The organism is Shewanella sp. HL-SH4 (assembly GCF_051164845.1).
In the GTDB taxonomy this organism is placed as follows: domain Bacteria; phylum Pseudomonadota; class Gammaproteobacteria; order Enterobacterales; family Shewanellaceae; genus Shewanella; species Shewanella glacialimarina.
In genome coordinates, this window is record NZ_CP195037.1 from 3,822,718 (window position 1) to 3,938,060 (window position 115,343).

General features: G+C 40.5%; 99 protein-coding genes and 9 pseudogenes (2 of these 108 only partly in view). 72 read left to right on the plus strand and 36 right to left on the minus strand.

Annotated elements, in window-relative coordinates:
• From ACRWQL_RS17725 to ACRWQL_RS17735, 3 genes and pseudogenes are all read right to left on the minus strand, one after another.
• Positions 1-4: pseudogene (locus ACRWQL_RS17725) on the minus strand (IS982 family transposase) (it extends 886 nt beyond the left edge of the window).
• A gap of 115 nt (positions 5-119) precedes the next feature.
• Positions 120-1,532 carry a DEAD/DEAH box helicase gene (locus ACRWQL_RS17730; protein WP_182699028.1) on the minus strand — a complete coding sequence of 471 codons (1,413 nt, stop codon included), beginning with the start codon at positions 1,530-1,532 and terminating at the stop codon, positions 120-122.
• Positions 1,529-2,038 (minus strand): hypothetical protein, encoded by a 510-nt coding sequence (locus ACRWQL_RS17735; protein ID WP_223419997.1) that lies wholly within the window; start codon positions 2,036-2,038, stop codon positions 1,529-1,531. Before ACRWQL_RS17735 ends, ACRWQL_RS17730 begins: the two co-directional genes overlap by 4 nt.
• Before the next feature lie 101 nt (positions 2,039-2,139).
• Here ACRWQL_RS17735 and ACRWQL_RS17740 point away from each other — a divergent pair, with 101 nt between their 5' ends.
• A complete protein-coding gene (locus ACRWQL_RS17740; protein ID WP_182699027.1) occupies positions 2,140-2,376 on the plus strand; it encodes a helix-turn-helix domain-containing protein in 237 nt (78 codons plus the stop codon).
• 114 nt (positions 2,377-2,490) lie between these two features.
• Here the strand turns inward: ACRWQL_RS17740 and ACRWQL_RS17745 are convergent.
• The 5 genes and pseudogenes from ACRWQL_RS17745 to ACRWQL_RS17765 form a co-directional block, all read right to left on the minus strand.
• Positions 2,491-2,937: pseudogene (locus ACRWQL_RS17745) on the minus strand (ISAs1 family transposase); the annotation flags it as partial.
• Between the two features lie 12 nt (positions 2,938-2,949).
• Positions 2,950-4,452: pseudogene (gene tnpC / locus ACRWQL_RS17750) on the minus strand (IS66 family transposase).
• A gap of 143 nt (positions 4,453-4,595) precedes the next feature.
• A complete protein-coding gene (gene tnpB, locus ACRWQL_RS17755; protein WP_182699026.1) occupies positions 4,596-4,883 on the minus strand; it encodes an IS66 family insertion sequence element accessory protein TnpB in 288 nt (95 codons plus the stop codon).
• Positions 4,880-5,215 carry an IS66 family insertion sequence element accessory protein TnpB gene (locus ACRWQL_RS17760; RefSeq protein WP_182699025.1) on the minus strand — a complete coding sequence of 112 codons (336 nt, stop codon included), beginning with the start codon at positions 5,213-5,215 and terminating at the stop codon, positions 4,880-4,882. The genes tnpB and ACRWQL_RS17760 overlap by 4 nt, the downstream gene beginning before the upstream one ends.
• A gap of 82 nt (positions 5,216-5,297) precedes the next feature.
• Positions 5,298-5,990, minus strand: a pseudogene (locus tag ACRWQL_RS17765) (ISAs1 family transposase); the annotation flags it as partial.
• Positions 5,991-6,175: 185 nt separating this feature from the next.
• Between ACRWQL_RS17765 and ACRWQL_RS17770 the strand changes: the two are divergent.
• The 8 genes from ACRWQL_RS17770 to ACRWQL_RS17805 all read left to right on the plus strand — a co-directional run bounded on the left by ACRWQL_RS17770 (position 6,176) and on the right by ACRWQL_RS17805 (position 12,365).
• Complete coding sequence (locus ACRWQL_RS17770) at positions 6,176-6,352, plus strand: hypothetical protein (RefSeq protein ID WP_434953467.1); 177 nt, start codon at positions 6,176-6,178, stop codon at positions 6,350-6,352.
• 459 nt (positions 6,353-6,811) lie between these two features.
• Positions 6,812-7,762, plus strand: a complete 951-nt coding sequence (locus ACRWQL_RS17775; RefSeq protein WP_182699046.1) for a hypothetical protein — start codon at positions 6,812-6,814, stop codon at positions 7,760-7,762.
• 497 nt (positions 7,763-8,259) lie between these two features.
• Positions 8,260-8,646, plus strand: coding sequence for an Hg(II)-responsive transcriptional regulator (gene merR, locus ACRWQL_RS17780; RefSeq protein ID WP_182699047.1), 387 nt, complete (start codon positions 8,260-8,262; stop codon positions 8,644-8,646).
• Positions 8,647-8,737: 91 nt separating this feature from the next.
• Positions 8,738-9,085 carry a mercuric transporter MerT family protein gene (locus ACRWQL_RS17785; protein WP_182699045.1) on the plus strand — a complete coding sequence of 116 codons (348 nt, stop codon included), beginning with the start codon at positions 8,738-8,740 and terminating at the stop codon, positions 9,083-9,085.
• A 98-nt stretch (positions 9,086-9,183) separates the two neighbouring features.
• Entirely contained in the window at positions 9,184-9,459 is a 276-nt protein-coding gene (gene merP, locus ACRWQL_RS17790) for a mercury resistance system periplasmic binding protein MerP (RefSeq protein WP_041413222.1), read from the plus strand.
• 10 nt (positions 9,460-9,469) lie between these two features.
• Complete coding sequence (gene merC / locus ACRWQL_RS17795) at positions 9,470-9,889, plus strand: organomercurial transporter MerC (RefSeq protein ID WP_160054386.1); 420 nt, start codon at positions 9,470-9,472, stop codon at positions 9,887-9,889.
• A 34-nt stretch (positions 9,890-9,923) separates the two neighbouring features.
• Complete coding sequence (gene merA / locus ACRWQL_RS17800) at positions 9,924-11,582, plus strand: mercury(II) reductase (RefSeq protein WP_182699044.1); 1,659 nt, start codon at positions 9,924-9,926, stop codon at positions 11,580-11,582.
• Positions 11,583-11,828: 246 nt separating this feature from the next.
• A complete protein-coding gene (locus ACRWQL_RS17805; protein ID WP_310736156.1) occupies positions 11,829-12,365 on the plus strand; it encodes a tyrosine-type recombinase/integrase in 537 nt (178 codons plus the stop codon).
• 359 nt (positions 12,366-12,724) lie between these two features.
• On the opposite strand, the gene ACRWQL_RS17810 is transcribed toward ACRWQL_RS17805, so the two are convergent.
• A complete protein-coding gene (locus tag ACRWQL_RS17810) occupies positions 12,725-12,991 on the minus strand; it encodes a hypothetical protein (RefSeq protein WP_182699043.1) in 267 nt (88 codons plus the stop codon).
• Positions 12,992-13,178: 187 nt separating this feature from the next.
• On the opposite strand from ACRWQL_RS17810, the gene ACRWQL_RS17815 reads away from it, so the two are divergent.
• From ACRWQL_RS17815 to ACRWQL_RS17850, 8 genes are all read left to right on the plus strand, one after another.
• Positions 13,179-13,586, plus strand: a complete 408-nt coding sequence (locus ACRWQL_RS17815; RefSeq protein WP_182699042.1) for a LexA family protein — start codon at positions 13,179-13,181, stop codon at positions 13,584-13,586.
• Positions 13,587-14,843, plus strand: a complete 1,257-nt coding sequence (locus ACRWQL_RS17820; protein ID WP_182699041.1) for a Y-family DNA polymerase — start codon at positions 13,587-13,589, stop codon at positions 14,841-14,843.
• 460 nt (positions 14,844-15,303) lie between these two features.
• Positions 15,304-16,740 (plus strand): tyrosine-type recombinase/integrase, encoded by a 1,437-nt coding sequence (locus ACRWQL_RS17825; RefSeq protein WP_432309818.1) that lies wholly within the window; start codon positions 15,304-15,306, stop codon positions 16,738-16,740.
• On the plus strand, positions 16,740-19,136 hold the full coding sequence (locus ACRWQL_RS17830; protein WP_432309817.1) for a hypothetical protein: 2,397 nt from the start codon (positions 16,740-16,742) through the stop codon (positions 19,134-19,136). Before ACRWQL_RS17825 ends, ACRWQL_RS17830 begins: the two co-directional genes overlap by 1 nt.
• A complete protein-coding gene (locus ACRWQL_RS17835; protein ID WP_432309816.1) occupies positions 19,129-21,060 on the plus strand; it encodes a hypothetical protein in 1,932 nt (643 codons plus the stop codon). Before ACRWQL_RS17830 ends, ACRWQL_RS17835 begins: the two co-directional genes overlap by 8 nt.
• 9 nt (positions 21,061-21,069) lie before the next feature.
• Positions 21,070-21,579, plus strand: coding sequence for a hypothetical protein (locus tag ACRWQL_RS17840; protein ID WP_432309815.1), 510 nt, complete (start codon positions 21,070-21,072; stop codon positions 21,577-21,579).
• Positions 21,580-21,969: 390 nt separating this feature from the next.
• Positions 21,970-22,263 carry a tyrosine-type recombinase/integrase gene (locus tag ACRWQL_RS17845; protein ID WP_434953419.1) on the plus strand — a complete coding sequence of 98 codons (294 nt, stop codon included), beginning with the start codon at positions 21,970-21,972 and terminating at the stop codon, positions 22,261-22,263.
• Positions 22,264-22,390: 127 nt separating this feature from the next.
• Positions 22,391-24,346, plus strand: a complete 1,956-nt coding sequence (locus ACRWQL_RS17850) for a cytochrome c/FTR1 family iron permease (protein WP_432309813.1) — start codon at positions 22,391-22,393, stop codon at positions 24,344-24,346.
• A gap of 80 nt (positions 24,347-24,426) precedes the next feature.
• On the opposite strand, the gene cadR is transcribed toward ACRWQL_RS17850, so the two are convergent.
• Entirely contained in the window at positions 24,427-24,828 is a 402-nt protein-coding gene (gene cadR, locus ACRWQL_RS17855) for a Cd(II)/Pb(II)-responsive transcriptional regulator (protein WP_432309812.1), read from the minus strand.
• A gap of 80 nt (positions 24,829-24,908) precedes the next feature.
• Here cadR and ACRWQL_RS17860 point away from each other — a divergent pair, with 80 nt between their 5' ends.
• The 11 genes and pseudogenes from ACRWQL_RS17860 to ACRWQL_RS17910 all read left to right on the plus strand — a co-directional run.
• On the plus strand, positions 24,909-25,808 hold the full coding sequence (locus ACRWQL_RS17860) for a cation transporter (protein ID WP_432309811.1): 900 nt from the start codon (positions 24,909-24,911) through the stop codon (positions 25,806-25,808).
• A 17-nt stretch (positions 25,809-25,825) separates the two neighbouring features.
• Positions 25,826-26,485, plus strand: a complete 660-nt coding sequence (locus ACRWQL_RS17865; protein ID WP_432309810.1) for a class I SAM-dependent methyltransferase — start codon at positions 25,826-25,828, stop codon at positions 26,483-26,485.
• Positions 26,486-26,562: 77 nt separating this feature from the next.
• The gene (locus tag ACRWQL_RS17870) at positions 26,563-26,895 is read left to right on the plus strand and encodes a hypothetical protein (protein WP_432309809.1); all 333 of its coding nucleotides are present in this window, start codon (positions 26,563-26,565) and stop codon (positions 26,893-26,895) included.
• A 92-nt stretch (positions 26,896-26,987) separates the two neighbouring features.
• Complete coding sequence (locus tag ACRWQL_RS17875) at positions 26,988-28,331, plus strand: TolC family protein (RefSeq protein WP_432309808.1); 1,344 nt, start codon at positions 26,988-26,990, stop codon at positions 28,329-28,331.
• 4 nt (positions 28,332-28,335) lie between these two features.
• A complete protein-coding gene (locus tag ACRWQL_RS17880) occupies positions 28,336-29,274 on the plus strand; it encodes an efflux RND transporter periplasmic adaptor subunit (protein WP_432309807.1) in 939 nt (312 codons plus the stop codon).
• Between the two features lie 90 nt (positions 29,275-29,364).
• Positions 29,365-32,505 carry an efflux RND transporter permease subunit gene (locus ACRWQL_RS17885; protein WP_432309806.1) on the plus strand — a complete coding sequence of 1,047 codons (3,141 nt, stop codon included), beginning with the start codon at positions 29,365-29,367 and terminating at the stop codon, positions 32,503-32,505.
• A gap of 92 nt (positions 32,506-32,597) precedes the next feature.
• The gene (locus ACRWQL_RS17890; RefSeq protein WP_432309805.1) at positions 32,598-32,954 is read left to right on the plus strand and encodes a P-II family nitrogen regulator; all 357 of its coding nucleotides are present in this window, start codon (positions 32,598-32,600) and stop codon (positions 32,952-32,954) included.
• 99 nt (positions 32,955-33,053) lie between these two features.
• A pseudogene (locus tag ACRWQL_RS17895) lies at positions 33,054-33,683 on the plus strand (IS256 family transposase); the annotation flags it as partial.
• Positions 33,671-33,922 carry an IS66 family transposase gene (locus ACRWQL_RS17900; protein ID WP_434951391.1) on the plus strand — a complete coding sequence of 84 codons (252 nt, stop codon included), beginning with the start codon at positions 33,671-33,673 and terminating at the stop codon, positions 33,920-33,922. The pseudogene ACRWQL_RS17895 and the gene ACRWQL_RS17900, both read left to right, overlap by 13 nt.
• Positions 33,850-34,047 carry a transposase domain-containing protein gene (locus ACRWQL_RS17905; protein ID WP_434951393.1) on the plus strand — a complete coding sequence of 66 codons (198 nt, stop codon included), beginning with the start codon at positions 33,850-33,852 and terminating at the stop codon, positions 34,045-34,047. Before ACRWQL_RS17900 ends, ACRWQL_RS17905 begins: the two co-directional genes overlap by 73 nt.
• A 16-nt stretch (positions 34,048-34,063) precedes the next feature.
• Positions 34,064-34,355: pseudogene (locus ACRWQL_RS17910) on the plus strand (IS3 family transposase); the annotation flags it as partial.
• Between the two features lie 239 nt (positions 34,356-34,594).
• Here ACRWQL_RS17910 and ACRWQL_RS17915 read toward each other — a convergent pair.
• The 4 genes from ACRWQL_RS17915 to ACRWQL_RS17930 are packed head-to-tail and all read right to left on the minus strand — an operon-like array spanning position 34,595 to position 40,383.
• Entirely contained in the window at positions 34,595-35,926 is a 1,332-nt protein-coding gene (locus ACRWQL_RS17915) for a hypothetical protein (RefSeq protein ID WP_434951395.1), read from the minus strand.
• The gene (locus ACRWQL_RS17920) at positions 35,923-36,477 is read right to left on the minus strand and encodes a hypothetical protein (RefSeq protein ID WP_434951397.1); all 555 of its coding nucleotides are present in this window, start codon (positions 36,475-36,477) and stop codon (positions 35,923-35,925) included. The genes ACRWQL_RS17915 and ACRWQL_RS17920 overlap by 4 nt, the downstream gene beginning before the upstream one ends.
• 5 nt (positions 36,478-36,482) lie before the next feature.
• The gene (locus tag ACRWQL_RS17925) at positions 36,483-38,432 is read right to left on the minus strand and encodes a hypothetical protein (RefSeq protein ID WP_434951398.1); all 1,950 of its coding nucleotides are present in this window, start codon (positions 38,430-38,432) and stop codon (positions 36,483-36,485) included.
• On the minus strand, positions 38,425-40,383 hold the full coding sequence (locus ACRWQL_RS17930; RefSeq protein WP_434951400.1) for a hypothetical protein: 1,959 nt from the start codon (positions 40,381-40,383) through the stop codon (positions 38,425-38,427). The genes ACRWQL_RS17925 and ACRWQL_RS17930 overlap by 8 nt, the downstream gene beginning before the upstream one ends.
• 381 nt (positions 40,384-40,764) lie before the next feature.
• Here ACRWQL_RS17930 and ACRWQL_RS17935 point away from each other — a divergent pair.
• The 11 genes and pseudogenes from ACRWQL_RS17935 to ACRWQL_RS17985 all read left to right on the plus strand — a co-directional run.
• Positions 40,765-41,631 (plus strand): annotated as a pseudogene (locus ACRWQL_RS17935) (helix-hairpin-helix domain-containing protein); the annotation flags it as partial.
• Positions 41,632-41,690: 59 nt separating this feature from the next.
• Positions 41,691-42,194 (plus strand): DUF2919 domain-containing protein, encoded by a 504-nt coding sequence (locus ACRWQL_RS17940; protein WP_434938214.1) that lies wholly within the window; start codon positions 41,691-41,693, stop codon positions 42,192-42,194.
• Positions 42,195-42,286: 92 nt separating this feature from the next.
• A complete protein-coding gene (locus ACRWQL_RS17945) occupies positions 42,287-43,486 on the plus strand; it encodes an HD-GYP domain-containing protein (RefSeq protein WP_434938212.1) in 1,200 nt (399 codons plus the stop codon).
• 8 nt (positions 43,487-43,494) lie between these two features.
• Entirely contained in the window at positions 43,495-44,301 is an 807-nt protein-coding gene (locus tag ACRWQL_RS17950) for an NAD(P)-binding domain-containing protein (RefSeq protein WP_434951402.1), read from the plus strand.
• Between the two features lie 61 nt (positions 44,302-44,362).
• Positions 44,363-44,584 (plus strand): RNA-binding S4 domain-containing protein, encoded by a 222-nt coding sequence (locus ACRWQL_RS17955; protein ID WP_226414945.1) that lies wholly within the window; start codon positions 44,363-44,365, stop codon positions 44,582-44,584.
• Positions 44,585-44,594: 10 nt separating this feature from the next.
• On the plus strand, positions 44,595-44,981 hold the full coding sequence (locus tag ACRWQL_RS17960; RefSeq protein WP_434926487.1) for a ribonuclease E inhibitor RraB: 387 nt from the start codon (positions 44,595-44,597) through the stop codon (positions 44,979-44,981).
• 292 nt (positions 44,982-45,273) lie between these two features.
• Positions 45,274-46,035, plus strand: coding sequence for a TSUP family transporter (locus ACRWQL_RS17965; RefSeq protein ID WP_434951404.1), 762 nt, complete (start codon positions 45,274-45,276; stop codon positions 46,033-46,035).
• A 149-nt stretch (positions 46,036-46,184) separates the two neighbouring features.
• Positions 46,185-47,396: an exonuclease subunit SbcD gene (gene sbcD, locus ACRWQL_RS17970; RefSeq protein ID WP_434951406.1), complete on the plus strand. Its 1,212-nt coding sequence runs from the start codon at positions 46,185-46,187 to the stop codon at positions 47,394-47,396.
• Positions 47,396-51,091 (plus strand): AAA family ATPase, encoded by a 3,696-nt coding sequence (locus ACRWQL_RS17975; RefSeq protein ID WP_434951408.1) that lies wholly within the window; start codon positions 47,396-47,398, stop codon positions 51,089-51,091. Before sbcD ends, ACRWQL_RS17975 begins: the two co-directional genes overlap by 1 nt.
• A gap of 291 nt (positions 51,092-51,382) precedes the next feature.
• Entirely contained in the window at positions 51,383-52,675 is a 1,293-nt protein-coding gene (locus ACRWQL_RS17980; protein WP_434926483.1) for a peptidoglycan DD-metalloendopeptidase family protein, read from the plus strand.
• A 228-nt stretch (positions 52,676-52,903) separates the two neighbouring features.
• Complete coding sequence (locus ACRWQL_RS17985; RefSeq protein WP_434938203.1) at positions 52,904-54,028, plus strand: DUF481 domain-containing protein; 1,125 nt, start codon at positions 52,904-52,906, stop codon at positions 54,026-54,028.
• A gap of 45 nt (positions 54,029-54,073) precedes the next feature.
• On the opposite strand, the gene ACRWQL_RS17990 is transcribed toward ACRWQL_RS17985, so the two are convergent.
• The 3 genes from ACRWQL_RS17990 to ACRWQL_RS18000 form a co-directional block, all read right to left on the minus strand.
• Positions 54,074-54,571: a YgjP-like metallopeptidase domain-containing protein gene (locus ACRWQL_RS17990; RefSeq protein WP_434929075.1), complete on the minus strand. Its 498-nt coding sequence runs from the start codon at positions 54,569-54,571 to the stop codon at positions 54,074-54,076.
• 234 nt (positions 54,572-54,805) lie between these two features.
• Positions 54,806-55,243, minus strand: a complete 438-nt coding sequence (locus ACRWQL_RS17995; RefSeq protein ID WP_434926481.1) for a DUF3010 family protein — start codon at positions 55,241-55,243, stop codon at positions 54,806-54,808.
• Positions 55,244-55,307: 64 nt separating this feature from the next.
• Entirely contained in the window at positions 55,308-56,663 is a 1,356-nt protein-coding gene (locus ACRWQL_RS18000) for a DEAD/DEAH box helicase (protein ID WP_434926480.1), read from the minus strand.
• Between the two features lie 148 nt (positions 56,664-56,811).
• Here ACRWQL_RS18000 and rssA point away from each other — a divergent pair, with 148 nt between their 5' ends.
• The 3 genes from rssA to nrdG all read left to right on the plus strand — a co-directional run bounded on the left by rssA (position 56,812) and on the right by nrdG (position 60,597).
• Positions 56,812-57,777, plus strand: coding sequence for a patatin-like phospholipase RssA (gene rssA, locus ACRWQL_RS18005; RefSeq protein WP_434926479.1), 966 nt, complete (start codon positions 56,812-56,814; stop codon positions 57,775-57,777).
• A gap of 226 nt (positions 57,778-58,003) precedes the next feature.
• Complete coding sequence (gene nrdD, locus ACRWQL_RS18010) at positions 58,004-60,121, plus strand: anaerobic ribonucleoside-triphosphate reductase (protein ID WP_434951410.1); 2,118 nt, start codon at positions 58,004-58,006, stop codon at positions 60,119-60,121.
• Positions 60,121-60,597 (plus strand): anaerobic ribonucleoside-triphosphate reductase-activating protein, encoded by a 477-nt coding sequence (nrdG, locus tag ACRWQL_RS18015; protein WP_434951412.1) that lies wholly within the window; start codon positions 60,121-60,123, stop codon positions 60,595-60,597. Before nrdD ends, nrdG begins: the two co-directional genes overlap by 1 nt.
• A 2-nt stretch (positions 60,598-60,599) precedes the next feature.
• On the opposite strand, the gene ACRWQL_RS18020 is transcribed toward nrdG, so the two are convergent.
• Positions 60,600-61,484 carry a diguanylate cyclase domain-containing protein gene (locus ACRWQL_RS18020; RefSeq protein WP_434938197.1) on the minus strand — a complete coding sequence of 295 codons (885 nt, stop codon included), beginning with the start codon at positions 61,482-61,484 and terminating at the stop codon, positions 60,600-60,602.
• A gap of 487 nt (positions 61,485-61,971) precedes the next feature.
• Here ACRWQL_RS18020 and ACRWQL_RS18025 point away from each other — a divergent pair, with 487 nt between their 5' ends.
• The 6 genes from ACRWQL_RS18025 (at position 61,972) to ACRWQL_RS18050 (ending at position 71,795) form a co-directional block, all read left to right on the plus strand.
• Positions 61,972-62,196 carry a hypothetical protein gene (locus ACRWQL_RS18025; RefSeq protein WP_434951414.1) on the plus strand — a complete coding sequence of 75 codons (225 nt, stop codon included), beginning with the start codon at positions 61,972-61,974 and terminating at the stop codon, positions 62,194-62,196.
• Positions 62,197-62,349: 153 nt separating this feature from the next.
• Positions 62,350-62,913, plus strand: coding sequence for a hypothetical protein (locus tag ACRWQL_RS18030; RefSeq protein WP_434951416.1), 564 nt, complete (start codon positions 62,350-62,352; stop codon positions 62,911-62,913).
• 560 nt (positions 62,914-63,473) lie between these two features.
• A complete protein-coding gene (locus ACRWQL_RS18035) occupies positions 63,474-66,617 on the plus strand; it encodes a glycosyl hydrolase family 18 protein (RefSeq protein ID WP_434951418.1) in 3,144 nt (1,047 codons plus the stop codon).
• Between the two features lie 71 nt (positions 66,618-66,688).
• Complete coding sequence (locus tag ACRWQL_RS18040) at positions 66,689-68,296, plus strand: lytic polysaccharide monooxygenase (protein ID WP_434951420.1); 1,608 nt, start codon at positions 66,689-66,691, stop codon at positions 68,294-68,296.
• A 50-nt stretch (positions 68,297-68,346) separates the two neighbouring features.
• Positions 68,347-70,968 (plus strand): glycosyl hydrolase family 18 protein, encoded by a 2,622-nt coding sequence (locus tag ACRWQL_RS18045; RefSeq protein ID WP_434951422.1) that lies wholly within the window; start codon positions 68,347-68,349, stop codon positions 70,966-70,968.
• 437 nt (positions 70,969-71,405) lie between these two features.
• The gene (locus tag ACRWQL_RS18050; RefSeq protein ID WP_434951424.1) at positions 71,406-71,795 is read left to right on the plus strand and encodes a septal ring lytic transglycosylase RlpA family protein; all 390 of its coding nucleotides are present in this window, start codon (positions 71,406-71,408) and stop codon (positions 71,793-71,795) included.
• Between the two features lie 569 nt (positions 71,796-72,364).
• Here the strand turns inward: ACRWQL_RS18050 and ACRWQL_RS18055 are convergent.
• Positions 72,365-73,849, minus strand: coding sequence for a methyl-accepting chemotaxis protein (locus ACRWQL_RS18055; protein ID WP_434938185.1), 1,485 nt, complete (start codon positions 73,847-73,849; stop codon positions 72,365-72,367).
• A gap of 145 nt (positions 73,850-73,994) precedes the next feature.
• Positions 73,995-74,729 carry a substrate-binding periplasmic protein gene (locus ACRWQL_RS18060; protein ID WP_434951426.1) on the minus strand — a complete coding sequence of 245 codons (735 nt, stop codon included), beginning with the start codon at positions 74,727-74,729 and terminating at the stop codon, positions 73,995-73,997.
• Between the two features lie 672 nt (positions 74,730-75,401).
• Between ACRWQL_RS18060 and ACRWQL_RS18065 the strand changes: the two genes are divergently transcribed.
• Complete coding sequence (locus tag ACRWQL_RS18065) at positions 75,402-75,668, plus strand: hypothetical protein (RefSeq protein WP_434926472.1); 267 nt, start codon at positions 75,402-75,404, stop codon at positions 75,666-75,668.
• A gap of 501 nt (positions 75,669-76,169) precedes the next feature.
• On the opposite strand, the gene ACRWQL_RS18070 is transcribed toward ACRWQL_RS18065, so the two are convergent.
• Complete coding sequence (locus tag ACRWQL_RS18070; RefSeq protein ID WP_434951428.1) at positions 76,170-76,646, minus strand: hypothetical protein; 477 nt, start codon at positions 76,644-76,646, stop codon at positions 76,170-76,172.
• Positions 76,647-76,794: 148 nt separating this feature from the next.
• Between ACRWQL_RS18070 and ACRWQL_RS18075 the strand changes: the two genes are divergently transcribed.
• Positions 76,795-76,986 (plus strand): DUF3185 family protein, encoded by a 192-nt coding sequence (locus tag ACRWQL_RS18075; protein WP_434931663.1) that lies wholly within the window; start codon positions 76,795-76,797, stop codon positions 76,984-76,986.
• A 154-nt stretch (positions 76,987-77,140) separates the two neighbouring features.
• Here ACRWQL_RS18075 and adhE read toward each other — a convergent pair.
• A pseudogene (gene adhE, locus ACRWQL_RS18080) lies at positions 77,141-79,771 on the minus strand (bifunctional acetaldehyde-CoA/alcohol dehydrogenase); the annotation flags it as partial.
• Between the two features lie 281 nt (positions 79,772-80,052).
• Complete coding sequence (locus ACRWQL_RS18085) at positions 80,053-81,309, minus strand: NADH:flavin oxidoreductase/NADH oxidase family protein (protein WP_434951429.1); 1,257 nt, start codon at positions 81,307-81,309, stop codon at positions 80,053-80,055.
• 232 nt (positions 81,310-81,541) lie between these two features.
• Between ACRWQL_RS18085 and ACRWQL_RS18090 the strand changes: the two genes are divergently transcribed.
• From ACRWQL_RS18090 to ACRWQL_RS18100, 3 genes are all read left to right on the plus strand, one after another.
• Positions 81,542-81,898: a YibL family ribosome-associated protein gene (locus tag ACRWQL_RS18090; protein ID WP_434926469.1), complete on the plus strand. Its 357-nt coding sequence runs from the start codon at positions 81,542-81,544 to the stop codon at positions 81,896-81,898.
• Between the two features lie 136 nt (positions 81,899-82,034).
• A complete protein-coding gene (gene ribA, locus ACRWQL_RS18095) occupies positions 82,035-82,649 on the plus strand; it encodes a GTP cyclohydrolase II (RefSeq protein ID WP_434951431.1) in 615 nt (204 codons plus the stop codon).
• A gap of 34 nt (positions 82,650-82,683) precedes the next feature.
• The gene (locus ACRWQL_RS18100; protein WP_434931666.1) at positions 82,684-83,538 is read left to right on the plus strand and encodes a hypothetical protein; all 855 of its coding nucleotides are present in this window, start codon (positions 82,684-82,686) and stop codon (positions 83,536-83,538) included.
• A 36-nt stretch (positions 83,539-83,574) separates the two neighbouring features.
• On the opposite strand, the gene ACRWQL_RS18105 is transcribed toward ACRWQL_RS18100, so the two are convergent.
• From ACRWQL_RS18105 to suhB, 6 genes are all read right to left on the minus strand, one after another.
• Positions 83,575-83,940 (minus strand): VF530 family DNA-binding protein, encoded by a 366-nt coding sequence (locus ACRWQL_RS18105; RefSeq protein WP_434938175.1) that lies wholly within the window; start codon positions 83,938-83,940, stop codon positions 83,575-83,577.
• 76 nt (positions 83,941-84,016) lie between these two features.
• The gene (locus ACRWQL_RS18110) at positions 84,017-84,358 is read right to left on the minus strand and encodes a replication protein RepA (RefSeq protein WP_434926465.1); all 342 of its coding nucleotides are present in this window, start codon (positions 84,356-84,358) and stop codon (positions 84,017-84,019) included.
• The gene (locus ACRWQL_RS18115) at positions 84,345-85,013 is read right to left on the minus strand and encodes an AAA family ATPase (protein ID WP_226415019.1); all 669 of its coding nucleotides are present in this window, start codon (positions 85,011-85,013) and stop codon (positions 84,345-84,347) included. The genes ACRWQL_RS18110 and ACRWQL_RS18115 overlap by 14 nt, the downstream gene beginning before the upstream one ends.
• 138 nt (positions 85,014-85,151) lie before the next feature.
• Positions 85,152-85,454, minus strand: coding sequence for a PilZ domain-containing protein (locus ACRWQL_RS18120; RefSeq protein ID WP_434926464.1), 303 nt, complete (start codon positions 85,452-85,454; stop codon positions 85,152-85,154).
• Between the two features lie 131 nt (positions 85,455-85,585).
• The gene (locus ACRWQL_RS18125) at positions 85,586-85,990 is read right to left on the minus strand and encodes a phosphate-starvation-inducible protein PsiE (protein WP_434926463.1); all 405 of its coding nucleotides are present in this window, start codon (positions 85,988-85,990) and stop codon (positions 85,586-85,588) included.
• A 179-nt stretch (positions 85,991-86,169) separates the two neighbouring features.
• Positions 86,170-86,973, minus strand: a complete 804-nt coding sequence (gene suhB / locus ACRWQL_RS18130; protein WP_226415026.1) for an inositol-1-monophosphatase — start codon at positions 86,971-86,973, stop codon at positions 86,170-86,172.
• Between the two features lie 148 nt (positions 86,974-87,121).
• Here suhB and trmJ point away from each other — a divergent pair, with 148 nt between their 5' ends.
• The 11 genes and pseudogenes from trmJ (at position 87,122) to ACRWQL_RS18185 (ending at position 98,470) form a co-directional block, all read left to right on the plus strand.
• Positions 87,122-87,841 (plus strand): tRNA (cytosine(32)/uridine(32)-2'-O)-methyltransferase TrmJ, encoded by a 720-nt coding sequence (gene trmJ / locus ACRWQL_RS18135; RefSeq protein ID WP_434926462.1) that lies wholly within the window; start codon positions 87,122-87,124, stop codon positions 87,839-87,841.
• Positions 87,842-87,860: 19 nt separating this feature from the next.
• Positions 87,861-88,683, plus strand: a pseudogene (gene cysE / locus ACRWQL_RS18140) (serine O-acetyltransferase).
• 263 nt (positions 88,684-88,946) lie between these two features.
• A complete protein-coding gene (gene iscR / locus ACRWQL_RS18145; protein ID WP_226415032.1) occupies positions 88,947-89,405 on the plus strand; it encodes a Fe-S cluster assembly transcriptional regulator IscR in 459 nt (152 codons plus the stop codon).
• Positions 89,406-89,499: 94 nt separating this feature from the next.
• A complete protein-coding gene (locus ACRWQL_RS18150) occupies positions 89,500-90,714 on the plus strand; it encodes an IscS subfamily cysteine desulfurase (RefSeq protein ID WP_226415034.1) in 1,215 nt (404 codons plus the stop codon).
• Positions 90,715-90,773: 59 nt separating this feature from the next.
• Entirely contained in the window at positions 90,774-91,157 is a 384-nt protein-coding gene (gene iscU / locus ACRWQL_RS18155; protein ID WP_434951433.1) for a Fe-S cluster assembly scaffold IscU, read from the plus strand.
• Positions 91,158-91,172: 15 nt separating this feature from the next.
• On the plus strand, positions 91,173-91,496 hold the full coding sequence (gene iscA / locus ACRWQL_RS18160) for an iron-sulfur cluster assembly protein IscA (protein ID WP_434926461.1): 324 nt from the start codon (positions 91,173-91,175) through the stop codon (positions 91,494-91,496).
• A gap of 47 nt (positions 91,497-91,543) precedes the next feature.
• The gene (gene hscB / locus ACRWQL_RS18165) at positions 91,544-92,068 is read left to right on the plus strand and encodes a co-chaperone HscB (RefSeq protein ID WP_434951435.1); all 525 of its coding nucleotides are present in this window, start codon (positions 91,544-91,546) and stop codon (positions 92,066-92,068) included.
• A gap of 105 nt (positions 92,069-92,173) precedes the next feature.
• Positions 92,174-94,033 carry a Fe-S protein assembly chaperone HscA gene (hscA, locus tag ACRWQL_RS18170; RefSeq protein WP_434951436.1) on the plus strand — a complete coding sequence of 620 codons (1,860 nt, stop codon included), beginning with the start codon at positions 92,174-92,176 and terminating at the stop codon, positions 94,031-94,033.
• A gap of 8 nt (positions 94,034-94,041) precedes the next feature.
• A complete protein-coding gene (fdx, locus tag ACRWQL_RS18175) occupies positions 94,042-94,377 on the plus strand; it encodes an ISC system 2Fe-2S type ferredoxin (RefSeq protein WP_226415044.1) in 336 nt (111 codons plus the stop codon).
• Positions 94,378-94,629: 252 nt separating this feature from the next.
• Entirely contained in the window at positions 94,630-95,061 is a 432-nt protein-coding gene (gene ndk / locus ACRWQL_RS18180) for a nucleoside-diphosphate kinase (protein WP_226415046.1), read from the plus strand.
• Between the two features lie 766 nt (positions 95,062-95,827).
• Complete coding sequence (locus ACRWQL_RS18185) at positions 95,828-98,470, plus strand: TonB-dependent receptor (RefSeq protein WP_434951438.1); 2,643 nt, start codon at positions 95,828-95,830, stop codon at positions 98,468-98,470.
• Between the two features lie 143 nt (positions 98,471-98,613).
• Here ACRWQL_RS18185 and ACRWQL_RS18190 read toward each other — a convergent pair whose 3' ends face one another.
• The 3 genes from ACRWQL_RS18190 to ACRWQL_RS18200 all read right to left on the minus strand — a co-directional run bounded on the left by ACRWQL_RS18190 (position 98,614) and on the right by ACRWQL_RS18200 (position 102,261).
• Positions 98,614-99,435, minus strand: a complete 822-nt coding sequence (locus ACRWQL_RS18190; protein WP_434951439.1) for a DUF2797 domain-containing protein — start codon at positions 99,433-99,435, stop codon at positions 98,614-98,616.
• Positions 99,436-99,565: 130 nt separating this feature from the next.
• Entirely contained in the window at positions 99,566-101,437 is a 1,872-nt protein-coding gene (locus tag ACRWQL_RS18195) for a diguanylate cyclase (RefSeq protein WP_434953420.1), read from the minus strand.
• 317 nt (positions 101,438-101,754) lie between these two features.
• Positions 101,755-102,261, minus strand: a complete 507-nt coding sequence (locus tag ACRWQL_RS18200) for a glycine cleavage system protein R (RefSeq protein ID WP_434951441.1) — start codon at positions 102,259-102,261, stop codon at positions 101,755-101,757.
• Positions 102,262-102,452: 191 nt separating this feature from the next.
• On the opposite strand from ACRWQL_RS18200, the gene ACRWQL_RS18205 reads away from it, so the two are divergent.
• The 6 genes from ACRWQL_RS18205 (at position 102,453) to ACRWQL_RS18230 (ending at position 109,596) form a co-directional block, all read left to right on the plus strand.
• Entirely contained in the window at positions 102,453-104,705 is a 2,253-nt protein-coding gene (locus ACRWQL_RS18205) for an ABC transporter permease subunit (RefSeq protein ID WP_434951443.1), read from the plus strand.
• 58 nt (positions 104,706-104,763) lie between these two features.
• Entirely contained in the window at positions 104,764-106,422 is a 1,659-nt protein-coding gene (pstA, locus tag ACRWQL_RS18210) for a phosphate ABC transporter permease PstA (protein WP_434951445.1), read from the plus strand.
• Between the two features lie 26 nt (positions 106,423-106,448).
• Complete coding sequence (gene pstB / locus ACRWQL_RS18215) at positions 106,449-107,267, plus strand: phosphate ABC transporter ATP-binding protein PstB (RefSeq protein WP_434931676.1); 819 nt, start codon at positions 106,449-106,451, stop codon at positions 107,265-107,267.
• Between the two features lie 108 nt (positions 107,268-107,375).
• Positions 107,376-108,086 (plus strand): phosphate signaling complex protein PhoU, encoded by a 711-nt coding sequence (gene phoU / locus ACRWQL_RS18220; protein WP_226415065.1) that lies wholly within the window; start codon positions 107,376-107,378, stop codon positions 108,084-108,086.
• 131 nt (positions 108,087-108,217) lie between these two features.
• A complete protein-coding gene (locus ACRWQL_RS18225) occupies positions 108,218-108,829 on the plus strand; it encodes a DUF502 domain-containing protein (RefSeq protein ID WP_434951447.1) in 612 nt (203 codons plus the stop codon).
• Positions 108,826-109,596, plus strand: a complete 771-nt coding sequence (locus ACRWQL_RS18230) for a substrate-binding periplasmic protein (RefSeq protein ID WP_434951449.1) — start codon at positions 108,826-108,828, stop codon at positions 109,594-109,596. The genes ACRWQL_RS18225 and ACRWQL_RS18230 overlap by 4 nt, the downstream gene beginning before the upstream one ends.
• A 67-nt stretch (positions 109,597-109,663) precedes the next feature.
• Here the strand turns inward: ACRWQL_RS18230 and ACRWQL_RS18235 are convergent, their stop codons facing one another.
• Positions 109,664-110,425 (minus strand): SDR family NAD(P)-dependent oxidoreductase, encoded by a 762-nt coding sequence (locus ACRWQL_RS18235; protein ID WP_434953421.1) that lies wholly within the window; start codon positions 110,423-110,425, stop codon positions 109,664-109,666.
• A 106-nt stretch (positions 110,426-110,531) separates the two neighbouring features.
• Between ACRWQL_RS18235 and ACRWQL_RS18240 the strand changes: the two genes are divergently transcribed.
• A complete protein-coding gene (locus ACRWQL_RS18240) occupies positions 110,532-110,918 on the plus strand; it encodes a winged helix-turn-helix transcriptional regulator (RefSeq protein WP_434951450.1) in 387 nt (128 codons plus the stop codon).
• A gap of 16 nt (positions 110,919-110,934) precedes the next feature.
• Positions 110,935-111,612 (plus strand): Bax inhibitor-1 family protein, encoded by a 678-nt coding sequence (locus ACRWQL_RS18245; RefSeq protein WP_434953422.1) that lies wholly within the window; start codon positions 110,935-110,937, stop codon positions 111,610-111,612.
• 140 nt (positions 111,613-111,752) lie between these two features.
• On the opposite strand, the gene ACRWQL_RS18250 is transcribed toward ACRWQL_RS18245, so the two are convergent.
• The 3 genes in view from ACRWQL_RS18250 to ACRWQL_RS18260 are tightly spaced (at most 46 nt apart) and all read right to left on the minus strand, a layout consistent with a single transcriptional unit that may run on beyond the window.
• Positions 111,753-114,371, minus strand: coding sequence for a glycoside hydrolase family 3 C-terminal domain-containing protein (locus ACRWQL_RS18250; protein ID WP_434951451.1), 2,619 nt, complete (start codon positions 114,369-114,371; stop codon positions 111,753-111,755).
• Positions 114,372-114,386: 15 nt separating this feature from the next.
• Positions 114,387-115,148 carry a DUF6445 family protein gene (locus tag ACRWQL_RS18255; RefSeq protein ID WP_434951452.1) on the minus strand — a complete coding sequence of 254 codons (762 nt, stop codon included), beginning with the start codon at positions 115,146-115,148 and terminating at the stop codon, positions 114,387-114,389.
• Positions 115,149-115,194: 46 nt separating this feature from the next.
• Positions 115,195-115,343 carry the end of a tryptophan halogenase family protein gene (locus tag ACRWQL_RS18260; RefSeq protein ID WP_434951454.1) on the minus strand. It continues 1,339 nt past the right edge of the window, so 149 of the gene's 1,488 nt are visible here — the last part of the coding sequence; its start codon lies off the right edge, out of view; it ends in the stop codon at positions 115,195-115,197.

Here is a 115,343-nt window from a genome sequence, read left to right on the forward strand (position 1 = left end):
TCATACGCCCTCAGCATGATTAAATCCTTCTTGGTCGAAAGATCTGATCATAAAGAGGGCGTTTAGTTCACTTCTTATCTCGAGTTCAGGTTAAGTAAAGTTACTTCAACTCACCTAATCTAATCTAATCCTAACCCTATACCTATACCTATGGTTTCTTGTTTGAAACGACCGAATATATTCATCACTTGGTCATATGAAGTTGATAAAAAATCTTCATCGAACAAGCTATCAGTGTTTTCAATGAAACCATTTAGTTTAATTTCTTTGCCTGCCAAATCAATGCTAGGTTCTTTCAGAGAAATAGTTTTGTTTTGACTATTAGTCTCATCGCCGACAAGCAGTGATTGCATTGTTTCAAATTTTACAACATCAGCCTCAACAGGCACGTCATGTCTAACTCTATAAGCATACTCCAGCAACTTGGGCTCCGCTGGCATATAAAGAATTGCTTCTTGATTAATAGTGTCTGTAACTCTAAGAATTCGTCCTAGTGTTTGCCTAAAATACATTTCAGTTTTTATGTTTGAGAGATAACAACACACTTGTAGGCGAGGGATATTGGTTCCCTCACTAATCATTCCAACAGAAATAATCCACTTGGATTCTGAGTGTCTGAATCGTTGAATAATGGCTGTCGGGTCACTTTCCTTATAGGTAGCGACAACAGCTTCTTCTTGAAGCCATTTTTTTACTAATGTTGAAATTCTATTGGCCTGTTCTATCGATGAAGCTACGATTAAGCCAGCTGCATTAGAGTTTTCAAGTCTTATAAAATCTAGCTTTTTACTAGCCGAAGTGATGATATGTTTTATTACATCATCATTTTCGATTACGTCCTGGTATGCAATTTGGGAGTTAGACAGTAGGTCATCAAAGCTTTCGAAAACGGCGGTTTCATTATTTTCTATTACTGAAATATGATTGTTATCAACAGCGATTATCTGAGGTACGCGACAAACACCGTCTAAAATTGCCTCATAAAGGCCATAGACGTAATCACATGAGATTTCACCATCTGGTGAGGCATAGCTAGCAAAAACGATAGGGGCCGTATCTGAGCGCCAAGGCGTGCCAGTTAATGCCATGGTGAATCGAGCTTTGTTCTGAATGTTCAGAATTATATGCTCTCCCCATGAATTCGCATTATCAACAGTAGATCCTGCACAATGATGGATTTCATCGAAAATAACGAATACTCGATATTTTTCAAATAGCTCCCAAAAAGCACCATCTAAGTACTGCAAATGTTGATAAGTATAAGCTCTGCCCTTTGAACCAATTAGCCCGTCAAAACGTTCATTCGATCTTAATTGTAAGCACTCAGCAAAATCCATGGAAACTATCGAAGATGGGGAAAAACAAAAGATTAAATCAGCAAGGTCATTCTTCAATAGATGGTTTGATAAAACAGAGGCCATCAGAGTCTTTCCTGAGCCAGGCGTCGCTAAAACCAAGAAATGAGACTGTCCATTAAGGTATTGTTTTAATGACGAATCTATACATGCATTTTGCCAACGTCTAAGTCTCATATATTTCTCTGTTCGATGATCGCTTCAATGGCCTTGATTTTCCCCAACAATTTAGTGCTATTTTCCCTCGCTAAATTGTACTTGGGTTGTAACTCTTCAGCTAAATCAGGCAGCTCTAAGTATATCTCTTTATATGCCTCTGATTCACCTAAGCTCAATAATAGTTCTGATTTATAGTAGTTTAGTTTTGCGCTCAATTTCTTATGTTTATCAATGCCTTCAATATCAGAAATAGGTAATAAAGCCATAGGCTTAACAGGAAGGTTTGTGGCATCAAAATGAACTGTTTTTTTGAATCTAGTCTGTCCCTTTTGCTTTTGTATATTCCTCTCTAACCAGCCTTTTTTTACTAACTTCATTAATTCTGCATAAATCATTCTTCTGATCTCTGCGCTATCCAAAGAGGGATCTTTTTTTAATGCAAAATATGCAGAGCGGACATCACTTGTTGTGAACTTATCAAAGTTTTCTGCTTTAATGATTTGAGCTACGAATGGGTCTAACATCAAAAACAGATCCTAATAATTTATCTTGAATGGGTATTATAGGGCGTGGTGGCTTGTACCTCAATATGAAAATCTAATCATTTTACCTGGAGTGTTGATAGGTGAGTGATTTAGTAATTGAATTTGGCGATAAATTAAGATACCTAAGAGTTAATGCTGGCTATTCTCAAGAGGCATTTGCAGCATATGTCGGTATTGAAAGAGGTAATTACGGGAAAATGGAAAGAGGTTGCGTCAACATCAAACTGGAAACTCTATACAAAATAGTTAATGCACTTGACTGTGAGTTTGATGAAATTCTACCAGCCAGACTCAAATATAAAGTACAACTAGATTAGTGCTAATGCTTAAAGTGAGCCTCATTAATTTATACCTATAGCAGCAGTGATAATTAGTAGTAAACTTATAAGATTATTAACTAAGGTTATGATGCAGGGCTACCGCATGAGTGCTTAATTTATAACCGAGCTACTAAATCCAGCCTTTAATACTGCTTCAAGCATCGATGGATTCATCATGCATCGCTTTTGTTTTCCAACAATGCGTATCTTGGTCGGCTCTGCTCGTAACATATTCAAACTCATATGACGCAGGCTTGACATATTTTCCGCTCCGTGAGCGTTATAGATTTGACATGCATCCTCACTCATACTGACATCAAGCACCCAGTGCATTGATTCGATATCCCAATGTTCTCGAACTGCTATCGCAGCTTGTTCAGCACTTAGCTCCTTAGAGCTGATGTAATAACGGTACTCAAGCTCGATTGGTTTTCCTTTCTCAAGGCGACAATTTTCAACCATAACGATATTTTTTAACCCTTTCCACTTTGAAAAGTCACCGACTAAGTGTGTACTGTCAATAACATAGCACTGACGACACTCTGTACGTAAGCGTCCGGGCAACTACACCTATCTTTTAACACTCCATGGTATCAGGCTGTCTATATCCGGTGCTGGTTGGCACAGTTCATTAAGGCAAGCCATGATGTAATCAAATGGCACTAAGCCATTAACCTTTGCGGTTTCCACAATGCTGTAAAGCGTGGCACTGGCATGAGCCCCATTAGCTGTCTGACTAAATAACCAATTTTTTCGGCCAATCACAAACGGTTTTACCGCTCGCTCAGCACGATTATTATCAATACTCAGTCTGCCATCATCAACATAACGAATGAGTTTGTGCCATTGATTAGCCAGGTAATTAGCTGCCTCTATCAGTTTGGTATTACCCACTAAATTCGGTTGGTTTTGCTCAAGCCATGCTTTTAGCTTGTCCAGTATAGGCACACTGACTGCTTGTCTTGTCGTGTATATATCATCCGCACTTTTATCTTTAACGCGTGACTCAACGCCGTACAGTTTTTGGATAAGGCTCAATACCACATCCGCTTTGCCGGTTTTATTTTTCCCTTGCAGCTTTTTCGCATCGATAAATTTACGACGCGCATGCGCCCAGCATCCCACTAAGGTTGCCTATGTTTTTTCATAAGCTTGATAACCATCTACGTGCAAGTAACCTTGATATCCATCAAGATAATTGACCACGCAGGCGGCCGCCCGACTATTGTGAAAATCGTAAAGCACGATATTGGGGGTAGGATGGTTTGGCTCAGGTGAATCTCGACCTGAGCAATACACCCACATGTAGCTGTTCACCTTATCGGATTTCACCACTTTCAGTGGCGTTTCATCGGCAAACAACGTGGGCTGCTTTAACAGCTCGGCTTTAAGCCGTTCCACCAGTGGTGCAAACAGTGTGGCGGATTTGTCTATCCAGCTGCTCATGGTCTGGCGACTGAGCTCAATACCGTATTGCTTGAACATCGCTTCCTGGCGATAAAGCGGTAACCCGTATTGGTATTTACTGGTGATAAGCTGACTGAGCAAACTGCTCGTTGCAATGCCTTTGTTGATGGGCATGGCAGGCATTGAGGCTTGCTTTATCTGTGTTTGAGTTGAGGCTTTATCACAGTGACGGCAGGCGTACTTAGGCCGAATGTGCTCAATGACTTTGATTTGCGCTGGGATAAACTCAAGCTTTTCTGACTTGTCTTCACCCATTTTATGTAGCTCACCGCCACAGCAATCACAGGTTTTATCTTCAATGTCGTGGATAACTTGCTCACGGGGTAAGTCTTTTGGCAGTGGCTTACGCACCGGTTTTTTGCGGATATAGCTAATGGATTGTTGCTCAGCCTCAGCGGCTTCAACAATCTCTTCTACTTCATTGAATAACTCGCCTTGCCCTACAAAGCCTTCAGCACTTTTGCCAAATTGTTTTTGTTGGGCCAGGCGCCAGCGTTCCTCTAGCGCAGCGATTTGCGCATCTTTTTGTAAAGATAATTGCCGCTCATTTTCGAGCAGTTTTTCCAGCTCAGCGATGCGCTGTTGAAGGGCGAGTACATTTTTCATGAAGCCTATTTTAAGGCGTAACCAGCGGGTTTCCAGTGCTAAATGAACATCCTTTGATGATCATCAATCGATCGCAAATATTAAAGTAGTTGCTTACCTGCGACATCAATTTTGCTGTGGCCAATGACATCATAACCCGACAATCACCAGTGTAATTGCTGCTCGGTTAATGTCATGGTGGGTGACATGAGTTTGGGCCATTTGAACTTATGTTTATCTAATCGCTTATACCACAGCGCAAAGCCGGTGTTATCCCAGTAAAGCAATTTGAGCTTGTCACGGCCTTTATTACAAAAGACAAATAGCGCACCACTGAGCACTGGGAGTTCAAGCTCAGCTTCCACTAAGGCGGCTAACCCATTAATCGATTTACGAAAATCGACCACATCGGCACATAAATAAACAGTGGGGATATCAACAAACATCTTCATGCCATTAGCCCTTTAATAATGGCAACGATATCGGTCGTTGCTAAATCTGCTGGTAGGGTGAGTTGGCCGGTGCGGGTATCAAACTGCAGTGTATTTTGATGAGTGTGCTCGCAGACGTCAGTGGTGGTTTGTTTTAGTTGAATAAAGCGTGATGATGTAGCGCGCTTTGGCAAGGTTGTTTTTTGCTGGTTCTCAGCCTGTAAAGCACGTTGTTTATAATAAGTGGTAATCGAGACATTATGATGTTGGCAGAATTCAACATTAGTGCCTTTGAAATTGCTGCGCTGCTGAAGTAAACCGAGCCACTGTGCCGCTGTTCTGTATGTTTTCATCACCTGCTCCAAATTTATCATTGAGCAGGTATTTTCAAATAGGCAGATTAATGATGCGAGGTGTGGTTCGCTAGACGGTTACCTCTGTACGACCATGACCCTGTTCAATTGTGGATTTGTCTGTATTGTTGGCTCGCTGGGAAGAGAAGGCTTTGACTATCGCTTCACGCAGTTTTCCCTGATTACTTTTAACGGCAAGCAGGAAGTCACCGCCTTGTTCCACAATGGTTTTGGCTATCTTTGTTTGACAAGCCATAGCATCGATAGTCACTAAAGCCCCTTTGATATCCAACATCTTTATCAACTCAGGAATGGCAGTTATCTCATTGCTTTTTTGTTCTGTTTTAAGTTGGCCAAGTACTAATTTGTTTGATGAAGCATAAGCACTAATCATGTGTATGGTACTGGCTCTGTCTTGACGATTGTATGACCCCCGAAGCGTTTTTCCATCGATAGCAATCACTTGGCCTTCGGTAAGAGTGTGTATCGATGACATCCATTTGATAAAACACCGGTGAAATTGTTCTGGTTCTATCGTTGATATGATACGAGCTATAGTGTCATCAGCAGGAATGCCACTCACGAATAGGTTATTGTTTTTAAACCAATCATGATGTCCAAGTATGTATTCTCGAATATCAAACCAGCCTTTAGCTCCTGCGATAACGGCACATAGAGAACCAAACAAAACCTCAAAAAGGCAATAGGTCACTTTAGCCCCTTGGCGTTGGTCAGTTATGGTTTGAAAAGTCTCTTTGAAGTGGTCAATATGCATGATGAGCTCCCGAAAAAAGGGAGTATAAGATCATAGCTAAATGTTAACGTCAAATAGTGTGTTAAGTTGATTGAAAAACGTTCACGATCTCGCCCTGATCATTAAGTCAATTCGCAAAGCGAGAAAGTATCAACTTATCGACGTTGTATTCTTGGCAAAATAAGTATTTAAAAGCAGGTGCGGGTTTGGCAGGTAGTAATCGTTCTGATGATTGGTCACCAGAGCAAAAGTTTTCAGTTGTTTTAGAAACGGCAGCATTGAGCGAAATTAAATTAAGTCATTTACTGAAAATAGGATCTTTGGTGGTTCGGATGCTGAATTTAAAAGGAAGTATTGTGAAGATAATCCAGATTATTTTGTAATTATAAAAATGCAATACATAAAAATTATGGTGGAGCTTGGGAATATAATGAGATAATAGGTTTTATTAAACTACATATTTTAGGTTCACAAATTAGAGGCGAATATTGGCAAGATGATAAAAAATGGTTTGTTAAATCGAGAACTAAGCTGTTCAAATATGTAACTCATAAATTAGCTCCTGAGAATTCGTTTTACAAAGAGGTAACAAACGCAGAAATCTACCAAACTATTTGCTCATACGTCGATGATTGTCGTAATGAGTTAAAAGGTCGTCATATTGACGATTCTAACCTCAAAAACATAGGTAAATACGTAGATTGGAAGTCATTAATCAAAGGTTTATAACAATTTGATTAATTAGACTAAAAACCGCAGTCTATTTTCGCTACGCTCAAGTTTAGCCCACAATTTTTCGCCAATTTTTAAGGCACTATACCTATTGAAAGGATTTGCGATAGATGAGCAAAATTGAAGAAAGTCTTACCATATTCTTCGATATCGAAAAACAGGTACGTGAGCATATAAATACTCATAGATATCAGAAGGTTTTGATTTCAGAGTTAGATAACTGGAATCAAATATGTAGTTCATTAGATACCCTTGGTGACACTGGCTTGGCATTGCAAAGCTACTTTAAATCGGAATATCCTGATGAAACTGGATTATCGTATATCTATACATACGGGCTACTACAAGCGTTATTTATACAGCAAGATGCAATGAATCATTTATCAGAAGCATTTGATGTACCATATAAACTGTCAGAAGAATTAAAAGGTATTAGAGCAGTTAGAAATGCCTCAATAGGTCACCCAACAAAGAATCACGTAAAGAAAACAACGTACTTTAATCACATATCTCGTATTTCTATGAGCAAAGGTGGTTTCACCCTTGCTCGTTTCTACGATGAGGGTAAAAGTGAATTCATCGACGTAGATTTTTCGGAAATTGCAGAAACACAGCTGATGGGCATCAATACAGCATATCTATCAATTAATGAAAGGCTTCAAGAAATTGACGAAAAGCATAAGGCTAAATTTATGGAAAAACCGCTGGTAGACATCCTTGACTCAACAATGAGATATATGTTTGAGAAAGTAGGACAAGCTATTTACTCGCCTTCGAGCTCAAATGTATCCTTTGGTTTTAAAATGCTTGAGTCGATTGAAAAAACATATAATGAGTTTCAAGGTGCACTGCAAGAAAGAAACGAGCTTACTGATTATACTAAGTACGACCTTGATGAATATTTTCATGGCATTGAGCGAGTAAAAGATTATTTGACCAACTCAAATACTAAGGATCTTTCTGAGCATGACGCCAGAATTTACTTGTACTACCTGCAAGAAAATCACAAAAGCTTCGAAAGTATTGCACGAGAAATAGATGAAAGTTACGAGGAAGAATAGGTATCAAGTTGCTCAAACGGACAAAAACAGCTGGCTTTTACTTGTTTTTTGCCAGCTATTTTATTGCGTTTTTAGCAAAAGGTTACCCATAGCAATTTTAATGCGATATTCAAAAATTAGAGTTGAGAATCTAACACGCTTTTGCCCCATTCCGAGTTTGGGTGGGTGATACGGTTATTTCAGGCATCAAAATTTTGACCACATTTTAACAATACTGCACAGTAGCTACTAAATCACAGGTGAGTCTTGCCTGAGTGTCATAGAAAAGGGGCATCGAATATCACGTATCGAATGATGTTCACTTTAGCTATGAGTTATCTAACTAAACATTACTCATCAATAGCATTTTATGTAAGAAAGGTCGTAATCTTTGCAACTCTGGATAAAATGGATACCTTGTAAAAATCTATTTATTATCTCTCAGGGCAGAGAGCTCAAGCCAAAGTCTCATTCGCATAGTAATAAAAGGGGAAAGTATGACGTCAGGATTACCTAAAATGACCAGAACCATCAGTAAGCTGGCCAATGAACTTGGTATCAATATTGAGACGGTGCGTTTTTATGAACGACGAGGAATGATCGAGCAACCGCTAAAGCCAGATCTGGGCTATCGTCATTACCCAAATGAAACGGTGAACCGTATTCGCTTTATCAAACGAGCCCAGGAGTTGGGATTTACGCTGGAGGAAATTGCTAATCTATTGAGCCTAGAGGATCGCCCATGCAGTCAAGTCCAAGAGCTTGCCGAGCATAAACTCGGCGCCGTCAGAGACAAAATGGCGGATTTACGACGCTTGGAAACAGCACTCAATACACTATTGCTGCAGTGCCATAGCAATCAAGATGACAGCCATTGCCCCATCATCGATTCCCTGCAACCCTAAACGACTCTACCCACAGAAAAATTCCGCTTGACTCCGTATATAGGTACGGCACTTACACTTATTCCATAGATTGAAATCCGAGGAGTAAGCCGTGTCCCCAAAAAATCCTAATCTGCCCATTATTGGTGGCATTGTTGCCGCCGTTGGCGCTGGCCTGTGTTGCGCTGGACCTTTCATATTGTTGTTGCTGGGAGTCAGTGGCTCATGGATTGGTAACTTGACCCTATTAGAGCCCTATCGTCCTATTTTCATTGTGTTGGTATTGGCTCTGTTTGCTGTCGCCGGTCGAAAAGTGTATCGCCCAGTGGAAGCCTGTGAGCCAGGAACCGCATGCGCCGTGCCGCAAGTGCGCAAGCGTCGACAGGTCATTTTTTGGTTAACGGCACTGGCAGCGCTAGTGCTAGTGACTAGCAATTACTGGATTGTCTGGTTTGCTTAAGTGCAGCACCAAGGATTTGGCGTTAACCAATTGAAGATTAATGACAGAACACAGCGATTCATAGCACTTACACTTTTAACTAACACTTGGAGAATACAATGAAAAAAGTCACGTTATTAACCCTTATGGCACTCACCAGTTTGACTGCTGCTGCCAAACCACAAACTGTGACCTTAGACGTGCCCACCATGAACTGCGTCACCTGTCCTTTTACGGTGAAAAAATCGCTGCAAAATGTTGCAGGCGTCAGTGAGGCCGATGTCACCTTTGAGACCAAGGTGGCAATTGTGACCTTTGATGATGAGAAAACCACGGTCAAAGCGTTAATCGATGCGACCACCAACGCAGGTTACCCGTCAACTATCAAACAATAGGAAGAAGGCTATGACCAATTTATTCAATATGCTGACACGCATCGGTGATAAAGCGGGCTCCTTGGGTGCTGTTATCTCTGCTATGGGCTGCGCCATGTGTTTCCCGGCGATTGCCAGTTTGGGCTCTGCCCTTGGATTGGGGTTTCTTAGTCAATGGGAAGGCCAATTTGTTAATACTTTATTACCTCTATTTGCTTGGGTTGCCTTAGTGCTAAACGGACTGGGCTGGTTCAGCCATAGGCAGTGGCATCGTAGTGCTCTGGGTATGTTCGGCCCTGCGCTACTTTTGATATCACTTTACCCCTTGTTTCGATACGGCTGGAGTAGCTATGTGACGTATTCTGCACTCGCAATGATGGTGGCAGTTTCTGTATGGGACATTTTTTCACCCGTAAATAAGCGCTGCGACGATGACAGTTGTGCCGTTTAAGCCAATGATTGTTTACCTTAATTGAAGGAAAAAAATGAATTTATTACCTATACGCTTATCCATACAGGGTATGACCTGCCCAAGCTGCGTTAAACATATTAAAGAAGCACTCGATACCGTTGAAGGCGTCATTAAAACAGAGGTGTATTACGAAAACGCTTTAGCATATATCACTACTCGAGATGATGTAAATGTAGCTGAACTTATCCTTGCGATTAATGCTTTAGGCTACATTGCAACAGAACTTAAAGGCATGACAATCCGTGGTGACACAAACCAGAAAGAAGACTATAGCTTAAAGCAACAGGTCGCCATCATTGGCAGCGGCTCAGGGGCATTTGCCTGCGCCATTAAAGCAGCCGAAGGCGGTGCCAAGGTTACACTCATTGAAGCCAGTGATGTGATTGGCGGCTGTTGTGTCAATGTTGGCTGTGTGCCGTCAAAAATTTTAATTCGAGCAGCACAATTGGCTCAACAACAACGAAGTAACCCGTTTGCTGGACTAGAAAATCATACTCCAGCACTAAGTCGTGCGCTGTTATCTGAGCAGCAAACTGCCCGAGTGGAAGAGTTGCGGACAGCTAAATACCAAAATATTCTAGACAACAATCCTGCGCTGAGTTTAATCAAAGGTTTTGCTCGATTTAACGATGCCAATACCTTAATCATTAGTAATCTTGATGGTTCAGAGCAAATACTACATGCCGATAAAATATTAATTGCTACTGGTTCAACACCGACGATCCCGCAGATTGATGGCCTTGCTGGCACACCTTACTGGACATCCACAGAAGCATTATTTGCCAAAGCGCTACCACACCATCTGATCGTGATTGGCTCTTCTGTGATCGCGTTGGAGATTGCACAAGCTTATCGCCGCTTAGGTAGCGAGGTGACGGTATTGGCGCGTCATTCATTATTGTATGCAGAAGATCCCTTGCTAGGTGAGAAGCTGACCGAATGTTTTCAAAAAGAAGGCATTAACGTGTTGAATCACACTCAGGCGACAAGCGTTTCATATCATGGTGAACAATTTACGCTAGAAACCAATGCAGGTACTGTGATTGGTGATCAACTGTTAATCAGTACCGGACGTAATGCTAATACTAGTCAACTTAATCTTGCCGCAATCGGTATTAAAACTAACGAAGGAGGTGAGGTTATTGTTAATGAGTGGATGGAGACCAATATTTCTGGCATTTATGCCGCAGGAGATTGCTCCAATATGCCACAATTTGTCTATGTTGCCGCAGCGGCAGGCAGTCGTGCCGGTGTAAATATGACCGGTGGAAATGCCACACTGGATCTAACCACTATGCCCGCAGTGATCTTTACCGACCCGCAAGTAGCCACTGTGGGGTTAACAGAGTTTCAGGCCAAGGCGCAAGGTATCGACACCGACAGCCGAGTTTTGGGTATGGAAAATGTGCCACGAGCCCTAGCGAATTTCGAGACCGACGGCTTCATTAAATTAGTGGTAGAAAAGAAAACCGGAAGAATTATCGGTGCGCAAATTTTGGCACATGAAGGCGGTGAAATTATTCAGAGTGCAGCCTTGGCCATTCGCAATCGCATGACTGTCACAGAGTTAGCCGATCAACTTTTCCCTTACCTAACCATGGTGGAAGGGCTAAAACTTTGCGCCCAGACTTTTAATAAGGATGTTAAAGAGCTTTCATGTTGTGCTGGGTAAATCATCACTGATTGATGTGGTGTTCTATATGATGTGAATTTGAAATCAAACAAGAACAGTCGAAGATCGGTGGTACTAAATGCTACCGAGACTTAGCTTTTTTTTGTTAAGAAATGAGTGTAGACGTGTAATTATTTGTATCCCAATCCTACTAACTATGACCAGTCACCCCCAAAGGAGGTCATCATGGTCATACTAAACCGTGGACAAAGAAGTGGTGTCAAAAAGCCTTTCAGGCTTGAATAAATTTGGCGTATTCGTACCAGACTCGAGATTGAGGATAACTTGATGCAGTTAGCACTATTCAATTTGGCTATTGATAGCAAACTTAGGGCAAGCGACTTACTATCTTTGAAAGTATGCGATGTTTCTTCCCAAGACAGGATGTTTAATCGAGTTAAGCATATCCAGAAGAAGACTGGTATTGAAGTTCAATTTGAAATTACAGCCAGAACACAACAAAGTTTGATGAAATGGCTCTTACTTGCTTCGTTAAGCGCAAGCGATTTTATTTTTTCTAGCCCTAGATTGAAACAACAGTCAATTAGCTACTCGTACTATAGATGCATAGTTAGGAAATGGGCATCCAATCTGGGATTAGATCCAAATCTATATGGAACCCACACTATGAGGCGAACCAAAGCGACTCTGGTCTATGCAAAAACAAAGAATATACGAGCAGTTCAGCTTTTGCTAGGTCATACAAAGGTAGATAATACGATAAGATATCTTGGTGTTGAACTGGAAGATGCTCTCATAATTTCTGAAAATACAGATTGCTAATATGAAGTAGCCCTAGAGCCTAGGGCTACTTCATCAACGACAAGTTAGCGGGTTTCTTTCAGGTTAAACTTTGTCCAAATTTTAGATACCCAAAACGTCCATTATTATGAGCCAAAGGAATTAGTTAGAGATAAAAGGTGTCAACAATTACTTGACCAGAACATTTTTCTGCAGATTTTCTGATGAATCAAATTCCCAATTCAATTTCAAACCTAACTCATTTCTGTCCAAAAACGGTGTTAAGTGATGAATTATCCTTAAAACAAAAGTCTTTGCCACCAAGTATATAGAAAGCATTCTGATACATAGATTGTCCTAAAAAATTTTTTTTGATAAAGACATTTGATTATGTAACGATATCAAGTTGCTTTTACTGAACTCACCGTAAAAGTAACTTGTTGCGGCTTGCCCTGCAACGACCTTGTAAATATAGGTTGAGAAACTACAGGTGAGTAGTGATGATCAACTTTTTCGCATTCATCTATGTGTTGAATTAATGCTTTGATCGCATTTTTATATTGCTCAGGTACTCTCATCACTATCGTTTTTTCATATCGAGTCTTACGGCCAGCACCTTTACGTACACCACCATGCGCCCCTTTATTTTCTTCACTTTTATCTGCCATACTTAGAATCTCTTGATTACGTTACGATATCAAGATAGCTTGATTTCGTTACATAATCAAATAAAACGTTACAAGTTCGTTGCTCCACAAGTAAAAGAGCAATGCATTATTAGATTGTAAAAAATAGACTTGCACCTTGATATTTTACTGCTAATATTACTGTAATTATATACAGTGGTTTTGTTTTATGCGTGTTATACCTATACCAGCCCGTGCGGGCATCACTGGCTTTGAAAGCCCTGCGGCTGAATACTCTCAGTTAGGTATTAGCCTGGATGATTTACTGATTGAGCATCCAAGCTCAACCTTTATAGGCATTGCTCAAGGTGAGTCGATGCAAGACGTCGGCATCTTTGATGGTGATATGATCATTGTTGATCGTCATGAGACGGCTCGAAACGGCGATGTCATCGTTGCCAATTTTAATGGCGAGTTTGTTTGTAAGATTCTAGACACCAAGCGGCGTGTTCTCCTTTCTTCTAATCAGCAATACCTGCCTGTCATAATTCATGAATACGATGATTTTAGTATTGAAGGCGTAGTCACTCGTTCTATTCGTTGCCACCGTCAAAGCCCTCTGTTGTGCGGTAATTAGATGTTTGCTCTAGTTGACGCTAATAGCTTCTATTGCAGTGCAGAACAAGTCTTTCGCCCTGATTGGCGTGGTAAGCCTGTTATTGTGCTAAGTAACAACGATGGGATGATTGTTGCTGCTAATCGTCAAGCTAAAGAAGCTGGCATTGGGAAGTTTCTACCTTACTTTCAAGTTAAAGCTTTATGCGCTCAACGTGGTGTTATTGTCTGCTCCTCAAACTATGAACTCTATGCTGACTTATCTAGCAAAATGATGGACATCATTGGCCGCTTTGCCCCTGAGCAACATGTCTACTCTATTGATGAAAGCTTCCTCTCTTTTAAAAACTGCTATCCCGCTATCAAATGCCTCCTTACTCAAGGCCAGTTAATCCGCCGTGCAGTGTGGAAAGAAGCGCGATTAGCAGTCTGTGTGGGTATTGGTGAAACGCTTACTCTTGCTAAAATCGCCAACCATGCAGCTAAGAAGATTGAGGGCTACAAAGGGGTTTGTTTCATTAGTAATGAGCAAGAGCGTATTGCTATTTTAAAGCAGCTTGCTGTAGGGGATGTTTGGGGCATAGGACGCCGAATAAGTAAGAAACTTGAACTAATGAATATCCGTACAGCGTTTCAACTCGCGTCCATGCCGCCGACTTTGGCAAGAAAGCAATTTAGTATTGAAATAGAACGTACCGTTCGTGAGCTTAACGGCCAAGCCTGTAAAGTATGGGATGAGGTGAGGGCAGATAAAAAGCAGATATTTTCGACTAGAAGCGTAGGTGAGCGGATCACTGATTTTGAGTCGTTACAGCAAGCATTGAGTAAGCATGTTGCTATCGCATCGAGTAAAGCACGTAAGCAAGGCTCAAACTGTAAGACTATGCTGATTTTTGCCAGCAACTCACCTCATGATGAACGGCCAGTAAGCTACAAAGCTATTGTGCATTTCCCATGTCCAACCAACTGCACTATTGAGCTAACCAAAGCGATGAGTGAAGCCGCACCAAAGCTTTTTCGTGAAGGCATACATTATTACAAAATCGGTATAGGGCTTATTGATCTAGCCAACGAAAAACACAACCAATTCGATTTGTTTAACCCTCCTAAAGCTAATCCAGCTTTGATGCATACGCTAGATGACATTAACCAACGTTATGGAAGTGATACGATGTTTCTAGCAGCGCAAGGCATAGAGCATAAGTGGTCAATGCGCCGTGACCTGCTAACTCCGCAATACACAACCAAATGGCTCAGTGTACCCAGCATTAAGTGTTAACTAGGTTTTCGCATTGATTAATGTTTTCACTGTTAGTATCACTCATATGCTTGGTCTGACTAGATAAATCAGGCATTATCTAGTCACTGTTCCTTAGCTTAAAGTTTTCAATGAACCTCCTCAAAATTGGTCTACCACTCTTTCTACTGGCTCTCAGCTCTACAGCCATTGCAGCAGGAAATACATCTAATGACTCATTCAACAAAGCAAAGAAGATGCTCGAGCGGGAGGTCTATCAAGATCACCGCGTAACCATCTACTGTGGTGCTAAATTTGACGCTAAAAAGAACATCGAAGCACCTACAGGTTTTGTTACTTCTAAATACATTAAACGGGCAAAACGGGTTGAGTGGGAACATGTAGTTCTAATGTACGCATGATTTTATGACTGTGAATGTTTGGGCTTGATACTCAAATAAATAAGACTTAGTTTAAGGCTGTACTTTTATTGGACAGTCTTATGGATGAACAAGATTTTTATAACATCACAATCAACGTGCAGCCCTATCCTAAGTTGGCTCAATCACTTGTTAATGACTCCGGTGAGAGCACGTTAAGAGTAAAAGACTCAGCGGTTCCTGAGCGTGCATTAACCATCATTGTTCAACCCGATGGATTGCCCCTATACCCGCAAAATCAGTTTCTTTATTCATTGTTAAAAGATGGGAAAAAGTCAACTGAGACCGATGCTCAGGCGTTACTTGCTTTCCAGCGATTCCTAACCCATCAAAACAAAACCTACAAATCAATAACTGATGTGCCAGAAGAAGGCGCGCCGTGGTTATTCGCAGATCACTTACTTAGCAACCTAAAAGTGATAAACCCAGCAACAGCACAGGTACTACGCAACCCTGAAGGATATTCGTTATCAAGTGCAAGAACCTACATCGATGTAGTGATCAGGTTTTACAAATGGCTCCATAGAAGTGGGTTGCTTTATATTACAAGAGACAATAAACCTTTTGAGTTTGAAGAGGTGACATTAAGACGTGATCAAAGCGTAAACAACCACGACCTACTAGGGCACTTGAGCAACAAACGTAAAGCGATAACTGTTCAAACAACATCCCTAAAAAAACGATTTCCTAAAATTCAATCAACGCCGCCGCACTTAAAGTTAAAACCAATGTCAGTTGAAGATAAAAAAATCTTCCTTGAGCACCTTAAGTGCAACTACAACCAGGGCTATGCAAAAACTATCGGTTTAATGCTTAGGTTCGCAATTGAAACAGGATTACGAGTTGGGGAGTTGGTTACATTCCCTGCCAATGGTGTTCACTATCCAATGACCAACTCACTATTAATCCCTTTTACAATAGGGCCAGCGAATGGTTGTGAAACCAAATTCACAAAGCAGCGTGATATACAAGTCCCCTACAGCCTAATGCTTGAACTCGATGAGTACCTGCATAAAGAAGGCAGAGACGATCTGCTTACAAAGGGTGTTTATCGAATGCGTCAGGAACACCAACAGGAAATGGAGGCTAAAAAAACTGCGCACAAGAATCATGGAATTTTAGGTGACTTTAAAGAATCGAAATTTGTCGCTAGTGAACATGTTCGCTTGTTTATCAGTGCACATGGATTGCCCTACAGCAAAAGCACAATACAGGCACACATGAGTCTGATCCGAACAAAAATACGAAAGACACACCCTAATTGGTACTACAGAATTCATGATCTGCGCTCAACATTTGCAACCTATTGGCTGGAAGAACAGACAGAAAAACGAGGGCTAGTGTTCGATCTTTTAATGCAGGAATTAGCTAGTCTGATGGGGCATGAGTCAACTCTAACGACTGAAAAATACACCAACTTTATGAATGATAAGCAGGCCAAACTCGGTTACGCATCGAGAAAAAACAAAGCAGCTCAAGACGCTTTCGGTGCTAAATAATGACAGGATTTAGAACAAGCCCATTAAGTAAAGAGGGCCTAGAGCATGCCCAAGTCACGCTACGAGAGCGTGACATTGTAGATATAAACATATTGACTCAAGAAGTGACCCTTGCCAACAAAACCAAATATCAGCTTAATTTCAAGGTATTGCTGGGTGACAAAAGCTGTAAAATTAGGAAAACCGCTGTTTATAATCTGGCTAAGGCACAAGCAGAACGAATCGAAGATGGTGGTTCATCAGATACTGTTTATAGGCACTATATTTCATTTAGCAGCTATGTCCGCTTTTGTGACAAAGAGGATATAGACCCCTTTTCCAAAGCTGGCTTTCTCTCGTACTGTGGTCGTGACGGTGAGCTTGCTCGCCTTGTCGCATTAAAAATCAAGCCGGTAGATTACATCTACCTCTATGAAAATGGTGCCGAAGTGGGGTTGAAAGAATCCTCGGCTTCAGGCTTTAAATCTGATACCACCCAATGCCTCATCGCCGCCAAGGTTTTCAACCCCCGTTGGGACAGAGATACGCTTCAGTTCAAAGGGAATAAAAGCCCTGTAACACCTTATAGTCAGAAGGAATTCAACAGTCTTCTTCGGCATTTGCAGTTAGTGTTTTTTTCAATTACGAGTCAATTAATAGCCTCTAAAGAGAAGGATGAGCATCTAGAAAAAGTCACGGCTGTGATTGACGAGCTTGAAAACGGAGAGTTCGTAACGATTGATTTGCATGATACTGCACCTAAGCGCGGGAACATGAAGACCAACCACCAATCTCCTTTCAATATCGCAATGAGTGCAGGGTATTTATTGTTCTGTCACTACAGCAGTTTCAATACGACGTCAATTTTGAATGTATGCCACCCAATCAAACTAGTTGAAGACAGAAAACTTAACAGAACAACGAAATACGTGAGTATCCGTGCATGGAAGAGTCGAGCCAATAAAGTTGTGGAGGGTGTATTCTCTCAAGAGCCCATAATCGATGACGGCTATGTAAACTTAGAAATAGATAAGCGCGATGGATTAACGTTTATCAATACACTCAGCAAGCTCTCTGAACTTTTTAATCCTCAATTTAACAATGAACCCAACCCACCATTGCTATACAGCTTATCTAACAAAGATGGTGTAAAGCCACTTCATTTACAAATGGGAGCAAGAACTTTAAATGTTCTCTTTCATGCGTATATCGATAATAAGGCGATTCACGCCCCCTACCTTATTGAGCGATTTAATGAGGTTGTAGATAAGAAAATCATTACCGAGGTGCGCGCCTCAAACGGTATCATCGTTAAAAAACCTAAAAAGTTATTGCCTCGGGATGTTAAAAAGAGAGCAATCAGCCTAGCTTTCGGAGCATTACGCGCCCTGACGGACAACAAATTGAAAGGAATCTGTATGCCTCTTACCTACTCTGATGCAGATGCTAGGGGCTATGTGCACGTTTCATTCAAGTACGACAGTGGCTTGGACGGTAGTTTTGAAGTCGAGAACCGACACATCCCCTTTTTGAGGACGCTAGAAAGTTACTCAGCTCATTACAATCCAGTCAAAATTAGTAAACGCAGTAACGCTAAAAAATGCACCCCATACTTGCTTCCGTTAGGTTCAAAATTGTGTACATACCAATGGGAGGGGAAAGAGTTACCCTTTGCCGATTATTTAAAGAAGATCGGGATCTATATAGGGGATTATTACCTATCGCTAAACGCTCAAAAGTTCAGGTCGACTTCAGCCAATAACAACTTCAATCCCAATGATGGTGGTTTAGGTGTGGCAACGTCACTCCTGCAAAACACAGTAGCTACGTTACGTGAGCACTACATCAACGGCTTGCCTATGCAAAACCAGCTCATAGCAAGCCAAGCGATTGAGGTACTGGAGGCGTACACCAAAGGCACATCACTTGAAGATGCAAAGTCAGAGGTTAAAAAGAGGCGGAAGATAGAGGTGCTTGAATATGATGAGTGGAAAGCACTCAGAATGCCCACAAATCTGAATGGACTGCTTTGTGGTGGTGAGCCATCTGGAGATGCAGTAAAAGAGCATCGAACCTCAACAAAAATCTCTCAGTCGATGCTGGATGAAGGCATGCAGATAACGTGTTATCAATACGACAAGTGTATCGACTGTAAAAGTGCAAAATTAGTGAACGATGTTCATAGCGCATACAAGCTGCTGTCATATGTAGAACTCCTTGAAGATTCAGCGAGTTCAATGCCAGAGAGAGCGGCTGAGCTGAATGAGCGTGCAGAAAGCTTGCTGACCCTTGCTGAAAACAACCTATCCGGAGCAGTACTGGAAGCGGCTGAAAAAAAGTTAATCGCAGATGGACGCTACCTCCTTCACAATAACGACTTCTTAGGCTCAATGGAGGCAGTGAATTACTATGCTTAAATTAAACTACGATGTAAAAAATCAGTTATTTAAGGCAAATCAATTGGTCGGATACGACAATTATTATCATGATTTTTTGTTGCCCATAATGAAAGCTGGGAAATGGGACGATGTGGAGAAAATGGATGTGCTTCACATGCCAAACGGGGAGGCTATTCGGTTCGGTCAAGATGTTTGGGATATGCGCTCACTAAATGATGACCTATTAAGAACGATTAGCTTCACCATTGAAGGAAGAAAATTAGAGCGCAACATCACCAATGAGATAAAAGCATTCAGTCTTGCGCTAATGTTAACGAATGGTGCACATGTGGAGGGCTACACGGTTAAATCGTATAATATGGCGCTTCGTAAGCTGGCTCATCATATGCTGAATAACGGCTGGAACAGTTTCTCAGATCTCAATGACGACAACCTAAAAGAGTTCGCTCAAGCGCATCCAGATCTTTTTTTACAGCGTCCGCCAGTAACCGCACTCAACGCTTTATTATCATATTATGAAGAGTTACCTTTTGAGCTTTATTTCTCCAAGCAGGATAATAAAAAGCTTGGGATAAAACTCAAAGAGCAACAGCAGAACCTTGTTATTCCGCCACGCATCTACACCGCTATGCTCTACACTTTTTCGGCGGATGTGGGATCAGTTTTGCCACATCTGTCTCAGTTGGAACGCGAGATTGAGCGCATGATTGATATCGAGAAAGGGTTGGCTCGATTTGAGCCGTTTGTTGTTGGGGATATGAGATTCACTACCAAAGGCCAGTTTAAAGGTTATCTGCGCGATCTGGATATGAAGAGCAAGGTCTTGTGCCTCATGTTAAGCGGCATGAGAGTAGATGAACTTCACTCTATGCACCCAGACTATGGTGCGCAAAGTTATGAATATAACAGTCAGAAAATCTTCCTATTTACCACTCGACAATCCAAAATAACGAAGGGGATACAGACTAAAGAGGATCAGTTCGTGACCACTCAAACAGGGCATGATGCGTTTCGCGTATTAACGACTGTTCATCGTCCGTTACTGTCCCTATGTGCCTGTAATAACAGTTACTTTGTATCCCTGAGAGAAACTATTTCACCAAAAACGTTAGAAAAAGGAAATTGGGCGAGTCGTATGTCCGACAACGTAAACATATGGCTTAATAAGCACATGGATAGTGCTTTAAATACGGACGATACAAGCTTTCTTCGTGTTACTAATCCGTCCAATACCAATTTTGAAGAAGGAAAGCCTTTTAAGTTTAAACCCCACCAAACTAGGCGCAGTTTCGCCTTTTATATGATTGGTCTTGAGCTGATGGCCTACCCTCAGCTTAAACAACAGCTGTCTCATTTAAGCTCAGCCATGACGCGCCACTACGCAAACAATGCAACCTATTGGGGGGCATTGAGATACGAGATAGAAAGCGAGCGCACATTACAGCAGTCAACAATTCTGGCACGAGTCTATGAGCGAATAGCAAACAAAGAACGTGTTGCCGGAGGCAAAGGTAGAGCGCTCAATACCATTGCGGGAAACTCGGACTTCTTTGATAGAGATAACAATAGCAGGATGCTTGAGCCTGCTTATTGGGAGAGGTTAATTAAAGAGGGAAATAAGCATATCCACGCCATTGCACCCGGCATTTATTGTACTAATTCCCAGTGCGACATGCGGATCAATGTTGCCCTTGAAGAATGTGTTAATTGTGAGTTTGACGTGATAGTGGATGGCATGTATGCCGAGGGGAAACGTCTTAATGCAAGTAAGAACCTAGCCCTGCTAGATGAACAAAATGAGCTAACACACGGTGTCGCATCTCAGTTAGTCATGCAAATAAGAAGCTGTGAGGCCATTTTACGAGACTTAGAGATCCCCTTTGAACGAGTTAAATTGCCACAAAGTGTCACTCGCATACTAATCAAAACAGTTGCCATATAAGGAGGTCTCATGAGTATACGGGATACAGAAAAAGCAAAGACAGCTAAAAAAATAATAGCTGCAATGGAGCGTATCAAAAGCGGCACTCCAAACCATCGCGAACTTAAAAAGAGAACCAACCTCAAGCTAAATCAGAGTACGGTAGAGAAAGAGTCAGGCTTAAGCACAGGTGCACTGCGGCACCACAGGGAAATACTGGCAGAAATCATAGAATATAACGCGCCAGAGATAAATGTAGCTTCTGACTGTTTAGGTGTGAATTCTGTTATAGCCAAAAGTGATAATGAAAAGCTTCAGACACAGAAGAAAAAAGCAATTAAAGCGAAGCATGATGCCCAAGAGAGAAACAAGGAGCTAAAGGACTGCGTAAACAGGCTAGTTCGAGAGAATAAAGCATTACATAAGCATCATGCACAAGTGATCTGTGCTCTATTCGACCTAATCCCACAGGAAGAGAGGATCGGGCTTTTTGAAAAGGATTTATCACTTGGTGAAGGAAATGTAGTGCCTATCAGGTGATTAAATAATGTGGATATTAGTTAAAAGCGAGGCTAAGCAATTCAGTATCATACTGAGTTAGAGGTTCTCGGTGGGACCCTCTCCTTTTCTATCACGAAAATTGCCCCATTCCTCGTTAGAACTGATATTTCAAGTCCGCAATAGTGAGTATATTTGACCTACATTTTCTCATGCAAAATTCATATAGCTAATTTGCATTTTATTCGGCATTCCAATCTTAATCGCTTTACACTTAACCAGTGATCATTCTTGAATAATAGAGGTTCACATGGATACTCAGCAAGACACTAAGCATATCGGTCAAAAACGTCCTTTTAAACTGAAGACATATGGCGGATCAGAACTAGGTTAGAAATTGAACATAATGTCAGAGATCTTGCGTTGTTAAATTTGGCGCTCGATAGCAAACTTCGTTCCTGCGATTTACTATCAATGAAGGTGTTCGACATCTCCTGTGCGGGAGTTATCCAATCGCGTGTGCGTCGGACACAAAGCAAAACCGGGCGTGAGGTTCAATTTGAGATCTCAGCTAAAACACAGCAAAGCTTAAGTAAGTGGATATTTCAAAATAGTCTGGGCCGAAATGATTATCTGTTTCCTAGCCCACGTAGAAGTGGCAAACCAATGAGTTATGCATACTATTCAAGCATTATCAAAAAGTGGGTTAAAAATGGTCAGAATTAATTAACACCACGGCAAGTAAATAAAACCCTCGTTTATTTTACCAAAGACTTTATCCAGCTTGACTCTATACTTACTAGAGGGTATAGAGTGCGAATTATTCTCAATCGCATTATTGTTGGCAAGAATTATGAATGTTTGCAACCCAATAACTTATTTCATCAAACTCAATTCTTTTGGATTAGCGATAAAAAAAACAATCGCTAACTTAAGCATTCTATTGGCACTTATTATTTCAGGAAGCGTATCGGCTACCGCCGAGCCCGAAGAATTGCGCCAACTTTTACAACTCGCCGAGTATGTGGGAGTTGATTATGTATCAGCCGTTAGGGATGGCAAAGTCATCGACTCCGGAGAGTATCAGGAAATGGTGGAATTCTCTGGACTCATTCTGGAAAAAAGTGCTGTTCTGACAACTGAAAACGCTCGAATACCAATATTGGCGCAATCGCTTCAGACAGCAGTTACTAATAAGCAAAAGGTTGAGGTGATCCAGGACTTGTCTGCTAACTTGAGACAGGCGCTAATGACCCTATCCCCTCAATTGTCTCTGCCTCGATCGCTGATTGCTAGCTCAGAAATAAAAATGACGTTTCAAAGTGATTGTTCCAGTTGTCATGGTGATTTTGGTCGAGGTGATGGACAATTGGCTCAACAACTTACCCCCGCACCGACAGATTTCACTGATAAAACTCGTGCGCTAAATCGATCGGTCCTCGGGCTTTATGATGCTCTATCTAATGGGATAGAAGGTACAGCAATGCCTTCTTTTAAACATTTGACTGAAAAGGAGCGCTGGTCGTTGGCATTCTTCGTCGGAAGCCTAGCATTTACCGCCGATGAAAAACGAGGAATGCCCAGAGAGTCAGCCTTGGCTGTACAAGATGTTGTCATGTTTAGTCCATTTGAGCTGAATAGCAAACGTAGCAAAAGTGAATGGATGTTGGTTGAAACGGCACGGGCCAATCCAGCCCTGTTATTTTCAAACAATGGATCCCTTTTAAGCATCACACGTCAGCGACTTGAAGAAGCGAATGTGGCCTACCAAAAAGGTGATTACGACAAGGCAAAAAGGCTTGCTGTCAGCGCTTATCTGGATGGTTTCGAACTGGTTGAAAATAGCCTCGATGCCAGAGATAAGACACTTCGTCAATCCATTGAGTCGAGTCTGTTGAATTTACGCCAAGAGTTGAGCGACAAACAAAACGTCGAACAGGTCGAACAATCATTAGCCGTGGTATTGACTCAGCTAGAAGAAGCAGAAGAACTATTAACGGGTTCTTCCATGTCTGATGCGACTCTGTTTAGTGCCAGTTTTATAATTTTATTGCGTGAGGGTTTGGAAGCGCTATTAGTTGTACTTGCTCTTTTCACCGTACTGCTTCGCTCCAATAAAAAAGAAGCAATTAAGTATGTTCATTTCGGTTGGGGAGCTGCATTGGTTTCCGGTATTTTGACCTGGATAGTGGCACAACATTTGGTGACAATCAGCGGTGCTAGTCGTGAAATTATGGAAGGCGTTGCCGCAATGTTAGCGGCAGTTGTCTTATTCTATGTTGGCTTTTGGATGCACAGTAAAACCCAAGCCGATCATTGGCAGCAATATATTCAACAGAATATCGCTAAAAGCTTGAATGCAGGAACTTTGTGGGGAATATCAGGATTAGCTTTTATCGCGGTTTATCGTGAAGTGTTTGAGACAGTGTTGTTCTATCAATCATTACTCACCCAAACAGCACCAGCACAACAGTTTGCTCTGGTCGGCGGGTTTGTTTTTGCTGTCTTCGTTTTAATGTTGATCACCTGGTTAATGATTAAATATTCGGTCAAACTGCCCATCAGCCGATTTTTCTCGACAACGACTTATCTGTTATTGGCATTGTCATTCGTTTTGGCAGGAAAAGCGATTTCAGCATTGCAAGAAGCGGCAGTGGTCGGCATTTCTCCTTTCCCAATTAATTTTCAAATAGAGTGGTTGGGTATTAATCCAACCTGGCAGGGGGTAGCAACACAATTTTTGATTCTATTATTATCAAGTCTATTAATCGGTAAACAGTGGTTCAAACTAAAATTTGGTCACAGGTAGTCAATAGAGAGCAATAGTTGAGTGCTGAAGCAATGAGCACTCTTTTAGTCAAAGCACAGCAAAGTTATCTTTGACTGCCACTAATCGGATGGCTTAGTTAATAGATCCTGCAAAATACCGCAATTTTTTACGATCTGATTATCGCGGCATTTTGAACGTAAATCAGTTAATGAGCCTTTCAGCTTTTTCAGTTCAGTCATACGAAGGTTAATTTGTTTGATATGCTCGTCAATTAAGTGATTAACGTCTTCACATTGGGTTTCCGGTGACTGCTTTAAGTCGAGCAATTGTTTGATTTCCGCAAGCGTAATATCCAGGTTACGACAGTGTTTAATGAATATGAGTTGCTCCAGGTTATTACGATCATAAAGTCGGTAATTGCCCTCACTACGTCGTAGTGCACTCAATAACTTTTCCTTCTCATAGAAACGAATGGACTGTACTGAACAGCCCGTTAATTTTGCTAATTCGCCGATTTTCAAATAAACACCTTTTTACAGTTGACTCTATAGTAACAATAGAGTTTAAACTCGGTTTAATTAGTAAAGCAAGGTATTTTTATATGACTGAAACTTGTAAAGGACAATGCCAAAGTGCACCGGTGGAATTAAAGACAAGCACTGTAGAGGACGCTAGCTCTTTTGATAAACAATTCACCAGTGAATTTATAGTACCTAAAATGGATTGTCCTTCTGAAGAACGACTCATTCGATTGACGCTCGATAGCATTGAGCCATCTGTCGGTTTGCTGTTTGATATTCCTGCGCGCAAAGTCAGGGTTTTTCATGATAATAATTTGGAGGAGATCACAAAAAGACTTGAGTCTTTGAAGTTTGGTGCCAAGTTAGAAAACACCCAAGAAACTTGTGGCAAAGAAGCCGCCAAAGCGACAGTGTCAGCGAAAGAAACAGAAATCCAAGAAATGCAGATCCTTAAGTGGTTGCTTGCCATTAACGGATTCATGTTTGTTGTTGAAATATTAGTTGGTTGGATGGCCCAATCGGCCGGTTTAATTGCCGATTCTCTCGACATGTTTGCTGATGCTACAGTTTATGGTTTGGCACTCTATGCCGTTGGTCACAGTGTTAAGAAGAAGCTTAAAGCGGCGCATATTTCTGGTTGGTTACAAATGATTTTAGCCTTAGGTGCATTGAGTGAAGTACTACGCCGTTTTATATTTGGAAGCGATCCCGTTTCAACCTTGATGATGGGGTTTGGACTCGTCGCTTTGATAGCCAATGTTACCTGTTTGATGCTGATTTTTAAGAATAGAGAGAGTGGCGCTCATATGAAAGCCAGCTGGATTTTTTCCGCCAATGATGTCATCGCTAACCTTGGAGTAATATTGGCCGGATTTCTGGTCGCTTGGACAGGCTCGCGTTACCCTGACCTAGTGATTGGGTTAATCATTGGTGTGATTGTATTAACCGGTGCTCGCCGTATTTTACAGCTAAAATCTTAATCGAAAGGAATTGCTTGTTGAATACTCATAAACCAAAAAACTTTATACCAGCTTTGAAATATCACGCCTTCACTCGCTTTTATGACACGGTCGTCCATTTTACCACGAGGGAAACCGTGTTTAAAACAGCGCTAGTCAAGCAATCTGTGTCTCATCCTGGAGAACGTTTGCTTGATCTTGGATGCGGAACAGGTACTTTGACTATGATGATGGCTGAGAACGCGCCTGAACTTCAGGTTGTCGGAGTCGATGTCGATCCGGCAACACTTGAAAAAGCTCAAAAAAAACTGTCTTCTTATAGTGATCGCGTCTCGCTACAACAGGGCTTAGCGCAACAGCTGCCATTCAAAAGCGACTCATTTGAGATAGTGGTTTCAAGCCTGTTCTTTCATCATCTGACAACGGAGCAAAAACTTGAGACATTAAAAGAGGCATTCCGAGTCTTAAAGCCAGGCGGGCGTTTGCATATTGCGGATTGGGGGAAGCCATCGTCCTTTGTTCAACGGGTATTATTTATCGTCGTCCAGTTGCTTGACGGATTCGAAACAACCCAAGACAGTGTTGAGAACACCTTACCGAAATTAATTAAAGACTCGGGATTCACCCATATCGCAAACAAGCAATTTTTCCCGACGCCCTTAGGCACTATCAGGTTATTTCAGGCAACCAGACCATGATTGGACAGTTGCTCTTAATGAATAATCGGAATGCATGATGTTAACCTGTCAAACAAAAGCTAGAGAATAAATTTTTGATGAAACAGTGGTTGTCATATTGGTTGGTTTTATTAATTGTGATGCAGTCAATTACTGCTATTGCCGACACCAGCCAAGCACATCAGCCTGAAAATGCTCAAACTCCGATTGAAGTCACTCAACCAGAGTTGTTTGAAAATTCAACCCAATTTTCTAATGATGGGCTCGATTGTCCTCGTTATTGCTATTGTTATTGCCACTTGTACTTAAGTGACTTACCGACACTGTCGCTTAACGCTTTACCACCCCTCAAATCTTTAGTGCCCAATGATTATAGTAATACGATCCTTGGTGGATTACTGTCTTCAGTTTTTCGCCCACCCAAAGTTTAATCCGACAATTATTTAGTCACGCTCATATTTAGTCAGTGTCATGACATGTGTCCTGATGTTTAACTTTTTGTTATAAAACCGTGGAATCCTTCATGAATAAAAGACCCAACTCGCCCATTTTGGGCGCGCAAACTAAGCGGGTGCCTGGAATATGGCTCACTCTCATTTGTTGTTTAACAAGTTTTCAAGTGACCTCAGTAGTCGCCGCATCGCTTGACAATAAACTCACATTAACAGAAGCGATGAATCGTTCTCTCGAACAAAACCCCTCTCTCAAAGTGTTTGCTTTACGTGACGTAGCACTTCAGGGACAGCTGGAAACAGCACAATTAAATCCGGCTTATGAGCTTGATATTGAAATAGAAAATTTTGCTGGGACTAAAAGCCTAAGTGGTCTCGACAGCGCTGAGCTCACAGTTTCACTTTCCTCTATTATTGAAATGGGTGGAAAGCGAGAAGCAAGAGCAGGGTTTTACAGCAACAGCCATTCAGTTCTAACCGCACAAAAACAAGTTGAATCACTCGAGTTATTGGGTGAAGTCACTCGTCGCTATATAGATGTACTGGCGGCACAAGAGCGGGTTGTTTTAGCGTTGGAAGCGACTGAGCTGGCAAAAAGCACCTTTGCTGTTGTTCAAAAGCGTTCTAAAGCGGGCTCAACACCTGAGGCGGAAGTCAAGCGCGCTAAGGCTGCTCAATCTCAATCAGAACTAACCATGTTGTCCGAACAGCAACAACTGGCTTATCTAAAAATCGCTTTAGCCGCGCTTTGGGGAGACACCAAGCCGCGATTTTCAGCAGTGTCTGGCAATTTATTCCGGTTTGGCAAAGATGTTGATTTCGATGTCCTTTACGCCAAACTCAAAAACAATCCCGCGATTCAGGTTTTTGTCGCAGAAGAAAGGCTTAAAGATGCTGAAGTTCGTCTGGCTAAAACGGAATCGAGTAGTGATTTTCGCTGGTCAGTGGGTGTGAGGCAGTTTCAGGAATCCAATGACACAGCGCTTACTGCCGGTTTTAGTATGCCGCTATTTTCTTCTAGTCGAAATAAGGGGGCCGTTTCTAGCGCACTGGCTTCTCGCAATGAAGTGTTTGTTCAAAGAGAAATGGCTTTGCTTAATATGCACACTCAGTTATTTCGGGCATTTAGTAATCGTCAGCAGGCGATCATAAGTGTTATTAAACTCCAAAACGAGATCGTACCAGCACTCGAACAAGCCCTTAAAGAAACACGGCAAGCGTACGAGCGTGGACGTTACAGTTATCTCGATTATGTGACTGCTCGGCAAGAGTTACTAAGCTCACGTCGCTCACTCATTGAAGCAGCTTCGGCAGCACTCACTTATGGTGCGAATATTGAGCAGCTGACAGCAGAACCTTTGCCAGCATCTCAGCATTTTATACAGTCTTCAACACAACCCAATTTTAAGGATTAGTTCCATGAAACTATTGAAATTTATTAAAACACTTTTTGTTGGGATCATTTTTTGTTCCACCCTATTATCGTTATCAATCAGTCCAACATTCGCTGACTCTAATAAGCCAGACCAAGAAGAGGAAGCGGAAGAAGGTTATATCAAACTCACGCCTGAACAAATCGAATTTGCTGGCATTGGTTTGGAAGAAGCAAGTTCGGGCAATATCCGAGAAGTCTTACCGCTTTATGGTCAGGTGGTTACTAACGAGCAAAACGTGCATTCAGTGACTGCACGTTTTGAAGGTGTCATAACCAAGATCAGTAAACAAATCGGCGACTCAGTTAGTCAGGGTGAAGTTTTGGCCATGGTTGAAAGTAATGACAGTTTAAAATCCTATGCGATTAAATCTTCCATTGCAGGAGTTGTGATTGAGCGCAATGTCAACGTCGGCGAACAAACAAGTGATAAGACCTTATTCAAAGTCGCCGATTTTTCGACCGTCTGGGTTGATTTATCTGCGTTCCCGAAGGATATGGCCAGCATTCATATTGGTCAGAAAACCCGTATAAAGTGCAGTGCATCTGACGTCACTGGAGAAGGCCAAGTGATCTATATATCACCTTTTGGTAATCACAATCAGACCACCAAGGTGCGTGTTCTACTTGAAAATCCAGAGCATCTTCTAGTGCCTGGTCATTTTATTACAGCCGAAATAAATCTGGCTGAGACCGAAGTTGCAATTGCTATTCGAAGTGAGGCCGTTCAAATGGTCGAGGAACATAACGTGGTGTTTGTTCAAGAAGAAGAAGGTTTTGAGCCGAGAGAAATTATTTTAGGCCGCACCGATGGTGAGCTTATAGAAGTATTGGCCGGTTTAAAAGTGGGTGAAACTTACGTCACTAAAAACAGTTTTATTCTCAAAGCTGAAGCAGGTAAAGGGGACATAGAAGATGATGATTAAAATCTACTTCACGCAAGTTTCTCGAACTTTCCCTTCGTTGTCGCCTGCACGAGGCGACACCTTAGAGCATACTAATAAAAGGATCTCACAATGATCGATAAGTTAATCCAATTTTCCATCGCGCGCCGATGGTTAGTGATGTTCCTCGTCGCTATTACGGCCGCGGTGGGTGTCTGGAATTACCAGAAACTGCCGATTGATGCGGTGCCGGACATTACCAACGTACAAGTTCAGATCAATACCGAAGCACCTGGATATTCGCCGCTTGAAGTCGAGCAAAGGATCACCTACTTGGTGGAGCTCGCTATTACCGGATTGCCTTATGTGGAAGATACCCGCTCAATATCGCGCTACGCTTTATCCCAAGTAACAGTGGTATTCGAGAAAGGCACGGATATTTATTTTGCCCGTAACTTGATTAATGAACGACTACAGCAGGCTAAAAGTAAAATGCCAGAGGGTATTGAACCCGTCATGGGGCCAGTCGCGACGGGCCTCGGTGAAATATTTCATTATGCTGTCCACGCAAAAAAAGGGGCGAAACAAGACAATGGTGAAGCCTATGACGCAACCGCATTACGGACATTGCAAGATTGGGTGATCCGTCCGCAGCTTCGCCTAGTTCCCGGCGTCACTGAGATCAATACCATCGGAGGATTTGAAAAACAATTTCATATCACACCAAATCCGGCTCAACTGCTGGCGTTTCAATTGACTTTTGATGATCTTGTCGATGCGATCCAGAAAAATAACGCGAACGTAGGTGCCGGTTACATAGAGAAAAATGGTGAACAGTATTTGATCCGTGCACCGGGGCAAGTAACCGGCATAGCCGATATCGAAAAAATTATTGTGGCCAATCGAGACGGCATTCCGATCACCGTTAACCATGTGGCCGAAGTGGGCTTTGGAAAACAACTGCGTACCGGCGCTGCTACGCTGGATGGCGAGGAAACCGTTCTGGGCACCGCAGTGATGCTATTGGGCGGTAATAGTCGTACAGTTTCTGAGGCGGTTTCAGCAAAACTCGTTGAAATTAATAAAACATTGCCAAAAGGTGTCATCGCCGAAGCGGTCTATAACCGTACTGTATTGGTGGATAAAACCATTGCCACGGTACAAACTAACTTGGTCGAAGGCGCCATTTTAGTGGTGGTTGTGTTGTTAGTCATGTTGGGCAATGTGCGAGCTGCTCTGCTGACCGCGATGGTCATACCTTTGTCGATGTTAATGCTAATGACCGGTATGGTTGAAACAGAAGTCAGTGCCAATCTGATGAGTTTAGGGGCGCTTGATTTTGGGTTAATTGTTGATGGCGCGGTGATTATTGTCGAAAACTGCATTTTACGATTAGCGGGGCGACAACATCATCTCGGTCGTATCTTGAAACTGGACGAGCGTTTTCAGACTGTCTTTGCGGCGACACGCGAAGTATTTACCCCCAGTTTGATCAGCGTCCTGGTGGTCATTCTGGTTAATATTCCTATTCTTGCACTGACTGGCGTCGAAGGAAAAATGTTCACCCCGATGGCGATGACCGTCATCATGGCATTAGTAGCGGCGTTAATCTTATCGCTTACTTTTGTGCCTGCGGCAGTCGCATTACTGTTAACGGGTCATATCGAAGAAAAAGACAACCTCATCGTTAGAAACGCCAAACGTTTCTACACGCCTATTTTGGAAATGGCCTTGAAATTACGTCTACCTATTTTGGGGGCAGCCATTGGGTTTGTGGTTTTTTCCGGCTGGATGACTTCAAAAATGGGCACAGAGTTTATCCCCAATTTAGACGAAGGAGATCTCACAATTCAAGCCTTGCGCATTCCGGGTACCAGTTTAACTCAGTCAATTGATATGCAGTTTCAGCTTGAGAGAACCGTTTTACAAGTACCCGAGGTTAAAACTTATTTCGCCCGTGTAGGAACGGCCGAAGTGGCCAGTGACCCCATGGGGCCAAACATATCAGATGGTTATGTGATGTTAAAAGATCGCAAAGACTGGCCTGATCCGGAAAAAACCAAAGAGCAATTGGTTGAAGAAATTGAGGAAAAACTTGATTTAGCGTCTGGTAATGCTTTTGAAATCGGTCAACCTATCCAACAAAGAGTTAACGAGCTTATTTCTGGGGTACGTTCCGATCTCGGTATCAAAATCTATGGCGATGATTTAAATCAATTACTGAAATCGGGCGGAGAGATCGCTGCTGTCCTCAATACGATTGAGGGAGCAGAAAGCGTTAAAGTCGAACAGGTTTCCGGTTTACCAATTCTGTCAGTTGAAGCTAACCGTAGCGCCTTGTACCGCTATGGCCTGAATGTCTCGGAGGTACAAGAAGTGCTTGCCGCAGCCACAGGAGGCGAAGAAGCGGGATTAGTCTTTGAAGGCGACCGTCGATTCGAGATTGTCGTGAGACTAACCGAAAAGTTGCGCAGTGACATAAGCGCACTAGAACGATTACCGATACCACTCCCCAATGGGGGTTATGTTCCCTTGAGGGAAGTCGCAACCCTCAAACTGGCACCTGGCGCCAATCAGATCTCTCGTGAGAATGGCAAAAGACGGCTGGTCGTCAGCGCCAATGTACGCGGTCGCGATCTGGGCGGTTTTGTCACTGAGGTGCAACAGAAAATAGATCAACAAGTCACTTTACCTCCGGGCTATTGGTTAGGTTACGGCGGCACTTTTGAGCAGCTGCAATCAGCGAGTGAGCGACTCAGTATATTGGTTCCGGTAACGCTGGTGATGATATTTGCTTTGCTCATGATGACTTTCGGTTCAGCCAAAGACGCCGCCTTAGTTTTCAGCGGAGTGCCACTCGCGTTGACCGGCGGGGTGATTGCTTTGTGGTTACGTGATATTCCATTATCGATCACTGCTGGGGTTGGTTTTATTACCCTCTGCGGCGTCTCGGTATTGACTGGGGTGATGATGGTGTCAGCATTTCGCGATGGCTTGAAAAATGGGCTGAATATCGATAGTGCAATTAGTGAAGGCGCCATGCTCAGATTACGACCCATATTAATGGTTGCCTTAGTTGCCGCATTAGGTTTTTTACCCATGGCGCTCAATACTGGCACCGGCGCTGAAGTACAACGACCACTAGCGACAGTAGTGATTGGCGGCATTATATCGTCCACTTTGTTAACGCTTTTAGTACTGCCTGGTCTTTACCGGATGGCTTATCGCAAACCGCGCGAACTCACAGAGAATGGTGACGCAATAGCAACTTGATATCAATGAGTTAGCAACAGAAAGAAGTCATTTCTGTTGCTAAAACATTCGATTAATTGAAAAGCAAACAATCCTATTTTGGAGTAAATACTATGAATCAAACTAAACAAACGAACACACCCAAAGTACAGAAACAAGTTAAAGCCTTTTTCCATCATGTTCGTTCGGCAGCTGTTGTCGAAGCCTTAAGTGATGCAGGATATAAGAATATTACGATAATGGATGTTAAGGGTACTTTAAAAGCGCTCAGTGAATCTGAGCAGGATTACTCAACCGAAGCTGGGGTAATCATTTCAGAAGTCCGATTATCGTTAGTCTGTGACGAAAGTCAGGTCGATGAAGTTACCATTATTATTCGTAAAGCTGGACGTATTGGCCCCAATATTTCAGGTTGGGTATACGTGAGTCCAATTGAGCAAGCGTTGCCGATCGGTGGTAAAGAAATCTAACATTAACGGAACTAATGGCTCTGTTCGAGACTGTAACTAATTTTGTGTAACTGCTTATCAATACGTACTCTATTGAGAGTTAAGGATAGGCAGATACTCATGAACAAAAATGACATTGAAGCTTTTGCGAAAGAAGCAGCTAAAAGCATTAAAACACCAGAAGACTTAAATCAATTTAGTCAGATGCTCAAAAAGATAACGGTCGAGGCCGCTCTTAATGCTGAAATGGATGAGCATCTGGGGTATGAAAAACACCACAAATCCACTTCAACTAATAGCCGTAACGGTAAAACCAGCAAGCGTAATCAAACTGAAGATGGCCAGTTTGAACTTGATACGCCCCGAGACCGTGAAGGCAGTTTCGAGCCTAAGTTAGTTAAAAAGCACCAGTCCAGATTTACCTCTATGGACGATATAATATTGTGGCTCTATGCTCAAGGCATGATTACTCGTGATATCGTTCAAGCCTTTGATGAATGGTACGGTGCAGAGATATCACCCACGTTAGTTTCTCGCGTAACCAACGCGGTTCTCGAGCAAGTGATTGAGTGGCAAAGCCGGCCTTTAGATGCAATTTACCCAATTGTTTACCTTGATTGCATCGTCATAAAAATCCGTCAGGATAAGCGCGTTATCAACAAATCTATTTTCTTAGCGTTAGGTATTAATTTTGAAGGCCACAAAGAGCTGATGGGGCTTTGGATAGCTGAGAATATGTGGGTCAGTGTAAACTTTATTTTATTACCATACATTTACTAATCCCACGACCTATCTTTAGAACCTTTACACTAAATCATTTATGTCCATTTTCAAGTCAGCGTGACCGTTATACAGAAAACAGACAACTTAATATCGACAACAACCGTACAGAGCGGGCAGTGAAACCGTTTGTGATATGGCGCAAAACAGGCTGTTTAACTACAACCACTGTGGCGCAGAGGCGAGTGCCATTTTGTATCGTATCATAGAAACGGCCAAAGCTAATGAACTCACCCCGTTCGATTACATCGAACACTGCTTAGAGCAATTATCAAACCTAATTGTGACCTCAAACAACCTCTTACCCTGGCAGGTTAAACTTGGCAAGGCGTAGTTTGCCGGACGCTTACAGTGAAGGTTTTAAATCGTTAGATGAATCGCGTAAATGGGTCAATGAATTTGTTTATTGGTACAACAATGAGCATCGCCATAGCAGGATTAAGTTTGTGACACCAAACCAGATATGATGGTTTTGATGTTGGAATACTGGCGAAGCGAAAAGCTTTGTATCAGACAATAAGAAATGAACATCCAGAGCGATGGTCAAAAGAAGAGCGAATCTGGCAGCCAATAGGCGATGCGGCGTTAAATCCAGAGCAACATAAAGAAGCTGCTTACCAATTTAGGCGACAAATGTCATGAAAAACGCCATTAACCGCATAAGGTAATGCTCTGCTAATCCTGGTCTAGAAAAATTCCAATTACACGCAATTATCTAACTCATGTATAATTATACGCAAGACAGGTAAATATGTGTAATTTGATTTATCAGTTTACCTGTTGACCAGGTCACTTGGACGTGCTGCAAGATGTATTTATTTATCCGCAACACAGCATCAACAACTGCACTAGTAACGGATCATTGCAAAAGTTCTAGTAAATTAAAGCTTCCCAATAATAGTGAGCATACTTTTAAGAGTTAATGACTCATTAATTTGTCCTGACTCTAACTGTTTTTGTAGTCTTTTAAGTTTTTTGAGCTCTATTTTTACAAGACTGCTAATCTGTGCGTGTTCATTATTTAGCCGATACTTGTTGTTATACTCTTGTGCTAGGTGGACGTAAGTTGCCATTGAACTTGGCGATGCATGTAGTGTTAACTTTCTAACTGCATGCATAGCTAGTGAATACAGATTGGTAAAAGGAGTATTTGATGCTAATTCCTTTATTATCTGTGCGATTTTTAACGTTATGAAGCGGTGGCGGAATGAGTGGTTGTTAACATGTTTTAAAGGTTGCGCATAAAGACTATTTTTTATTACAGATAAAGTATAATTTTTTAGGTAATTCGGCTTCAGTGGTTGACCGTTTTCGACATTAATAAAAAGATTATCATGGTCCATATTTGGCCATTGATGCTCAATGGTTGTTATATAAGCCATTAAAAATTGTATAGTGGCGTTAGAAATCGGAACTTTTCGAAATTTTCCTTTGTTTTTACCTTTATTTATTGGTATGCAGCTAAGTTCAGAGTTATCGTTACCATCAGCAAGAGGGTTATATATATCCTTGATACTACTGCGAGTTATTTTAGCGAGTTCACTTATTCTTGGACCGGTAGCTTCTAATAAATAGCTAATTGCTCCCCATCTTAATTTTAATATTTTGCTTGGAGAAGGATGTTCTTTGGTGTGATTTATAGCGTCCAGCCAATCGATAAACTCGTCATCCCTAATATAGTCAATTTCCTCCGTAATTTTTACTAAGTGTTCAAAAGATTTGTGATCATAATAGGCCTGGACTTTACCTCCTGCGTTGTGGAATCTCTTTGTTACATGTATCTGATGTCTTTCATTTTTATGTGCTTTATCTGTAATTAAGTTAACACTCTCATTTTTAGTTTGTATATAAAATAAATAATTAAGTGCGTTTCTGCAATGCGTTTTAATTGTGCCATTATCAATGTTTCGTTTTTGTATATACTTTACGAACGTAAAAAAATGCACATCAGAAAGCTTTAGCTTATCGATATTTAGTATTTCTTCTACAAAAGTTAAAAAAATTGACAAGCTTCTTGCTTTATCAACAATGTTAGAGGAAAGCGGTCTTACACCGTAAGTCAGTTTTCCACCTCCATACTGAACTAAATATGCGTTTGCATCCCAATCAAACCGACCTGTTGAATCAAGGAGGTAAGGATGTGTGTATGCTTCACTCGGTTGCAGTAGCAAAAAGCTCAGATCAGGACTATGAGCTATACGCACTTCGCTCATTTCACGGTCCTTAAAAAATTATTGTTTGTTTGGCTGTGTAGCTTAAGCAATTTGTGATATTGCTTATTTTCAAACCCGCTTTGCATAACAAAGTGGTCTAACTGAAGGTAAGCTCGAAAAATTTCAACTACCTGTTTATCTAGATTTTTATTCTTCCTTTTTAGTTCTTTCACTTCTAATTCAAGCTGTGCGCGAGTTTTATAGTCTGAATTAGATTCTTCACATTGCTTTTGAGTTATACCAGCTTTCTTTTTAGAGAGTTCTTCATTGAATTGTATAATTGCACTTTTTAGTTCGGCTAAACATTTTTTATTTTTTTTTGTATTTGCTGCATTGTAAGAGTATTTTAGTATTTTAAGTTTTTTTGACTCCCAGGAGTGAACATCAAGTAAGTTTAACCTGGTTTTTGCCTCATTTAGCGGAATGTACTCCGAAATATTTTTATGTTTACTCGCTTCTTTTATCAGCCTTGTTTTTTCTATAATTGATAGTGTAATGTGATCACTCTTAGCTTCGATCTCTGGTGATGTATGTCCTTTTTGATACGTCATTAGCATTACTCAGCTGAAAAAAAGAAGTAAACATTTTTATTATCGACCCTTGTGAAGTGGACTTTTTCACCTGTAGATTTAATTCGTTTGTTTATTGCTTCATATATAACTCCTTCTAGTTGGAGATTAAGTTTCAATGATTTTTCTTTAGATACCTCAATAATTTTAGCTATCTCCTCATCCATACATAAGCTTTTATTAATAGTTAATGCTCTTTTGGATATTGATTTTATTGCTTCATCCATCCACTCACTAGATGGGGAGATTTCAGCATAATGAAATGCCATTTCTAAACTATCATGACCTAGAAACCAGGCTAACTCCTCAATTCCGGTTTCGTCAGTGAGGTTAAAATATAGAATAGCGAATAGTCTTCTAAATTGATGGTCACTGACATACCAACGTTTACCATTAATCAGAGGAACATCTGTCCAGTCAGTGAAAAAGTCTAATTTTGATTTCATGAAATCATCTGAAAAGTGGTTTGGTACATGATTGTCGGGTAAACTATAAAAATGGTTAGTCGTAATTTGCCTACAGCCGTGAAAGTTGGTGAATAAATAACTTTCATTGTCGCTGTTAAATATGCCGAATCTATTTTCTAAATACTGAGAGAACTCACAGTATTGAAGACCAATATGATAAATTTTTTTTGGGATTGGCCGGTATATTGTCTGAAGCCTATTGTCTGTATTAGTTTTTTGCTGTTTCAATCTGATATCAAATAGTCCATCTAACGGAGAATGATGAAAGCAATCTCGTTTTAACATTAAAAGTGATAACTCTCTTGTTGCAGAGAACGAAGCCAGTAGAATATATATTGAAGCAGAATATAAATGGATAGCCTGAGTTAGGCTAATGCCATCATAGATGTTAGGCTCTCCCTTTAGTCCCAGAGTTGTTATATTTAGTGGGGTAAGAGGTTTGGGGGTTTCAATTTCATAGAATAATTTCTTCCTTATATTACAATGATGCTCTAAGGTTGGTTCTTTTAAATTAGCCATGTTGTTTTTGTAATGCTCATCTATTGCTTCTAAATACTCAAGGATGCTCTTTCCATAGTTGTGTTGAAATTTTAGTGCATTGCATATGAGGTGAAATGCGGTCTCAAGTGGTATGATCGAAGTTTTTATATTACTCTGAAATTCCTTAAATATGCCACTCAAGCTTTCTTCACTGCTGCACAGTTCATATGGAGAGAATTTTAATGGAAAAATTAGGTGATTAGTGTTCTGAAAAAGGTGGTTGATATCTGAAATGTAATTTTGAACTGTTTTTTTGTTGGGCATATTAAAATCACTGACTTCTCTATTTGCATTTGCATCATCAAACTTTTTTATTTCTGAACGTTGCGATTTATATATTTCTGTATTTTTAGAGTTTTTTATACGGGATTTAAGAACCGAGAACGTTTTAGTCCTTATTGAGTATTTATTTTTTATGTTAACCCAGTCTTGCTCATTAGGTTTACGGTGCAGGAAACTTAGATCTCTTAAAACCGAATCAACGAATTCGGGTTTAATTTCGAATGACTTTATGAAGTCAAATATGTCCTCTTCTGTTATTTGGCTGAATGCTAATATAGGCGGGAAACCGCGTTCTGAACGGTGTTCGTTTACTGAGATAATTAGGTAGATAATGTTGTTACTTATGCCACTCAATCGATATGGTTTTTCAGTGCATCCACTTTCAAATATATTAATTAGACATTGCTTCAAGTCTGCTAAAAGGTTGCAGAACAATCTATCCGTTAGAAGTCCACCTGAACAAATTTCTTTTTCAAAATCTATTATACGCAATTGATTTCTTGGTGTTTTTTTACTGACGATAATCGGGCGGCCTGACTTGGCTACTAACCAAAAACTGTTAGTAATATCATTAGCAATCCATTCTTTTTGTTCAGCAATTTTTTCACTGGCTACTTCAGATGGTTTATAATTTGAAATGTTATTCAAAGCTTATACCCTCCTTATCTAAAATGTTTTCGGCATCAATTATCATGCTCTTAAATATTATTGAGCCGGACGATGCTTTGTTGATAGCATTTAAGCAAACTTTGTATTTTATATTTTCTTTATTAGGTGATGTTTTGATTACTTTTATTGCATGTGCGAAATTTTCAGGTGAACAGATAAAGAAGATTTCAGTAGAGTTTTCATCTAAAGTGTCGACTGATTTTGGCTTTAACAATTCAAAAAGTGAACCTCCAAAATCTTCATTTTTATAAATTTCTTTTACACAGTTACTGTATTGAACCTCTGTCATATCAAGCATGTTTTGCTTTTTCGGATTGTCGGCGGTAGCAAGTATTAAATATAAGTTTTGAAATGCGTAAAGCTTTCTTCGGTAAATGATTTCTTGTAAAAATAAAGGTATATAGGTGCTTAAAGTTGTCTTAACTTTATTTCCTAGGTAACTTGCGGTTTTTATTATGTCGCCTTCACTTTCGATGTATATACTTATAGCTCTTGACGACCGAATTCTCATTAAAGTTGGTTCTAATTGTGTAAAATCTTCTGGTAAAAAAACTTCGCAAAATTTTCGGAATTCTGAGTCAAACGAATTTGATTTTCTGACCACTCCTTGACCTCTTCTGAGCCAAAGTAAATTGGTATTTAATGTTTTCCTTATACCTTGAGTCAACGTTATGGCAAACTGAATACAAAAAGAAGCATTTACGTCTTGTAACTGTAGTTTTTGATGATTAATAACAGCAGTTGATGTCGTTGTTCTCTTTTGTAGGTAACGTTGCCTCCACTTAATTATATTGACTCTTACAGTGCCATCGGCTTCAATCTTTATAAATTCCTTTTTATTTCGTCTTCCAGTGGCAATGTTGACTTGTAAATTATAAAGAGAAGTAGGATTGATCCCCATCTCATCAACGATGATTATGTGCATTGCTACAATGATATTTGGGTCGATGCCGTCGCTGGGGAAAGGGGCATTTTCAGGAAGTTGATTGTAAAACTCAGTAACGACCTTCTTAGCTATTGTTGTTGAATAATCTAATTTTTTAATCAGATCACTATGGAAATTATCAATTAAGACTTTTGCAGAAGTTAACGATTGCTCAATGCTCAGTAAATTAATATTTATAGAAGATAATGTTGGGTTGGTACTTCTCATTAGACTTGAATATGCTGGCTTTTTAATATTTTTTGGCAGTACCGTATTTTTATCCAGTAGACCTATTTTTATTAAGTAGCCAAATAGCTCAAGAACTTTGCTAGTTGCATGGTATTTTGTATTTAGAGAACCAGATTCAGTATCGAAGCTATTCCTGTATTCTTCTATACCTAACTTTATGGAACTAGATGGCCACTCTGGATCTATTTGAGTAATTTTTTCAAAAACATCTGCGTAACAGCTAACATAGTTCTTCACAATATTTTTTGAATTGATAAATTGCATAGTTGTTTCGGTTATTTCTATATTTTTAGAATATAGTTCTATGCGTTTAAAATGCCCAGCAAGTACTTCACTACTGCTGGCAGGGCATAGCGTGTAGATATTAAACTCTTGAGACAAACTATCTGCTATAAAAAAGTTCATAGATACAAGACGTAAATAAATTTTTTTTATAATTGTCATACAAGTTTTTTTTACTCTTTGGCTCTTTAACTCTTTGACAAATTCAGTCAGTGACTGTTGAAAATCGTTCAGTTGCTGACCGCGACACTTTTTCCGGTGATGTTGAATCAGACTTATTGCTAGTATTACATGTGTTCGTATGTATGTTTTACTTTGTATATTTTCTGTAATTGAAGAAAACAAATAAGTTGCTGCACTATCTGAGTTCAGTAATTGCCCAAGCTTTTTGATTTTAGGATGTAGATATTTCGTGTCGAATTTGGGCAATTCGAGACTGTATACACTTAAATAATGGGTCTTTTTACTATTCATAAAATCTCTATTTTCTACCTAATAATACATATAAATATTACAGGTTCGGGCAGAAGTCAACCTTGATTTTTGATCTAACTCATTGATATATATGCTAAAAGCTTGGTTATAATATACGGGTTTAAAATTGGTTATATTGTATTGGTAGTGAACAGGTTGATTAAGCACGCTTTTTAGATTGGCTAAATTGTTTTAGTCACACCTAGTTTCTTAGGATGTGAATCTGATAAAATATCATTAATGAATTTTAAATTTCCATTTGAAATATTTTTCAATTAAGAGGGGCATGTGATAGTTAATCAAATTATAGAAAAAACAATCAGATACCCTCACTTTCTCTTTTCGAGCATCTATTTGAAAAAAGATCCAACATTACACTCTGAAGTAATCCCTAAAGTCGTCGCTGTGGTGTTAGAACAGCGTGCCGATAACGCCACGGATATTGTTTTCCCGCTATGCTGCCCAATTTGTCAAAGCGATGTTGAACGTATTGAGGGGGAGGCTGTTACTCGTTGTACTGGTGGATTATTTTGTGAAGCACAGCGCAAAGAAGCGATTAAGCATTTCGCCTCCCGTAAAGCATTAAATATTGATGGTATGGGCGATAAAATTGTCGAGCAGCTGATTGACAAAGAACTGGTAAAAAGCCCCGCGGACTTATTTGCTTTATCTGCGTCAGCGATAACTATGCTTGATCGTATGGCAATGAAATCAGCCACAAAATTAGTTGCAGCAATTAAAGATGCCAAATCAACTACCTTAGCGCGTTTTTTATATAGCCTAGGTATTCGTGAAGTTGGCGAGGCCACCGCAGCAAACCTAGCGGCACATTTTAAAACTATTGAGGAAATTCGTATTGCTTCAATTGAACAGCTATTAGACGTTGATGATGTTGGCCAAATTGTTGCTCAACATATCAGCCATTTCTTTGCCCAGGAGCATAATTTAGAGGTGGTGAATAAATTGCTCGAAAGCGGTATTAACTGGCCATCTATCGAGCAAACAGATGAAAGTGGTTTAAGTTTAAAAGGTCAAACCTGGGTATTAACAGGTACCTTAACCCAATTGAATCGCAATGATGCTAAGGCACAGCTACAGGCGTTAGGCGCCAAAGTCGCAGGTAGTGTGTCAAAAAATACCGATTGTCTAGTCGCAGGAGAGGCCGCAGGCTCTAAACTCGCTAAAGCACTGGAGTTAGGTGTAAAAGTGATTGATGAAGATAGTTTAATCGCTATTTTACGGGCTTAATATGAGTAATATAGCGAACGACTCTACTCATATCTTTGTTAAAAAGGTCATTGTGTAGCATGGATTTTAGCAACATTACCTGGCTTGATGATAAAGGCCATATAAAGCCGCCTTACTTCTTGTATATAATTTTGGTGTTTTTAGCCCGTGGTTGGTGTGTTTTTATTGCCTCTTTGACCCAGTTTAATGATCAGTCTGGGCTAGTAAGATTATTTTACCCGCACAAACAAGATTTTATTTTGGCTTTATTTGCTGGGTTAGGCGCGGTATTTTTGTACGGACTGATTATTGCTGAGCGTAAAAGGCAATGGCACTGGTTCATACCCTGGTTTAAGCGTGGAAAAACCATACTGTGGTTGTTATTGATGCTTGATGCAGGCATGTTGATACAACGTTTAATACATGCTGATTTTTTATTTAGTTTGACCTATGCGCTGGATGCTTTATTCCTATTTTGGACCAGTATTTACCTGTTCAAGTCTAAGCGTTTACATCATTACTTTAATGATTGGCACATCATTGATGAACAAGACGATGAACAAGATGATAAAAAAGCAACTTAATTTCAACATTTATTCTATAGTGTAAGTACTCGATATCTATTTTGAACCATGGCTCCGACCACAATAACAATTCAGTATGGAAGACATATTCATTGGCTAAACAAGAATCTATCCAAATACCACTTTCTGAGCTTATATTGGGGCTGACGATAAAGCTGCCTTTGCCGTGGACAAAAAACCCTTTTTTTATTAATAAAATTAAGCTTGAGCAACAGGCTCAAATTGAAATTATTAAAGGACTGGATATTGATTTTGTATTCGTCCTGGCTGGCCATGATTTGCTGCCTACTGTTAGCGAAGTTGGGGAAGTTGAAGAAGAAACTGAAGAAGAAATTGTTGAGACTGATTATAAAGCGCTAGCCAAAAAATCGATGCGTATCGGGCAGAAACGATTTATTAAAGCGATTAATGATAGCCATAATATGTTTGGTCAAGTGGTTAGTGATCCTGAAGGCATGTACCGTGAATCAGCCACATTAGTTGAAGAGTTATTAGAACACTTACTCGAAAGTGAAACAGTATATTTATCCCTAGTTGATCACGGTAAAAAAGAGACCAGCCTGACTTCACATGGTGTTTCAATTGCTGTACTTTCAATGGCCATTGCACACTTAAATAATATGGATAAATCAAAATTAAGGGATATTGCTTTAGGCAGTGTGTTACACGATATAGGTAAGCTTAAAGTACCTGATGCTATTCGGCGCAAGCATGGTGAATTAACTCCACACGAAGTTAATTTTATGAAAATGCACCCCAATTTAGGTTATGATCTGGTTAATCGCTGTGGGCTGTTTCCTGAAGCGGTAGTGGATATTATTTTACATCATCACGAATTTATAGATGGGTCAGGTTATCCTGACCATCTTACTGAAAAAAACATTGCCGAAACCACCCAAATTGTGGCTTTAGCCAATGATTATCAAAAGCTGATGCATCAGTACCATTCGCCTCAATTGGCGTTAGGTATATTGTTTAAACAACGGACCGGTCAGCATTCAGCGCATTTAGTGTCACTATTAGTCAAAGTGTTGGGTATTTACCCTCCAGGAACATTAGTTAAATTGTCTGATGATCAAGTCGCAAAAGTGATGATGACTACCCGTGAAGTTAAAAAGCCCCATGTTTGGTCGTGTAATATCAGTGGTGGTCATCCCAGTCTTCGTTTTTTAATTGACGGTGAAGTGGAAATTGTTGAGGTGGTCAAAAAAGACAGTTTGAGTGATGGCGCCATAAAAACCTTGCAAGCAGATAATCTTATCAACTTCTATTTTAATCATTTTTCCTACTAAGGTATTTTATGGCATCTGTTACCATCATTGGTTGTGGTTGGTTTGGTTTTCCATTGGCTCAATCACTCATTAAGCAAGGGCACCATGTTAAATCTAATAAACGCAAACAAGCAGATTTAATCGCCTTATCACAAGCTGGCATCAAAGCATATCAATTAGATCTTAGTACTGAAATCGATGTGGCTTCCGCTACCGAGTTACTTGATAGTGACATGCTTGTGGTTAATATACCGCCGGGTCTTAGACGTGGTGAAACAGACTATATGGCAAATCTTAATTCGCTAAAAACAGTCATTGGGGATAAACAATACCAACGAGTCATTTTTATCAGTACATCAGGTGTTTATCCTAGTGAAGATAAGATTATGACGGAACAAGACGCCACATCACATAGTCCAGTCAGTGACATTTTGTTACAAGCTGAATCACTTTTTTCTTGTATAGGCAATGCTTGTATCGTCAGATTTTCAGGGCTTGTCGGGCCGAAACGATATCCTGGACGCTTTTTGGCTGGCAAAGAAAATGTTAGTGGCGGTAATGTAGCGGTTAATCTGGTTCATCTTGATGATTGTGTCGCGGCAATAAGCCTTATTCTAAGTTCATCTACAGTCGGTGCTGTTTATAATCTTTGTGCGCCAGACCATCCAACAAAGCAAACTTTTTATAGCCAGGCTGCTATCCATGCTGGAACGAGTGCACCGACTTTTAATCAACAAATTTCGCCAAGTAAAGTTATTGATGGCAATCTTATATGCCAACAGCTGGGCTTTATCTATCAGCAACCTCATCTATTAAAAATGCTTGATGCTTGCTAAGCTGCCATAGGGTATAATTTTCGTTTGATCTTATGAATTAGTTAATCAAGGTGAAATCCCCATGGTAGATTTTCCATTATTACCCGGCGATGAATTCGTTGAACTTTATAAAGTGCTAAAAGTACAAGGTTTAGTGAACGGCGGTGGTGAGGCAAAACATGTTATCACTGAAGGTCAAGTTACCGTTAATGGTGATGTTGACACCCGCAAACGTAAAAAGTGTGTCGTTGATGATGTAATTTCATTCAACGGTCAAATGATTAAAATAGTGCCAACAGTTTAAGGAATATCCCATGCAATTCCCTGATGATGATAACGGACAAATGTTGGCTGCAATGGCTGAGTCTGGTATTGATTTAACCCTTGAATTAGAAGTCGATTTTTTCCTTGTTTTTGATGATAAGCGCGATGCTGAATCAGCACTTGAAGTGTTAAGCAAACAAGATGAAGAAGGTGAGTTAGAACTCAACTTTGATGAAGATAGCAGTAAATGGGAAGTCATTGTTTGTACCAATATGGTGCCAGATTATGATGCATTAGTGGCTAAAGAAATCCAATTAAACGACTTTGCTAAAGAGTTTGATGGTGTTTCCGATGGTTGGGGCGTGATGCAGCATCAAGAAGGTGACGGTGATTTTGCCGATGACGATCATGTACATGATGAACATTGTCGTCACTAAGGGTACAGCCATACTCGTTTCTATAAGTATGGGTTAGTCTAGATATGACTAACAACTAGAAACCACCTTTAATAGGTGGTTTTTTTATGTCATATAAAATGACAAGGTTAAATTAATCAATATTAGTGCAATAAGCCTATAAACGATATGAACAGCATTCGATTAAAATGGTGTTTGTTTAATCGCAAATAAGCCTCTTTATTAAGGTTACAGTATTTTCTAGCTTTGATACTTTGTAATTCTGTTTTAAAGCAGGTTTAATACCTCTCTTTGCCTGTCCTGGTTGCGATCCATGTTTGAACTCACTTTACAAATTGGCCTAATTTTATTTGCCGTTGCGCTACTTGCTGGTTTTATTGATTCTATCGCCGGAGGTGGAGGCTTAATTACTATTCCTGCATTGATGTGGGCGGGTTTACCGCCCGCGGCGGCATTGGGTACCAATAAGCTACAAGCTTGTGGTGGTAGCTTTTTTGCGAGTTTATATTTTATTCGCAAAGGCATGGTTGACCTTAAAGCCATTAAACTCTCATTAATATGTGCTTTTTTAGGTGCCGCAGTAGGTACTATTTTAGTTCAAATGATTGATGTTGAGGTGTTACAACTGGTATTGCCATTCTTAATTTTAGCCATTGGCTGTTATTTTCTATTTTCTAAAAAAATTGCAGAAGATGATCGTCACCAAGTCCTCACCCCGACCGTATTTGCCTTTACCGCTGCACTGAGTGTCGGTTTTTACGATGGTTTCTTTGGCCCAGGTACCGGAAGCTTTTTTGCGCTCGCTTTTGTGTCATTAATGGGCTTTGGTTTAGCTAAAGCCACTGCGCATGCGAAAGTACTGAATTTTTCAACCAATATAGCGTCGTTAATATTCTTTGTAATTGGTGGCCATGTCGTTGTGGTGCTTGGGCTTATTATGTTAGTTGGCCAGGCTATAGGCGCCACCTTGGGTTCAAGGTTAGTGATGACCAAAGGCGTGAAAATCATCAAACCCTTGGTGGTGGTCATGTCTTTTGCTATGAGTATAAAACTCTTGTGGTCACAATATATGTAATGTCGAACATCCGCACCCAGTATTTATTTCAGTGGGTCGTATTGAAAACGAATTAGAGTAAAGGTCATTATGCGCATTATTCATACTTCAGATTGGCATTTAGGTCAGCATTTTTTGGAAAAAACCGCGCCGCAGAACATCAAGCTTTTATGGCTTGGTTACTGCTGCAAATTGAGCAACATCAGGTTGATGCCTTAATTATTGCCGGCGATATTTTTGATACCGGCACGCCGCCAAGTTATGCCAGAACCCTTTACAATCAATTTATTGTACAAATGCAGCAATCTGGTTGCCAGTTGATTATTTTAGGTGGCAACCATGATTCAGTGTCCATGCTGGGCGAGTCTAAAGAACTACTTGCTTGCCTAAATACCCTAGTGATCCCTGGCGCATTATCCTCACCTGAAGAGCATGTCTTTGTGATTAACAACCGCCAAGGTCTGCCGGGAGCCATTATGTGTGGTCTTCCTTTTTTGCGTCCCAGAGAGTTAATTCAAAGCCAAGTAGATGAAAGTGCAAAAGACAAGCAATTAAAGCTTGGCAATGCCATCGCCCAATATTATCAAGCAAGCTTTGAACAAGCACAGAACCTACAAGCGCAGCATAAAAATGTTACAAATGAAGATTTACCGATCATCGTCACAGGGCATCTAACGACTGTCGGCGCTAGCACGTCTGAATCAGTGCGGGAGATTTATATTGGCAGTTTAGATGCTTTTAATGCCAACTTATTTCCACCTGCGGACTACATCGCTTTAGGGCATATTCATCGGCCTCAAAAAGTCGCTAAAACTGAGCATATTCGTTATTCAGGCTCGCCATTAGCATTAAGTTTTGATGAGTTATCAAAAGATAACCAGTCTAATAAAAGTGTGTTTGTAGTGCAGTGGCAGGCTGAAGGCCCTATGCAGGTTGAGGCACTTAATATTCCTATGTTCCAACCTATGCAGTTTATTCGTGGCAACCTTGCTCAAATTCAGCAACAAATAGCATTATTTGCTGACAGTAATGACGATAACGTGTCTAGCGCTTCTGATGTTTCTGGCTCATTCAAACAAACTTGGCTAAGTATCGAGGTCACTGAACAAGATTATTTATCTGACTTACAGTCAAGAATTGTCGAAATGACTCAACATAAAGCTGTCGAAGTACTGCAACTTAAACGGGCTCGTGCTAACCGTAAAGCGGCAATGCAAGTTAATCAAAATGAAACCCTGTCAGAATTATCAGTAAAAGAGGTTTTTCAACGCCGACTAATGCAAGAACAGTTTGATGATGAAGCATTTAAACAACGGATAATGACCAAGTTTGACCAATTACAGCAAGAAGTTGAATTGGCGCAACAAGCGGAGAATAAATAATGAAAATACTGTCTCTGCGATTTAAAAATATCAATTCACTTAAAGATGAGTGGAAAATTGATTTTACCGCCAGCCCATTTGCTGAAAACGGTCTGTTTGCCATTATCGGCCCAACGGGATCGGGTAAAACGACTATTTTAGATGCGATTTGTTTAGCGCTTTACCACAGAACACCGCGCTTAGCTGTGATATCAAAGTCAACTAACGAGCTAATGACCCGTGGCACCAGTGAGTGTTTAGCTGAGGTTGAATTTGAAGTAAAAGGGGTCGGTTATCGGGCATTTTGGAGCCAGCGTCGTGCCAGAGATAATGCCGATGGTAACCTACAGGATGCGCAAGTTGAGTTAGCACAAATGGCCGACGGTAAAATTATAGCCAGCCAAATAAAATTAAAATCTGATGCCATGGAAAAAATAACCGGGTTAGATTTCGCGCGTTTCACTAAGTCCATGATGTTATCTCAGGGCGAGTTTGCGGCATTTCTGAATGCCGATGCTAATGTCAGAGCAGAGTTACTTGAAGAATTAACCGGCACGGAAATTTATGGTTTGATATCTGAGCGAGTGCACCAGGAATTTAGCCAATCTAAGCAGCAATTACAGTTACTCGAAAGCCAAATTAACCATGTTCAGGTATTAAGCACCGATCAAGTGTTAGAAAATAAAGCGTTGCAGCAAACGTTAACCCGCGAATTGGAAACATTACATCAACAGATCGAACATAAAAATGTGTTCTTGCAGTGGCACAAGCAACTGACTCAATCCACTCAACACCATTTAGCTTGCCAAAAAGCGTTTGAACAGGCAAAAGTAGCTATTGATGAGCAACAAAGTGCATTGCAAAGGTTAGCGGATAGTGAGCCAGCGCAGCAGCTTAAACCGATATTTGAACAGCAAGCTTATTTAGCCAAAAAGCTGGTTGATTTAACCATGCAAATCGAACGCATTGGTCAGCAGTTACAACAATCAAGCATTAAGGTTGGCCAAAATGAACAGGCTTATATTGCTCAGCAACTCACAGTCGATGCGGCTAAAACCTTACATAAACAATTATTACTATTAATTGATCAGCAAATTATACCCTTAGATCATGATATTAAAGTGTTAAAGCAGCAGGTTGAGCGTGAGCAGCAAACTCTTGCCAAACAACAGCAAGACCACCAAGCTGTTAGTAAACGCCTTATCGATAGCCAAAACGCCATCGCGAATATCAACCAAAACCAGCATCATTTAACTGATTTGGTGAGCCAGTTTCCCTTGGGGCAGGTTATTGGCCAACATATTGCTTCTTGGAAAACTCAGTATCAGCAATGGTTGTCTCTGGCTAAAAACCAACGGGAGTATCGCGCCGAGATTGATGTTCATACGCGCACATCGGCAATGCAGCAACAGCTAATTGATAGGGTACAAAAAAGTATTACTGCCAATAGCGAGCAAGTAGTGCTTTTGAGTAGCGAACAACAAAACCTAAAAGCCAATATAAGCCAATTGTTAGCGGGTAAAACCGAAGGCGACTTACAAAATGAACATCAACAGATACTAGAACAGCAAGGTTTTCGAGAGAAATTGACACAACTTGCACAGGATTACACTCTCGGGCGTCAAGTTTTAGCTGATGGGCAACAGGCTATTCATCTGCGCCAACAGGAAATGGTTGATAAAGATAAGACGCTTACCCAAACAAGGGGGCTGTGGAGCGATAAAAATCTGCAATTAAAAGATGTACAGCAACTACTCAAGCAAGAACAGCGCATTGCTGATTTAACCAGTGAGCGAGCAAAACTGATTGAGGGTGAGCCGTGTGCATTATGTGGTTCAATTGAACATCCTTTAGTGACTGAATACCAAGAACTGGATTTATCGCACACCGAGCGCCGAGAAGCCGTGTTACTCGATGAACTTGAACAATTGAAAAAACAAGGCGAGCAGCAAAAGCAAGCGCTAGCCGAGTTGACTTATATTCAACAAAACCAACAAACCGCTATCCAAGAGTGGCAAGGGAAACAGATGCAATACCAGCATCAAGCAATAGATTGCTGTCAGGCTTTGGGCGTGAGCTTTGATTTGAATGATGTGCAAAGTCAGCAAGCCATTACTGATTATAATGCCCAAATAGATGCATATAAAAAGCAGCTGTCAGATGTATTGTTGCAGCTTAAAGTCCTTAATGAATCAGCCAGCCAATTGGGTGAGCAGATGACTCAATTGGAACAGCGACAAAACGCTGAAAATAGCCAGTTGCAGTTGGCACAACTTGAGCTTAAAACGGCTCAGCTGCAAATCGATAAGCACACCCATCAAATTAACGAAATTGAGTCGAGTTCAAGCGAGATCAAACAGCAATTAACTCATCATATCAGCCAATGTGATTTAACATTACCCGATTGGGCTGACGCCGCTTCATGGTTAGACTCACTTGAGGCCGATATTCAACAATGGCTAGATGCTCGTCAAACGCTGGATAATAATCGTCAGCAATTGGCATTGCTGGAGCAGGAATCACAGCAATATCAGCATCAAGCAATGCAAATCGCCGAACAAATTGAGCTGGCTCAAGTAGTATTAGTTCAAACCCAAGAGGATTTACAGTTAAAGCAGCAGCAAAGAGCTGATTTATTTGCCGATAAGCAAGTCGATGAGGTCAAGCGTCAAAGTGAACATGATCTGATGCTGGAAGAAAGCGGTTTGCAGGAAAAATTCACTCAACTGCAAGATAGTAAAACTCACATTCAAGCCCTAGCCACCCAAAAACAGGGATTAACTCGTCAGCTTGAGTCAGAGAATCAAGACCATCAACAGGTTGCTGAGCGTTGGCACATGGCATTAACAGCCAGTCCATTTGAAAATGCAGCGGCATATCTCCAAGCATTGCTGGCGCCAGATGAACATCAAAGATTAACAGTATTGAAGCGCCAGCTTGATAATCAATTACAAGAGTCGCAGGTGTTATTCACTCAAGCTGCTAAAAATAACAATGAACTACAACAGCAAGGTGTGTTGCATGCTTTTGATGTGTTGCAAATAGATGAGGTCACGTTAGAGCAGCAAATACTGCTTGAACGCCAGCATCTTCAGCAACAAACATTATGGCAGTGCCAGCATGCCTTAAAACAAGATCTAGAGTTAAAAGACCAACAACAAACTTTACTTGAACAGTTGACGCTGGCAAAGCAAGACTATGATGACATTGCCTATTTACATTCATTAATTGGTTCACAAAAGGGCGATAAATTCCGCCGTTTTGCGCAAGGTTTAACGCTCGACCATTTGGTCGCCTTGGCTAATAAACAGTTAGATAGATTGCATGGTCGCTATCAACTTGAGCGCAAAGATAGCGAAGCACTAGAACTGCAGGTACTGGATACATGGCAAGGTGATGCAATTAGAGATACGCGAACTTTATCTGGGGGCGAAAGTTTTCTAGTCAGTTTAGCATTAGCACTGGCCTTGTCCGATTTGGTTAGCCATAAAACCAGCATTGATTCATTATTTCTTGATGAAGGCTTTGGCACGTTAGACAGTCAAACATTAGATACAGCGTTAGATGCGTTAGATAATCTTAATGCATCAGGCAAAATGATCGGTGTGATCAGCCATATAGAAGCCATGAAAGAGCGCATAGCTGTACAAATTAAAGTCAACAAAATGAATGGACTTGGTGTAAGTAAACTACAAAGCCAGTTTGCAATAGCTTGAAACAATTCAGGGCTTGATCTGGCTCAAGCTACTGCAGAGAGTGGAATCTAGCGCAAAAAATATATGAAAACTCATCAATATATATTTGTAATATGACAAATATTTGATATAACAGTGCACACGAAAATTTATTCTTGCTTGAAAATGCATCACTTGATGCAAGCAAGTGACAAATGTTTAAAGCATTAGTCTCGGCTTAACATATTGATAACGCGCGATTAAAGTTTACGATAAAAGTAAAAATATTAATAACGACAAATAATAACTAAAAACTTTTAGGTGGATTAAAGATTGCTAACGAGTAAAATTATGGGCTTCGAAAAGCCATCAGCAAGTTTATCAAACTTGCCAAACTTGCATAAGAAAGTGTTATTGGCGAGTGTTTTTATGGTTGGTGCGGCTTTATTATGGCCAACACAGCAAGAATTTTCATCGCAGCGAATTCCTGTCACATTAGACCTAGATGCACTTATTCCCCATATTAACCAGCCTATTAAAGCCGGTCAGGTTTTTGAAGAACCGACTCCAATACTTGAACATGTGATCACTAATGGTGACACGTTGAGTAAATTGTTTGAAATGGCCGGTATCGACCAAAAAACCATGTATAAAGTTCTAGAGGCTGATTTAGACGTACTGGCTTTAGATACGTTAATGCCAGGTAACCGTATTCAATTTTGGGATGATAACCAAGGTAATTTGGCCAAAATGGAGTTGTACTTTAACCCAGCCCACCAAGTGGTATTCACCCGTTATGATGACGGTACCTATGAAGTCAAAGACATTAATCTTGAAGGGATTTGGCAAAATAGAATTGTCGGTGGCGAAATTAACGGCTCGTTTTATGTGTCAGCCAAAGCCGCTGGTTTAAGTGCTGCTGAAATTGCCAAGGTTGAGAGTTTATTAACAAGTAAATTAAACTTTTCGCGTGAATTACGTGCAGGAGATAGATTTTCAGTATTAATGAATGATCAATTTATTGCGGGTGAAACCACTGGTAATAGTAATTTAGAAGGGATACAAATTCACACCGGTCGCCGTGATATTACCGCATTTCAACATTTAGACGGCAATTATTACGATGAAAAAGGCCAAAGTTTAGCGCCAGCTTTTCAGCGTGTTCCCCTGAGTAAAAACTACCGCATGACTTCGCGCTTCAACCCTAATCGTAAACATCCTATTACTGGTCGAGTACGTCCACATAACGGTACCGACTATGCGACTCCAGTGGGTACACCAGTGCTTGCACCCGGTGACGGTGTAGTAAGCCTAGTGACTAATCATGCGTTTGCAGGCAAATACATAGTAATAGAGCATGATAATAAAGTGCGTACTCGATATTTACACTTATCTGCTTTTAAGGTCAAAAAAGGTCAACGTGTTAAGCGAGGTCAAGTTATTGCTTTGTCGGGTAATACAGGCGCGTCTACTGGACCACATTTACACTATGAATTTCATGTCAAAGGTCGCCCAATTGACTCGATGAAAGCTAATATTGCCGAAGCGAAAGTATTACCAAAGAAAGATTTATCTGAGTTCCAGTCAATCGTTCGCAGTCGAAAGATGATGATGGAATTGGGTTAACTCAGTTAATATCAATGCCCGCTTTACACAAATTAACACTGCAGCCTAATGGCTGCAGTTTTGTTTTGGGCTGTCATTAGTTGCATTCTCGAACTCAACAAAGTCACTGATATCGAGTTAATAACCTAACGGCTAGCGGTTGTTTATGTTGGCGCTAGCCTTTAAAATGTCAGCAAATTATAATTTTATTGCAGTTCACAAGTTAGCTGCGGCCAATGGAAAATTAACATGATCCGCTCTTCAAACGTAAAACGAACCTTCAAGCCGTTAGCTTTTACTTTTTTTAGCTATTTAGTTAGTACCAATGTCGCTGCGCAAACGCCAGCAGCACAACAAAATGTGCAAAATCAATTTACTCCCATGCAGGTTAACGTGCCTGTGGGGGATAAGTATGATTGGCTACAGCTAAACAGCAATGAGCTGCTTAAAGGCGAGATTAAACACCTTTATGACAATAAACTAGAGTTTGAAAGTGATCAGCTTGATACGCTTATAGTCGATTGGGAAGACGTCATTGTGTTGCAAAGTCGCGGTGCAGTCAGTATTGGTTTTACCGATTTATCTACTCGCACAGGGCGCTTGCTGATCCAGAACGGTCAGGGCTACCTTGATGGTGTTGTATTTAATGTGAATGACATTATGACGATCATTGCCGGTGAACAACATGAAGCTAATTACTGGACGAGTACTGTGTCATTAGGGGCAAACTTGCGTTCAGGCAATAATAATCAAATCGACTATTCAGCCAAAGCAAGAATGAGTCGCAGAACTACTGAGTCGCGTTTTAGAACCGATTACCTGGGTAATTACAGTAAATCTGGTGGAGAAAATACCACTAACAATCACCGTGTAAACAGTTTTTTCGATTGGTTTTTATCGAATCAGTTCTTCCTACGACCTGTATTTGTTGAATATTATACCGATCCTTTTATGAATATTTCATCACGTGTCACTCTAGGTTCTGGTGTGGGTTACAGCATTATTGATACCGCTAAAACCGAGTGGAGTATCAGTGGTGGTCCCGCTTATACCATGACGAATTTTAAAGAGGTTGAATTAGGCGAGGATGATAATGAAAGTAGCGGCACTTTGGTTGTAGACAGTACGTTTACCACTGAACTAACTGACTCGGTTGATTTTAATGCGGATTATCGGATGCAGTTGGGTAACCAAAATTATGGCGGTTATACCCACCATGCTGTTGCTGGAATTGTCGTAGAGTTAACCGATATGTTTGATCTTGACTTGTCATTAGTTTGGGATAGAACCAATACTCCCCGTGCTGAGAGCGATGGTCAGGTTCCTGAAAAAGATGACTTTCAGTTAATTATCGGTTTTGGCGTGGCTATTTAATTGTTACAGCATCAAAATGTTAGTGTGGCAATTACCAATATGCCGTTAAGTATAGGGTAATTGTCCGACTTCTTCGGCAACCAGCCATACCCGCATATCGAACTCTAGTTGGTGATAATCAGCTAACATAAAAGTACATAACTGATAAAAGGCTTTGTTATGTTCTTTTTCACGTAAATGGGCTAATTCATGCACCACTACCATTTGCAGTAATTCAAAAGGTGTGTGTTTTAAGCGAGATGAAATACGAATTTCATTTTTTGCTTTAACTTTATGTCCTTGGCGACGATTAACATATGAATGTAATCCAAGTGCATGATGACTTAGGTTAATTTTTTCGTCAAAAATGACTTTTGATAGCGGGTCTGATTGGCGCATATGGGTATTTTTCAACGCAATTGCCATGTCATATAGTGCTTTATCTGTACGAATATCATGCTTTTTAGGGTAGCGGCTTAAAAAATGTTCGCCCAGTTTATTATTGTCAACTAATTCAGCTATTTGGCTGATGATTTGAGGATTATAACCAGACAGATAGCGCATAGCACTGCGCTCACTTTGCTGCTTTTTAACGTCATCGCTGGTGATGAGTGTGCTTATGTCTATTTTGGGCTTTAATGCTTGGCTAGTAGGCTTTAATTGCATTTTTGGTGGAGCAGTTAGTTTTTTTGATTTAGAGGTTGTCATAAGTGTTGTTAAGCGCTGCTATAGCGTTATCTCCATTATGTGTGATGACAGATAACGCTTAAAGCTTAGCCTTAAAATGTTAGCTCGGAATTAAACTTTACCGAATATTAATCGGTTATGATGCACATAAGCGACATCAAATGCATTTAGCTGAACGCGTTTTAAATCTAAAGAATCAAAGTCAACTTGCGGTGGATTACGCTTCAGTTGCTCTTTAATGGTTAATGGTGAAATCATTATCACTGGCAGCTCGGTAATTTGAATCGCCGCTTCTAATTTAAAGCTGGTAGCACTGCCGGCAAATTTACCTTTTTGTTCACGTTCAATAATCGCGATTTGGTCAATCTTGTAGTCTTCCATTAGCTTATGAAAAGCAAAATGAAACTCACGCAGAGACTCTGTCGATGCCGAATCTGACACCGAAAATGACACTTTACGACAACTCGGCACATTGAAGGTTTCACCTTCATAGCTAAGTAAACTGATGATGGCCTCGCCACCTTTTAACTCTACACCACAAACTTTCATGTTTATCCTTTCCGTATTTCAATGAGTGACCGCATGATATTTTAACCGGCGAGTCACTTAATAATTAGTCTTCACTGTCACTGATTTTTTGTTCAATAATCACAATGGGTTTCGCTTTACGGCGCATTGGCGCATCGCCAACGTCGATACCAGTAATAAATGTTTTATCGCGCTTAGGGACTGCTTTAGCTTTTTGCTTAGCTCTAGTTTTAGCTGCTACTTTGGTTTCAGGCTTGTCTTTGGCGGCTTTCGTTCCCGCTTGTTGACTTAAGCCCGAAAACTTAGCCGGTAAACCGTCGACCGCGGTAAATTCAAAGTTTTTGCGTAAAAATGATTGCACTTGTAAAAAGCTTTGCCAGTCTTTTGGGCCCACTAATGAAACTGCAATACCTTTAGCGCCAGCACGGCCAGTACGGCCTATACGATGGACATATTCTTCAGCAAATTTTGGCATGTCAAAGTTAACCACTAATGACACGTTAACTAAATCTAGCCCTCGAGAGGCCACATCCGTGGTGATAAGAATTTGCTGCTGGCCACGACTAAATTGATCCATAATTTGGTTACGCGCATTTTGTTTTAGCTCACCGCTTAATGCTGCGGTAGAAAATCCCTGTTCAGCTAAAAGTGTGGCTAAGCGGTCTGTGTCTGAGCGAGTTGCGGTAAATACAATAGTCTGCTTGTGTTCTGGCTGCTTCAATAAGTGGCTTAACAGTGCTTGTTTGTGATCTAGATGATCAGCAAACAGCATTTTTTGTTCAATATCTTTGTGTTCAGCATAACTGGTGCCAATAGCCACATGGCTTGGATTCTTCAATAATGTGGCGGCAATATCGTTAATGCTTTGATGATCTAAAGTGGCTGAAAACATCAAGGTTTGACGACGTTTATGATCTGCAGCTTCATTAATGGCTTTCAGTTGTGGTGCAAACCCTAGGTCCAACATGCGGTCAGCTTCATCAAGAACAAGTAATTCAAGGCCATTTAAAAACAAGTGACGTTGCTCAAGATGATCAACAATTCGACCCGGAGTTGCCACAATAAAATGTGGGTCACGGGACAAACCTTTGGCTTGGTCGTTAAAGTTTTCACCGCCCAAAATACTGATTGCTTTGTACTGGGTGTTGGCAACCAGTAATCTAAGTTGACCATATACTTGCTGAGCAAGTTCACGAGTCGGCAATAAAATCAGCACGCGAGGATCTTTTTTCGACAGCGCTCTGCTGGAAATAATCCGCTGCATCGCAGGCAGTAAAAACGCTAAAGTTTTCCCCGAGCCAGTTTTCGATGATGCCATCAAATCTTTACCCGCTAGGGCAATAGGTAAGGCTTGTTCTTGGATCTCGGTTGGGTCAGTAATACCCATATGCTTCAAACTATCTAACAAGCGTTTATCAAGCGAAAAATCAGAAAACTGCAAAGGTGGATCCCCTAGAAAATAATAGCCAAATATTATAGCTGGATAAGCTTGCTATAGCCAATAATGACTTGCTTGTTTATGCTAATAAAGCACTTGGCCAGTAAAGCCTGATTATTTACGTTTAAAAGTGACCCTATGGAGTATGTAAATGGCACCAGTTCAAGCTTCACCAGAGAAAAAACCGATTATCGGATTGGCATTAGGTAGCGGTGCAGCCAAAGGTTGGGCGCATATTGGTGTGCTTGAAGGCTTGGCTGAATTAGGTATTTACCCGGATAAAATTGCTGGCTGTTCTGTTGGCGCACTGGTTGGCGCGGCATATGCTAATGACAGTCTAGCTGAACTTAAAAGTTGGGTGTGTAGCTTTTCAAGTTGGGATGTTATTGGATTAATGGACATTAGTTGGCGTAAAGGTGGGCTTATTAGCGGTGAAAAAGTATTTGATGTTATGTCTACTCATATTGGCGCTGTTGACATTGAAAACTTGAAACACCCCTTTGCCGCAGTGGCAACGGATTTGTATTCTGGCCAGGAGATTTGGTTTAAAGAAGGATTATTGCGCAATGCTGTCAGGGCATCATGTTCTATGCCTGGCTTTTTACCGCCAGTACAACAAAATGGCCGTTGGTTAGTTGATGGTGCCGTAGTTAATCCCGTACCAGTTTCATTATGTCGTTCGCTTGGGGTCGATATTGTCATCGCTGTTGATTTGAATGGTTATTTACGTAAACAAATGCAAGTGTTGCCCCAGCAAGTCAGTAGCTCTGAGCCTGTGTCTGATGAACACCTTGATGCAGATGCTGAACCGCAAGATTCAGGCTTTATGGATTTATTGGGTAAGGGCAAAGACTATATCAGTAGCTTAAGTGACAAACTGTCGCTTGGCACTAAGTCGCACCCTGGCATGTTAGCGGTAATGTCACAATCGATGGATATTTTAGAACAGCGTCATAAGCGATCTCGATTAATGGGCGACCCACCAGATATTTGTATTATTCCCAATGTATCTGATATTGGCACCATGGAGTTTCATCGTGCAGATGAAGCGATTGCCGCGGGTAAAAAAGCAGTTGAAGATATCGCGCATTTAATTAAAGCGTCGCTTAAAAACTAATTTGAAAATATTGTTCCTAAACTAGCTTGATATCTATGATCAAGCGCTAACAAGCTTATTTTTGGTGCTTATAACATAAATTTACTTTGCTTTTCTTTACCGTGAAAAATGATGATCTAGATCAACACGGATAGTGACGATTTAACGCTTAATACACTACATATAGTGTTTTGTGTTTTTCGTATGCCGATATATTGATTTGGCGACGCTAAAGGAGAAGCTGGTTATGTTGGTTGTTATTAAGCGCGACGGATGCCGAACTGCATTTGATTCAAGTCGAATAAAAGATGCCGTTATTGCAGCAATGAAGTCTGCCGGACAATCAGATCATGACTATGCCAACACTTTGGCATTGACAGTTGAACAAGAGTTTCAGCAACAAACAGAAGTGGATATTCATCAACTACAAGATGCAGTTGAAAACAGGTTAATGTCAGGTCCTTTTAAGTCGGTTGCACGTCATTATATTGAATACCGACATGATCGCGATGTGAGCCGCGAGACCAAAAGTAAGTTAAATTGTCAAATTCGCGGTTTAGTAGAGCAAAGTGACAGCAGTCTGTTAAATGAAAATGCCAACAAAGACGCCAAGGTTATACCCACTCAACGCGATTTATTAGCCGGTATTGTGGCTAAACATTATGCCAAAACGCACTTGTTACCCAAAGATGTGGTGGCCGCCCACGAACGGGGGGAGCTGCACTATCATGACTTAGATTATGCGCCTTTTTTTCCTATGTTCAATTGCATGCTAATAGATTTAGCCGGCATGTTAACCCACGGATTTAAAATGGGTAACGCCGAAATTGAAACCCCAAAATCTATTTCGACTGCAACGGCAGTAACGGCGCAAATAATTGCCCAGGTGGCGAGTCACATTTATGGTGGCACCACTATTAATCGTATTGATGAAGTGTTGGCAATCTTTGTTCAAAAAAGCTATCAAAAGCATCTTGCGACGGGCATTAAGTGGCAAATTGCCGACGTTGAAGCCTTTGCAAAAGCGCAAACAGAAAAAGAATGCCACGATGCATTTCAATCACTTGAATATGAAGTGAATACCTTGCATACCGCCAATGGCCAAACGCCCTTTGTCACCTTTGGCTTTGGTTTGGGTACAAGTTGGGAGTCTCGCTTAATTCAGCAGTCAATATTAACTGTGCGCAAGGCGGGATTAGGTAAAAATCGTAAAACAGCGGTTTTTCCTAAACTGGTTTTTGCAATAAAAGATGGCGTTAATCATAAAGCGGCAGATATAAATTACGACATCAAACGCCAGGCGCTAGAGTGTGCAAGTCTACGCATGTATCCCGATATTTTGAATTATGAACAAGTGGTTAAGGCCACTGGTTCATTCAAAACACCTATGGGATGTCGCTCATTTTTAGGCACGTTCGAGCAAGATGGTCAGTTGGTACATGAAGGCCGCAACAACCTCGGTGTGGTGAGCTTAAATCTGCCACGTATTGCGATAGAATCTAAGGGCGATGAGGCCAAGTTCTATGCTTTATTAGATAAACGCCTAGTGGTAGCAAAAAAAGCTTTAGACACTCGTATTGCTCGGTTAGTGGGTGTTAAAGCCCGTGTTGCACCAATTTTATATATGGAGGGCGCCTGTGGTGTTCGCCTAAAAGCAGATGATGACATCAGTGAAATATTTAAACATGGTCGAGCGTCAATTTCATTAGGTTACATCGGCTTACATGAAACCATTAATGCTTTATATGGCAGTGCACAACATGTGTTTGACGATGAAGTGTTACGTCAAAAAGCGCTTAAAGTCGTGTCGTACCTTAAGAAAAACACTGAACAATGGAAACAAGAATCTGGCTATGGTTTTAGTTTATACAGCACCCCAAGTGAAAACCTTTGTAGCCGTTTTTGCAGTTTAGACGCGAAAGAATTTGGGGTATTAACAGGGGTAACGGACAAAGGTTACTACACCAATAGTTTTCACCTAGATGTTGAAAAGCAAGTGAACCCATACGATAAAATAGACTTTGAACAGCCGTATCCTGAGATAAGTAGTGGTGGTTTTATTTGCTATGGTGAATATCCTAACATGCAAAATAACATCGAAGCTTTAGAGGACGTATGGGACTACAGTTATAGCCGAGTACCTTATTACGGCACTAATACTCCTATTGACGAGTGTTACGACTGTGGGTTTATCGGTGAGTTTAATTGCACCAGTAAAGGTTTTGTATGCCCTAAATGTGGTAACCATGAACCTAGCCGAGTGTCGGTTACCCGCCGAGTATGCGGTTATTTAGGTAGCCCAGATGCCAGGCCGTTTAATCATGGCAAACAACAAGAAGTAAAACGACGGGTGAAACACATTTAATGTTTTATAGTGCATATCACAGTGTTGATGTTGTTAATGGCGAGGGCACACGTTGCACCTTGTTTGTCAGCGGCTGTGAGCATGCCTGTAAAGGCTGCTATAACCAACTAACCTGGCGAACAGACGCCGGACATGTATTTACCCAAGCCCTAGAAGACGCAATTATAGCTGACTTGAACGACAGCCGTATTCGTCGTAAAGGTCTATCCTTAAGCGGTGGTGATCCTTTGCATCCTGCCAATATTACCGCAGTGCTTAAGTTAGTGAGGCGCGTGAAAACTGAGTGTATTGGCAAAGATATTTGGTTGTGGACTGGTTATAAACTAGCTAGTTTAACCCTTGAGCAACAAGCCATTATCGCACTGGTAGATGTATTGATTGATGGTAAGTTTGAACAGTCTTTGGCCGATCCAAGGTTAAAATGGCGCGGCAGTTCAAATCAAATTATTTATCAATTAAATGAGGGAACTGCTTAACATTATTTAGTACTGTTTACTGTGGTTTTTACGCTATTTCCTCCGGTGCTTTTAGCTTGATACATAGCTTGATCAGCATGTTGTATTAATTGCTGCTCATTATCCCCATTTTCAGGGTAACGGGCTAAGCCAATGCTTGGAGATAACTGTAAAACCAACTCATCAAACTGATAAGGTTTATCGAGTTCGGAGCGAATATTTTCTGCAATAATAAGTACTTTATCAAATGACTCAATGTTATTTAATATCACTAAAAACTCATCGCCACCAAAACGCCCAACAGTATCAGATTTGCGCACACAATCATGTAAACGCTTAGCAATACTCTTTAACAATTTGTCACCAACGAGGTGACCATAGTTATCATTTACATGCTTAAAACCATCGATATCGATAAATAATAATGACAAATGTGTTCCGCCTCGGCGTGCTAATCCTAGCGAAGCCTGCAGGCGTTCAAATAATAATGATCTGTTAGGTAATTGTGTTAAAGGATCATGTCCAGCAATATAATGAAGTTGCTGTTCCATTTGTTTACGTTCGGTAATGTCATGGGCAATTGCGATTCTAAATTGATGTTCTTCAGACCACCTTGCAGACCAAAGAATATCAACAACTTTGCCGTCTTTTCGCACCCAACGATTTTCAAAACGACGTTGATTCTCACCACTGATAAGTGTTTCTACAACTTGAAGTGTTTTTACTCCATCTTCAGGATAAACAAAGTCAATCATTGGTTTATTGATAACTTCATTTGGCGCATATCCAAATATATCTTCAAACGCCGCGCTAACGAATACAAAACATCCATTTTTATTCACAACACAAACAGCATCGAGCATTAAATCCATTACATCTTTAAGTGCAGCCAGGTCAATGGTCTTCATAATATCTATCTCAATAATGTAGCTCTTTTACTTATAGGTTTGAGTTGTTAGGCAAAAAATTTTAAGTACATATTTACCCTAAGCCTTTTAAGTATGCAGTAACTTTCTAATACGTTGTTGTTTATTCATGTATTGCTAGCCGTTGTTCAAAACATCTTGCATAAACTTCTGTAAAATTGATGGTTAAATGTCAATGGGGCCTCATGAGGAAGTGTATACTATTCTGAGCTGAATTAACGACATTAGTGGTTTTAATCATATTTAGATCAGAAGCTTAATGAAGTAAAACTATGTTATTAAAGTATAGTGTACGAATTGAAGCTTTTCATCATATCAACTAGCAACTAGCAACTAGCAACTAGCAACTAGCAACTATCGATTTTATGAGGATTACGGCTAAATTCTTCCCAAGACTTGCTTAAATTACGAATATAGTTACTTTTTATTACAAAACTATTTGATTAATTAATAGAGAATTTGCCACACAGTGATGAAGTATTTATCAGGTTTATTTTTATTTTTGTCACTTTTATCACTGATTTTAGGTGTTGGTCTTTCTTGGTATGGCATTACCCATGCCGATGAAATTATGGCAGAGGTAGCAGAGATGCCAGCGCATTTTGGCGCTGGGGTTAACCTTATTTTTTTAGGATTAATATGCAGCGCGATCCGAACTTTGCTAACTTGGCAGCAGATGCGTAAAAGTGCATAAAAAACCATTAGTTTGATAAGTTTAAGTTATAGTTAATCATCGGAAATAGCCTGTTTAAGACAGGCTGTTTCTATCAACAACGTTATAGGTTTTTATATGAATACATACGATAAAATAATCACGACAATTACAAGTTCGTTAATATTATCTTTCATGGCATTTTCAATTAGTGCAGAACAAAGTGTGCTAAATATAAGTGAAAAAAGCTTTAGTTGTATCAGAGACATGACTCCAGCACGTCACTTTTATGTTGATAATTTACTCGGTAATATGGAGGGAACATTAGCCGCCGCCAATGCGCCTGAGGGGGCTATTTATCCAACGGGTTCCGTAGTGCAATTAGTGCCCACCGAAGTGATGGTTAAGCGAGAAGCGGGCACCTTTCCAGCCACTGGTGATTGGGAGTTTTTTGAACTCGCCGTTGATGAGCAAGGTTCTACCATTGCAAAGCGCGGTTTTGTCGATGTGAACAATCGTTTTGGCGGTAATTGCTTTACTTGTCACTTACCCGCGCGCGATAAATGGGACTTCATTTGTGAGTCTGGCCATGGCTGCGAACCTATTCCAATTGACCATAGTATGACAGGCGCATTGCAGCGTTCAGATCCCCGTTGTGGTGAAAGCGAACTTGAGTCGGGTGATACTGTTGCACTGCTAAAGTTAAATGCTATGGTCACAATGGGTGTTGTTATTAAATGGGTAGAAGATCTTTTCTAACGTTAACCCGATGATAGTTTATTTAAATATACCCAGTCATCCATGCAGAAAGTCTCTTTGGGGAGGTGTTGATGACATTAATACTTCACCTTCCTGTTGATCTCAGCTTCATTTTAAACTTATTTCATTTGTAGATGCTTTATCAACACGATTAGCGGAAATCGTATTTAGGTCATCAGGTTAGTTATTTTTATTTTATTTCAGATCTATATTAGAGCTTAATGATATATAGGGTAAGTGAAAGCTTAATTATTTCGCTTAATATTTAGTGTTTTTTAGTGTTTTTTTATTCTTAATACCTTGCTTTAGTTAATAAAATAAATTTCCATTTTTAATTTTCCATCATTCCCTTTCTGGTATTTAAATCGACTTTATCGAGTTAATAACATTCTAGCTATTGTGTGGTTTTTTAGCTCAACAATCCATGGTGCACGCACATATGGAGCCTTATATCGGTATAAAAACACTATTTTGAATAAATATTGTGCAATTTGAAGTTTGTGCTATTTTAAAATCAGACGTAACAAATAATTAACAACTATATGGTAAGAGGTCAGAACATGGAAAATAAAGTTATTTTAAAACCCGCTGTGAATATTGGTGTTTTATCACTGATATTTTTAGGATGTTCAGTACAGGGGGCTGTTATTGATTGCAATGCGTTTACTCAATGGCAAGCCGGTTCTACCTATACCGCGGGTCAGAAGGTCAAAACTCAACAGCAAGCCTTTGAAGCTAAGTGGTGGAATCAGACTGACCCGGTACAGCATTCTGGCTCATGGCAAGAGTGGAAGAAACTGGGCGACTGCCAAAGTGGTGATGTCAACCTAGCCCCTACGGTTAGTTGGATTTCGCCAGCAAACAATACTTCTTTGACCGAAAATGACAGCGTTGTCATATCATTTTTGGCACAAGATAGTGATGGCAGTATCGATCATAGTGATGTATTTCTTGACGGTATTTTACTGACCACCTTGGCTGCGAACGCAAATCAAGTGACATGGTCTGCCGTCAAAGGGCTGCACTATTTTTCAGTGACGACTTATGACGATAAACAAAAGGCTACTAGTTCAAGTCTATTGAATTTGACGGTACAGCAAAAAGATACTCCACCGAATAATCAGGCACCTAGTGCAAACTTAACTATCATCGACTCACCCCTAGAAGTTCATATTGGCGATCAAGTTCAATTCGCCTTAACGGCGACGGATGTTGATGGCTCAGTTGCTGGGCTTGAGTTATTTGCTAATGACAGTTCAGTATTTTCTTCGGTAACTGCTAGTGAGAGTTTTACTTGGCAAGCCACTGAGTTAGGGCAGGTAACATTTACCTTGCAAGCCACAGATGATGATAATGCGATTGGCACTAGTGCTGCGGTTATTGTCAATATTGTTGCAGTGGGCGACGTTGGTCACGATAGAGACGCTTGTAAACCGAGCGGTTTATATCAAACCCCTGAGACTAATACGCCCTATTGTACGGTTTACGATGTGAATGGTCGTGAAAAAATGGGCGCAGATCATCCACGTCGAGTTATTGGCTACTTTACCAGTTGGCGTAATGGTGCCAATAACCAACCTAGTTATTTAGTTAATGATATTCCATGGGACAAGATTACTCATATTAATTACGCTTTCGCGCATATTGATGCCAATAATAAAGTGTCAATTGGCGATCCTAATAGCGTCAATAATCCAGCCACTAATATGGAGTGGCCCGATGTTGTTGGCGCAGAGCTAGACACAAGCTTGAATTATAAAGGTCACTTTAATTTATTAACCAAATATAAAAAGCAATATCCACATGTTAAAACCCTGATATCTATTGGTGGTTGGGCTGAAACCGGTGGCTTTTTTGATGAAACGGGTCGGGTTGCCAATGGTGGTTTTTACACCCTGACCACAAATGCTGATGGCAGTGTTAATCATGCAGCGATAAAAACCTTTAGTGACAGTGCGGTCAGCTTCATCAAGCAGTACGGTTTTGATGGTATTGATATCGATTATGAATATCCGTCTTCAATGTCTGATTCAGGCCACCCTGATGATTTCGATTTTTCTAATCCTCGCCGTGCAGCATTAAACAAATCTTATCTGGTGTTAATGAAATCATTACGTGAAGCACTGGATAAGGCGGGGCAGAGTGATGGGCAACATTATCTATTAACCATAGCGTCACCTTCTTCAGGTTATTTATTACGTGGCATGGAAACATTCCAAGCAACTCAATATTTAGATTACGTCAACATTATGTCCTATGACTTACACGGAGCGTGGAATTCTCATGTTGGACCTAATGCAGCGCTGTTTGATACTGGCGAAGACTCTGAGCTTGCTGCGTGGGGAGTTTATAGCACGGCTGAGTTTGAAGGTATTGGTTATTTAAACACAGATTGGGCAGTACGATATTTCCGCGGTGCCTTGTCGGCAGGACGGATAAATATTGGTATTCCCTATTATACCCGCGGCTTCAAAGATGTGACTGGCGGCACCAATGGTTTATGGGGCCAAGCGGCCTTGCCAGATCAAGCTACTTGTCCAAAAGGCACGGGTAAAGGGGATAAAAACTCTTGTGGCAATGGTGCTGTAGGTATAGATAACTTATGGCATGACATTGAAAATGATAATGAAATTGCAGCAGGTAGTAACCCACTATGGCATACAAAAAATCTGGCACAAGGTAAGTATGGTAGCTATATCAGCGCCTACGGCTTAAAGCCAGAAACGGATCCCGAGGATAAATTAGTCGGCAGCTATCAACGTTATTATGATGCAGTAGCTGTTACGCCTTGGCTGTGGAATGACCAAAAGAAAGTTTTCCTGTCAATTGAAGATGAAGAGTCTATGGCTCTTAAAGTCGATTATGTCATTAACAATGGACTTGGCGGGGTGATGTTTTGGGAGCTGGCTGGTGATTTTGATTATGACCAAGTAAAGCAAGAGTATTACATGGGGTCAACCATGACGACTATTGCTTACGATAAGTTCCGTCAAAGTGGTACGGCTTATGATATTCACAAAGGCGATCCCGCTTTTGTGGTTCCAGAACAAATGGTTAATATTGATTTTGTTGCCAAAGACTTCCCTGTTGGTGATGATAATTATCCTATTAGTGCAAGTTTTTCTTTTACCAATCAATCACAACTGGATTTATCAGGGGCGAAAATTGCTTTTGATGTACCCGTATCAACCTCGGCAATTTTCAAATCTAACTGGAATTCGCAGAAAAAATTAAAAATGGCCATTGAGACGAATGCATCAAATGCCGCAGGCAATAATATTGGCGGATTTGAAAATGAGTTTCATCGTTTTTCAATCACGCTGCTTAATGAATTTGGTGGTGTTGTTGAATCCTTTAAACCGGGTGAAACCGTTATCGCGCAAGTGATGTATTACATGCCCTTTACAGGGCCGGCAAACTTTACTGTAGAGAAAGGCGATAAAACCTACGCATTTAAAGCTGAGTATCCAGCTTTACCTGAAGCTAAAAAAGATGAGGGTGGTGGCACAGGTCAAAGCTGTGACGGGGTTAATGTGACCGATATTCCTGTTTATCCTAATTTTCCTCAAAAGGATTGGCAAGGAAACCCAGATCACGCAAAAACAGGTGACATGATGCTCAGTAACCAAGTGGTTTGGAAAGCCAAATGGTGGACTCGCGCTGAACCTAGCGATGCAGATTGGCAGCAGGTATGTAGTTTGTAACTGTCTTGCTCCTAGACTTTCTAGGGGCATAATTTACTCGCATTACATTTAGTTATTAAGGACGATACATTATGAATAATACATCTGTGCAAACTCTATTTACCTCCACATTAATTGCCAGTGGGGTGCTTTTATCGATCACCAGCATGTTATTACCTAAGACAAGTTATGCCCATGGCTTTATGGAAAGCCCAAAAGCGCGTCAATCAATTTGTCAGGCACAAGGCGGTTATTGGTGGCCAAGTGACGGCTCGAATATTCCTAATTTTGCCTGTCGAGCGGCTTTTATCGAATCTGGATATGTGCAGTTTGTTCAAGAGCATGAAATTTCAGTTAACGTAGCTGACTATCATAATCAACAAGCTGTTGAGTCTGCGATACCGGACGGTAGCTTGTGTTCTGCAGGGGTATTTGAAAAACGCGGATTAAACCTCGCTTCACCTGACTGGCAAAAAACCAAGGTCACTCCCAATGGGCAAGGGAATATTCAAATTCGTTTTAATGCCACAACACCCCATAACCCAAGCTTTTGGAAGTTATATTTGTCTAAGCCTGGGTTTAATGCCAGTACTGATGTGCTGCGCTGGCAAGATCTTGAACTGATACAAGAATATGGCAACATCGATTTTATTAAAACCCCCGATGGTAGCCGCTACTATGATATGGAAGTTAATATTCCTGCCGACCGTCAGGGTGATGCCCTTTTATATAGTCGTTGGCAACGTGATGATGTGGTTGGGGAAGGTTTTTATAACTGTAGTGACATTAACATCGTTCGTGATGATATTGCCCCAGAGCAATGGCTACCTCAAGACTATTTTGTCAAGCAAGGGCAAGTCGCCAATGCTGGAGATATAGTGTGGTTAAGATTATTTAACGGCTCTGGACAGGAACTGATTAATCAACACTTTGAGGTTACGGTTGCCAATGTTCAACAGTGGCAAGCTGATTTTGGTGCATTACTAAACACCATGCATGATCAATTGATCAAAATTGGCATTAAAACCGCTGCAGGCGAGATTATTTTTGATGCTAATAATCAACTTTCAAATAAAGTGTGGACGCTAGACAGTGACCATAGCTTTGCATTATCTGTTATGCCGCAATCTGAAAATACCGCACCAATTGTTCATCAATTAACGCCGCTGAATATGGATGAAAACACGGCAGCTAGTGTTCATGTTCATGCCTTTGACGACCAAAACGACCCACTCACATACCAATGGCAAGTGGCCGCTCCCTTAAGTTTTACAGGCAGTGGCGCTGATATTAGTTTACTCGCTGGAGAGGTTGAACGTGATCAATTAGTGACAGTTTCAGTAGCTGTTTCAGATGGAAAACTCACTACTAGTCAATCCTTTAACGTCAACATCATTAATCATCCTGGTCTACCGAATATACCGTTATGGCTTGGAACTGAAGCTTATAGCGCCGGTAACAAGGTCACTTATCAAGGTAAGGTTTATCAAGCTAAGTGGTGGAATAAAAATCAAATACCCGCAACAAGCGATGCCTGGAAACTGGCAATGCCTGATAACGGTCAAACACCGAGTTGGAATAATCAAACGGCTTATCAAGGAGGAACACAAGTTATGCACAGTGGTAGTAAATATAGTGCTAAGTGGTGGACACAGGGCGATGAGCCCGGTGTTGCCAGTGTATGGCAAAAGAGTGAGTAACAAATCTGAACAATGAAAATAACCCTAATAAGAATGAGAAGAGAATTATTATGAAAAATACATTATTAACTGTTTTTGCCCTCAGTGCGGCAGCGGCAGCGGCCTCTTGGCAAGCTGCAGCCGCAGCATCAAAACCTAGCATAGACTGGCAACCGCAAGATTATTCATTTGTACAAGTTAACCTAGATGGTCAGGGTTCTTATAAAGATTTAGTGACGGTAAAAAATCAAGTCGACATCAATATAAAATGGAATGCATGGAGCGGTACCGGGGGCAATAGCTACAAAGTTTACTTCGATGACATGCTAGTTAATGAAGGCAATTTAGCCGCGGGCACCCAAAGTGGTGTGATTAATTTTGCTTACCATAAATCAGGACGTCATAATTTAACGGTTGCTCTGTGTGACAGTGCTGGTTGTAGTGTGAGTGACGGTAAAGCTATTGTTATTGCCGATACCGACGGCGGCCATTTACCACCTTTAGCTATGGATGTTAATCCTAACAATAAAGACTATCAACATCAGCAAGATACCGTAGTGGGCGCTTATTTTGTTGAGTGGGGGATTTATGGTCGAGATTTTGATGTATCGAATATTCCCGCAAAAAACTTAACCCATATACTCTATGGTTTTATTCCTATTTGTGGCGCTAATGAATCATTAAAAGAGATTGAAAATGGTAATAGCTGGCGTGCTTTACAAAAAGCCTGTGAAGGCAGCGCCGATTATGAGGTGGTTATTCATGATCCTTGGGCGGCCATTCAAAAAACCTTACCAGGCATAAATAACACAGATCCTATCCGTGGTACATACGCCCAATTAATGGCGTTAAAGCAACGTTATCCTGACCTAAAGATATTACCTTCTGTTGGTGGTTGGACTTTGTCTGATCCCTTTCATTCTTTCACAAATAAAGCTAATCGCGACACTTTTGTAGCTTCAATGAAGACATTTCTGCAAACGTGGAAATTTTATGATGGAGTCGACATCGATTGGGAATATCCAGGTGGAAGTGGACCAAATCCTAATTTAGGCGATCCAATTAATGATGGCCCAGCTTATGTCGCATTAATGCAAGAGTTAAGAGTCATGCTTGATGGTTTAGAAGCCGATACTGGACGTGAATATCAACTGACGTCAGCGATAGGGGTTGGGTTTGATAAAATTGAAGATGTGGATTATGGCCAAGCTGCACAATACATGGATTATATCTTTGCCATGAGTTATGACTTTTATGGTGGCTGGAACAATGTCACCGGGCATCAAACCGGTATTTACTGTGGTGAACATTTAACCGCTGGAGAATGTGATGGTACTGGGTTAGATGATGAAGGTAAACCGCGTAAAGGCCCTGCTTATACTACAGATAACGGCATACAAAAGCTGCTTACTCAAGGGGTTTCTGCATCTAAAATTGTAGTCGGTGCAGCAATGTATGGTAGAGGGTGGGAGGGTGTGATGCCTGCTAATACTATTGGTAATAATCCAATGACCGCAATGGGCACAGGCAAACTGACCGGCACAATTGCCAATGGAGTTTGGGAGCCGGGTATTCAAGACTATAAAGGCATGAAAAATGCCATGATTGGTGCGTCGGGTAACGGTGTTAATGGTTTTGAAACCTTTTATGATGAACAAGCACAGGCAGCGTATGTTTGGAATAAAAGCAGTGGTACTTTGGCTACCTATGATAGCCCTCGTTCTGTTAATGCCAAAGGTCAATATGTACGTAGTTTAGGTTTGGCAGGGCTATTTGCCTGGGAAATCGATGCTGATAACGGTGATATCCTCAATGCTATGCATGAAGGTTTAGCAGGTGGTACACCTGTTAATAGTAAGCCTGTGATTCAGCTAATGACTAGCTATAGCGTTCAAACGGGTAATTCACTTACTGTAGCAGCAACCGCAACTGACGCAGATAATGATCCATTAACCTATAGCTGGGCAGTTGATACTGCATTTACCGCAACAGGTGTCAATACTAATACTCTAGTGCTTAATGCCCCTAATGTAAGTCAAAACACAGATTATATTGCCACTTTAAGTGTATCTGATGGTGCGACTACTGTGACTAAATCAACCACAGTCACAGTTCTTGCAAATGATGTTATTAATCAACCTCCTGTGATAGCGGATATTGCCAATCTGAGTATCGATGAAAATAAAACCGCGACAGTCAGTGTAAATGCAACGGATGCCGACAACGATGCGTTAACTTATAACTGGACGGTGCCAGCAGGATTAACCTTACAAGGCAGTGGTGCGACTATTAGCTTGCTGGCGGGCGAGGTTAGCAAGAACACCCTTTATACTGTTAGCGTTAGCGTGTCTGATGGCACAAGTAATGTCACTAAAAGCTTTACAGTAACGGTTAACAATATCGATGCTGGCGGTGACACCACATGGCTTGCGACAAAAATATATAACACAGGTGATAAGGTTAAATATCAAGGTGTTGAATATAAAGCTAAATGGTGGACTCAGGGTGATAGACCTGACGCAGGTGGTCCTTGGGAGGTCGTCATTACAGATGGTAGCCCGATAGGAAGCTGGAATACGGGTTCTACTTACAATGGTGGTGATAAAGTTACCCATAACAATGCGCAATACCAGGCAAAATGGTGGACAAAAGGCGATGAGCCCGGCGTGAACAATGTTTGGCAAAAGCTATAGTGTTAAAATAGGGTGATAGTGTTTGTTTATAAACGGTGAGGAAAAGTCCTCATGCTGTTAAACACTATTTAGCCCATATCAAACGACTTTCTAGTTTTTATAAAAGGCTTCTGAAAACATTCAGAAGCCTTTTTAATAACAGTGGAAAAGCATACTAAATTATTAATTGGCCAACACTGTCGGATTGAAACTCTTGTGCGGCTCAAAGGAAGCAAATATCAAATAGTCGGCCAATAGTCCTGTGCGTTATATTGCTCACTTGTAATACATCCCCACAGTTTTCTGGCATCACAAAACGACATTTACCCTAATCATTAATAAAACAGCGGTTTCATTTGAATCACTATTCAAACTCAGTTAGTGTTCGTGACATTATTAAATCACCACAAATGAGCCATTCCACAGGCTCGTTATGTGAACATACTAAAAGACAAAACATGGTTGCCATTTCTCGAAAAATTCAGTTGTTAATTTTTTTCTTCATATTAACAGGGTGTACTTCGCTACAGCCAGATGCCGATGGAAAGAGAATAAACTTCACTGAATCCGGTCAAGCCTCATACTATTCTGACAGACATCAAAACAAGAAAACGGCAAGCGGTGATTTATATACTCACAGTCAAAATACAGCAGCACATAAAAGTTTACCTTTTGGCTCAAATGTCAAAGTGACCAATATCAACAATGGCAAAAGTATTATCGTGAAAATCAATGATCGTGGTCCTTTTGTTAAGGGCCGTATCATTGACCTTTCTAAGTCAGCCTTCAACAGCATCGCTAATATATCTAATGGTTTGATTAACGTTAAAATTGAAGTAGTTGATTAGTATTTGTTTGTTTTTATAGCTCGTTGTGAAGGTATTTAGTATCTTGAGGATTCACCATAACCATAACAACTGCCGCAACCAGATAAGGCAGCAAAAATTGTAACTTGAATGGGTGCTAAATTTCTCTGGTTAATGTTCATTCGAACTCCTTGTGTATCATAGTTACTTACTTTATCGAGAGCGCTACTCACCTTTGCTATCAAAGATATCGATGCACTTACGGATCTATTTGGTTAACAATTTGATAGTCAATAAAAAATATTAAAAGGTGTATGGGAAGCACATTATTAATGATGAGGAGCGCTGAAAGAGGTCTAGCTAGAATCGAAGCTGCACTTGAGTTTTAACAAGTTTGACCCGATATTATGTTGATTTTAGCGAGTGAGTTATCGAACTCACTTTAGATTACTCTTAGCTTGCTTGTAAGCGCCTAAATTAATTGAAAACTCGGATTCTATTTTTAAGCTTGAATAGCCATTAAGGCTATCGTATTAAAGTGGATAGACGAGATATTAATTGATTATAAAAATAGGTGGCTCTAGCATTATTAGCCAGAGCCACTTAGATAGTTAGGCTTTAAATTGATTGGCTAATTTCTTTAAATTTCTTGATGTCGACTCTAAATCTTCAGAGTTTTTATTCATTTCACTTAGCTGTATAAGATTATCCTGACCCGATGTGACAATACGGTTGATGTTATGGGTTAAGTCTTCGGCTACCGTACTTTGTTGTTCTACTGCTGTTGCAATATGAGTTGCCATATCGGTGATTTTTTCTGTAGAAATTAAAATTCTATTGATGGCTGTTCCCGAACTTTGGGCATTGACCACTGAAGCCTCACTTTTGCTTTGACTTTCAAGCATCACTTTTACTGCTGACTTAGCGCCGGATTGTAACTTAGTAATACCGGTTTGAATTTCAGCAGTACTTTGTTGGGTTCTGCTAGCAAGCGCACGAACTTCATCCGCCACTACAGCAAACCCACGGCCTTGCTCTCCGGCTCGAGCTGCTTCAATAGCTGCATTTAACGCCAATAGGTTCGTTTGCTCCGCAATACTGCGGATCACATCTAGTATGGACACGATCGCCGTGACATCTTTATCTAGCGAATTTACTACAGTGGCGGCTTCTGTTAATTGACTAGATAGATCGTTTATAGAATCAATAGAGTCATTTATAATGTTGGATACTTCTTTGGTATCCATATTAGCTTGCAATGCCGATTCTGCTGAAAGCTTCACGCTGATAGCAATTTCTTTTGCTGAGGCTGACATTTGGGTGATTGCAGCCGCAACCTGATCGGTCTCTAATTGCTGATCGTGCACATGCCCACGACTGAGTTCAGCTACGGTGTGTACATTTCTTGCAGCACGAAACACATCATCAACAGAAAACTGTATAGATTGTACAAGTACTTGAATTTTTTCTACAAATATATTGAATGAACTTGATACCTTGCCAATTTCATCTTCGCGACTGACATGAAGCCTACGGGTCAAATTGCCTTCGCCACTGGCTATATTTTCTAAGGCATTAGCAACATGGGTGAGTGGGCGAGTAATCAGTTTACTAAATAGAAAAAAGAGTGCGGTTACTAAAAAAACATCCAGTAATAACCCTTTTAAAATAGCCCTAAAAGCGAGCTCTGTTAGCTCTTCTTTGATGCTAGTATCATCAATGTATAATCTTACTGTACCGATATCAGAGGCGGTATCATTTTCTACATATTGTAGGGGTATTGTACGAAAGTGAGTACTTTTTTCACCTTTAGATTGGGCAATCTGGTCGCCGTTATCATTATGAAAACTTAAAAAAGCAACATCATCAGATTGTTGTTCTGAATCAAGTAATCGAGCCATTTGAGACTCTTCATAATTCCACACTGCGCTAGGTAGGCTTAACTGTAATCTTGAAGCAACTAAATCAAGTTGAACATTTTGTTTCTGTTGTAGTTTTGCACTTTGTGCCAGATAGTCATATACCCCAAATATTACAACTAAAAAGGTTACAGTAACTAGCGCTGCCATGATTAACTTAAAAGAAATTGATTTCATTAGCGTCATAAAAAGTACTCATTTTAACTTGAGTGTATAAAGCAACGTAATCCATTTTATTGCGATACTTAAATGTTACTTATGCCGATAAAGCAGTCCTAAATCTGTTGGAACATGTCGGCACTTGTTATTGACTATTTAATTATTACTTTAAATGCTCTGTCATCAGCGCATCTATATCAATTTTAGCTAAGCCTTGGTTGTAAATTTCTTGCCATTTTTTGCCATCAGCATCATTTCGAAATGCTACATAAAGCTCTTTGTTCATTAATAACTTAGCGTTCATCTGTACCTTATCTTTATTCTTTACCAGCTTACTGCTGTTGGCGAGCATATAATTGAATACGTTTGCGTCAATCACAGCTGCGTCGATACGACCGCCTGCAACTTTTTGAACATTAATCTCATCAGATGTAACAACCTGAGGTTTAATTACATTACTGGCGATAAGTGCATCAAGTTCTTCTGTGTTGACATAATCCTGGACTACGCCCAATTTATATTTAGCGAGATCACTTACCTCAGCCCAGCTTATAGGCGATGCTATGTTTTCAACCAAACCTAGCGGACCCTGTCCCATGGGCGCTGAAAAAGTAAACTCATTTGACTCATATAAGTATTCTGGAAAATATCCTGCATATTTAGACCCCGGCTCTGAAGCCAGTTTTACTGCTCGGCTCCATGGAAAAAAATCGACAACAAGTTCATGACCCATAGCTTTAAATGCCGCTTGAGCTACCACAACACTAGCTCCTCTATTTTCTAGACTTTTTCCTGAATAGGGTGCCCAATCTAGTGAAGTAAGGTTTACGGTTTCGGCGTGAGTGGATACGCTGCCGACAGCGAATAGTAATCCCAAAATGGCATAGTTAAATTTCATAATATCTCCTAGAAATGAAAAATTGAACCCGAGTAAACAACATGTTGGAGCTGTTATTGGTATCAAGGGTAATCTCTTATCTGTTTGTCTATTGCCTTACATTGTTATTAAACAATGGATTAAATTTATTCGCTCGTTAGTAATCCTATTTTTATTATGTGTGTACTAGTATCGACCAGTATTACAACGCTTAGGTTAATCTAATAATCTGCATAAAATGAGTTAGCATCAATTACACATCTACGCTTAGATACAAACAATTACTGAATAAGTGTAGACTTAAATTTTGCAACAAGAGCAAATAAAACTATTTATATCTATTATTTTACATATCTATTAACGATGAAATTGATTGTCATTAGGTGGGATGTGTGACGTTAATTGATTATTAGAGTCACTTAATTGATGTTCGGTAGTGTTTTTTTGTGCTTATAGCAGGGAATGTTGCTGGTTTACTAGACTTAATCAGCTTAAAAGGTCTATTTGATAGATTGAGGCATTCTAATACAGCTAAAAACTGCTTTTTGAAGTATAATTATTTATTTTGTGCGCAGGCTACAAAACACCCAAGAGGGAAAATTTATAGTTGGCTGTTTTCACTCCGTTCAACACTTTTGCCAACAATAAATTATCCCATTTATTGGGCGTTAACTTTCTAGGAATGACATTTTAATGCAGGATAAAATTAACATCATACAAGATTACCTAAACGAAGCTAGGATCCGCTGTACATACAATGCGGCAGCCAAAGCAATAGGTATCAAACCAGCTGAATTAAAAAAACTACTCGGCGACCGCACTCCTGAAAGCTCTTGGTTTGTAAACACAGGCGCAGGCGAACCAGTAGGTTACGCTGATAGTGAAAAACATCCTGAACTTTACCGTACAAAGCGCATAATTACATCCGCTGAAGTATTAACCCGAAATCTTGAGCTTTAAAAGCAAACCCGTTTTTTGAATACGGTTTACTTTGTGGCTGGACCGCAGCAATGCGGCCCATCTTCACCTTAATCAGCTTTGGCTGTTTCGATGTCATTGCGTTGGTTTTTACTGAGGTGATAACACCTATTAGTAGACAGAAACTGATAACTAATTGATTTTTAGTATTCACAACAAGTGTTTCGATTTATTTATTGTTTTAGCAGTGCTATTTAACCTCAGTTGGGGATAATAAATGCATATCAAACAGCTCTTTGCAACGCTAACTGCGTTATTTTTTACACATAAAAATTCGTAATAGAACAGCTATTGACGCGTTAATTCGCGTTAATTCGCGTTAATTCGCGTTAATTCGCGTTAATTCGCGTTGTTATCAGCGCAAAACTCAAGTTTGAGGATAAACACTTGAACTTTGACTATTTAAATATCCTTTATTCAGCTAACCCGAATTGAGAATATTTATTTGAAATTAGTTAAAATATTTATATTATCAAGGTCTTATCAAAAAATACCATTAAGGTCTTCTAACGCATCTATCACCATCCCCGTACCTACACTAATCAAAAGTAAATCGGTTCCTATCCGGACAATCTTTTGCCCTTCTGGAGTGCGACCTAGCTGAGTAGTAAGTGCAATAGGCACGTCATAGTAAATTACATCTTTCGGCAGGTGTTGGCCTTTGTGCCATTTTTTAGCTTGTCCAGGAGGTTGGCAACCATTGTTTTTCTTGCTTAGTCCTGGTGGGCAATGCTTTTCACTTCGAATTGTATCGTAGTAATTTTTAATGACTATCTGACGGTCATGACTAAAATAGCTCAGCGAGGCCTGTTCATTATCATTGTTATGCTTTGTTTGGTGTTTTTCAGAATTTTGTTTGCCGTTATTGGTTTTTGAATCTTTGTCTTTAGCAACACTATGGCCAATCGAAAACACTATAAAGGTGCTAAAAATGATAAGTGGTAGAATTTTCTTGTCCATATAACGTACTCCTTAACGATTAAATAGCCTTTTTCAAGCTATAATGCTTTGCGATTAAAAACCAATATTATTTATAAAGGGCTGGACCAAAATAGTCGTATTAATCATTGTTGTCGAGACTAAAATTTTATAAACACTTGGAGTCATAATGAATAAAACAATTCTTGGTATCGTAATCATTGCATTAGGTGTAGCGTTAGCGATTTGGGGTTACAACATTTATGATTCAGCAAGTTCTCAAGTGGTTCGCGCTATAAACGGTGATACACCGATTGAAGCTTGGTTAGGCATGGTGGGAGGGGGGATTGCGGTTTTGATTGGTCTTACCAAGATAAAGTAAAAGTCGTCACTTTAGATTGTTATTAAATGAAGGCGTTAATTTTTTGATTATCGCCTTCATTTGGTTTATTTCAATTTACTTAGCTATTAGCTTCAATACAGCCTCTTTTGTAGATTCACTAATAACTCAGCAATACTTCTTATTATATCCTGTGCTATTTATCTTGGTATGGGGTGCCATAAAAGCTGTCTAGCAAGACTTGTTTAAGTTCACTAATTAACGGGAAACGTGGATTTGCCCCGGTACACTGATCATCAAATGCATGCTCAGCTAACTCATCCAATTTAGCTAAAAAGTCAGCTTCGTTGACTCCGGCAGCTTGAATAGATACCGGTATGCCGATAACTGATTTAAGTTGATCAATTTTAGCAATTAACAGATCAACTTTTTGCTTATCCGTTTTTGCTTTCGTGACACCATCAAGTTTGAGATGCTCTGCAATAGCAGCATAACGGCATAGTGCTTTAGGACGGTCATACTGACTGAATGAGGCCTGTTTAGTCGGCATGTCAGTAGCGTTGAAACGAATAACATTACTGATTAATAAAGCATTGGCTAAACCATGGGCTAGGTGGAACTCTGCCCCGAGTTTATGCGCCATTGAGTGGCAGATACCTAAAAATGCATTGGCAAAGGCAATACCCGCAATGGTTGCGCCATTATGCACTTTCTCTCTTGCAACCGGTGCGTTTGCACCTAACTCATAGGCTGCTGGAAGATGTTCGCATAGTAAGTCTAATGCTTGAAGGGCCTGACCATCACTGAACTCGTTAGCCATCACACTGACGTATGCTTCAAGTGCGTGAGTAATCGCGTCAATTCCGCCATAGGCAGTGAGTGATTTTGGCATATTCATCACAAGATTAGGGTCAACAATGGCCATGTTGGGCGTGAGTTGATAATCTGCAATTGGGTATTTCATGCCAGTCACTTCGTCAGTCACTACCGCAAATGGTGTCACTTCTGAGCCTGTACCAGAGGTAGTAGGGATAGCGACCATTTGTGCTTTGACGCCAAGTTTAGGGAATTTATAAATACGTTTACGAATATCCATAAAGCGCAGTGCTAAATCGGCGAAATCGACATCAGGATGTTCATACAATACCCAAATGATTTTCGCGGCATCCATAGGTGAACCGCCGCCTAAGGCTATGATGACATCAGGTTGAAAGCTTTGCGCTACTTTAGCACCTTGTTTTACTATCGCCAGTGTCGGATCGGCTTCTACTTCATAGAATACTTCAGTTTCTAGTCCTTGGGCTTTAAGAATCTTAATAGTTTCATCGCAGTAACCGTTATTGAATAAGTATTTATCTGTGATGATAAGCGCGCGTTTCTTGGTTTCTAACTCTTCAAGTGCAATCGGTAAGCAGCCACGGCGGAAATAAATTGATGAAGGAAGTTTATGCCACAACATATTTTCTGCCCTTTTTGCGACTATTTTCTTATTAATTAAATGACTTGGTCCGACGTTTTCTGAGATAGAGTTACCGCCCCAAGAACCACATCCCAAAGTCAGTGAAGGTGCGAGTTTAAAGTTATATAAGTCGCCAATACCGCCTTGAGATGCAGGAGTGTTGATCAGAATTCGTGCTGTTTTCATTCTAAAACCAAAGGTTTTCACGCGATCGCTTTGGCTGTCTTGGTCTGTATATAAACCTGATGTATGGCCAATACCGCCTAGGGTGACCAGTGCCTCTGCTTTATCCATGGCATCATTAAAATCTACAGCACGGTACATACCTAATAGGGGTGATAGTTTTTCATGGGCAAAAGCTTCTGTATCACTAATTTCAGTAACTTCGCCTATTAATACTTTGGTCCAGCTTGGTACTTTTATTCCTGCCATTGCCGCAATTTTTTCCGCGCTTTGACCAACAATATCAGCGTTTAAATTGCCATTTTTTAGAATAACATCTTGCATCAATAGGGTTTCAGCCACTGACAGCATATACCCGCCGTGAGAGGCAAAACGTTCTTTGACTTGGTCATAGATGCTATCGACCACAATGACTGCTTGCTCTGATGCACATACCACACCGTAGTCAAAGGTTTTAGACATTAATATAGAACTAACAGCACGTTTTATATCTGCGGTTTCATCAATCACAATCGGTGTATTACCTGCTCCTACACCAATAGCAGGTTTGCCAGATGAATAGGCAGCTTTTACCATGCCAGGGCCACCAGTGGCTAAAATGAGATTAATTTTTTCATGGGTCATTAGTTGATTAGATAATGCAACTGAAGGCTCATCAATCCAACCAATAATGTCTTTGGGTGCTCCAGCGGCAATGGCTGCATTTAACACAATTCTAGCCGCTGTTGTGGTCGATTGTTTCGCACGCGGGTGAGGTGAGAAAATAATACCATTGCGAGTTTTAAGGCTAATAAGCGCTTTAAATATTGCGGTAGAGGTTGGGTTGGTTGTTGGCACAATGCCACAGATTATCCCAACGGGTTCGGCAATAGTAATGGTGCCGAAGGTGATATCTTCTGCAATGATGCCACAGGTTTTATCATCTTTATACTTATTATAAATGTATTCAGAGGCGAAATGGTTTTTAATGACTTTATCTTCAAGCAAGCCCATTTGAGTTTCAGTTGCCGCCATTTTCGCTAACAAAATACGTGAATCTGAGGCGGCAAGTGCAGCGGCTCTAAATATTTTATCGACTTGTTGTTGGCTAAAATTGGCATATTCTTTTTGCGCGTAAGCCACTCTGTCGACTAATTGGTTAAGTTGCTCTGTGTTGGTGACTGTCATAATGACTTCCTTTAAAAAATAGTTAAATAAATCAGTTTTAGTTAACCATTCTTTGTGTAATACCTATTAAACTTATGTTGTAAAATTACCTTTTTTTTAGCGCTTTTGTCGTGATCCAGTTCACAGATAAGCTGCTAGTGTAATTTTGTTACGTTTTTAGTTGTGAAACGAAGTTTAAGCGCCACTTGTTATGTGCTGATTTAGATGAAGCTTCCCTTAAATCAGCATAATATTGGCAAAAATCAGGTTAAAGGTTTAATGCATTAACTTGCGTCAATTGACTCAGTTAACTAAGGTGGCTAAAGTTGATTTTTTGTAGCTAAATAGTAAGCCTGTAAATATTTCTTATATTTAGCCGTTCTGCGTTTAGTTTTAATTTGATCCAATATTAAACTCCACAGTGGAGAGTCGTTCATTTTTGGCTTGTTGCCTCGACTCATTCGACGTAATTGACGCTTAATTATCGCCATTGTAGCAAGTGCTGCGAAGGTTTTATTTTCCCAACTTATTTGTTTAATGGCAACAGACATCTCCGGATTGGTTTGCCACCTATTGATAATGTCAGGCTGATAAGCAAGGGCTGTTGCTAGACCGCATATACTAAAACCTGCATCAATGACTTTTTGCGCAATGGGTAGCCTTTGAATACCACCGGTTAACATTAATGGAATAGGTGAGCGTTTAACCAGTGACTCTGTAAAACTTAAGAAATAGGCTTCGCGTGCTAATGTTCTGTCATCCGCACTTCGCCCCTGCATTGCAGGAGCTTCATAACTTCCGCCCGATAACTCTACTAGGTTTACGTTATACTCTGCTAACCAGTTAATGACTTGCTCCGCATCATCAATATCAAAACCACCCCGTTGAAAATCTGCAGAATTAAGCTTTACTGCCACATCAAAATCATTACCACAGAATTGCCTTACTTGTTTTATTACTTCAATTAATAACTTAGCGCGATTGAGTAAACTTCCACCCCATTCGTCAGTGCGTTGATTGGTTAACGGAGATAAAAATTGCGCTAACAAATAACCATGAGCAGCATGGATTTCTACGCCATCAAAGCCAGCCAACTTAGCTTGATAAGCACTTTGGCCAAACCGTTTAATCACATCTTGTATTTCATCTTCAATCATTGCCTGAGGTATTGAAAATAAATTGGAATGCTTACCTAAGTCTAAGCTGATGGCTGAAGGAGCAATACTTTTACCGCCCAAGGCTTTAAAGACTTGCCTACCTGGGTGATTTAATTGCATCCACACTTTAGTATTATTAGCTTTGGCTATATTTGCCCATTTGATAAAGGGGGCTAAGGGCGTGTCATGCTCAAGAGTAACTCCCCCAGGGCCTGTCATGGCCATTCTGTCTATCATGACATTACCAGTAATAATTAACCCAACGCCGCCTTGGGCCCATTGTTGGTATAACCGAAACAGCTTTTCATCGGGTAGTTGTTGATTATTGGCTAAGTTTTCTTCCATGGCGGCTTTGACAAAACGGTTTTTAAGTATTGTTTGCGGTGTGATTTGAACCGCGCTAAAGAGATCTTGCGACATGATTTAACTCGCCGTTATGTGATTATTAAAATCAGCATAACGGTAAAGTAAGCCTTGAAGCCACTATCACTTGATATTTTCTGTTGAAATTATTCACATACCTGTGATTTTTTTTCGCAAATTAGCAAGGTTTGGGTATATAATTCCCTCCTTAAATTATGATGTGGTTTTATATTGAATAGCGTCTATTCAATCCTTATTGTAATTGTCTGAATAGTTTAAAGGTAAAGTAATGAATTTAAAGCAAGAACTGCAAACTCTTAATGGTAAATTAGATACGTTTCGTCGTAAATTAGCGGCGGCTGAACAGCGCGGTGACGCAGCGATTATTTTGCAGTTCAAAAAAGAAATCACCGCAATGACTAAACGTATTGCTAACGTTAAAGGCCAACAAACTCGCGAGCTTAATAAAGAAGGCAGTGAAGTGAAGGGTTTAACTTTCAAACGAGAGCTAACCAAAGTCGAGCAAGCGGACATGGGGCAATTAAAAAAGTCCGTGAAAGGCTTAGTGGTTGTTCACCCTATGACTGCATTAGGTCGTGAAATGGGCATTAAGACAGTGACGGGTTTTGCTCCTAGCAAATTCTGATACAGTTTCAATTTTTTGTGTAGTTGATTGCAGCTATAGGTGATGTCGTCAACGACCATTCTTAGGCAAGTAAGTCTCAGGAAATACGGTCTCATATTAGGTCTCAGGGAATGAGTGTTGTTGTAAGGTCTATTTCATGTCGATAAGATATATCGCTACCTCTAAATTACCTACCCCTTGGGGTATATTTGCCATGCACGGTTTTGAAGATACTGAAACTGGCAAAGAGCATGTTGCATTAACTTTCGGTGAGTTAAATGCCGACTCAGCAATTTTAGGGCGTATTCATTCGGAATGTTTAACCGGCGATGCGTTATTTAGTTTGCGCTGTGATTGTGGTTTTCAGCTACAAACTGCGATGCAGAATATTGCCGAGCAGGGTCAAGGCTTTATCTTATACCTACGTCAAGAAGGGCGTGGAATTGGCTTGTTAAATAAAATTCGAGCTTATGAGCTACAAGATGGCGGAGCTAATACTGTCGAAGCTAATGAACGTTTAGGATTTGCAGCTGATATGCGTCAATACGATATGATTAAGCCTATGCTTGAGCAAATCAATGTATCTAAAGTCAGATTAATGACCAATAATCCTCGTAAAGTAAAAGCGATGGAAAACGAAGGCATTGAAGTCGTTGAAAGAGTGCCATTACAAGTAGGCAAAAATCGTTACAATGAAGGCTACTTAAAGACCAAATCCACCGAGCTTGGACATATGATGTCTGAACATCACTTCAATGATAAGCAAGACTAATCAAGTTTTAGTAAAGTTGCCATATTATTCAAATATGGCAAAATATTGCAAAGTCATCACGACTGTTACGGCTTTGCAATACTCTGCTATGTCAGCCGCACAGGATATACCTGAAGCACCTATATCCTCTCCAGATGCCTCACATTATGCTTTTGCAAACTATCTTGGCAGTGGTATTTATCGCACATCAGGTCAAAGTGCTGCTGTAGCAAATATACCTATTTCATTTGCTATCGACCAAGCTGAAGATCATTTAGTTAAGTTACGCTTACCTATATCCTTGGGTTTTTTCGACTATTCATTTAATGATTTACCTGGCGGGCAATTACCCAAAAGCGTCGGTACGATAACCTTCACACCTGGAGTTGAGTACCATTGGTTCGTTGATGAACAATTGACGCTCGAAAGCTATTTAGATATGGGTTATGGCTATAATTTTTCAAATGAAAGTAACGTTGGGATCATGTCATTTGGTATATCATCACTTTATCAAATTGATATACCTGCTTATTCTCCTACCTGGGTAAATCGACTGTATTTTGCTGGCTATCGCAGCAGTTTAAATGATAGTGCCGAGAGTTATTCTGTTTTACAAAGTGGTCTGGATTTTGGCTTGGGAACGAGCTGGCTTTGGGAGGATATTGAGGTTGAGCCTAGGTTATTCTTCGCCGGGCGCTGGTTCTTCGACAACCTAACCTTTGTGAATCCTGTTGGTGCTGATGTTGTCACTAATCACACCTATGAAGTGGGTGCGACTTTGAAGTTCTCTAAACCGATAGGTTATGATGTCTTTGGCTGGGATGGCTTAAAAATAGACCGGCTAGGTGTGAGTTATCAGGTTGGGGGTGGGCTACAGGTGTGGCGACTTATTTTCGAATTTCCGTTGTAACCCTTTCTACAAAGACTTAATTATTCCAATCTGAGCTTACTTACCCCATATATTTGCATTTACAGGTTTATCATCACGAGTGTTATCAGGCGAAGCAACAGGCATTACCTTTGTGGTGATTTTCTTATGAGTTGATTTTTGGGTCGATGATCTTGAAGGAGCCTCTTGCTCTTTTTTTATCGGCAATGGCAGCTTATTACACCTTAAGTATAGATATTCGACTTTATCGCGCGCCCATGGGGTTTTACGTAAAAAGGTTAAACTGGATTTAACACTAGGATTGTCTTTAAAACAGCGAATGTTGATCCGAAGGGCTAAATCTTCCCAGCCATACTTGTCGACTAAATAAGTAATGATTGTTTCTAATTTAATGCCGTGAAGCGGATTATTTTGCTGAGTCATAATAAAAGTAAGGCCGATAATCAAATGATAGATCAAGATTATACGCTAAAATAGTATCCTACAGGGAGTTTCAATATTACTTTAACTGCTTTTGTTGATCTGTTGTTGATAAATGATAAAAATCGTCAATTAGGATACGCAGCAGTTTTGATTTAGCCACATTATTATTTTTAGACAGTTTGTCTAATTGGGTAATGCTTCTCTCTGTGAGTGTAAAAGTTGCATGTCGATAAATTTTGACACTTTTTTTATCTAGGCCACTTAAAAATGCTTGAGTCGATTGTTGCATCTGTGGATTTTCACCCACAACAGTCTGTTTGCCCAACGCATAGTTATTGGCATCTTCGATAAAGTCGTCAACCGAAACAGACTTTTTCTTTTGCTTCGGCTTTTTACGCTTAAGGTCAGTTAAACTCATAACTATTTTCTGGTGGTATAGCAAATAATTCATCAGCAATTGCACGGATTTCAATTGCAGCTTTACCATCTGGCTCTATTTCCATAACCGATGAGCCGCTTTCTTCACTATCGTCATAAATATTACGGCTAAAAGTAACTGAGTTTAAGGCGCGAAGGTTAAATGATTCGACAACTTCTTTGGCTTCTAAAATACGTTTAAACTGAGTCGGTAAAGAAGGGCACTGGGTCATTACAATTGCTGCTACCATCTTAGGATTGACCATTTTACAGGTGCTTAACATATCTTCCATATGGGGAAGGGTTTTTAAGTCACGACGTTTTGGTCTTAAGGGAATGACCACATAAGTTGCCACGGACATGGCTGCGCGCATAGCAAGGTTATCTTGGCCACCACAATCAACAATGACGTAGTCAAAGCGCTCATCTAAACTGAGTAAATCATTACGAATTTTACCGTAGAGTTGAATACAGTTAATGGGTGCAAGGCTGGGATCTGTATTACGAGCCTGGATCCAATCGGATGTGGTGCGTTGTGGGTCACAATCTACCATCAACACATTAGCAGCGAATTTTTGAGTAATATAAACGGCAAGGTTCTGTGCTAAACAGCTTTTGCCACTGCCTCCTTTTTCACCGCCTACGAGCAGTATCATACTCTTCTCCCATTGTGGTTTCTTAACAATATAAGTGTCATCTATGTAACTTAATAATTTGAGTATAGAACATGTTTTTCACTCTGGGTAAATACCTATAACACTTTGCCCTAATGGAACACGACTGGAAGGTCGTTGTTAAAGTAATTGCAACGCAATGTGATAGCTGTGCGGTGAACTTTGACTACAGCGACATACCTGCCCCTTAATGGTATTTTGTTTATCGCTACCGGGATTGAATGTGAGTGCGATTAATTGCCCCAATTCAAAAGCCTGACGGTAATCAAATAATACGCCTTTGCGAGCCAAGTCAATACAAACACCATCATCTTCATTACTTTCACCAGCTTTATTAATCCAATGTAACTTGATCCGCTCTGCTTCCATATCTACGCGCAATGAAGTACGTTTTTCATCAAAACCTGTCGGCTCTTGGTCCATTTTTATTTCTCCTTAAGTGGATTCGATTCTTTAGTTTTAGCATATTGGCTTTTTTAAGCAATACCAAACGGTTATTAAAAACAAAAACGCCAAACAAAATGCTTGGCGTTTTAGTGTTAAGTGACTTCACGTTAATTGTCGTAGTCTTGATTTCTGGGATAAGGCATTTTTAATTGCCCCCAGCGGATCACGATCACCGTAGCAGCTAATAGTATGGTTGAAAATGATATAGCTAAAATACGCCAGTCATCCATGCCTTTCATATCTAAAATAAGGTATCGTGCTAAGGCAACAATGGCAATATACAGCGGCATACGGATAGGTAACTTACCTGACTCGATGTAATTGACCACCATGGCCAAGACTTCAAGATAGATAAATAATAATAACAGATCGGCAAGCTCGACTGTTCTAATGGCGAACATATGCATTATCTCTTCGCCAATAGCAAAAGTAGTGGCCAAAGCAATAATGAAAAGAACGACATATTCGATCGATTTTAAAGATTGTATGCTGGCATGTTTTATTCTGTGCATGTTATCTCTGTTATTTTGTAGTGAAATCTTGATGGTATTATTCCGTAAAGTAAGCCGCTTGCCCAGCGATCTTAATCACAGACACAAAAAAACCGCTAATTAAATTAGCGGTTTCAATATTTTAGCGAGTATTATGACGAGTGCGAGTAATCGTTTCTATTATTACTCGCAGTCGATAACTAACGCTTTAACGCTTCATTAAGTAAAGGGCGCATAATTTTAACTAGTTGAGTGGTTACTTTTGGAGTGCCAGCAACAATGTTACCCGAAATCAGGTAATTATGACCGCCAGTGAAATCAGTAACCGTACCGCCAGCTTCACGACAAATTAGGTCGCCAGCAGCTATGTCCCAAGGTTTTAAACCAATTTCGAAAAATCCGTCTAGACGGCCTGCAGCAACATAAGCTAAATCTAAAGCTGCTGAACCTGTACGACGCAGATCTGCACATTGCGGAAATACATCTGCTAAAATTTTCATATAGGTTTCAGTATGCTGACGAGCTTTGAATGGGAAACCTGTACCTATAATGGTACTGTCCAATTCACCGACACTGGTAACACGCATGCGGAAGTCGTTAACTTTTGCGCCTTTACCACGAACAGCTGAGAACAGCTCTTCACGAACAGGATCATAAATAACCGCGACTTCTGTCACGCCTTTATATTGAAGGGCAATTGAAACAGCAAAATGAGGAATACCACGAACGAAATTGTTGGTGCCATCCAAAGGATCTACTATCCAGACATAATCTTTACTTTCGCCACGGTTTTCACCGTCTTCTTCACCAATGATCGTGTGATCAGGGTAAGATTTACGAATCTGATATGTAATAGTTGCTTCTGCTTCCTTGTCTACACTCGTAACAAAGTCATTAATTCCTTTGGTACTTACCTCAACACGGTCGAGTTCAGTATAGGCGCGCATAATTGTTTGGCCAGCAGCGCGGGCAGCGCGTGTGGCAATAGTCATCATCGGATGCATAGCAATCCCCTGGATTTTAAAGAACGAATAAAACAGCGGCCGCATTATACCTTATTCAATAGTTATATCAAATGCAGATTTTCATATAACGTTATAAACAGGGCTTGTGGTAACATATGGCCAATATTTTTTGAATTAAAGTGGTGTCATGTTAAGTAATATTCGTGTTGTGCTTGTGGGCACGTCTCACCCTGGAAACATTGGTTCGACCGCCCGTGCAATGAAAACCATGGGTTTATCTAATTTATACCTTGCTGAGCCAAGAGTAGAGCCTGATGGCCAATCTATTGCACTGGCGGCAGGTGCATCTGATATTTTAAAAAATCTCACCACAGTTGACTCATTGGATGAGGCTATTGCTGGTTGTAGCTTAGTTATTGCGACAAGTGCACGTAGCCGTACATTAGATTGGCCAATGCTTGACCCACGCCAAGCTGGCGAAAAATTATCGCTTGAAAGTATTAAAGGCCCGGTTGCCATTGTATTTGGACGTGAGAATCATGGGCTTAGTAATGAAGAATTACAAAAGTGTAATTATCATGTGTTTATCCCTGCTAACCCAGAATACAGTTCATTAAATTTAGCCCAAGCCGTACAGATTATTTGTTATGAAACTCGTGTGGCGCATTTAGCTTTGGGTGAGCAGCCTGCTCCAGAGGAGGAATATCCTCTGGCTGAAGATTTAGAGCGTTTCTTTGTACATTTAGAATCTACCTTATCGGAGACTGGCTTTGTTATTAAGAACCATCCTGGTAATGTGATGACCAAACTTCGCCGTTTATACAGCCGTGCTCGAATCGAAGCGCAAGAAATGAATATTTTACGGGGTATTTTAACCTCGATAGATAAAAAGATAGATAAAAAATAGTGGTGATAAGGGAGTTCACATGGGCGTGAGATCAAGATTAAAAGAAGATATAGAATCTATTTATCACCGTGATCCTGCAGCAAACAGCACGATTGAAATTTTACTCAATTATCCTGGCATGCATGCAATTTGGTTACATAGGATTAGTCATAAGTTTTGGCGAGGCAATTGGCGGTTAACTGCGCGTTGCTTGTCGACGTTTTCCCGCTGGCTAACCGGGGTTGAAATTCACCCAGGAGCGACCTTAGGGAGACGTTTTTTTATTGATCATGGCATGGGTGTGGTGATCGGTGAAACGGCTGAAATTGGTGACGATTGTACTTTATATCATTCGGTTACTCTCGGTGGAACAACCTGGCAGGCGGGTAAACGCCATCCTACATTAGGTAATAATGTGGTCATTGGTGCTGGGGCTAAAATATTAGGTCCAATTACTATGCATGATGGTGCTCGAGTCGGCTCTAACTCAGTGGTGGTTAAAGATGTTGAGGCCGACAATACTGTTGTGGGTATTCCGGGAAGAGTTGTCTCTTCACCAAGCACGCAGTCAAAAGAAAAAGCTGAACGTCGTACTGAGATGGCTAAAAAATATGGCTTTGATGCATATGCAGTGTCGCCGGACAATCCTGACCCTGTCGCCAATGCGATTGGCCAGATGCTTGATCATATGCATCTAATGGATTCTAAAGTACAGGAGCTTTGTCAAGCCGTTCAAACTATGGGTGGAGAAGTGTGCACTGAAAAGTTACCTCAATTGAATGTAGGTGACTTTGACGAAGCCGAAAAAAGCGGCCGCCAAAAACCGAAAACGTGAATTGACAGAGTTTGATCCAAGCATATAAGTAAACTTTATAAGCTGTAGTTAATATAAAGCTTAAAAAGTGTTAAATGCCTATCGTGATTAAAAAATAATGCCAATAGAGGAATAAATTCCCCTATTGGCATTGAATTTTAAGCTATAAAAAGGTTAAATACCTCGGCTGAAATCAAGCTGTTTTAGCACTTCCTTACTTTAATACCTGAGTAAATTAGTAGGATTAATACTTGACTAAATTACTCGGGTATGATGAAATTACTGCATACTTTTTGGGAGCAGTAGCAAGTTATGAAACTTACATCAAAAGGTCGCTACGCAGTCACAGCTATGCTGGATGTTGCGATTCATTCTGGAACAGGGCCTGTTCCTTTAGCAGATATATCTGAAAGGCAGGGCATTTCGTTGTCTTACCTTGAACAACTTTTTGCTAAGTTAAGAAAGCACGGTCTGGTGTCAAGTGTACGCGGACCCGGTGGCGGATACCGTTTAGGCCTAGAGGCTGATGCCATTTCCGTTGGCATGGTTGTCCATGCAGTTGATGAATCTGTTGATGCCACTCGCTGCCAAGGACAAGGGAATTGCCAAAGTGGCACCCGCTGTCTTACCCACTCTCTATGGGGGGATTTAAGCAAACAAATTTCAGAGTTTTTAAATGGTATTTCACTTGCTGGTCTGATGAACAAAAGAGACGTGCAATTTATCTCTATTAAGCAAGATAAAATCCAGAAGGAACACCGTGTTTTATAACTGGTAGTTATTAAACACAGTGTTGATTTAAATATAATTATTATTTGTACGTTGTATGTAGACTCAACAGAGAATACTAAGTACGGAGTGTGTTATGAAACTTCCTATCTATCTAGATTATGCCGCAACAACCCCTGTCGATAAGCGTGTCGCAGAGAAAATGGTTCAACATATGACTATGGACGGAGTGTTTGGTAATCCAGCATCTCGATCTCATCGTTATGGTTGGCAAGCTGAAGAGGCAATCGATATTGCCCGTAATCAAGTTGCTGATCTGATTAATGCTGACCATCGTGAAATCGTATTCACATCGGGTGCAACAGAATCATCTAACCTTGCGATTAAAGGTATTGCCCACTTCTATCATAAGAAGGGTAAGCATATTATTACCAGTAAAACTGAGCATAAAGCCACGTTAGACACGTGTCGCCAGTTAGAACGTGAAGGCTATGAAGTCACTTATTTAGAGCCTGAAGCCAATGGGATAATTCCTTTGACTCGTCTTGAGGCCGCAATGCGCGATGACACTATTCTTGTCAGCATTATGCACATTAATAATGAAATCGGCGTGATACAAGATATCAACGCAATCGGTGAACTTTGTCGTGCTAAAGGTATTTTCTTCCACATGGATGCAGCACAAAGTGCAGGTAAAATACCGCTTGATGTACAGCAAACAAAAGTGGATTTGATTTCAATATCAGGCCATAAAATGTATGGGCCTAAAGGTATCGGTGCGTTGTACGTTCGCCGTAAACCTCGTATCCGTTTAGAGTCTCAAATGCACGGTGGCGGCCATGAACGTGGTATGCGTAGTGGCACATTAGCAACTCACCAAATTGTAGGATTAGGTGAAGCGTCTGTTATTGCAAAGCAAGACATGCAAGAAGATACAGCTCGCATTCGTCGTCTACGTGACAAGCTTTGGGCTGGCATTAATCACATTGAAGAAACCTATATCAATGGCGATGCTGAGCAAGGCTTCTGTGGTATTTTTAACGTTAGCTTCAACTTTGTTGAAGGTGAATCGTTAATGATGGCACTAAAAGATTTAGCGGTTTCGTCCGGTTCAGCTTGTACATCCGCAAGTTTAGAGCCTAGCTATGTGCTTCGTGCACTAGGCTTAAATGATGAAATGGCGCACAGTTCAATTCGTTTCTCTATTGGTCGTTTTACTACCGATGAAGAAATTGATCATGCAATTAATGTAATCACTGAATCTATCGATAAGTTACGTGAAATGTCTCCACTTTGGGAGATGTTTAAAGATGGTATCGATTTGAACCAAGTTCAATGGGCACATCACTAATTGGGTTATCTCACCAATTAATACCAACTGATAAATGACAGAGATTTTGGAGCAGTATCATGGCTTATAGCGAAAAAGTAATCGACCATTATGAAAATCCACGTAACGTGGGTTCATTTGACAAGAACGACCCGTCAGTAGTCACCGGTATGGTTGGCGCGCCAGCTTGTGGTGACGTGATGAAGCTGCAACTTAAAATTAATGCCGAGGGCATTATTGAAGATGCTAAATTCAAAACCTACGGTTGTGGTAGTGCAATTGCTTCTAGCTCGCTGGTAACAGAGTGGGTTAAAGGTAAAACGGTTGACCAAGCTGGCACCATCAAAAATGCTGATATTGCCGCTGAATTAGCGTTACCACCAGTGAAAATTCATTGCTCTATTTTAGCAGAAGATGCTATTAAAGCGGCAATTGAAGAGTACAAGTCGAAGCAGTCTAAGTAATACCTGGAGTTAAAGATGGCAATTTCAATGACCCCAGCTGCGGCTGACAGAGTAAGATCATTTCTTGCTAATCGCGGAAATGGCCTCGGCTTACGCCTTGGGTTGAGAACATCTGGCTGTTCAGGAATGGCTTATGTGCTTGAGTTTGTAGATGAGCTTAATGACGATGATGAGTTATACACTATTGATGGTGTTAATATCATCATCGACGCCAAAAGCTTTATCTATTTGCAAGGCATCGAGTTAGATTTTATTAAAGAGGGCCTCAATGAGGGGTTCCAATTTAATAATCCTAACGCCAAAGGTGAATGTGGTTGCGGTGAAAGCTTTACCGTGTGAATGACTATTTCACTGTGTTTTAAACATGCAAGTATGAATGTTATTAAATGAATTACTTCGAATTGTTTGACCTCGCTCCATCCTTCGATATTGACACCGCAAGCCTTGCAGAGCGCTATCGCGATCTGCAGCGCGCGGTGCACCCCGATAAGTTTGCCAACGATACTGAGCAACAAAAGTTACTCTCTGTTCAGCGTACGGCACAAGTCAATGATGGTTACCAAACCCTAAAAAGTCCACTCAGACGTGCAGAGCACATGTTAAGCTTGCGCGGCATTGAGCTTAGTCATGAAACGACGACCATTAAAGATACGGGTTTTTTAATGCAGCAAATGGAATGGCGAGAGATGTTAGAAGACATCAACGACTCAGCTGATCCAAATGGTATTATTGACGCCTTATACGATTCTTTTGCAACTTATGAAAAGTCATTGTTTACTTTATTGAGTCAGCAGCTCATAAGCGCTGATGAAAATGATAATAAGCAAGCGGCAGATCAAATTCGTAAATTAAAATTTATGGCAAAATTACACGATGAGCTTACACGTATCGAAGATGCATTGCTTGATTAAGCTAAGGCAATATTTTTCCTTAGATTACAAGCTGTCACTTATCGACTTCGCCCGGTAATTTTTTTGATAAGCCCTGTGGCTTATCTACAACAAAGTTGGAACACTATGGCACTGTTGCAAATTGCAGAACCTGGACAAAGCGCTGCGCCGCATCAACATCGTTTAGCTGTCGGTATTGATCTAGGTACCACTAATTCACTGGTCGCGGCAGTCAGAAGCGGCCAAGCAAGCACATTACTCGATGAGCAAGGTCACCATTCTTTGCCATCTGTGGTTCATTACGGTAAAGATACTATTTTAGTGGGCCGTGAGGCTCAAGCACAGTCAGCGATTGACCCACAAAATACTATTGTGTCGGTTAAGCGCTTTATGGGCCGCAGCCTACAAGATATTCAAAATCGCGATGCTCAGCATGCTTATCAGTTTGAGGCAAGCGAGAATGGGTTACCTGTGTTTGTTACTCAGCAAGCTAAAGTTAATCCTATTCAAGTGTCCGCTGAAATTTTAAAACCCTTGATAAAACGTGCTGAAAAAACCTTAGGCGGTGAATTACAGGGCGTAGTGATTACGGTTCCGGCTTATTTTGACGATGCACAACGTCAAGGGACCAAAGATGCCGCAGAGCTGTTAGGGGTAAAGGTACTGCGTTTACTTAATGAACCTACAGCAGCCGCTATCGCTTACGGTTTAGACTCTAAACAAGAAGGTGTGATTGCCATATATGATTTAGGTGGCGGCACATTCGATATTTCTATTCTGCGCTTAAATCGTGGTGTATTTGAAGTACTCGCTACCGGTGGTGATTCTGCATTAGGTGGTGATGATTTTGATCATCTTTTAGTTGAACACTTTAAGCAATCCTGGCAATTAACCACATTGACAGCACAAGAGTCTCGTCGACTATTGATTGAAGCTCGTCGAGTCAAAGAAGCGCTAACAGATAATCAAAACGTGACCGCGAATTTGTCGTACGATGATAAACAACTTGATTTAATTGTTACTAATGCTGAATTTGACACTTTAATTGCTGCGTTAGTTAAAAAGACTATTGGTAGTTGTCGTCGCACATTACGTGATGCGGGGGTGACTACCGATGAAGTGATTGAAACCGTTATGGTTGGCGGTTCTACACGTGTGCCTTTGGTGCGTGAGCAGGTTGAAGTTTTTTTTAATAAAACGCCGTTAACCTCAATCGATCCTGATCGAGTTGTCGCTATTGGCGCCGCAATTCAAGCTGACATTTTAGTCGGTAACAAGCCTGAGTCAGACTTATTATTGTTAGATGTTATTCCGTTATCCCTAGGCATTGAAACCATGGGCGGTCTGGTAGAGAAAGTGGTTACCCGTAATACCACCATTCCTGTTGCGCGAGCTCAAGAGTTTACCACCTTTAAAGATGGTCAGACTGCTATGGCATTTCATGTCGTGCAGGGCGAACGTGAATTAGTTGATGATTGCCGCTCTTTAGCGCGTTTTACCTTGCAAGGTATTCCTGCTTTAGCCGCAGGCGCTGCGCATATTCGAGTGACATTTCAAGTCGATGCAGATGGCTTGCTGAATGTCACCGCAATGGAAAAGTCTAGCGGAGTACAAACCAGCATTCAGGTTAAGCCATCATTTGGTTTATCTGATACAGAAATTGCTACAATGCTTAAAGATTCTATGAAGTATGCAAAAGAGGATATTACTCGCCGTATGCTTGCGGAACAAAAAGTTGAAGCTGCTAGAGTTATTGAATCGTTAAACGCTGCATTACAAAAAGACGGTGATTTACTCGAAGCCAATGTGCGTTTACAGCTACAAACTGCTATTGAGTTATTAGCTGCTACCGCAGAAAAAGATGATGTTGATGCGATCGAAAAAGCCATCAACGATTTAGATGCCCAAACTCAAGATTTTGCGGCAAGACGTATGGATAACTCGATAAAAGCGGCGTTTAAGGGCCGTTCTGTTGACAATATATAGGTGAGAACATGCCACAATTAGTTTTTTTACCCCATAGTGAGTTATGTCCTGATGGGGCTGTGCTTGAAGCTGAAGTCGGTGAGACTATTTTAAACGTAGCTTTACGCAATGGTATTCATATTGAGCATGCTTGCGAAAAGTCATGTGCATGTACTACATGTCATGTGGTTGTGCGTGAAGGTTTTAATCAACTTGAAGCAAGTGATGAGCTTGAGGATGACATGTTAGACAAAGCTTGGGGACTAGAGCCTGAGAGCCGTTTATCTTGTCAGGCTAAAGTGGTTGCATGTGACATGGTGATTGATATCCCTAAATATACCGTCAATATGGTCAGTGAAGGCTAGGCCAGTCATTGACTATTTTAGCCGTATTAAAAAGGCAATAACCTAGAGGGTTATTGCCTTTTTTGTGTTCGATTAATACCGCTAGTTTTTACGACTAGATATTCACGCCTTGTTATCGCCGCTGTATGGTTAAAAATGCGTCCGTAAAGAAGCAATTTTCACCTAAAACACCACTTATGCTATGCATACAATATTAAATTACGTATAATCCGCGCGAATTTTATAAACTTGCTCACATTAAGGAAGCTAGTTATGGCGATCGAACGCACATTTTCTATAATCAAACCAGATGCAGTTGCTAACAACCACATCGGTGCTATTTATAATCGTTTTGAATCAGCAGGTCTTAAGATCGTTGCTTCTAAAATGGTTCATTTATCTAAAGAACAAGCTGAAGGTTTCTACGCTGAGCATAGCGCACGTCCTTTCTTTGGTGCTTTAGTTTCATTCATGACTTCTGGTCCAGTAATGGTTCAAGTGTTAGAAGGCGAAAACGCTGTTCTAGCTAACCGTGAAATCATGGGTGCTACTAACCCAGCTGAAGCTGCTCGTGGCACGCTACGTGGCGACTATGCTGCTAGCATTGATGAAAACGCAGTTCATGGTTCTGATGCACTTGAATCAGCAGCTCGTGAAATTGCTTACTTCTTTAGCGCTGATCAAGTGTGCCCACGCACTCGTTAATCTTTGCTAAGAAATGAGAAGGCGCCTAGGCGCCTTTTTTATTGCCCTAAATTTGAGATTCAACCTATTAACGCTATCCATTGTACTGTGACCGAAGTCATTACATTTAGTATTTAATAGCAGTAAAAATATCGTATTTTACTAGCTTATTAATTGTATCTTTAGCTTATTGTTTGCATGTAGATTCCCTAAGGGTACAGAATTGCCACGATATAAGCTGTTATATGAGCAGTGGAATTGTTAACGAATTTAGCAAACTAATAATGTTAATTTATTTGAGTGTATTTTATATACAATATTTTCAATAGATAAACTTTTAATTACAACCATATTAAAGTGAGTTTTATCACAGCGTTGGCAATAAAAAAGTAATTATCTATCAGTCTATGTATTTATTTCATTAATTCAGTCTATTTAATAATCACTTGAATTGTGTAGTTATTGATGCATTTGTTTTTATATTGTTTCTCTGTTAATTTTTGTGAATTAATATGTTTTAAATTTGTTTTTTACTTTGGTAAATTTTGTTTAATATAAATTCAAATAAATAATTGATATATTTAATTCACTTAAAAATCAGCAGCTTACTTTTATCTTTGTTCGTGTGAATAAATTGTCACCCCTATTGTGTTTGATATGTTGCCGTTGTTGACTAATCGTTTTTTATTTATTAATAATGCTTCCCTGTAATTAGCGCTTGGCTAATTGCATTATAAAAAATATAACAACTTGATGTTTTTAAAACTAAGTTGCAGGGAGTTTTATTATGAGTTCAGTTTCATTAACTGCGAAAGCTATTCGTAGTAGTTTATTAGCAGTTGCAGCAACAAGTGTTGCATCTGTCAGTGTATTTTCAGCTTCTGCTATTGCAGCAGAAGAACAGGCTCAAAAAGTTGAGCGTATAGCTGTTACCGGTTCACGTATTAAACGTACCGACATGGAAACAGCCAGCCCAGTCAGTGTTATCGATGCGTCTGCTATTCTTTCATCTGGCGCGACTTCAATTGATGATGTTTTGCAAAAAATGACATCTTCAGGCGGCGCAATGACTAACGCTGCGGTTAATAATGGTTCTGGTGGTAATGCATCAATGAACCTACGTGGTTTAGGTTCAAACCGTACTCTAATATTGGTAAACGGTCGTCGTATGATCGCATCAGGTACTGGTGCAGCTTCTACGGTTGATTTAAACACGATTCCAGTTTCAATGATCCAACGTGTCGAAGTATTAAAAGATGGCGCTTCAGCTGTTTACGGTACAGATGCTATTGCGGGTGTTGTGAACGTTATTCTAAAACGTGATTTTGACGGTTTAGAATTAAATACACAAACCGGTATTTCTGGCCAAGGTGATGCTGATGAAACAAGCATAGACTTCACTTTAGGTAACACGTTTGATAAAGGTAACGTAGTTATCAATGCTCAGTACACTAAACGCGGTGAAGCTAGCCAAGCTGATCGTGGTTTCTCTGAGTGTCCAATCGCTGAGAAAGGTGCTGCAGGTGCTAAAACAACTTACTGTGCAGGTAGCTCTTATTCTGAAGGTGGTCACGTTTGGGGTGATAACGGCGCAGATTTAAGCGGTCTTGGTGGTGAATACCACGAGTTTACAGATGCTGACCGTTTTAATTACTCAAAAGACAGCTTCCTTTCAACGCCAATGGAGCGTTTAAACTTAAGCTTCGCGGGTACATATGACCTAACTGATTCAACAATGTTCTTCTCTGAAGCCATGTATAGCAAGCGTTGGTCTGACCAACAAATGGCGCCTCAACCAATTTGGAACAAAGGCCCTTGGGTTTATCAGCCAAAAGCTGCTGGCGGTTGGATGACTGATGATCTACTTCCATGGGTTGCTAATGGTGAAGGTGTTAGTTATGGTCGCCGTATGGTTGAGTCTGGTACACGTCAGTCTAGCCAAACAGTTGATACAATTCGTATTGTACTTGGTCTTGAAGGCGAGTTTGACAATGGCTGGACATGGGATGCATCTTACAACAAAGGTAAGAATGACTCTGTAGATACCTTAGCCAACCTACATAACTTAGGCTCTATCAATGATGCTGTGTTAGAAGGTACATTTGATCCTTTCTTACAAGAATCTTGGCAAGCCGATAATATCGCTCCATACATTTACACTGAGTTGAACAGTGGTGGTAGTGAGTTAGATATTATTGCTGCTACTTTATCGGGTGGTATTGTTGATTTACCAGCGGGTGAATTAGGTTTTGCAGCAGGTTATGAGAACCGTAAAGAGTCAGCACATTATACACCTGACTCATTAACGGCTCAGGGCTTAGCTAACGACCCACGTGTTGAAGGTACAGCTGGTGAGTTCAGTGTTGATGAGTTGTATGCTGAATTAGCCATTCCATTGTTAGCCGACTTACCAATGGCACAGCAAGTTGATATGAGCGCAGCAGTGCGTTACTTCAACTACAGCACATTTGGCGAAGATACAACTTGGAAGCTAGGCTTAACATGGCGTTTATATGACGATCTAATGGTTCGTGGTGGTCGCTCGACAGCGTTCCGTGCACCAACAGTAAGTGAGTTATTTGGTGGTAAGTCGCCATCGTTTAACCAAGTTGTTCACCCAGCAACTACTCAAACGCAAGCTGAAGTAACTGTAGGTGGTAACCAACTACTGACTCCAGAAGAAGCTGATATTACTACTATTGGCTTAGTTTACTCTCCAAGCTATGTTGAAGGTTTATCGTTCACTGTAGATTATTTCGATATCGGTATTACCAACACGATTACTGCTGTTGATTCTAACTATGTGGCTAACCAGTGTTTAGGTGCTGATGGCTCGTTAATCAATACCGGTACTGCATTGTGTCAGTCTTCTAATATTTCGTTGGATAACACTGGCCGTATTAAGTTTGACAATGGTTTACAAAATATTGGCGCAACCAATACTTCAGGTTATGACATTAACGTCGCTTATGTGTTTGATGCGTTAGATTTAAGCTGGAAAGCGGGTTTAGACTCTTCAATTCTTTCTTCATATGAAGAGTTTGATCCAGATGGTAAAGCTGTTGATTACCGTGGTTATATCACTGGCGGTGTCGGTGCTTACGCTAAGTTTAAGTCAAACTTTAACATCACAGCAACTGGTGATGATTGGAGCGCAACTTATGAAGCGCGTTATATAGATGGTATGGACTCATTTGCATGTAAAGCAGACACCACTAAGTGTTATGCCCCTACTGTAAGTAGCATTGTTTACCACGATTTATCAGGTTCTTATGACGTGACAAACACTGTTCGCATGTCAGCTGGTGTGAATAACATTTTTGATGAAGAGCCTCCATATTTCACTGGTAACAACGATTCAAATACCGACCCGTACACTTATGATGTGTTAGGTCGTTACTTCTTCGTTCGTGCTAACGTGAAGTTCTAATATCGAGTATTTGTTAACGCTAATCCTATGACTAGCTGAAACGAAATAAAAAAGCCCTAGACAATGTTCTAGGGCTTTTTTTGTGTTTTAAGTTGTTAAAATTGATGTTTTTTCTTAGCAGACTACAGACTACAGACTACAGACTACAGACTACAGACTTCAACTTCGTATGAGCTAAATTTACGGATATTTATCACCCCAGTATCAAATATCAAATATTGCCCTTTAATACCCTGTAATATACCTGTTACTTCTGCCACTTTATCAAAGTTATGTGATTTTACTTTTAGTGGAAATTGCTCAATAGGGTATTGAATTGCTTGAATGTTAGCGTCTAATCGCTCAATAATTATATCGCTATGTTCAGCGGCTATTTGTTGTAATTTATCAGCGATTAAAGGTATTAACTCAGCCGCTTGAGACACTAAATCAATATCATCATTATGACCCTTAAGCATGGCCTGCCAATGGGTTTTGTCATTGATGAATTTTGCTAATTCTATCTCAATTAACCCTGACATTTTACGGGTCGACACTTTAAAAATAGGCAATCCTTGGGTGGCACCCTGATCAATCCAACGTGTCGGTATTTGGTTGTGACGAGTAATGCCGACTTTTATCCCTGAGGTATTTGATAAATAGACATAATGGGGCACAAAACAATGACTTTGCGCCCATTCTGGCTCACGGCAAGTACCTTGGTCAAAATGGCATGTTTCGGGCTTCATGATGCACATGTCGCAACTAGCCAATTTTTGCATACAAACATAACAGTGGCCTTGGGAATAACTTTTTTTAGTTTTCTTACCACAATTACAACAAAAAATATTACCAGTATGCGTTAACGTCAGTGATTTACCGATTAAGGGATTAAGTGCAATAAGTGAGTCACCCACAGGTAATTGATATTGCACCTCATCCGCTGAGTTAAGTGAAGTGTTGAGTTTTGATAATGTGCCTAGCATGCGCGTTCCATTTATGAGCTTTTGCAACAGAGTTTAACAGATGTGATGGCTAAACTATGCGGCAATTTAGTTCAATTGCACTTTTACATTCGTCTTAAGGGCTGCTTAATCGAAATATAGTTGTGCTTTGTTAAGCACATTGCCTTGCTAGGTAGACTTTGTTTTTACCCGAAAACTTTGCTTGATATAGGGCTTTATCTGCTTCTATCATTAATTCTTGAAGTGAGGAGGTTGATGAATGTAATTCAGCAAGACCTAAACTAATGGTAAAGTTTATTGTAATGCCATCAAAGATGAAGTCTTTTTCGGCAATGCTGTTTCTAAGGCGTTCTGAAATAGCCCAAGCATCCTGCTCACTGGTTTTTGGTAACACGATTAAAAACTCTTCTCCCCCGATACGCCCGACGAGATCTTGCTTTTTAATACAAGTTTGCGCTCTTTGTGCGAGTGCTTTAATCGCTAAATCACCAATGTGATGGCCGTATTTGTCATTGATTTCCTTAAAATTATCTATATCAAAAATGATCACTGAGGCAGGTTGCTGCAATTTTATCGCACGTTTGATTAACTGCTCCCCTTTTATAAATGTAAATCCTCGATTGGCAATTTTTGTTAAAAAGTCTGTTTGTGAACGTTTTTTGTAAGTGTTTAGTGCAAAAACTAGAAACAAGCCCAGTGTCATAGTTAATAAAGCCACAATGGTTAGTGTAAGCTCATTAATTCTTTCTTTATCTTGAATGGCGGTAAGCTTTAGCTCATTAATAGCCAGTTTGTTGGCGAGGAGAATATTTTCAAACTCAGCGACTTTGGCATGGTGATTTAACGCCGAGTTGATCACTTCTGGATTTAACATGTTGAGGTTATTTTTACGTTCATCATCAATTAATTGAAACAGTAAATTGACTGAAGTTAAGTAATCTTGTTTTGCAAATGCAATAATTGCATCCGCTTTAAGTGTCATCTGTTGTTTGTCTGTTCTGAAGTCCTGATCCTGTTTAAATAGCGTCGCCATCTCATCAGCTTCTGCAGTCTGCCCATTACGCATGTAAGCGATTGCAAGAAATAGATAACTACTAGTGACAAAATATTGCTCTTGAGTGGTGTGACGTAATTGAATGGCATTTTTTAGGTTTGCTATCGCTTTTGGATAATCATTCATACCCAGTGCCACTCGTCCTGCATTTAAGTGCGCGAAAAAAGTAAAATCTTTGAATGCTAGGTTTGATTTAGCGAGTTCAAATTGTGCTTCTACACTGTTTTTTGCTTCAGGCCAATGACCTAGCTTAATACTTTGGCTTAACATGTTGTGCAACATATTAAACATATCTTGTTTATCATCAATGGTCGCCCAGGTTTGATAAGCTTTTTCAAAATTTTCATAGCTACGCTGATGCAAGCCGACATTACGATAAAGGCTACCTGTGGCGTTATAAATTAACGCTTTTCTATTAGCATTTAGCTTTTCACTTTTATCGACAATATCCATCGCTTCATCAAGTAAAGCAATGCCTATATGTATGGTATTTGCTCCTTCATAACAAAATGCATTTTGGGTCAATGTTTTGGTTAATAGCTCGGTATTATTTTGCTGTCTTGCATATTCAAGCGCTTTATAGCGATCGACGCAGTAAATAGCAGGGTCATTTGTTTGCAGGTAGAGCGCAAAAGAGCGTTCAAGATGGCTGTCAATTAAGGTATCAGATATGGCCAATGTGTTAACCAAATTGATACTGTTATCATAACTGCTAATTGCTAAATCAAGCTGGCGGTTTTTCTCATACAGTTGACCGTATAAAAAATACAACTTGGCTTTATCTTCACTAGCTAAAATGCTTGTTTCGATATTGAATTGATCTAAGTGTTTCAGCGTTTCTTCTACAGAATGAGATCCTGCATAGTTTTCAAAATATTCAACTGACTCGTTTGCAAGTCCATTTGAGCTATAAATATTAACTAGAAAGCAAATCAACAGCACACAAGCTTTTGAAGAGGTCATATTCATCGGTGTCACAGTACTAATTATCCCTTTAGTCTTATAAATGAAGATTATCATAATCTAGCATTATGTATACTCCTTATTAACTAATAGACCATATATAATCAGATACTTAACTTCGATACTAAGTGAGATGTCCAAGTGTAATGATGACAAATTGTTGTAAAAGCCTTGTCGAAAAATCAACAATTCCTCGCTTATAGACACTGAGGCGTAACAGTATTTTCATGCTAGTGGAAGTCTATAATTTCGATGTCATACTTTAAATGCACTATATAATAGTGCATTTAAATCTTTGCCTCAGTTTGGCTGGATACTTATTGCTAGTTGGTTTTAGTGACTTTATCTAAAACAACATCATCGCCTAATTTATAAAATTGCTCGACGATTTGTTCTTCTTGAATGAGTTCGGTTAAACCTAAGCTCATATTCGCCCTAAATAAGGCCACGCCAGTATGACTGGCTGTTTCATATTGACTGCTAAATTGCTCAATATTGACCCCAAGCGCATTGAGACTATTTGAAATATGTAACACCAGTCCTGGGCGATCGTAAGCGACAAGTTGATAACTTACATGTTTGATAGGTGGTGCAGTTTGACTGGCTTGTGAATAAGTTAATGACAGGCCATCAATACATTCTAGCGCATCAACAAATGCATCCCATTTATCGACGGGCATTTCTAATTGTAATATTGCAGCAAAAATACCGTCCAGGTGGCGCATTTCTGAATCTAACCAATTACCATCTTGACGGCTTACTGCATTAGCGATCTGTTCAACTAAGCCTTTTCTATCAGGAGCTTGCAGGGTAACCAAATAACGCATCATAAATATCCTCTCCTACATGAAACTAAAATTTTGACTGTAACACTACTGTCATCTTTACGTCATATAATGCCAACCACTTTAAGTTGGGTTAATAATAAAAGACATATATTGTCATCAGCATTTATTGTTAACACAGTAAATTACACAATCAAAGCGCTATTTTAGTGAATGATTAAATATAGAGGTTCTTAATGGAAAGTCAGGTAAGTCAACCTGGTTCTGCGGCTAAAAGTCTACTTGTAGATCGCTATGCAACACGCAGAGCATTTAAGGATAAGGCAGCACAAATTGCTGTAACTGTTGGCGGCACCATGGTGTTTGTTGCGTTATTACTGATATTTTTCTATCTGCTATACGTGATTAAACCTATTTTCGACGGTGCTGATATTCAGCCTAGCAGTAAGGTGAGCATGTTACACACTGATGTGCCAACCCTAATGGTTGGTAGTGATGAACAGAATGAAGTGTTATTTCGCGTGGCAAGCGATGGCCAAGTAGATTTTTATTCTTCGGTAACAAACCAACTTATCACCTCGCATATTGTTAAGCTTCCAATCGGAACTACCGTGACTAGTAGTGCGAAATCAAGTCCGAATGAGCAACGCTTTGCATTGGGATTAAGCAATGGTCAGGTGCTGGTACTGGGAATCGATTTCGAGGTCACTTATCCTGATAATCAACGCTTGATTACGCCTAAAGTGCGTTATTTGAACCAAGAGCCATTAACGATTAATGCTAATGGTTCAGTACATCATTTAGCATTTGATTTTTCAGACAACCGCATGAGCTTTGTATTCCAAGACCAACAGGGTGTTTGGAATATCAATCGCCTTGACGGTGAAGAAAATATGATGACCGAAGAGGTTGAGTGGGTTTCATATCATTCTGTTATTGAAGAAGCGCCGTCAAAATCATTAATGCCATTAATGACCCCTGATCATCGCCAACTTATTCTACCATCAGCCAATAAGTTGTATGTTTATGATATCAGTGATGCAGAAGCCGTTGAGTTGATGCAAGTGATTGATGTCACAAAAGGCGATGCTAATATTAAACAGGTGAATTTACTTGCCGGTGCGAGTTCAATATTGGTCAGTTACGACACAGGTATTGTGAGTCAGTTTTTTCAAGTCAATAGTGATAACGGCCGATTATATCAGTACATTCGTGAGTTCGACGAGTTAGCTTCAATTGGCACAATGGCAACAGAGTTTTATCGTAAAAGCTTTGCAGTATTGAGCCCTGAAGGTGAGTTAACCCTATTATATGCTACTAGCCAACGTAATTTGTTTGATGAGAAATTTGAGCTACCTAATCCAGGGTTGATGTCATTTAGTCCGCGTTCAAATGGGCTTATCATTGAAGCGGACAAGCAGCTACATTTATTTGCGGTTGAAAATAGTCATCCTGAAGTGTCGTGGAGCGCCATGTGGCAAAAAGTGTGGTATGAAGGGTATCCTGAACCACAGTATGTATGGCAATCAACCTCCGGTTCAGATGATTTTGAAGCAAAGCTCAGCTTGATGCCGTTAGCGTTTGGTACTATGAAAGCCGCATTTTATGCCATGCTATTTGCTGTGCCATTAGCTATTGCTGGTGCTATCTACACCGCATACTTTATGACACCTAAAGTGCGTAATGTGGTTAAACCTACCATTGAAATTATGGAAGCACTGCCGACAGTTATTTTGGGATTTTTAGCCGGTTTATGGTTAGCGCCGCTGATTGAGGATCATTTACCCGGCATTTTAGCCTTGTTGATACTATTACCTACCTCTATTTTAACCAGCGCATTTTGTTGGAGCAAGTTACCGCAAAAATGGAAGCAACTTCTGCCTGAAACTTATCAGGAAATAATGTTAATTCCGGTGATTATTTTTGTTGGCTGGTTTTCATTTGCTATTAGCCCAACCATTGAAATCATGTTTTTTGATGGCAACACGCGTCAATTCATCACCAATGACTTAGGTATTACCTTTGACCAACGCAACGCATTGGTAGTCGGTATTGCCATGGGCTTTGCGGTTATTCCAACCATTTTCTCTATTGCTGAAGATGCTATTTTCTCCGTACCGCGTCATTTATCTAATGGTAGTTTGGCGTTAGGTGCAACAAATTGGCAAACCCTTACGCGAGTTGTATTACTGACCGCAAGTCCAGGTATTTTCTCTGCCATTATGATGGGCTTAGGTCGTGCTGTAGGTGAGACCATGATTGTACTGATGGCAACAGGTAATACCGCCATAATGGAGTGGAGTGTGTTTGAAGGTATGAGAACACTTGCGGCAAATATTGCAGTAGAAATGCCAGAATCTGCTATTGGTTCATCTCATTATCGCGTGTTGTTCTTAGCGGCATTCGTGCTGTTTATATTCACTTTCGTATTCAACACCATTGCAGAGGTAGTTCGTCAACGTTTACGTGACCGCTACAGTTCGCTTTAAGGAATAATGATGACTTTTATATACACAATTTCCGCGGTCGTCTTGAGAGGTTTATATAATGGGTAAGTGGTTTAAATCAGGCTCACCATGGATTTGGATGACAGGTGGCGCAGTAAGTATCAGTTTGATTGCCGTAATTGGCTTATTACTTCTGATTGCTTGGCGTGGCTTAAGTTACTTTTGGCCTGCTGAGGTTTATCAGTGGGAATTACAGGATCAAAAAGGCATTAAAAGTACTCTTATTGGCGAAATTTATGACCGAGAAGAAGTCCCCACTGAACGCTTAATATCAGCAGGGCACCAATTTAATCAACATCCTGGAGAGTTTGTGACGCGTTACTTGGTGAAAACCGGTAACCGTGAATTTGTTGGTTTAGATTTTAGATGGATATTAGCGACAGACATAGTGAGTCGCAGCACGCCATTAGATGTCGCAAAATTTGAGCGTACTAAAAATGGTAACTTTTACGGTTATCCTATTGCGGTTATCGAAGATGGTAAGCGCCTAGAACTTGAAGGTGGCGCGCTTGAAACGTCATTGATTGATCACATCAACCGTGCGGTTGATATTGGTGACGAAGCATTAACGTTACAAAAAAGTGATATAGGTACAATTAACTATGAAATTGAACGCCTACGTTTAAAAGAGCGTAAGTACGAGTTAGAAGGTAAGTTGACCGCAGCAACCAAAGCAGAAATTGAGGCTGGCATTTATCAACTTAACCAAGATTACTTAGTCCTTGAAAAGTCACTTTTTGCATTACGTGACAAAGCGGCACGGGATTCGGTAATTATTCGCGATATGCGCGGCGAAGAAGTGACCTTAAAGCTAGACAGTATTCTTGATGTTAACTATGTTAACCACATGAGTTTTATTGGTAAAATTGGACACTGGTTTATTGGTATGGGGCGTTTTGTTAGCGACGACCCACGCGAAGCAAATACCGAAGGCGGGGTATTCCCAGCCATATTTGGTACCGTGTTTATGGTTATGCTGATGGCGGTTATAGTGACTCCATTTGGTGTGGTTGCAGCGATATACTTACACGAATACGCTAAAAAAGGCCCAATTACTAAGATGATCCGCATAGCGGTGATTAACTTAGCTGGCGTGCCATCTATTGTTTACGGTGTGTTCGGTTTAGGCTTCTTTGTGTATATGTTAGGTGGCTCACTTGACCAATTGTTTTACCCAGAAGCATTACCAGCGCCAACATTTGGATCGCCAGGGGTAATTTGGTCTGCACTGACTTTAGCTATTTTAACCTTACCCGTAGTGATTGTATCAACAGAAGAAGGTTTAAGCCGTATTCCAAGTGCTGTGCGTCAAGGCAGTTTAGCGTTAGGGGCGACGAAAGCCGAAACCCTATGGCGGATTGTTATTCCAATGGCGAGTCCCGCTATTATGACCGGGTTAATTTTAGCTGTTGCGCGCGCCGCCGGTGAGGTTGCTCCTTTAATGTTAGTGGGTGTGGTCAAACTTGCCCCAACACTGCCAATAGATATGAACTTTCCATTTGTGCATTTAGAACGAAAGTTTATGCACTTAGGCTTCCATATTTATGACGTAGGCTTTCAAAGCCCCAACGTTGAGGCAGCGCGTCCTTTGGTTTACGCTACCTCCTTTTTATTAGTCTCGGTAATTGTCGCGTTAAATTTAACCGCCATTAGCGTGCGTAACCATTTACGTGAAAAATTCCGTTCGCTAGAACACTAATAGCGATATCCTGAGGGAAAATTAAAATGATTTCGATTGATCGTACAAACATGCAAACTGAAACAGTAGATTTAGCTAACTTAACTGCAGAGGATACCGCTTTAGAAATTCGTAACCTAGATTTACGTTACGCAGAAAAGCAGGCGCTATTTAATGTGTCGATGAAAATACCTAAAAAGCAGGTTACAGCCTTTATTGGTCCAAGTGGTTGTGGTAAATCGACCTTACTGCGTTGTATTAATCGCATGAATGACTTAGTGGACATCTGTAAAATAGAAGGTGAAATTTTACTGCACGGTCAAAATATTTATGACAAAAAAGTTGATGTGGCAGCGCTAAGACGTAATGTTGGTATGGTTTTCCAGCGTCCGAACCCGTTTCCTAAATCAATTTATGAAAACGTCGTATATGGCCTGCGCTTACAAGGGTTAAATAATCGTCGTGAACTTGATGAAGCGGCAGAGCGTTCATTACGTGGCGCAGCTATTTGGGATGAAGTAAAAGATCGTTTGCATGACAATGCTTTTGGTTTATCAGGTGGTCAGCAGCAACGTTTAGTTATTGCCCGTGCCATTGCCATTGAGCCAGAAGTGTTGTTACTCGACGAGCCAACATCGGCACTTGACCCTATTTCAACCTTAACGATTGAAGAGTTGATCACTGAGCTGAAGCAAAAATATACCGTAGTGATTGTGACACACAATATGCAACAGGCTGCCCGTGTATCTGATAACACCGCGTTTATGTATATGGGCGAGTTAGTTGAGTATGCTGATACTAATACCATATTTACTACGCCCCAAAAACGTAAAACAGAAGATTATATCACCGGTCGTTACGGTTAATTGTTACTCACCAGTGACACTGCCAAGCCTAATACTCGATATCGTAGGCTTAGAGTGCAATTGAAAAGATTAGCGTAAAGTTCAAAAATTAGCTTAGGGTTGAATAAAATGGAAAAAGTAAATTTAAACAAGCATATCTCAGGTCAATTTAACGCAGAACTTGATGATATTCGTAATCGCGTGCTGGCAATGGGTGGCTTGGTAGAGCGCCAACTAGAGCAGGCATTAGATGCTTTAGCTGGCCTAGATGCCGAATTGGCTAAAACGGTTATCGAAGGCGATCATAAAGTTAACGGTATGGAAGTGGCGATTGACGAGGAATGTACTCGTATCATTGCCAAGCGTCAGCCAGCAGCTAGCGATTTGCGTTTAATACTTGCTATTTCTAAAACCATTACTGATTTAGAACGCATTGGCGATGCCTGTGTACGTATTGCTAAAGCGGCAGTGGACAAACGCGCTAAAAGCCAAGAGCCATTATTGGTTAGCATTGAAAGTATGGGGCGTCATGCAACGCGTACTTTACATGCTACATTGGATGCATTAGCGCGTATGGATGCCGAGCAAGCCTTAGAGTTGCATAAAGAAGATGCTAAATTAGACAAAGAATATGAAGGTATTATTCGTCAATTAATGACATACATGATGGAAGACCCGCGTTCAATACCGGGTGTACTTGATGTGTTATGGGCTGCGCGTGCTGTAGAGCGAGTTGGCGACCGTTGTAAAAATATCTGTGAGTACATTATTTACTATGTTAAGGGTAAAGATGTTCGTCACACCTCATATGAAGATATGGAAAAAGACTTAAAACTGTAAACCATTTTGTTTGATGGCCTGCATATGTAAATAAACCCTATCTATAATAAAACGCCTTAAGTCATCGCTTAAGGCGTTTTTATTTGCTTTAATAGCCAGAATATTGGCAACGAAAATTAATTATTCACACTATGAAAAACACATTAGCACGCGGACTGACCAACTTATTACCTATGGTGTTATCTATATGGTTATTCTGGTCATTATTTATCTCACTGGATGGACTTGGTAAGCTATTACTCAGCCTGCTAGGTTTTACAGATTTGTTTGTCGGTGCGGGATTTATCCTAGTGGCAATTATTGTGTTTATTGCCGGTCTGTTATTTTCGGTCAGCCCAATAGTGCTACTTTATGGCTGGTTAGAGCGCCAACTAATGAAGTTCCCTTTATTTAAGTCAGTCTATGGCAGCATTCGAGACTTGGCTGGGCTAATGAACCGTGATGGTAATCCTAAGCCGCAACAAACAGTGTTAATCAAACAAGCTAATGGTAGCTATATTGTCGGCTCTATTATGAGCGATAAACCGCCTCAGCCTTTAGCTGATGCTTTGCCGGAAGGTGACTGGGTACCAGTATTATTTCAGCTCAGTTATCAAATGGCAGGGGTAACCACATTGGTTAGGCGTGAAGATTTAATTGAAGTAAATTGGTCATTTGAAGATGCTATGCGGTTTAATTTGACAGCAGGTATTTCAACGACTAAAGCTAATGATGTCGCAAAACAACAAGAGAGCAACCAATGAAGGATGCCCTAGTTAGATTATTTATTTCATTTCAAGCGTATAGAAGTTGTCAAAAAAAGCTAAAGTCGCTGTTATGCCTGTTTATTCTGGGTTTTACTCCCCAAGTATTGAGTGACAATACTACTAATCATTTTGTGGGTGTTGCTGACTCATCAATTCAAAATATTGGCAGAGTAGTATTAGATCAGATTTGTTTTATCCAGCAGTTACATTGTAATATTGAAATGTTACCCGCTTCGCGTGCTGAACGGAATATGCGTGAGGGGTTAGTCAACGGTGAAATTATGCGGGTGTGGCGTTATGGTGAAGATAACCCGGATTTTATTAGGGTACCAACGTCATATTATGAAATAAAAACTGCTTTTTTTACCCGTAAAGATACTCAGTATAAAATCGCATCTGTTGCCGATATTATTGATTTAAATGTAGGGGTATTAACCGGGGTAAAGCATACACAAAACTTAGGGCTTGATCCTAAAAAGGTATTCTACTCGACTACAACTGAAAAAATGATGGATTTATTGGACAAGAAAAGAGTTGATGTGGTCATTGCCAGTTATATGGATGGCATGGCCACTATCAATAAAATGCACGCAAATAATTTAATCGTGCAATCAGCAACCATAAAAACGCAACCTGTTTATGTATATATTCATCCGAACAAAAAAGAGCTTGTGCCTATTATCGATAACGGCATTAAGAACTTAGTTAAGTCGGGTAAGTTACACGCGATAATTGCCGATGCTGAGAAAAGAGTATTAGATTAATATTAAATACGCAGTGATGATGTTAAAAAGGCGACTAGGCCTTTTTAACATTAGCCAAATTAAAACGTTAGTTCCTGCCTGCCATTACGCCGCCGTCAATATCCCATATGGCACCGGTTACCCAAGTTGATTGATCCCCAAGTAAGAAACAAACCGTGTTGGCAATATCTGTCACAGTGCCAATTCTACCAATAGGATGAAATGCATCGAAAGAAGCCAGCACACTGTCCATGTCTTTTTCGTCAACAAATGCGCCATATATAGGGGTGTTAACCACAGCAGGCGCTACTGCATTAACCCGGATGTTATATTCAGCTAATTCCATTGCCATATGCTGGGTAAGTGAATGAAGCCCAGCCTTAGCCATCGAATATGCAGATGATGGCGTCGCCTTAATCGCTTGATGTGCCCACATAGAGCCAATATTGACCACAGAGCCGCCACCATGATGACGCATATTATTGGCAACCGCCTGGGAGATAAAAAAGGTCGCACGATTTAAATCAGCATAAATATCAAAATCTTTCTCTTTGTGGTCTAAAAACGGCGTGGGGTTAAAATAACCTGCAGCATTAACAAGATATTTAATGTGGCGAGTCGATTGATTAATCGTGTTAATCAGCCGTTCTACATCCGCAGCTGAGTAAAGGTCCGCTTCAATTAATTCAACCTTCGCCGCACCCGCTAACATCTGTTTTGCTTGGGCTAACTTGTCGGGATCTCGGCCAATAATAATCACATCAACACCTTGTAGGTGCAGTTGCTTTGCTGTCTCCAGCCCCATGCCGCTTGAACCGCCTATAATCATTGCCACTTGTGTTGGTATCATCATTTTCTCGACTTGTTTGTAAGGTGTGGACACATATTACAAAAGCCGTTAGCCTATTGAAAAGTAGGCACAATCAAGTGTAGTAGGTACATATTGGTACGTTTTAATGAAAACTAACGAAAAAAAATATTTAAAGAAGTCAGCTCCCGAGCGAAGTGCCCGAATGGTAGAGACCATTTATGGCTGTAAATGGTCATTAACTGTGTATCAATTATTGTCTGATGGTATTAATCGGCCTGGGGCAATGGTGCGGTCGGTGGATGGATTAACCACTAAAGTGCTGAACACTTGCCTGCAGAAAAACACCAAATTTGGTATTTTAAAAAGAGTCACCTTTAACGAAGTACCACCTAGGGTAGAATATAACGTCACCGCATTTGGTGAGAAATTTATTCGCATACTCGACGAGCTTGAAAAGCTACAAGTCGAAATATCCAATGATTTTGATACAACAATTGAGATTGATGATAATGCATTAGATAGTGAACAGTAATTTTACATATTCAGTGATGAAAAAAATAGGAATAAACATAGAAGTTGATGTATTTAGCAGAACCCAAACCACAGATAAAATCATTAGTGCCACAGCGTATAATTTTGCCATAGGACTCACCCTTTGTTGGGGTTTCGCCATCAATTGGCTAATGGTTACCAACATGTCACCAGAATCTATAGCCGCAATTAACCCTTGGGTCTTTTTCATCGGTTATTTCGCTTCCTGTTTTTTAGGCATGTGTCTATTTAATCGTTTTAATAATCAGTTGGTTAGCTCTGTCGTTTACAACTTTGTTGTGGTGCCATTTGCTTTAATTATCAATTTAATGGTCAGTCAATATGACGAAGTTTTAGTGTCTGAGGCTATTCGTATTACCGGGTTAGTCACAATAGGCATGATGTGCCTAGGGTCACTTTTTCCGGCATTCTTTCAAAAAATAGCCGGTGCGCTCACAATAGCCTTATTGTTGGTTATCGTGGTTGAATTGATTGAAATTTTTGTATTTGGTGTTCATCACGGCATTCTAGACTGGATAGTGGTATTGATATTCTGTGGCTACATTGGATATGACTGGGGGCGAGCGAACCAAATTCCTAAAACCTTAGATAACGCCATCGACAGCGCCGCCGCACTTTATATGGACATCATTAACTTATTTTTGCGTATTTTAAGAATACTGGGCAAAAAGTAATTATCGATGTGTGTGGTGGATAGACTGCCAAAATATTAATCGGTTTGAGTTGTATGAAATCATAGCGCTTTATGTATATAAATAACTTAACCTAGGCTGACTTCTCAGCCTAGGCTTTAGTTCTCTAGGGTGTAATGTATTTAACGCTGATAACTAAAACGTTTTTTTAACCGAATATCCACCACTGACGAACCTATCATCACTTCAAACTCGCCTGACTCTGCTAGCCAATCATGAGTGTTCACATCCCAAAACGACAAATCGCGCTTTGTTAAGTTGAACTGGGCGGTTTTGGTTTCGCCGGCCTTTAACCAGACTTTATCAAAGCCTTTTAACTCTTTTAGTGGGCGAGGGACACTGGCTTTTATATCATGTAAATAAAGCTGTGCGACTTCTGCGCCGTCAACTTTACTGGTGTTAGTGATGTTGACCGTAACGGTTAATGTGTCGTCTCCTTTTATGCTGTTACTGGACAATTTAACGTCTGAATAGTTAAATTGACTGTAAGACAGGCCATGGCCAAAAGGGAATAATGGCGAAATTTTTTGTTGCTCAAACCAGCGATAACCAATGAAAACTCCTTCACTATACAGCGACTCTTTCGCATGGTAATCATTGAGGGCTATTGGCGCTGTGTCGGTAAGTTTTTTAGGTAAAGTGATTGGCATTTTACCACTCGGGTTAGCATCACCAAATAGAATGTCTGCATAAGCATGACCGGCTTCCATGCCGCCATACCAACCCCAAAGTAATGCTTTAGCCTTGTTGACCCAGGGCATTTCAACGGCTGAACCGCCTATCATCATGACTATGGTATTGGCATTAGCCTGCAATAGTTTAGCGATCACTTCGTCTTGTTGGCCGGGTAATATCATATCTGGACGGTCAATTGACTCTCTATCGTCGGCATGGCTTAAGCCGCCAAAATAAATAACTGCATCGGCTTTTTTCGCTGCGGCTAAATATTCTTGCTCACTGTTATATAAGCTGTTTGGCGTTTCCCAGCCCAACGTGGCTTGTTTATCACCTTGGTAGCGCAAGCTTACCGCATAGGTTTCGCCGGCCACTAGAGGCATTGATTGGGTTAGCATTTTGGCTGACAGCGCGGTTGATGTGTTGATGAGCGGTTGATCATTGATGTACAGTGCCACTTGACCATCGGCTTGAATACTAAAGCTATGACTGCCTGATTCCATTGGTTTGATATTGGCCTTTATTTCAATTGATAGAGTATGGCCTTTAGCATCAAATTGCGGATCGGCTATCCATGATTCACTGGCCAAATCTGTCATTGCATTATCATTGAAATAGTTAATTTGCCAAGAGGGAGTACCGGTCCAATGACGGGTAGTGAGATAGTCATTGGGAATAGGCATAAATTTGCTGCTAGCAGGGCGCATTAAGGTGACCTTGACCTTGTCGCCTAGTTTGGCTTTTAAGCCATCTAGTGGGCTAATTTCATATAGGGCTTTCACTTCAGATGAGCCGCCACCAAAGCCATGGCGTTTATCGGCGTTAGGACCTAATACCAATACATTTTTAAGCTTTGCTGCATTCAGCGGTAACACATTTTCATCATTTTTAAGCAGTACCACTCCGTTAGTGGCAATGGTGCGGGCATCGTTTCTATGTGCTTGAGTATTACGCTGGCCTGATAGGCGCTGCTTATCCATCATGCCAATGCTCAGTTGTACCCGTAAAATTAGAGCCACTTTGTCATCTAAAACTGACTCGGGTACTTTGCCTGCTTTGATCATCTCTAATAATGGTTTTGCCATAAAGTAGTCATCAAAACTGGCTACATCAGTGCCCATTTCAATGTCTAGGCCGTTCATTGCGGCATCATAGGTGTTGATGTCGACATTCCAATCGGTCAGTAATACCCCTTGATAACCCCATTCACCTTTTAAAATATCCTTAACAAGGTGTTCGCTCTGGTTAGCGTTAGTGCCTCTGAACTCGTTATAAGCGCCCATAATCGCGTGCACGTTAGCCTGTTTTACCGCGGCTTCAAAAGCGGGTAAATACACTTCGCGCAAGGTGCGTTCATCGGGTTTGGCATTCACTCCAGTGCGGTTTAGTTCCTGGTTGTTTAAGGCATAGTGTTTTACGGTCGCGCCGACATCATTGGCTTGAATTGCTTTAATGGTTGGCACCACAAGTGCGGCGGCTAAAAAAGGGTCTTCCCCCATATATTCAAAGTTACGCCCATATAACGGCAAGCGGGCAAGGTTAACCCCTGGACCCAAAATTAAGTCTTTATTACGGTGGCGTGCCTCTGCCCCTAAAACATTACCGTGTAAGCTGGCCATGTTTTTATCCCAACTGGCGGCAACGGCTGTCAGTGGTGGTAAGTAGGTGGAGTAATCGTTGCTCCAGCCTGCTGGCGCCCAGGAGTTTCTATCTATTTCATAGCGAACACCGTGTGGTCCGTCAGACATCCACATTTCATGAATGCCTAAACGTTCAATAGCGGGAATGTGAAACTTGCCTGCGGCGTGCACTAATGACACTTTCTCTGTTAATGTCAGTTGCGGTAATAAGTGCTTTATTTGGTCTTCAACTTGGGTGATACGATCACCAATACGTTGTTTCTCGCTATCGGGTAGCACAGTTAACGCATGTATTGTTTGGGGAGTAATATTGGGGTGGGCTGCGAAGGCAGTAGAGTTAATACTAAGACACAATAGCGTTGAAACACTGGTTGTAAGCGCTTTCTTTTTGTAAGAAGGTGTTGTGATACCCATTGGCGTAACCATAACGTGTTTCCTGTGTTATTTGAAATTGATAAAAATGTTGGCGGTGAGGCGACCGGTATGCGGGTCATCATCAATATCGGTGTTGAGGTCTACTAAGGTTGAATGCAGCAAGTTACCCGGGTAAATCACCAGTCGATTAGGCTTATATTCAATTTGATGATGGATCTCATAGTGTTCATCGCTGTCGACAAAGTACTCTGGCGTGTCTTTGGCATGGTCAGTTAAAAAGGCTTTAGCCGATTCAAAATAATGATCCATTTTGGTTTCATCAATCCGCTCATAAGCGGTTTTTTTATGCCTAAAAAAAGCCGTGTTACCGTGTGGCCCGTCATTGAGATAGTGCAAAATGGCAAAGTAATACGGCTCTGGGGTATCAAAGTGCGGTAAGCGCTGTAATGGCATTAGGCTATCGGGTGATTGGCTAATTAATGAAAATGACAGTATTTGCGGTTTTATGCGTAAATGATGTGGCACTTTGTAAACATCATAAATCAGTTGAAATACCTGATTAATGACTTCAATGGCATAGGGGTTAGGTAATGGTGCGCGCACCCCTGGATAATATGAACTGTCATCTTTAATAAACTTGGCTTGTTGACGGGCAATGGACAACAGCGGCGAGAGATCATCGGCAAAATTATCGATAATAATAATCGGGGTTTGTTCATTGCCGATATAACAAATCTGCGGCTCAATGCCGCTAACCTGAATAATACTGTTAGTGGCATTTTGCTGGGTTTGTGTATGAGTCGCGTGGGTCGTTGATGGTGACGACATGCAGCAGCTCCTTAGTGAGTCATTGTGTGATGAACGTTAGCGCTAATTAATCTATATTGGCTTTACAATAATGATTAATAAAATCAAAGTGGGGCGGCAAGGTATCGACTTTTCGTTTTGCCGTCGATTTAATGTTATTTAAAAAGTTAGCCAACTCATCGTCTTCCATCATATCCACAATTGGATGATATTCTT

What these genes read in the sequence shown, in the direction of transcription:
- ACRWQL_RS17730 (WP_182699028.1), bottom strand. Translation starts at nt 1,532, where the DNA reads ATGAGACTTAGACGTTGGCAAAATGCATGTATAGATTCGTCATTAAAA.
- ACRWQL_RS17735 (WP_223419997.1), bottom strand. Translation starts at nt 2,038, where the DNA reads ATGTTAGACCCATTCGTAGCTCAAATCATTAAAGCAGAAAACTTTGAT.
- tnpB (WP_182699026.1), bottom strand. Translation starts at nt 4,883, where the DNA reads ATGAAGATGTTTGTTGATATCCCCACTGTTTATTTATGTGCCGATGTG.
- ACRWQL_RS17760 (WP_182699025.1), bottom strand. Translation starts at nt 5,215, where the DNA reads ATGAAAACATACAGAACAGCGGCACAGTGGCTCGGTTTACTTCAGCAG.
- ACRWQL_RS17775 (WP_182699046.1), top strand. Translation starts at nt 6,812, where the DNA reads ATGAGCAAAATTGAAGAAAGTCTTACCATATTCTTCGATATCGAAAAA.
- merR (WP_182699047.1), top strand. Translation starts at nt 8,260, where the DNA reads ATGACCAGAACCATCAGTAAGCTGGCCAATGAACTTGGTATCAATATT.
- merP (WP_041413222.1), top strand. Translation starts at nt 9,184, where the DNA reads ATGAAAAAAGTCACGTTATTAACCCTTATGGCACTCACCAGTTTGACT.
- merC (WP_160054386.1), top strand. Translation starts at nt 9,470, where the DNA reads ATGACCAATTTATTCAATATGCTGACACGCATCGGTGATAAAGCGGGC.
- merA (WP_182699044.1), top strand. Translation starts at nt 9,924, where the DNA reads ATGAATTTATTACCTATACGCTTATCCATACAGGGTATGACCTGCCCA.
- ACRWQL_RS17810 (WP_182699043.1), bottom strand. Translation starts at nt 12,991, where the DNA reads ATGGCAGATAAAAGTGAAGAAAATAAAGGGGCGCATGGTGGTGTACGT.
- ACRWQL_RS17815 (WP_182699042.1), top strand. Translation starts at nt 13,179, where the DNA reads ATGCGTGTTATACCTATACCAGCCCGTGCGGGCATCACTGGCTTTGAA.
- ACRWQL_RS17820 (WP_182699041.1), top strand. Translation starts at nt 13,587, where the DNA reads ATGTTTGCTCTAGTTGACGCTAATAGCTTCTATTGCAGTGCAGAACAA.
- ACRWQL_RS17825 (WP_432309818.1), top strand. Translation starts at nt 15,304, where the DNA reads ATGGATGAACAAGATTTTTATAACATCACAATCAACGTGCAGCCCTAT.
- ACRWQL_RS17830 (WP_432309817.1), top strand. Translation starts at nt 16,740, where the DNA reads ATGACAGGATTTAGAACAAGCCCATTAAGTAAAGAGGGCCTAGAGCAT.
- ACRWQL_RS17835 (WP_432309816.1), top strand. Translation starts at nt 19,129, where the DNA reads ATGCTTAAATTAAACTACGATGTAAAAAATCAGTTATTTAAGGCAAAT.
- ACRWQL_RS17840 (WP_432309815.1), top strand. Translation starts at nt 21,070, where the DNA reads ATGAGTATACGGGATACAGAAAAAGCAAAGACAGCTAAAAAAATAATA.
- ACRWQL_RS17850 (WP_432309813.1), top strand. Translation starts at nt 22,391, where the DNA reads ATGAATGTTTGCAACCCAATAACTTATTTCATCAAACTCAATTCTTTT.
- ACRWQL_RS17860 (WP_432309811.1), top strand. Translation starts at nt 24,909, where the DNA reads ATGACTGAAACTTGTAAAGGACAATGCCAAAGTGCACCGGTGGAATTA.
- ACRWQL_RS17870 (WP_432309809.1), top strand. Translation starts at nt 26,563, where the DNA reads ATGAAACAGTGGTTGTCATATTGGTTGGTTTTATTAATTGTGATGCAG.
- ACRWQL_RS17875 (WP_432309808.1), top strand. Translation starts at nt 26,988, where the DNA reads ATGAATAAAAGACCCAACTCGCCCATTTTGGGCGCGCAAACTAAGCGG.
- ACRWQL_RS17880 (WP_432309807.1), top strand. Translation starts at nt 28,336, where the DNA reads ATGAAACTATTGAAATTTATTAAAACACTTTTTGTTGGGATCATTTTT.
- ACRWQL_RS17885 (WP_432309806.1), top strand. Translation starts at nt 29,365, where the DNA reads ATGATCGATAAGTTAATCCAATTTTCCATCGCGCGCCGATGGTTAGTG.
- ACRWQL_RS17890 (WP_432309805.1), top strand. Translation starts at nt 32,598, where the DNA reads ATGAATCAAACTAAACAAACGAACACACCCAAAGTACAGAAACAAGTT.
- ACRWQL_RS17905 (WP_434951393.1), top strand. Translation starts at nt 33,850, where the DNA reads ATGGCGCAAAACAGGCTGTTTAACTACAACCACTGTGGCGCAGAGGCG.
- ACRWQL_RS17915 (WP_434951395.1), bottom strand. Translation starts at nt 35,926, where the DNA reads ATGAGCGAAGTGCGTATAGCTCATAGTCCTGATCTGAGCTTTTTGCTA.
- ACRWQL_RS17920 (WP_434951397.1), bottom strand. Translation starts at nt 36,477, where the DNA reads ATGACGTATCAAAAAGGACATACATCACCAGAGATCGAAGCTAAGAGT.
- ACRWQL_RS17930 (WP_434951400.1), bottom strand. Translation starts at nt 40,383, where the DNA reads ATGAATAGTAAAAAGACCCATTATTTAAGTGTATACAGTCTCGAATTG.
- ACRWQL_RS17940 (WP_434938214.1), top strand. Translation starts at nt 41,691, where the DNA reads ATGGATTTTAGCAACATTACCTGGCTTGATGATAAAGGCCATATAAAG.
- ACRWQL_RS17950 (WP_434951402.1), top strand. Translation starts at nt 43,495, where the DNA reads ATGGCATCTGTTACCATCATTGGTTGTGGTTGGTTTGGTTTTCCATTG.
- ACRWQL_RS17955 (WP_226414945.1), top strand. Translation starts at nt 44,363, where the DNA reads ATGGTAGATTTTCCATTATTACCCGGCGATGAATTCGTTGAACTTTAT.
- ACRWQL_RS17960 (WP_434926487.1), top strand. Translation starts at nt 44,595, where the DNA reads ATGCAATTCCCTGATGATGATAACGGACAAATGTTGGCTGCAATGGCT.
- ACRWQL_RS17965 (WP_434951404.1), top strand. Translation starts at nt 45,274, where the DNA reads ATGTTTGAACTCACTTTACAAATTGGCCTAATTTTATTTGCCGTTGCG.
- sbcD (WP_434951406.1), top strand. Translation starts at nt 46,185, where the DNA reads ATGGCTTGGTTACTGCTGCAAATTGAGCAACATCAGGTTGATGCCTTA.
- ACRWQL_RS17975 (WP_434951408.1), top strand. Translation starts at nt 47,396, where the DNA reads ATGAAAATACTGTCTCTGCGATTTAAAAATATCAATTCACTTAAAGAT.
- ACRWQL_RS17985 (WP_434938203.1), top strand. Translation starts at nt 52,904, where the DNA reads ATGATCCGCTCTTCAAACGTAAAACGAACCTTCAAGCCGTTAGCTTTT.
- ACRWQL_RS17990 (WP_434929075.1), bottom strand. Translation starts at nt 54,571, where the DNA reads ATGCGCTATCTGTCTGGTTATAATCCTCAAATCATCAGCCAAATAGCT.
- ACRWQL_RS17995 (WP_434926481.1), bottom strand. Translation starts at nt 55,243, where the DNA reads ATGAAAGTTTGTGGTGTAGAGTTAAAAGGTGGCGAGGCCATCATCAGT.
- rssA (WP_434926479.1), top strand. Translation starts at nt 56,812, where the DNA reads ATGGCACCAGTTCAAGCTTCACCAGAGAAAAAACCGATTATCGGATTG.
- nrdD (WP_434951410.1), top strand. Translation starts at nt 58,004, where the DNA reads ATGTTGGTTGTTATTAAGCGCGACGGATGCCGAACTGCATTTGATTCA.
- nrdG (WP_434951412.1), top strand. Translation starts at nt 60,121, where the DNA reads ATGTTTTATAGTGCATATCACAGTGTTGATGTTGTTAATGGCGAGGGC.
- ACRWQL_RS18020 (WP_434938197.1), bottom strand. Translation starts at nt 61,484, where the DNA reads ATGAAGACCATTGACCTGGCTGCACTTAAAGATGTAATGGATTTAATG.
- ACRWQL_RS18030 (WP_434951416.1), top strand. Translation starts at nt 62,350, where the DNA reads ATGGCATTTTCAATTAGTGCAGAACAAAGTGTGCTAAATATAAGTGAA.
- ACRWQL_RS18035 (WP_434951418.1), top strand. Translation starts at nt 63,474, where the DNA reads ATGGAAAATAAAGTTATTTTAAAACCCGCTGTGAATATTGGTGTTTTA.
- ACRWQL_RS18040 (WP_434951420.1), top strand. Translation starts at nt 66,689, where the DNA reads ATGAATAATACATCTGTGCAAACTCTATTTACCTCCACATTAATTGCC.
- ACRWQL_RS18045 (WP_434951422.1), top strand. Translation starts at nt 68,347, where the DNA reads ATGAAAAATACATTATTAACTGTTTTTGCCCTCAGTGCGGCAGCGGCA.
- ACRWQL_RS18050 (WP_434951424.1), top strand. Translation starts at nt 71,406, where the DNA reads ATGGTTGCCATTTCTCGAAAAATTCAGTTGTTAATTTTTTTCTTCATA.
- ACRWQL_RS18055 (WP_434938185.1), bottom strand. Translation starts at nt 73,849, where the DNA reads ATGAAATCAATTTCTTTTAAGTTAATCATGGCAGCGCTAGTTACTGTA.
- ACRWQL_RS18060 (WP_434951426.1), bottom strand. Translation starts at nt 74,729, where the DNA reads ATGAAATTTAACTATGCCATTTTGGGATTACTATTCGCTGTCGGCAGC.
- ACRWQL_RS18065 (WP_434926472.1), top strand. Translation starts at nt 75,402, where the DNA reads ATGCAGGATAAAATTAACATCATACAAGATTACCTAAACGAAGCTAGG.
- ACRWQL_RS18070 (WP_434951428.1), bottom strand. Translation starts at nt 76,646, where the DNA reads ATGGACAAGAAAATTCTACCACTTATCATTTTTAGCACCTTTATAGTG.
- ACRWQL_RS18075 (WP_434931663.1), top strand. Translation starts at nt 76,795, where the DNA reads ATGAATAAAACAATTCTTGGTATCGTAATCATTGCATTAGGTGTAGCG.
- ACRWQL_RS18085 (WP_434951429.1), bottom strand. Translation starts at nt 81,309, where the DNA reads ATGTCGCAAGATCTCTTTAGCGCGGTTCAAATCACACCGCAAACAATA.
- ACRWQL_RS18090 (WP_434926469.1), top strand. Translation starts at nt 81,542, where the DNA reads ATGAATTTAAAGCAAGAACTGCAAACTCTTAATGGTAAATTAGATACG.
- ribA (WP_434951431.1), top strand. Translation starts at nt 82,035, where the DNA reads ATGTCGATAAGATATATCGCTACCTCTAAATTACCTACCCCTTGGGGT.
- ACRWQL_RS18100 (WP_434931666.1), top strand. Translation starts at nt 82,684, where the DNA reads ATGGCAAAATATTGCAAAGTCATCACGACTGTTACGGCTTTGCAATAC.
- ACRWQL_RS18105 (WP_434938175.1), bottom strand. Translation starts at nt 83,940, where the DNA reads ATGACTCAGCAAAATAATCCGCTTCACGGCATTAAATTAGAAACAATC.
- ACRWQL_RS18110 (WP_434926465.1), bottom strand. Translation starts at nt 84,358, where the DNA reads ATGAGTTTAACTGACCTTAAGCGTAAAAAGCCGAAGCAAAAGAAAAAG.
- ACRWQL_RS18115 (WP_226415019.1), bottom strand. Translation starts at nt 85,013, where the DNA reads ATGATACTGCTCGTAGGCGGTGAAAAAGGAGGCAGTGGCAAAAGCTGT.
- ACRWQL_RS18120 (WP_434926464.1), bottom strand. Translation starts at nt 85,454, where the DNA reads ATGGACCAAGAGCCGACAGGTTTTGATGAAAAACGTACTTCATTGCGC.
- ACRWQL_RS18125 (WP_434926463.1), bottom strand. Translation starts at nt 85,990, where the DNA reads ATGCACAGAATAAAACATGCCAGCATACAATCTTTAAAATCGATCGAA.
- suhB (WP_226415026.1), bottom strand. Translation starts at nt 86,973, where the DNA reads ATGCATCCGATGATGACTATTGCCACACGCGCTGCCCGCGCTGCTGGC.
- trmJ (WP_434926462.1), top strand. Translation starts at nt 87,122, where the DNA reads ATGTTAAGTAATATTCGTGTTGTGCTTGTGGGCACGTCTCACCCTGGA.
- iscR (WP_226415032.1), top strand. Translation starts at nt 88,947, where the DNA reads ATGAAACTTACATCAAAAGGTCGCTACGCAGTCACAGCTATGCTGGAT.
- ACRWQL_RS18150 (WP_226415034.1), top strand. Translation starts at nt 89,500, where the DNA reads ATGAAACTTCCTATCTATCTAGATTATGCCGCAACAACCCCTGTCGAT.
- iscU (WP_434951433.1), top strand. Translation starts at nt 90,774, where the DNA reads ATGGCTTATAGCGAAAAAGTAATCGACCATTATGAAAATCCACGTAAC.
- iscA (WP_434926461.1), top strand. Translation starts at nt 91,173, where the DNA reads ATGGCAATTTCAATGACCCCAGCTGCGGCTGACAGAGTAAGATCATTT.
- hscB (WP_434951435.1), top strand. Translation starts at nt 91,544, where the DNA reads ATGAATTACTTCGAATTGTTTGACCTCGCTCCATCCTTCGATATTGAC.
- hscA (WP_434951436.1), top strand. Translation starts at nt 92,174, where the DNA reads ATGGCACTGTTGCAAATTGCAGAACCTGGACAAAGCGCTGCGCCGCAT.
- fdx (WP_226415044.1), top strand. Translation starts at nt 94,042, where the DNA reads ATGCCACAATTAGTTTTTTTACCCCATAGTGAGTTATGTCCTGATGGG.
- ndk (WP_226415046.1), top strand. Translation starts at nt 94,630, where the DNA reads ATGGCGATCGAACGCACATTTTCTATAATCAAACCAGATGCAGTTGCT.
- ACRWQL_RS18185 (WP_434951438.1), top strand. Translation starts at nt 95,828, where the DNA reads ATGAGTTCAGTTTCATTAACTGCGAAAGCTATTCGTAGTAGTTTATTA.
- ACRWQL_RS18190 (WP_434951439.1), bottom strand. Translation starts at nt 99,435, where the DNA reads ATGCTAGGCACATTATCAAAACTCAACACTTCACTTAACTCAGCGGAT.
- ACRWQL_RS18195 (WP_434953420.1), bottom strand. Translation starts at nt 101,437, where the DNA reads ATGAATATGACCTCTTCAAAAGCTTGTGTGCTGTTGATTTGCTTTCTA.
- ACRWQL_RS18200 (WP_434951441.1), bottom strand. Translation starts at nt 102,261, where the DNA reads ATGATGCGTTATTTGGTTACCCTGCAAGCTCCTGATAGAAAAGGCTTA.
- ACRWQL_RS18205 (WP_434951443.1), top strand. Translation starts at nt 102,453, where the DNA reads ATGGAAAGTCAGGTAAGTCAACCTGGTTCTGCGGCTAAAAGTCTACTT.
- pstA (WP_434951445.1), top strand. Translation starts at nt 104,764, where the DNA reads ATGGGTAAGTGGTTTAAATCAGGCTCACCATGGATTTGGATGACAGGT.
- pstB (WP_434931676.1), top strand. Translation starts at nt 106,449, where the DNA reads ATGATTTCGATTGATCGTACAAACATGCAAACTGAAACAGTAGATTTA.
- phoU (WP_226415065.1), top strand. Translation starts at nt 107,376, where the DNA reads ATGGAAAAAGTAAATTTAAACAAGCATATCTCAGGTCAATTTAACGCA.
- ACRWQL_RS18225 (WP_434951447.1), top strand. Translation starts at nt 108,218, where the DNA reads ATGAAAAACACATTAGCACGCGGACTGACCAACTTATTACCTATGGTG.
- ACRWQL_RS18230 (WP_434951449.1), top strand. Translation starts at nt 108,826, where the DNA reads ATGAAGGATGCCCTAGTTAGATTATTTATTTCATTTCAAGCGTATAGA.
- ACRWQL_RS18235 (WP_434953421.1), bottom strand. Translation starts at nt 110,425, where the DNA reads ATGATACCAACACAAGTGGCAATGATTATAGGCGGTTCAAGCGGCATG.
- ACRWQL_RS18240 (WP_434951450.1), top strand. Translation starts at nt 110,532, where the DNA reads ATGAAAACTAACGAAAAAAAATATTTAAAGAAGTCAGCTCCCGAGCGA.
- ACRWQL_RS18245 (WP_434953422.1), top strand. Translation starts at nt 110,935, where the DNA reads ATGAAAAAAATAGGAATAAACATAGAAGTTGATGTATTTAGCAGAACC.
- ACRWQL_RS18250 (WP_434951451.1), bottom strand. Translation starts at nt 114,371, where the DNA reads ATGGTTACGCCAATGGGTATCACAACACCTTCTTACAAAAAGAAAGCG.
- ACRWQL_RS18255 (WP_434951452.1), bottom strand. Translation starts at nt 115,148, where the DNA reads ATGTCGTCACCATCAACGACCCACGCGACTCATACACAAACCCAGCAA.